Here is a 113,735-nt window from a genome sequence, read left to right on the forward strand (position 1 = left end):
GATCATCAGCTTGATGGCGCGATCGGTCCGGCGACGATCGCGATCACTCTCCTCATAGGCCGCGCTGACGAGCTCGCCGAGCCTGGTCATATCGACCTGCCCGGCTTCGTCCGTCGACTGCCTGATCTGCCTTGCCAGCAGGCGATGCATGGTCACGCGGCCGCCTCCGCGATCATCGTAATCGTCATGGTCTGGTTGTGCAGCTCGCAGCGTCCGGTCGCCGCGGGTGGCGCGATCTCCCCATAAGAGTAGAAGCCGATCCGGGTGACGTCGTCACCGAGCTCGGCGGCAACTGCATCGACCTCATCCTGAGTGCGCTGCCCCATCACCTTGCGACGGCCAGTGCAGCTCACGAGAATCGCGAGCTTGTCGCCCACGACCTCATCTGCGAGAGCGTGACGCGCCTGTCGGCCCGCCTCCCCTGCACCTGCGGCGAGACTATCGAAATTGGCACGCATCAGTTGCGCGGTGCACCCTTCCGGGATATCGGCGGCAAATGTCAGCGTGCCGGCATCGCGATTCACCGCAAACACGGAGCGCACAATCTGTCGCTCCGGCGCGGCCTCGTCATGGATGCGCAAGGGAAACGCAAGACCCGAACCCGGCATCGCGGCGGCCTCTTCCTCGCCGAGATAGCGGGTGTAGAGGTCGAGCGGCGGCTCGCCATCGAGCTCGACCACGACAGGGCCGTCCGACTTCGTCACCTTGCGCCGCGGGCCGAACACGTCCCAGCCCCCGGCGCAGCCATGTGCGAAGCGGAAGGACGCGCCATAGAAGCCGATCGCAGCAATTCGGTTCGGCTGCGGCTCGCCATTGGCGCCAACCAAGGTCTGCTCCATCCTGGTGCCATCGCCGGCCAGTCCGCCGGTCACCAGCAAGTCGGGTCCCAGCACCTCGGAAATGCCCGCGATCAGCTCGTTGCCGTTCACGTTCAATCCTTCGGAGAGAACGAAGACACCGGCGAGATCAGGCCCCGCCAGCTGGCGGGCGAAGCGCATGCCGCAGGCGCGCGACGCTTCGCGGGATTCGATCGTCTCGTTCACGACCCGCACCTGCGTCCGTTCGAAATGCAGGGCGACGGCGACGATCACGTCATCGGCGATGTCATCGCCATGGATCTGGCCACCGGTGCTGCAACCCACGATGTGGCTGTCGGGATAGAAACCGCGCAGCTCGCGATAGCGCTCGCCGCCCGCCAATCCCTCACGGCTGCCAAAATAGAGGACGAGCTGCGGCGGCTCGCGCAGAGCATTTGCTCCGCGCCAGCGATGGGCAGCATTCCAGTGGCGATATTGAATCTGCATCCCACGCTCTCTGCGGTCCTTGAACCACAGATTGTGGTGCGGCGCATTGCCTCGCCGTTAATCCGGCACCTGCTTTACCACCATTGGTTACCCCGGCATGAAAATGCACTGCGGATACGTGATCGATTCTCCGTAGGAGCCCGGAGAATTGTCACTTGCCCAGGTGGCGTCTCCGTAGTCTACCGGATGCGCGCACCCTCGCCCGCACACATCGGCCGCGCGGAACCAGGTTGCAGTTTCGGAACCCGACCGGCCTCTGCTGCGATGCGAATGGCCGCAATATTGCCGGCGTAGTTGGCGCTGCCGCCGCGGAACACCGCGGAACCCGCTACCAGCGTATCGGCTCCCGCTGCGGCGACTGCGGCGGCATTGTCGCGGGTGACGCCGCCATCAACCTCGAGCCGGATCGGCCGCTCGCCGATCATGCTTCGGATGCGCGCGATCTTCTCGAGCTGGGAACCGAGGAAGGACTGGCCGCCGAAGCCCGGGTTGACCGTCATCACCAGCACGAGGTCCAGACGATCGAGCACATACTCTATCGCGCTCTCTGATGTCGATGGGCACAGGCTCACGCCGGCCTTCTTGCCGAGCGCACGGATTGCCTGGAGCGAACGGTCGAGATGCGGGCCCGCTTCGGCATGCACGGTCATGATATCGGCCCCCGCCTTCGCGAATGCCTCGAGATAGGGATCGACAGGCGCGATCATCAGATGCACGTCAAAGAGCTTCGTCGTCACCGGCCGGATCGCCTTGATGACATCGGCGCCGAAGCTGACGTTCGGCACGAAGTGGCCATCCATGACGTCGCAGTGGATCCAGTCGGCGCCGCCCGCATCGATCGCTGCAATCTCCTCGCCGAGGCGCGCAAAATCTGCCGCCAGAATCGAGGGAGCAACAATGATCTCATGGGTCATGGCTTGGCACTCCGCGCGTCCGCCCCGCCGCTGAAGACACGGCTCGCCAGCACGTCCGCCGGATCAATGGTTTCGAGATCGGTGACATCGAGCATGCGATCGAGGTCGGACACCAGGCGATCGGCCTGCCGCAGGCGAATACGATCGACCGCGTTGCGGATCGAGCGCGCATTCGAGAAGAACGGCTGGGTCCGGCGTAACGCAATGTATTTCTCGAATGCCTCGCGTGCGGCTGCCGAGAAGCGATAACCGCGTTCCCTCAGCATCAGCTCGGCGATGACCAGCAGCTCAGCTTCCGCATAGTCAGGAAATTCGATGTGATGAGCGATGCGCGAACGGAAGCCGGGATTGGACGCGAAGAAGCTCGTCATCCGCTCGCCATAGCCGGCAAGAATCACCACGAGGTCTTCGCGCTGGTTCTCCATCACCTGCAACAGGATTTCGATCGCCTCCTGGCCGTAGTCGCGTTCATTGTCGGGTCGGTGCAGATAGTAGGCCTCGTCGATGAACAGCACGCCGCCCATCGCTTTCTTTAGAATCTCTTTCGTCTTCGGCGCGGTATGACCGATATATTGCCCGACCAGATCGTCGCGGGTCACCGAGATCACTTGCCCCCGCCGCACGAAGCCGAGGCCATGCAGAATCTTTGCCATGCGCAGCGCCACCGTGGTCTTGCCGGTGCCGGGATTGCCGGTGAACGACATGTGCAGCGTCGGTGGGGCCGCTGCGAGGCCCGCACGTTGCCGGATGCGTTCAATCAGCAGCAGCGAAGCAATCTGTCGCACGCGATTCTTGACCGGCTTCAGCCCGATCAGCTCCTGCTCGAGCTGTTGCAGCGTATCGGTGATCCCGGCCGTTTCGGCCTCCTTACGGAGATCGAACGTGGCCTCATGCGGCTCGGTAGTCGGTGCGGTGGGCATGTCAAGCATCGGCGCCTCGAAGAAAAGAGCTTCGCCGCGGGGGGAGCGGCGAAGCAGTGGTCCGCCAAGGAAACGGAGCAGGGAGCGCTCCGCGCGGAGAGGATGATCAGGTCGATGCGTGCGCGGCCGGCTTGCGCACCGTGGTGTAGCGGATCGCGCGGCCGCCGACCTCCTGCCGCACCAGTTCGAACTCGGCCTCCTCCTTCGGCCGGTTGACGATGAACGAGATGCGCACGGATTCCCAACCGTGGCTGGAGTCGAAACCGCTGATGCGGATGTAGCTGTCACCATAGACCCTGCGGCATTCGGCGAGCTCCATCATCACGCCGGCGGCGTCCTGGAGATCGAACATCGGCAGACCCCACATCTCCCAATAGGTGTTGCGGGGATGCGGGTCGTCGGTGAACTCGATGTTCACGGCCCAGCCGTTGGCGAGGCAGTATTGCACCTGCTTGGTGATCTGGTCGTCGGTCAGGTCAGGCAGGAAGGAGAAGCAGCCCTGGGTCAGTTTCATTGTCAAAGCTCCTCAGACGGTTTCCAGCGCCGTCGGCACGAAGTCCGGCGTGTCGGTGGATTGATAGTTGAAGGTCACGTCCTTCCAGACTTCGAGCGCGGACTTCAGCGGCGTGCAGGTCTGCGCGGCCTTGGCCAGGATCTCCGGGCCCTCGTGGACGTAGTCGCGTCCCTCGTTGCGGGCGAGGATCATCGCTTCGAGCGCCACGCGGTTGGCGATCGCACCGGCCGCAATGCCCATGGGATGGCCGATGGTGCCGCCGCCGAATTGCAGCACGACGTCCTCGCCGAGCAGGTCGAGCAGCTGGTGCATTTGCCCGGCGTGGATGCCGCCGGAGGCGACCGGCAACATCTTGTTCAGGCTCGCCCAGGATTGGTCGAAGAAAATGCCGTGCTCGAGCCTGGTCGGATTGAAGTCTTCGCGGCAAACATCGTAATAGCCACGCGTTGTGTTGGGATCGCCTTCGAGCTTGCCGACAACGGTGCCGGCGTGAATGTGGTCGACACCCGCAAGCCGCATCCACTTCGCGATGACGCGGAACGACACGCCGTGGCTCTTCTGCCGTGTATAGGTCGAGTGACCGGCGCGATGCAGATGCAGGATCATGTCGTTGCGGCGTGCCCATTTCGCCATGGACTGGATCGCGGTGTAGCCGATCACGAGGTCGATCATGACGATGCACGACCCGAGTTCCTTCGCGAACTCCGCACGCTCGTACATGTCCTCCATCGTTCCCGCGGTGATGTTCAGGTACGTGCCCTTCACCTCGCCCGAGGCCGCCTGCGCGCGGTTTACCGCCTCCATGCAATACAGGAAGCGGTCACGCCAGTGCATGAAGGGCTGCGAGTTGATGTTCTCGTCGTCCTTGGTGAAGTCGAGCCCGCCCTTCAGCGCCTCGTAGACAACGCGGCCGTAATTGCGGCCCGAGAGGCCGAGCTTCGGCTTCACCGTCGCACCCAAGAGCGGCCTGCCGAACTTGTCGAGCCGCTCGCGCTCGACCACGATGCCGGTGGCCGGTCCCTGGAATGTCTTCACATAGGCGACGGGAAAGCGCATGTCCTCCAGGCGCAGCGCCTTCAACGGCTTGAAGCCGAACACGTTACCGATGATCGACGCCGAGAGGTTCGCGATCGAGCCCGGCTCGAACAGGTCGAGGTCATAGGCGATGTAGGCGAAGTACGAGCCAGGCGTGCCGGGGACCGGATCGACGCGATAACACTTGGCGCGATACTTCTCGGCTGCCGTCAGGCGGTCGGTCCACACCACCGTCCAGGTCGCGGTCGAGGATTCACCGGCGACGGCCGCGGACGCCTCGATCGGATCGACGCCCTCCTGCGGCGTGACGCGGAACAGCGCGATGACGTCAGTGTCCTTCGGCGTGTATTCGGGCTCCCAATAGCCCATGCGCGCGTATTCCATGGTGCCCGATCGATAGCGCTCCTTGCCGCGGACCGTTCCTGCGTGTGCATTCATGGCTCTCTCCTCTTCTCTCTCTGAATGACTAAGCCGCGACTGGTTCGCGTGCTCCGATGCACGGGTCGAGCTCGCCGGCGCGGTAGCGCCGTGCCATCTCGCTCAACGGAACGACCTTGATCTTGCTGGCGTGACCCGCGGTGCCAAACTGCTCGAAACGATCGCGGCAGAGCTCGCGCATGGCATCCATCGCAGGTTTCAGGAATTTGCGTGGATCGAACTCGTTGCGGCTTTGCGCCGCCACTTTCCGAAACACGGCGGTCATCGCCAGGCGACAATCCGTATCGATATTGACCTTGCGCACGCCGCTCTTGATGCCGCGGACGATCTCCTCCACCGGCACGCCCCAGGTCTGCGGCATCTCGCCGCCGAATTGGTTGAACATGTCCTGAAGCGGCTGCGGCACCGACGAAGAGCCGTGCATCACCAGATGCGTGTTCGGCAGCCGGCGGTGAATCTCCTCGACAACCCGCATCGCCAGGATGTCACCATCGGGCTTGCGGCTGAACTTGTAGGCGCCGTGCGAGGTGCCCATCGCGATGGCGAGCGCGTCGACCTTGGTGGCACGGACGAAGTCGACCGCCTGATCGGGATCGGTCAAGAGCTGGTCATGGCTGACCTTGCCCTCGACACCGTGGCCATCCTCTTGCTCGCCGCCGCCATGTTCGAGTGAGCCGAGCACGCCAAGTTCGCCTTCGACGGAGGCGCCGGTCCAATGGGCGAGATCGACGACGCGGCGAGTAATCGCGACGTTGTAGTCATAGTCGGCGGCCGTCTTCGCGTCGGCCTTGAGCGAACCGTCCATCATCACCGAGGTAAAGCCGTGGGCGATGGCGGAGGCGCAGGTCGCCTCGTCATTGCCGTGGTCCTGGTGCATGCAAAGCGGGATGTCGGGATAGGTCCGCTCCAGCGCGTCGATCATGTGCGAGAGCATGAAATCGCCGGCATAGCTGCGCGCCCCGCGCGAGGCCTGGATGATGACAGGCGCGTCGACCTCGGCCGCGGCCTGCATGATCGCGATGCCCTGCTCCATGTTGTTGATGTTGAACGCCGGCACGGCGTAGCCGTGGGTTGCGGCGTGATCGAGCAATTGGCGAAGGGTGATACGGGCCACGGGACGTCCTCCTTATTGGCTCTTGCGGGCGATCGCCCGGCGGGCCGCTTCCGCAATGCTCTGCGGTGTGATGCCGAATTCGCGGTACAGCACCGGCGCCGGAGCCGAGGCGCCGAAACCGCGCATGCCGACGAATTCACCGTCACTGCCGATCCAGCGGTGCCAATCGCCGGCGACCGCCGCCTCGATGCCGACACGTGGCGCGGTGCCGAGAACGGCGGCGCGATAGTCATCCGGCTGCTCATCGAACAGGGCAAAACACGGCGCGGACACCACGGCCGCGCGGACATGTTCGGTCGCAAGCAGGCGGGCGGCTTCCAGCGCGATCGAGACTTCCGAGCCTGTGGCCATCAACGTCACGTCGCGCCCGCCATCAGGCGAGACGATCAGATAGGCCCCGCGCGCGACACGGTTCTTGCCGCGCGCATCGCTGCGGAAGGTCGGCAGGGCTTGCCGCGACAGGCACAGCACGGATGGACGATCTTCGCTCGCAAGCGCGCAATTCCAGGCCTCCAGCGTCTCAACCGCGTCGGCGGGGCGGAACACCAGCAGGTTCGGAATGACGCGCAGCGCTGCGAGATGCTCGACAGGCTGATGCGTCGGCCCGTCCTCGCCAAGCCCGATGGAGTCGTGCGTCATCACATGAATGACGCGCAGCCGCATCAGGGCCGCAAGGCGGATCGCCGGCCGGCTGTAGTCGGAGAAGGCGAGGAACGTGCCGCCATAGGGAATCAAGCCGCCATGCAGCGCGAGGCCGTTCATCGCAGCCGCCATGCCGTGCTCGCGGATGCCGTAGTGAATGTAGTCGCCGGCGAAAGCGCCACGCTTGACGGGCGCCTGCGCCTTGGCGTGCGTCAGGTTCGAATGCGTCAGATCCGCCGAGCCGCCGACAAATCCTGGGATCGTCCCCGCAATGCCGTCGAGCACCTGCTGTGAGGCTTGCCGCGTTGCAAGCTTGGGGCGCTCGGTGGCAAAGCGCTCGCGCAATTTCGCCGAGGCCTGGGCATAGGCGTTCGGCAGGGCAACCGGCTTGCCCTCGATGAAGAGTTCGCGCTGCTCGGGTGTCGCGTCTTCGTAGCGATCGAGCCAGGCCAGGCGTTCGACCTGCCCGCGCTGTCCGATCATCCGCCACGCCTTTGCGACGGTGACAGGCACGACGAAGGGCTGATAGTCCCAGCCGAGCGTCCGCCTTGCCGCCGCGGTCTGCTCGGTGCCGAGCGGCGCGCCATGCGCTTTCTCGGTGCCCTGGCGGTCCGGCGCGCCGTAACCAATGATGGTCCGGCAGGCGATCAGCGACGGTTTTGCGGTTTCGCGTTCTTCCCCGATCGCCTGCGCAACCGCTTCGGGATCGTGTCCGTCGACACGGCGCACCGACCAGCCGGAGGCGGCGAAGCGTGCGAGCTGGTCATCTGAGGTCGCAAGTAACGTCGGCCCGTCGATCGAGATACCGTTGTCATCGAACAGCACGATCAGGCGGCCGAGCCCCAGATGGCCTGCGAGCGAGATCGCCTCCTGGCTGATGCCTTCCATCAGGCAGCCGTCGCCCGCGATCACATAGGTGAAGTGATCGACGAGACCGTCGCCATGCCGCGCATTGGCCATGCGCTCGGCAAGCGCCATGCCGACGGCCGTTGCAATCCCCTGCCCCAGCGGACCCGTCGTGGTCTCGACGCCTGGCGTGTGACCATATTCGGGGTGCCCCGGCGTCCTGGAGCCCCACTGCCTGAAGGCCTTGATGTCGTGGAGGCTGACGTCGCCGCCGGTGAGATGCAGCAATGCGTAGAGCAGCATGGAGCCGTGTCCGGCCGACAGCACGAAGCGATCGCGGTCGGGCCAGTTCGGATGCGCCGAGTCGAATTTGAGGAAACGCGAGAACAGCACGGTCGCGACGTCGGCCATGCCCATGGGCAGGCCGGGATGACCGGACTGCGCGGTCTCGATGGCATCGACCGCGAGGAAACGGACGGCGTTGGCGAGATCGTTATGCGCAACGGCCGTCAGGTCGGCGTCGGCATGAACCGAGATATTCATCGGATGCTCCCTTTCATTTCAAGCTGCGCCTGCGCTCGATCAGCTGCATGATCAGCGGCGTCAGGATGAGCTGCATGGCGAGATCGAGCTTCGCGCCCGGACACACGATCGAATTCGCGCGCGACATCCAGCTGTGCGGCAGCATCGAGAGCAGATACGGAAAGTCGATGCCGCGCGGATTCTTGAAGCGGATCACGACCATCGATTCATCCGGCGTCGGGATCCAGCGCGAGATGAACGGATTCGACGTGTCGACTGTCGGCACGCGCTGGAAGTTGATGTCGGTCTCGGTGAATTGCGGGCAGATATAGTGAATGTAATCCGGCATCCGCCGCAGGATCGTGTCGGTGACGGCCTCGGTCGAATAGCCCCTCGCGCTGCGGTCGCGGTGCAGCTTCTGGATCCATTCGAGATTGATGACGGGCACGACGCCGATCTTGAGGTCGGCATAGCGCGCGACATTCACTCGGTCGGTGACGACGGCGCCGTGCAGGCCTTCGTAGAACAGCAGGTCGGAATTTTCCGGGAGCTGCTTCCACTCGGTGAAGGTACCCGGCGCAGCGCCATGCAGCGCGGACTCTTCGGCGTCGTGCACATAGTGTCGCGTCGTCGCCGTGCCGGTCTCGCCATAGTCGCGGAAGGCGCGCTCGAGCTCCTCGAACAGATTGGTGTCCGGGCTGAAATGGCTGAAGTGCTTGTTGCCGCGTTCGGCCTCTGTGGCCATCTGCGTGCGCATCTCGGCGCGGTCGTAACGATGGAAGGCATCGCCCTCGATGTAGACGGCGTTGACCTTCTCGCGGAAGAAGATCTGCTCGAACGTCTTCTTGACCGAGGTCGTTCCGGCGCCCGAGGAGCCGGTGATGGAGATGATCGGGTGCTTTCTGGACATCGATCACCTCGCTCACAGCCGGAAGAAGCCGCGCCGCGCGAACAGCGGCGCGGAGACGCTGGCGATCAGCAGCGGATCGCAATGCAGCTCGGCGACGCGCCGCACCTCGTTGCTGGAGCCCATGACCAGCGGGACGCGCTGGTGCAGATTTTGGGCTGAGAGATCGAGGATGCGCTCGCGGCCGGTCGAAGCCGAGCCGCCGGCCTGCTCGATGATCATGGCCATCGGGTGCGCCTCGTAGACCAGGCGCAGGCGACCATCGCCATATCCGGCGCGCGCATCGGAGGGATACAGGAACACGCCGCCGCGGGTCAGGATACGATAGGCCTCCGCGACCAGCGAGCCGACCCAGCGCATGTTGAAATTGTGGTTGGCGGGCCCGTCGACGCCGGCAAGGCATTCGTCGATGAAGGCGCGCACGGGCGGCTCCCAATGGCGGCGATTGGAGACGTTGATCGAGAACTCCTCGCAGGTCTCGGAGATCTGCACGGCGCTGCGCGCGAGACGGAAGCAGCCGGCCTTGCGGTCGAACGTGAAGATGTCGACGCCCTCGCCGAGCGTCAGCACCAGCGAGGTCTGGGGTCCATAGGTGACGAAGCCCGCGGCGAGTTGCACCGACCCGCGCTGATGGAAGGCCAGCGCGAGGTCATCGGGTGCGGGCAGGATCGAGAAGATCGTACCGACAGTCATATTGAGGTCGATGTTGGTGGAACCATCGAGCGGATCGATCGCGACACAGATTTTGGCGTCGCGGTCGCCGATCTGCGGTTCGCGCATCTCCTCTGACGCCAGTGCGGCGATCGGCAGCCTGCCGAGGCAGCGGCGCAGGATGGCATCGGCCTGCACGTCGAGATCGCGCTGGATGTCGCCGTCGCTGTTGCAGCCGGTGGTCAGGCCGGAGGCGTCCGCGAGATCGCCTGTCGCGATGAGGTCGGCGATCTCGATTGCGGCGGCGGCGATGGCGTCGACCGCAGCCGCCACGGCGAGCGCATGCGGCGCCGTCTCGGAATAGCGTTGAAGGTGGTCGTCCAGCCTGAGTTGCCCGGTCATCTGCGTCCATCCCCTTGCGGGCGCCGCATCCAGTTCCCTCCACTCGGGAGGTTGGTGCGGTCTGTCCCGGCACGACGAGATTGACAGGAGCGGCTTAATAAGGAAAATTTCTATTCATAATGAGTGCCAAAGAATTTCCTTATAATGGTTCCGGCCACGCGGCGACCCACCAGCTCCGGCATCTGACGATCCGGCAGCTGCGTTCGCTTGCGGCGCTTTCGGTGAAGGGCAGCGTGACGGCGGCCTCGACCCAGCTCGGGCTGACCCAGCCGGCCGTGACGCAGCAGCTTCGGCAACTTCAGGACCTCGCGGGTTTGCCGCTGGTGCAACGGACCGGCGACGGCATGCTGCTGACGGAGGCAGGCCGCGAGGTGCTGGCGCTTGCGGAGCGCGTCGAGGCCGCAATCACGGACTGCCAGGGCGCACTCGACCTGCTTGCGGGCAAGACCGGCGGCACGGTGCATCTCGGCGCGGTCTCGACCGCGAAATATTTCGTGCCGCACGCGATCGCGGCATTCTCCAAACGCTCGCCGAAGATCGAGATCAAGCTGACGATCGGCAACCGCGAGGAGATCCGCGAGGCCATGCACGGCTACGAGCTCGATTTCGCCGTGATGGGTCGGCCGCCGGCCGATGTCAGCGTCGACGTGCGCCAGCTCGGGCGCAATCCGCACATCATCATCGCGCGCAAGGGGCACTGGCTGGAGAAGGATTCAGGCCTCAGCCTGACCGATCTCGTGCATGAGACTTTCCTCACACGCGAGCCCGGCTCGGGCACGCGCACGCTGATGGAGGGCTTGTTCCAGAAGTCGGATCTCGAGCCGATCATCGGCATGGAGATGAGCAGCAACGAGACCATCAAGCAGGCGGTGATCGCGGGGCTCGGCATCGCCTTCATCTCGGCGCACACGGTGGCGCATGAGCTGGCCGAAGGGCGCCTCGTCGTGCTCGACGTCGCAGGCCTGCCGATCGTCCGGCAATGGTACGTGATCCGCCGCAGCGACAAGGTGCTGCTGCCGCCGGCGCAGGCGATGTTCGATTTCCTGGGATCGGAAGGCGCGAATTATCTGCCTGAGCTGCCCGATTTCGGCGAGCGATAGCGCAAGCCGGGGCTCAGCCCATCAGCTTCATCGCGATCGTCGCCGCGAGGATGACGATGATCTGGAGCAGGCGCTGCGTCGTGAAGATGCGGTTGAAGGTGATCATCGCGCGCTCCGGCCGTCGTGATGGTTAATGTTCAGGCGGCGAGCGGAACGCTGTAATCGGCGCGGGCCGCGAAATAGGCTTCCAGCTCGGACAGCGCGCGGGCTTCCCACTCGCTGGCCTGCTCGAGCAGCGACCAGCGCTGGCCCGGCCGGAACGCAGCGGTCTGGCGATAGAGCGATGCGATGCCGCGATAGCGGCGCACGTTCTCGAAAATGGCTTGACCGTTCATGTCGAAAACTCCCTCGTCATTCCCGCGAGGGAAAATGCGGCCAAATCTTTTTTGAAAAGTTAGCGGCGCGATCCGGCTGCGCGGATGGTTGCCGGACTGTTGCACGTGCGCAACGCGCGTCCGGCCTATTGCGAATTCGTCGCCGCGCTCTCGCCTGACGACTTCAAGCCGCCGCGGCTGATGATGGCCATGGCCTTGCGGCAGAGATCGGCAAGGCCGATCAGGAGCACGGCGAGCAGGAAGAACAAATTGATGGAATCCGCGTCCGCAGGGGTCAGCGGGGCAATCTCGAACACCGGCGGCATGAACGCCCACCACACCAGCGGCACGGTGAGCAGAGCTGCGAAGATGGCCGCTGGCGCGCCGGCGACAAGGCCGAGCACGAACAGGCTCGGCAGGAACGTTGCGAAATAGAGCTTGGCGCCGAGTGCGACGCAGACGCCTTGAATCGCAGCCGACGCTGCGACGACAATCAATCCGAGCAGAAATGCCTGCCACGACCATGGCCGTACTCGCGGTACGCCAACCAGTCCCGCACGCTTCATAGGGCCTCCCCTGCCGCCGTTAACCAGGCCGCTTGCGACCAAAGTACTACAGCGGCCGGGAATCCGCGAGATGGAAATGGCGTCCGCCAAGCCGACCACACCGAGGCGTGGTAAACAGCCCCGGACAGCACAATCGTACCGCTATTCAGTCGCGGCATAGATCAAACTGGCGACCGGCAGCGCAAGGCCAATGGCCGAGGCCAGCGTCCAGCCGCCCTGCGCGAACGCCCAGGTGCCGAGCGCGGATCCGGCCGCACCGGCGGCGAAGAACGTCGCCATATAGAGCCCGTTGAGGCGGCTGCGATGCTCATGCCCGAGCACGAAGATGGCGCGGAAGCCCAGCACGACATTGCCCTGCACGCCGAAATCGATCGCGATCGCGGCCACCACGAGGCAGGCAAGGTTGAGCATCGATCCGGCCGCGCCGACATGCGTGACCAGGAAGCCCAGCGCGACGAACAGCATCGCGGCGATGGTGGCGATGCGGCTATGTCCGCGATCGGCGAGCCTGCCTGCGATCGGCGCCGCGAACACGCCGGACACGCCGGCCAGCGCGAACAGCGCGATGCCGCTCTGGGTGAAGCCGAATTGGCTGGCAAGCTGCAGCGGCACCACCGTCCAGAACAGCGTGAAGGCGCCGAACAGCCCGGCCTGGTAGAGCGCGCGGCGCCGCAGCAGTGGCATGGTCCGCACCAGATGCGGCATTGACAGCAGCAGTTCGCCGTAATGCATCCGCGCCACCGGCTTGCGCGTCGGTAGCGTCACTCGAAGCACGACGATCAGCGCGATCATCAATGCCGCCGAGCAGAAGAACACCGCGTGCCACGACAGCGCCGCGGTGACGAAGCTCGAGGCCGGCCGCGCCAGCATGATGCCGAGCATCAATCCGGTCGAGACGTTGCCGACGACGCGACCGCGAATGGCCTCCGGCGCAAGATGGGCGGCGTAGGGAATGATGATCTGCACCGCGACCGAGCCGAGCCCGATGAACAGCGCGGCGATTAGGAACGACAGCGCATGCGTCGCAAAGCCAGCCGCGATCAATGACGCCGCGCCGAGCGCGATGACGGTGCAGATCAGCGTCCGGTTCTCGACGAGATCGCCGAGCGGCACGATGAACAGCAGCCCCGTGCCGTAGCCGATCTGCGTCATGGTCACGATCAGGCCTGCGGCCGCGTGCGACAGGCCGAGCGCGGCGCTGATCGGGGCGATCAGCGGCTGGGCGTAGTAGATATTGGCGGCAACCATGCCACAGGCTGCGGCAAGCACGAAGGTCAGTCGCTGCGACACCGTGTCCGGCTCGGGCGCGGCGTCGATCGTGGCATTCATCGTCATTCCAAACTCTCCGACACTTTCCATAGATAGGAAACGTTCATTTCCTAATTTGACAAGGATTCAATCAAGCAGTTTCAGCGCGACGCCGACCAGGCGATCGCCGTCGAGCGGCAGGCGCGCCTTGCCGACGACGCGCAGGCCCTGCGTCATGCAGATCATCAGCCGCGCGGTGTCATCGGCATCGACATGGCGGGGAATCGAACCATCGGCCTGCCCCTCGCGAATGAGGCCCGCGATGAAAGACTCAACGGTCTTGAGCTGCGCCGTGACGCGCGCGCGCATCACCGGATCGACCGCCGACAGCTCGACCGCACTACCGACCACGATGCAGCCGCGGCGCCCCTCGCTGCCCCGGGAGTGCTCGACATAGGAATTGAGCACATGACGCACCCGGTCGCGACCGTTTGTGCCAAGCGCCGCCGCGCTGCGGGTCTGCTCCCCGCGTACCGCGGCATAGCGCTCGAAGGCGGCGAGGAAGACGGCATGCTTGTCGCGAAACGCCTTGTAGACGCTGCCGGTGGCAAGCCGCATGGCCGCCGTCAGGTCCCCGACCGAGGTGGCATGATAGCCGCGCTCGCAAAACACCCTGATAGCGCCGTCCAGGGCGGAGTCCATGTCGAACTCCCGGGGACGGCCGGGGGGATTGGAGGCAGGCTCGAATTTGCGGGCGGCTTTTTGCATTGCGGGATATTAGAGAATGATCGTTTCCGAATAAAGACACGTGGTTGTGATCGGGGGGCGGGAAAGGGCCCGCTCTCTCCCTCGTCATTCCGGGACGCGCCCATTGGCGCGGGCCCGGAATCCATTTAGCGGCATGTTTGGTGGCTCAATGGATTCTCAGGTGCGCAATTGCGCACCATAGCTCGATGCTGCGCATCGCCCCGGAATGACGAAAGCGAGAGCGATCACCCCTTCGGTCGCACCGGCGTGCCATCTGCCATGGTGGCCACGCCCTTCCGCTCGACGATCATCCCATACGCGTGGGGCTGGCGATGAACATCGAAATTGAAGGTCGTGCGCTTGTAGGAATTGCAGAGATCGAGATCGCAGCGGGCGAGCGCGAGCTCGTCGCCCTTGGTGGTGCAGCGCGCAATGATCTCGCCTGAAGGCGCGATGATGCAGCTGCCGCCGATATGGTCGACGCCCTCCTCGACACCAGCCTTGGCGACGCCGACGACGAAGGTGCCGTTCTGATAGGCGCCGGACTGCATCACCAGATGATTGTGAAACAGCGAGAGGTCGTCATGCTCCGGCGCGGGCGGATTGTGCACCGGGGTGTTGTAACCGATCATCACCATCTCGACGCCCTGCAAACCCATCACCCGATAGGTCTCGCTCCAGCGGCGGTCGTTGCAGATCGCCATGCCCATCACGCCGCCGAACGCATCGACCACGCCGAAGCCGGAGCCCGGCTCGAAATAGCGCTTCTCCAAATGCTGGAATTTGCGCCACGGCTCATGCTCGGTATGACCGGGCAGATGGACCTTGCGATATTTGGCAACGATGGCGCCGCTCCTGTCGACCAGGATCGACGTATTGTAGCGGTGCACGATGCCTGCCTCGACCGTGAGCTCGGCATAGCCGAGGTAGAATCCGATGCCGCACTCGCGCGCAAGATCGAACAGCGCTTGCGTCTCCGGCCCCGGCATCTCGCGCTCGAAAAACTGGTCGATCTCGGCTTGATCCTCGAAGTACCAGCGCGGAAAGAACGTGGTGAGCGCGAGCTCAGGATAGACGATCAGGTCGCAGCCGTTTGCGTGGGCCTGGCGCATCAAGGCCATCAGCCGCGCAACCACCTCGCCCCTCGTTTCGCTCCTCGCAATCGGACCCAGCTGGCCGGCCGCGACAGTCACAAATCTTGCCACGTATCTTCCCTCATTCGCTTGCCGGACTGACCGGCCCATCGTCGTGCACGCTCATATGCAGATTCTACGCCCCCCAGGCCCGTGGGTTTGACCAGAACAAGTCGCGCACGGATTTTCGGGAACTTTCGTTGCCAATCTGCAACGGTTCCCCACCGTCTCATGCCAGACAAGAGAAATGCCCATTGCCGCCACGAACCCTGCTCACAACGCCGTGAGACTATCAGGGGAATCACGATGCGTGCACAACGCGTTTGGAACGTGAATGGGGCCGCCAGCATCGGGCAGCTCCAATCGAAACTGGATGATTTGAACAAGCGGCTCAGCCAGCTCGAGAACCAGCATCCCGAAAGCCTGGGGATCGACGAGTTGAAGGCGAGCGCGCTCAGCCTGTCGCGCGAGATCGACGACATCCGCTGCGCGGAGGCGACGGCGGCGCTGGGGGAATTGCTGCGGAAATAGCCGGCCACGACGATTCGACGCTGCTCACGGAACCAACGCCCACGCCCGCCATTGCCATGGTGAGCATGGAGCACAATCATGACCAGGCACCTGACGCGAGCTCATTTCGCACGCGGTTTGGCCGGCGCGGTTTCCACGCTGGTCCTGTGCGCGGCGATGGCCTTCACCATCGCGCACCACTTCGCGTTGTGAAGAATTTGGCGTTGTGAAGAATTTGGCGCTGTGAGGAACGATCGCATGACGTCCGACCCCGAGGAGTCGGTGAGGCTGCAAGGCTTCGGCGAGATGACGTTGCGCACGGCGATCGCGACGGTGATGCTGCTCGCCCCGCGCGAGCGCGCGGACGCCGCGATTTTTCGGGTGCGCGACGGCGTGCGCCTCGCCGCAAGCGAGATCGCCGGGCTTGCGTCACAGTGGGGTATCGCGCCCGCAGTCGAAGTCAAATCGCCAAGACTGGCGCCCGAGCCGCACTGGTCCGACATCGTCCGCGGCATGGTGCGCGAGGCCCCGCTGCCATCGTTGATGGTGGCGTTCTTGCTGGGCGTGCTGGTGACGAGGCGGTAGGCCTCTGGCTGATCGCGCAACTGTGGAGCGCCGGCGACGGGCGAGCCATGTTGCCGCAACAGACGCCCCTGCCGATCCAAATCGGCCGTGGACCCGCCCTCAAATCCGTTGCAAAAAGGGACCCCGAGGCGCCTGGCGGCGCGCCGATCGTGTACAATACACTGATCAATGCGCCCGATGCACCAAGAGGCAACGCGGCTCGTCGCGTCGTCGGCCTGATCGCCGGCGCTGCGCCGCCGGTCGCGGTGCTCGAAGGCGCCGAAAACATTGGCATCAGGCTGACGCATGTTTACGGCCTGACCGAGGTCTACGGCCCCGCCTCCGTCTGCGCCGAGCACCCCGGTTGGGAGGAGCTTCCGCCGGCCGAGCGCGCTCGCATGAAGCGCCGGCAGGGTGTGCCCTACCCGCTCCAGGAAAGCGTCACCGTCATCAATCCGCAGACCATGCAGGAGGTGCCGCGCGACGGCGAGACCATCGGCGAGGCCATGTTCCGCGGCAACATCGTCATGAAGGGCTATCTAAAGAACGAGAAGGCGACGACGGAAGCTTTCGAGGGTGGCTGGTTTCGTACCGGCGATCTCGGTGTGCTCGACCAGCACGGCTACGTCATCATCAAGGACCGCTCCAAGGACATCATCATCTCCGGTGGCGAGAACATCTCCTCCGTGGAGGTCGAGGACATCCTCTACAAGCACCCCGCCGTCCTGTTCGCGGCCGTAGTGGCCAAACCCGATTCGAAATGGGGCGAGGTGCCCTGCGCCCTCGTCGAGCTGAAGGACGGCGCCAAAGCGACGGAAGCCGAGATCATCGCCTTCTGCCGCACGCATATGAGCGGCTTCAAGGCGCCCAAGGTCGTCGTATTCGAGCCAGTCCCGAAGACTTCCACAGGCAAGATCCAGAAATTCCTGCTGCGCAATCAGGTCGACTCGGCGAAGGCGATCTCTGCTTGAGCCACCATGAAGCGGCTCCGAACGCCGCCAGCCGGCCGAAACGTGACAAATCGCGGGCAGGCACCCCGCGTCGCGCTCCTTCCCTCAACTGCCCGGATCTCTCACGAACTCCGGGCACTTTTTTGACACGCAGCGATCCACTCGGCGTGATGACTGCTTTCGCTGCCGAGGCTCACATCAGAGGCTCGGTGCGAATCATCGGTCGTTCGCAATATACGGATCCAGCGCGTCGCTTTCGAACTCGAAGAGCTGACGTTGGTCATCGGCAGCCAATTGTCACCGCTCCACGAAGCGTCCAACTGATCGCAACTAAATCGTAGATTAGCCTGCGCAATCGCAAACAATCGTAGCAAGATTTCCCAACTAAAAAAGGTCCGTTCCGATCTGCAATCGCTTTAAGCAATTGATATTGCTTGGTGGGCGCACCAGGGCTCGAACCTGGGACCCGCTGATTAAGAGACACGATACGATCATTAATTTTACGATAGAATTTTTCCAACTGAGTTAAAATCCCTTCATTAGAGATCAATGGCTTACAGCGAAACATCCAACCGCCGAGGGTGCGTCGCGGTTGGGGGACACACGATGACATAACCGCCGCGTGGCTTCATACCGCCCCGAATGCCAGATTGTCTGCTTGATCAGCCAAATCGCGATATGGCGAAGGGCGTAAGGTCGACAGGCGCGGCCCGGCCGGAGATGAGATCCGCGATGATCCGGCCCGTGATCGGCCCCGACGCAAGACCGATATGTCCGTGGCCAAATGCGTGGAAGATATCAGGTGACGTCGCGGACGGGCCGATGACAGGACGACCATCCGGCGTCGATGGCCGATGCCCCATCCAGCGTTCGATCGCAAGGCCCTCGCGCGGCCCAAGGCCGGGATAGGTCTTCAGCGCATGTTGGACTAGAATATCAACTCGGGCCCAATCTGGCTCGGCGTCAACATGGGCGAGTTCGACCTGTCCCGAGAGCCGGAGGCCGGCAGCCGTAGGCGTGTTGGCCATTCGTCCATCGCTCGGCATGATCGGAAGCCGCGGGCCGGCTCGAGGGGACGCGATCACGCCGTGGTAGCCCCGCTCGCTGGCAAGCAAGACCCGGTCACCAGCAGCCCGCGCGAGCGCGCGGGAGTAGATGCCGGCGCAGATCACGGCGCGATCGCAGTCGATCCGGCCGTGATCGGTCGTCACCGCTCTGAGGCGGCCACTCTTCAAAACGAATCCGTTGGCTAGTGCCCGGTGAAGAACGGCACCGCGCGCGCAGGCGGCCCGCACGATAGCGGCGACATAGGCGCCCGGGTCCGTGCAATGCGCGCCGTCCTCAACAAAGACGCCAAACCGATAGGCGGGACTGAGATCCGGTTCGCGTCGCCGCAGCTCCTCCGAATCGAGTTCGCGCCATCGCAGCCCGTTCTCCCTTCGGAGACGCCACGCGAGGGCTTCTTCCGCGAACGCGTTTCGATCGCGATAGGCATAGAGCAGGCCGGTCTGGCGTATATAGTCTGGCCTTCCGATCTCCTCCGCCAGGATTGCATGGCGCTGTGGACCATCGCGGAGGATCGATGCGAGCAGGTGCGCCGTGCGCTCGACCTTCCGGGCCGTCCACCCTGCCATGAGGAAACGCAATAGCCACGGTGCCAATGAAGGCAGGGCCGCCCAACGCAGCACTAGCGGACCGTTAGGATCGAGCAAATAGCCCGGCACCTTGCGCCAGAGGCCGGGCATCGACATCGGCACGATCGAAGCGGGGCTGATCCAGGCACCGTTTCCATAGCTCGCCGCTTGCGGTCCGCCCGGCTCGCTCGGCTCGATCTGCGTGACAGCGTGTCCGTCCTTGATCAGCTCCCAGGCCGTGGCAGCTCCGACGATGCCGGCGCCGATCACCGCGATGCGCAACGGCTTCTTGTCCTGTTCCATTCCAGATCCGGCCGCGGCTCGTCACCCGTTGGCCGCAGCGGCCGGCAGGCGGCCGCTATGGAAATGACTGAGGAAGGCGCGTGTCGCCGGCTGGCGTGGTGCATCGATGACCTGCCGTGCCGGCCCCTCTTCCACCACAACGCCGTCGCGCATGAAGACGACGGTATCGGCGACCTCGCGCGCGAATGCCATCTCATGCGTCACGAGCACCATGGTCATCCCTTCCGCCGCGAGTCTTCGGACCACCGCAAGGACCTCTCCGACCAATTCGGGATCGAGCGCCGAGGTCGCTTCGTCGAACAGCATGACCTCCGGCTCCATCGCCAAGGCGCGCGCGATCGCCACGCGCTGCTTCTGGCCACCGGACAACTTGTCAGGCGCTACGTCGGCCTTGTCCTTCAATCCCACCTTTTCCAGCAACCCGAGCGCCCTTTCGCGCGCGACGGCTGGTTGAACCTTGAGCACCGTCACCGGTCCTTCCATCACGTTCTGTATCGCCGACATGTGGGGAAACAGATTGAAGTTCTGGAACACCATGCCGGTCCGCGCGCGGAACGCCGCAAGTTCCTTGTCGCGCGGAAGCTTGTGCCCGTTGGTGAAGTCCATGCTGCTTCGACCAACCCGGATGACGCCGCTCTCAGGGATGGTCAGCAAGTTGAGACACCTGAGCAGCGTGGACTTGCCCGAGCCACTGGGACCGATCAGCGCCACGACACCACCGCGGGGGACGCGCAGTGAGATGTCCTTCAGCACGCTCAAGGCCCCAAACGACTTCTTCACCTGAATGAGCTCGATCATCGCGGAATCAGACACGGGAGCATTCTCCTGTCGTTGGTAGCGTCATGCTTCAATGCGCAAACCGCGCCTCGAGAACGCGTGCGAAACGAGTCATGGGGAATAGAATGATGAAGTAGATCACGGCGATCATGGTGTAGGTTTCCAGCGGCCGGTAGGTCGCCGAGGTGATGAGTTGCCCTTGGTAGAGCAGGTCCGGCACCGCCAGCACGGATAGGAGCGAGGTGTTTTTTAGTTGCAGCACGGCCTGGTTGACCAAAGGCGGGATCATCCGTTTCAACGCTTGTGGCATCACGATTCGCTTCATCAGGTCGAAGCGGCGCATTCCGAGCGCGCGGCCGGCGTCCCACTGCCCCGCATCGATCGACACGATCCCGCCGCGAATGATCTCCGAATAGAAGGCTCCCCCGTAAAAACTGAGCGCGATGAAGGCCGCAACTGCGGGCGAGAGTTCGACACCAATCAGCACCGGAAGCGCGTAATAGATCCACACCAATTGAACCAACACCGGCGTGCAGCGAAAGACCTCGACCAGCATCACGAGCGGAGCCGAAATAAATCTCAGGTTAGATAAGCTCGCGATCGCCACCACGCATCCGACAACAAATCCGGCTCCAGCAGTCAGGATCGTAAAACCAATCGTATAGGCGGCGCCGACACCGATGATCCTGCTGTACTGCAATAGAAATCCAAAATTCCAGTCGTAATGCATCGGACCTATTCCTTGCCAATCGATTGCGAATAGGCGGTCTGGGTCAGCCCCGAATGGAACCAGCGCCCGAGCGTAATGATGTCGTAGACGGGAAACCCGAACGTACGAGACACGTCATCCGAGAACGGCGGAAGATTTGTGCATTCGAAAACGATCGCGCCGATGTTTGGATTTTCGGAGAGCAGCGCGCGAACGGCCGCATGCACATCGCGTCGCAGCCCGTCGCGATCATAGGACCGGCCGCCCTCGATGTGAGCACGCAAGCTGCCGTTCGGCGGCAGTCCAACGCGCGGCGTCCCCGGATCGGCGCCGACTTCAACGAAGTGCCTGTCCGTCAACGCCTTCGCATCGTAGGTGATGACGCCGGCGCGGCGGCCGGCCGTAAGGCAACGCTCGACCATGGGCAGTTGCAGAAGGCTCGACGTTGCGAGCGGAAGCTTCATCCGCGCGGAAAGCTCGCGCTGGCGCGACGCCAGAAAGCCGCATGACGTTGTCAGACCGATCGCCCCCTGCGCATGCAGCGCGTCGCCGGCTGCGACGAATGCTTCGATCAGATCGGCGTCATTGCCATCGACGATCTTCCGCGCGGACGCGCCCGGGACGGTCCTGAATATGACCTCGAACGGCCAACTGGCGGGATGACCCACATCTCCCGGCGGGCGGTCGATCGCTATATCAAGCATGATGATGCCCAGTGGAGGACGTCGTTCATGTTGCATCAATCAAGTGTCCTCTCGCGCCGGAGACTGATTGGTTCAAAACTCAACAGCGTCCTGATACAAAGCTGCCCGCGTCAACGGAGACGCGGGCAGCCCGGTCGAAAGTCAAAATTGGAGGCCGGGAGGAACGTCCTGCTCCTGGATATTGACGAGCGAAAGGCTCGACAGGATCCACTCGCGCAAGGCTCCAAGGGAGCGACTATATTCGAGCCAATTGTCGACGTAGGTGCGGAAGCGGGTATCGACATCGACGCGCACGCCACAGCAGGTCGGCTGTGACGCAACCGGCGTGGGGATGATGACCTTACCGACCTTGGCATTTTTCTTGACGGTCACCAGCGACAGCATCGCTACCTGTATGAGGCAATCCGCCCGCCCCGATTGCACCGCCAGCACGGCTTCATCCGGAGACTTGAGGGCGACCAACGTCGCCTTCGGCAGGGTTCGCCGGGCATAGAGATCGTGCGTCGAACCAATGTCGACGGCAACCCGCACCTCCGGCTTGTTGAGGTCTTCCCACGTCCTCGGCTCAAAACCGGACTTGGCGATGATCGTAAAAGTGTTGTTCATGATCGGGCGGGTAAATTCGACGATCAACGCGCGCGACGGAGTCGGGCTGAGGCCGAACATGATGTCGATCTTGTTAGCCTGAAGATCCAGCACCGAGTTGCCCCAGGTCGACTCGATGATCTCGACCTCGGCCTCCATCGCCTTGGCGAGATCCGTCGCCATGCTCACGCAAAAGCCCGACCATTGGCCGGTGGCAATGTCCTTGTGGTAGTACGGCTCCGTGCCGACGATGCCGGCAATGCGAAGCTTCTTGGTCCTGCGAATTTGGGCGAAAGTACTCTCGGCCGGAGGCTGTGCCTGGGCCGCGGCCGGCGACACGGCTGAGCCCGCAGCCATCGCAGCGGCGGCGACGCCGAGTCCTGCAAGCGATCCAATTTCACGACGACTAACCATTATCAAACTCCCCCTTTTCCAGTTGAATTCCTCAGGCCGCGATCCAATACTGCGGGCAACGCCGCACTCACGCCGCCCTCTTGGTAGCGAATCTGGCGGCAAAGTCACCCGTCTCGGAGCTACGGGCCTCCCGGAGCAACCGGCCGCCCTCATGCGTGGCCAGGAAGTCGGACAACGTCGCATCCTCCTGCCGCACAAAGCCCCTTACCGGAAGCTTGCCCGAGAGAAACAGCTCGACCATCGCGACGCAGCCGGCTGCCGTGGTGAGTTGAATCGCGCCGAGCTCGGCTCTGCCATCGTAGCGCAGCACGACGCTGTCCTCCTCGAAGCGGCCGTTACGTTCGCCGACGCCGGTGACGAAGATCACGACGACGTCCTTTCGGGTAAACGGGGCGGCGCGGTTGAGAATGCGGCGCATGGTCTCACGGTCGTCGGCGAGCCCCAGCCCCTGCAGCAGGAGCTTCATGATCTCGGAATGGCCTGGATAGCGCAGCGTCTTGTAGCTCATGTCGCGGACCTTGCCGGCGAGCGTCTCCGTCAATGTACCGAGCCCGCCCGACGTGTTGAAGGCCTCGTAGGCGACGCCGTCGATCATGACACTCTCGACGCCCTCGAGCGCCGGCACAGCGATCGGCTTGCCGTCGAAGACAATCTCGCAAGGATTGCAATACTCGTTGATCAAGCCGTCGACGGACCAGGTCACATTGTAGCGCAAGGCATTGGTCGGATAGAGCGGCAGCGCGCCGACGCGCATCTTGATGGTCTTCACACTGTCGAAACGCGCCGCCATGTCGGCGCCGAGCACGCAGATGAAGCCCGGCGCCAAGCCACACTGCGGCGCCAGCATCACATCGGCGCCCGCCGCGATCTCCTTGATGTAGGCCGTCGTCGCCACGTCCTCGGTCAGGTCGAAATAGTGCGTCCCGGTCTCCACAGCTACTCGCGCGATACCCTGGTTGAGAAAGTACGGACAGGCGCTGACGACGATATCCTGGTCCTTCAGGAAGGCCCGCACAGCGTCGAGGTCCGCAGCATCCACGACCTTGGTAGCGAAGGTCCGTCCGGCACTCAAGCGGAGCTGTGCCTCCGAAGCGTCAGCCAAGGTGACTTTGTGCCCCTGCTCCGCCAGCATCCCGGCGATTACGGCACCGATCTGACCGGCGCCGAGAACAGCGATGTTTCGCGATGAATGAGCCATATTTGAACCTCTCTAGAGAGCAGCCTGGACGCCGACCGCTGCCGGATCGGCCCCCACTTTTTTCAACCATGAGAACACCGGTGGCAGGCGGTCGGCGATGGATTCGACCGCCACATCGATGAAGACCGGCTCGTTTAGCGCGAAAGCCTCACGCAGAGCCGTCTCAAGTTGCGCAGGCGTCTCGACGCGGAAGCCGCGGATTCCGTAGACGGCCGCGAGCTTGCTCATGTCGTACCTTCCGAAATCGACGCTGAAGGTCGGGTCGTTGCTCGGTGCAGCCTCGCCGCGGCCGGAGCCGGAGCCCTTGCGGGCATGATCGCGGTCGACGACCCGCTGCAGCGCCTTGATCCAGCCAAAGCAGGCGTTGTTGAAATGAATCAGTACAGCCGGAATTTGCAGGCGCGAGAGCGTTTCCAGTTCGCCAGCCGACATGCCGAGCGAACCGTCGCCGAACAAGCCAACCGGCTTGAGATGCGGCGCTGCGAAGTAGGCCCCGATGACGGCGGGGATGGCGTAGCCAAGTCCACCATAGAAACGAGGGATCACGAGCTTGGACTGCGGATCTCGCAGGCGGAGAAAACGCGTCGCATAGGGCGTCGGCGTTCCGGCGTCCGATACCACGTTGCAGGGCGTCGGCAGGCAGCGATTGAGTGTTTCGATGACCCGTTCGGGACGCAGCGGCACCTCATCGCTTTCCAGCTGCGGCGCCATCACGTCCCAGAACTCCGCACGGCGCCGGTTGATATCCTCGACCCACCCAGCCGTGCCTGGCCCGCGATCCACGGGTACCAATGCGAGCAGCGCATCGACGACCGCGCGGGCATCGCCGACAAGCGGAAAGTCGATGGCGTAGGTGTTGCCGATGACTTCAGGTTCGAGATCGACCTGAACGATCCTCGTCTCTCCGTTCGGGACGGGCCACTGCCAGTTCATCGTGGCGACCGACCCCATACGGCACCCTACATAGATCACGAGGTCGGCGCACCCGAGCGCCCACACCGCGTGCGGATGAAAGCCGTTGTCGCCGATGATTCCGATGCCAAGCTTGTGGTCGTCGCGAATGATGCCCTGCCCGGTGATCGTGGTGACGACGGGGATGCCGAGCCGCTCGGCAAAGGCGGTGATTGAAGCTGCCGCACCGGATCGATTGGCGCCGCCGCCCGCAACGATCAGCGGGCGCTCGGCGGCGAGAATGGCTTTCAGTGCGCTTTCAAGATCGCCGTCCGCGGGTCTGCTGCGGTAGGACGGTGCCTGCCGACATTGCGGCTCGACATGCAGCGATACCCCTTCGCCCGGCAGATCCTGGTAGAGAATATCCTCCGGCAACGCGAGGACGACTGCGCCCGGACGACCGCCGGTCGCTTCGCGAAAGGCACGGCGGACGACCTCAGGCAACTTCCCGACATGGGAGAGCGTCTCCGCCCGCTTGCTGATGGGCTTAAACAAATCCTGGACGGGCAGTTCGGTCAGCGTGCCGCGCCCGACGCCGGGCTGCGGGATGTCGTTCACGAGAAGGATGATGGGCACCGAGGATTTGTTGGCTTCAGCCACGCCCGGCAAGCCGTAGAGCGCGCCGGCACCGCTCGGCACCTCTGCGACACCGGGCTTTCCAGACAGGCGCGCGTAGCAGTCCGCCATGAAGACCGCGGAACGTTCGTCACGACAGAGAATATGACGCGGAGCCCCTTTTGTCGTTCTAAGAGCCTCGTAGAGCGCGACGTTCGTATCGCCGGGCACGCCAAAAATAACGTCCACACCATAGCCGGACAGCATGCTCACGAGAGCGGTCGCACCATTCATTTTCAAATGCTCCTTCTTCTTTCTTTTATTCAGGAGCATAGGCGCGACATAAATATCCAAACCGCCGGCTATAGGAACAATATAGTTACAATCCGTCGGGATAACTTCTATTTCGATGGGAAACGAGGAATTTTGCCAAGAAATGGAGCAGCAATGACGGCTTCGAGGCAGTGTTTTGCTTAAGCCCTGCTCACCTTTCGAATTTTCTCGCAAGAAGAATGGAGGACGTGGTGCGGCGAACACCTTCCATCTCGGCGATCCAGTCGATGATTTCGTCGAGATGCGTTGACGTCGCGCAATTGATCTTCACGAAAAGATCGAACGGACCGCTCAGCGTGTAGCAATGAACGACTTCGGCCTTCTTGCGCAGGGCCGCAATGACGTTGCCTTGCTGCTTCACTTCCAGCTCGATCAGGATGATTGCCGAGATCGACGTAACATGCTCCTGCTTGCCCAAAATCGCCGTGTAGCCAGCGATCGTGCCCTCCTTTTCCAGCCTTGCCATACGTCCCTGTGCGGTCGCGCGGGATACGCCCAGCGCCTTGGCAATATCGGAGATCGACGTCCGTGCATTAGCGATCAGGATGTTGAGGAGATCCTGGTCCTTCCTGGCATCCGCCGGACGTGCCATCTACAACCCTCCAAAGTGCCTGTTTATGGACAAAACGAAGGGAAATTATTGCGCTCCGTCGGGAAAAGGTCCAGCGCATCATTTTGAACGATCCGGCGCGGTCTCCGCGATCAGCCAGTCCCTGAAAGCCGCAAGTGGCGGGTACTTCGTCCGGTCGGACGGCCAAACCAGATAATAGCGTTCGGGACTTTCCATCGGCAGGTTGAGGGCACGGACCAGCTTGCGGGTCGCGAGTTCGTCCTGAATGAGGAAGGTCGGCAGAAGCGCGACACCTAGGCCGGCGATCGCCGCCTGGGCTGCGGTCGCGAACTGATCGAACACCATGCCCTGAGCGGCTCTGGCTGACACACCGTGAGCGGAAAACCATCGATCCCAGGCGTGAAAGCGGGTTGAGATGCTCAGCAGCGGGGCCTCTCGGAGATCACCCGCAACCCGGAAGCCGTATTGTTTCTTCAGCCCTGGGCTGCACGCAGGCACAACTTGTTCGGATCGCAACAGAGCCATCTCGGCCCCGGGCCACTCCGGTTGACCGAAGTGAATCGCTGCATCCAGGGACTCGGCCCGGAAATCGAAATAGGACAAGCGGGTCGTAAGATTGATGGTGATCCCGGGATTGGCAGCCAGAAACCCGGGCAGGCGCGGCGCGAGCCAGCGAGTGCCGAAAGTGGGCAGGATCGCGAGATTGAGAGTCCCTCCCCCAGGGTTCGCATGGAGATTGAAGGAGGCCGTGCTGATCTTGTGGAGCGCGTCGCGGATTTCGCGGGCATAGGACTCGCCAACGGAGGTCAGTCGGACTGTCTGCCGCTCGCGGATGAAGAGCCCGACATCGAGCTGCTCTTCCAGGATCTTGATCTGCCTGCTAACGGCGCTTTGGGTCAGTCGAAGCTCGCGCGCGGCGAGCGTCATGCTGCCGGTCCGCGCGGTGGCCTCGAACGCCGACAAGACGGCGGTGGAGGGAAGAAAGCGACGAGGTGTTTGCGGATTCATCCCTACTCATTCCGTTTCAGAATGATCTTCTGAATAAACATCGTTTGAACTGGCCGAATAGGCAAGGTCTAATCGCCTCGTTCATGATGAAATTGCATGATCCTTGGATCTCGCCAACGCGGACGGCGGATCCGCCCTCAAATGGAGACTTTGATGCCAGCGCTGCGCGCGGACGCGGACGAGATTCGCACCCTGTTTTCCCGCGCCATGTCGGACATGTACCGGGCCGAAGTGCCGCAATACGGCACTCTGATGGAGCTCGTCGACGACACCAATCGCGAAACGTTGCGCCAGCACGAGCAGCTTCGAGCGAGCCTCGAGCGGAACGATGAACTCGAGCGGTTGAACGTCGAGCGTCACGGCGCCATTCGCCTGGGGCGCGCGGACGAATTGCTCAACATGCGTCGCGTCTTTGCCGTGTTGGGGATGCACCCGGTCGGCTATTATGATCTGTCGGTGGCCGGCGTGCCCGTTCATGCCACGGCCTTTCGGCCGATCGACGATGCCGCGCTCCGGCGCAACCCGTTCCGGGTATTCACCTCGCTGTTGCGCCTCGACCTGATCGAGGATGAGACCCTTCGTGCCCAGGCGGAGCGAATCCTTGGCGAGCGCCACATCTTTACGCCGCGCACGCTCGAGCTCGTCAGCATTTTCGAATCCGAGGGCCACTTGACCGTCGCACAGGCGGAGGAGTTTGTGCGCGAAGCCCTCGATACCTTCCGTTGGCATAGCGAAGCGACGGTGAGCCTTGAGGTCTACAAGCAGCTCCATGACGCCCATCGACTGATCGCCGACGTGGTGAGCTTCAGAGGCCCTCACATCAACCATCTGACACCGCGCACGCTGGACATTGATGCCGTCCAGGCCGCGATGCCACGACGCGGCATTGCGCCGAAGGCGGTCATCGAAGGGCCACCGCACCGCGACTGCCCGATCCTGCTGCGCCAGACCAGCTTCAAGGCGCTCGAGGAGCCGATCCTGTTCGAGCAGGCAAATGCCGCGAAGGTCGCCGGGACGCATACGGCCCGCTTCGGTGAGATCGAGCAGCGCGGCGCCGCTCTCACGCCCAAAGGCCGCGAGCTCTACGACCGATTGCTCGCCTCCGTGCGGCAGGCGGGCGCGACCGCGCGCGACTACGACACCGAACTGACGGAACGATTCAAAGCGTTTCCGGACGATTGGTCGGAGCTTCACGCACAGCGGCTCGCCTTCTTCCGCTATTCGGCGACGCATGCAGGCATTGAGGCCTCCAAGAGGCAGGCACCGCCATCCAGCCTCGATGATTTGGTGGCTGCGGGCTTCCTGCGCTACGATCCGATCGTCTACGAGGATTTCCTCCCCGTGAGCGCGGCAGGAATCTTCCAGTCGAATCTCGGCACCGAACAGCAGCAGAACTACGCTGCGCGATCCAACCGGGCTGCGTTCGAAACTGCCCTCGGTGCCAAGGTTCACGACGAAATGAAGCTTTATGCGCAGGCGGAAAGGGATTCGCTGGAGCAAGCTCTGGTCCAGCTCGGGTCACCGCACCTCGCACGCCGGGCCATGGCCTGATCGAACCGCACTTTAACCGTCCAAGGGAAAAACGCCATGACGACCACAGCCCAAACCGCAACCCGCACCGTCAACTCCCTGGCGGGCGAGGCCGACGCGCTCCTGAGCTCACTCGGCGTCAAGCGCAGCCGCTACACCGGCGGCCAGCTGATTGCAAGATCGCCGATCACCGGCGAGATCACGGGCCATGTCAACGAGATCGGTGCCGCCGACGCCCAGGCGGCAATCGACAAGGCACATGCGGCCTTCCTCGAATGGCGACTGGTGCCGGCGCCGAAGCGCGGCGAGCTCGTCCGCCTGCTGGGCGAGGAGTTGCGCGCCAACAAGCAGGCGCTTGGCAGGCTCGTATCGATCGAGGCCGGCAAGATTGCCTCCGAGGGCCTCGGCGAAGTCCAGGAGATGATCGATATCTGCGACTTCGCGGTCGGCCTGTCGCGCCAGCTCTATGGCCTAACCATCGCAACCGAGCGCAGCGAGCATCGGATGATGGAAAGCTGGCATCCGCTCGGCGTCACTGGGATCATCTCGGCGTTCAACTTCCCGGTCGCGGTATGGTCCTGGAACGCAGCGCTGGCGCTGATTTGCGGCAATAGCATCGTCTGGAAACCGTCCGAGAAGACGCCGCTGACCGCCCTTGCCACGGAAGCGCTGTTCGATCGCGCGCTGGAGCGCTTCAAAGCGGAAGGCGGCAAGGCACCGGAGGCGCTGTCCGCCGTTCTCTTCGGGGGTCGCGAGATCGGTGAAATCCTCGTCGATCACGCCAAGGTCCCGCTGGTGTCGGCGACCGGCTCGACCGCAATGGGGCGCATCGTCGGCCCGCGGCTGGCAAAACGCTTTGCGCGCGCGATCCTCGAGCTCGGTGGCAACAACGCCGCCATTGTCGCGCCGACGGCCGACCTCGACCTGACGCTACGCGGCGTCGCGTTCGCCGCCATGGGCACTGCAGGCCAGCGCTGCACGACGCTGCGACGCCTCTTCGTTCACGACAGCGTCTACGACACGTTCGTGCCGCGACTGAAGCGCGCCTATGAGTCCGTGACCATCGGCGACCCGCTCAAGGACGGCACCCTAGTCGGTCCGCTGATCGACGCCGCAGCCTTCGCCTCGATGCAGAAGGCGCTGAGCGAGGCGCGTGCCGAAGGCAGCAAGGTGTTCGGCGGCGAGCGCGTTCTCTCCGGCGGCGCCGATGCGGCGTATTATGTCCGCCCGGCGCTGGTCGAGATCGCAGAACAAACCGGGCCCGTCGTGCACGAAACCTTCGCGCCCATTCTCTACGTAATCAAGTATCACGACTTCAATGCGGTGCTCGATTTGCACAATGCGGTCCCGCAGGGCCTCTCGTCCTCGATCTTCACCAACGACCTCCGCGAAGCCGAATCCTTCCTGTCGGTGCGAGGATCGGATTGCGGCATCGCCAACGTCAATATCGGTCCATCCGGCGCCGAAATCGGCGGCGCTTTTGGAGGCGAGAAGGAAACCGGCGGTGGACGCGAGTCGGGCTCGGATGCTTGGAAGGCTTACATGCGCCGCGCAACCAACACGGTCAATTTTGGCCGGACTTTGCCGCTCGCCCAGGGCGTCAAGTTCGACGTGGCGTAGAGGACCGTTTGATGAACGCGCCCTTCCCCGGTTCAACGTCATTCCGCCCCTCCCACCGCCTTTCGTCGATTGGCGTGTCGGAGATCCTGAAAATCAGTGGGCTCGCCGCGGAGATGAAGCGAGAAGGCCGCGACGTCATCATCCTCGGTGCAGGCGAGCCTGACTTCGATACGCCGGACTTCATCAAGGATGCAGCCGAGCGCGCCATGCGCGCCGGCGCGACCAAGTACACCGCTCTTGACGGCACGCCCGAACTCAAGGCTGCGATCCGCACCAAGTTCAAGCGGGACAACGGGCTCGATTTCGCGCAAGACGAGATCACCGTGTCAGCCGGAGCCAAGCAGGTTCTGTTCAACGCCATGATGGCAACGATCAACCCCGGCGACGAGGTCATCATCCCGACGCCGTTCTGGGTGACCTACGCCGACATCGTAGCGATCGTCGGTGGCACGCCGGTGCTGGTGCCTTGTTCGGAAGCCAACGGCTTTCGGCTTTCAGCCGAAGATCTCGAGCGAGCAATCACGCCCCGCACGCGATGGGTCATGCTGAACTCGCCGTCGAATCCATCCGGTGCGGCCTATGCGGAGGCCGATTACCGGCCGATCCTCGACGTGCTCCTCGCGCATCCGCAGGTCTGGCTGATGGTGGACGACATCTATGAGCACATCGTCTATGACGGCTTTCGCTTCGCCACGCCGGCGGCAATCGAGCCGGCTCTGCGCAACCGGACGCTGACCATCAACGGCGTCTCGAAGGCCTATGCGATGACCGGCTGGCGCATTGGCTACGGCGGCGGGCCAAGTGCTCTGATCCGAGCGATGGCCGTCGTCCAGAGCCAGTCGACATCCTGCCCTTCGTCGGTTAGTCAGGCCGCAGCGATCGAGGCGCTGAATGGCCCTCAAGATTTTGTCCACGACTGCTGCCGGTCCTTTCAGGAACGGCGCGATCTTGTCGTCGGCGCACTGAACAGGATCGATGGCATCACCTGCCGCGTGCCCGAGGGTGCCTTCTATACGTTTGCGAGTTGCGCCGGTCTGATGGGCAAGACGGCGTCCGACGGACAACGGATCGAGAGCGATACGGCGTTCACCGAATATCTTCTGCGCACCGCCGGTGTCGCGGTTGTCCCAGGTTCGGCGTTCGGTCTCGCGCCCTATTTCAGGATTTCCTACGCGACCTCCGCCGTCGAACTCGAAGATGCGTGTCGACGCATCACACGCGCAGCTTCGGAACTCTCGTGAACGCGCAACCAGTCAAGTTGCCGTGGACGACAACAGCCCTGCCGCCTTTGACCATCATCGCGGCGACCACCTGGTCCGCGGCCAGCTTGCTGGCACTGTAATCAAAGACGACCGCGGCTCCTTCAGCCAAGATCCGGGCGGCGATTTCGGCACCGCTCTCCTTGGGCGCCCGTTGGGCGTCGCCAAAGAGCACTTTGTCGAATACAACGGCAAGCCCGTTCTCTCGGTCAAGAAGGCCTTCAGGACGGTGGTCAAGCTCGCCAAGATCGACACCACCGTCGAGAACGTCACCCCCCACACGGCGGCGACATGGTTGATGCACCAGGGCGTCGATCTATGGACGGCGGCCGGCTATCTGGGCATGACGGTGGAAGTGCTGGAACGGGTATATGGCCATCATCACCCGGATCATTTGGCAGACGCGGTTCGGGGCATCACGGCCAAGCGGCCCATGAAAAAAGCCGTGGTCTGATATCAATCTTGGGCTATTTCTTGGGCTTGAAAAAAGTGCAAAACGCTAAGTATCTGAAATTCTTGGTCGGAGTGGCAGGATTCGAACCTGCGACCCCTGCGTCCCGAACGCAGTGCTCTACCGGGCTGAGCCACACTCCGACAAGAGGCCGGCTTATAGCGTCGGGTTTGGCGCACCGCAAGCGGCCGAGACGAGGAATTTTGTCCCTGTGAAAACGGGTCTTGAAACACTGGTTTTACCGGCCGGCGAGGCCGGCGCGGAAGCTGCCGCCCGGACCCTGGCCGCCGGCGGGCTGGTCGCGTTTCCGACCGAGACGGTCTACGGGCTCGGCGCCGACGCCGCCAATGCCACGGCGGTCGCCCACATCTACAGCGCCAAAGGCCGGCCGGCCTTCAATCCGCTGATCGCCCATGTCCCCGATCTCGCGGCGGCACGGCGGATCGGCCGGTTCGATGCGCGCGCTCTGAAGCTTGCGGAGGCATTCTGGCCGGGGCCGCTGACGCTGGTGGTGCCGAAGACGGACGATTGCCCTGTGGCCGATCTCGCCACGGCCGGCCTCGACACCGTCGCGATCCGCATTCCCGCCCACCCCGTGGCGGAGGCGATCCTGCGCGCCTTTGGCGGGGCCGTGGTGGCGCCATCCGCGAATATCTCCGGCCACGTCTCGCCGACGCTGGCGGCGCATGTCGAAAGCGATCTTGCCGGGCGCATCGACCTGATCATCGACGGCGGGCCGGTTGCGGTCGGCGTCGAATCGACCATCGTCGGCTGCCTCAACGCGCCGATGCTGCTGCGGCCCGGCGGGCTCTCGCGCGAACGGATCGAGGCTGTGCTTGGCGCGCCGCTCGCAAGGCCGCCTGTCGAGGCCGAGAGCGACGACAGCCAGCCGCTGGCGCCGGGCATGCTGGCGTCGCATTACGCGCCGCGCGCGATGGTTCGGCTGCGCGCGCAAGACGTTGCGCCAGGCGAAGCGCTGCTGGCGTTCGGCCCCGATTGCCTGCCCGGCCAGGAGGCCGCCGCCGCTGTCATGAATTTGTCGCCCGCGGCTGATCTCGACGAAGCCGCCGCCAATCTGTTCGGCTATCTTCGGGCGCTTGATGCGAAGGCGCCCAAAGCGATTGCCGTCATGGCCATCCCCGAACAGGATCTGGGCGAAGCAATCAACGACCGGCTGCGTCGCGCGGCGGTTGCGCGCTAGAACGCGGAATGAGAGAAGACGACATGAACATCAATCAATCCGCCGCCCCTCCCCTTGCGCCCGAGCTGATCGACCAATTCCGCAAAATCGTCGGCGACAAGCACGCGATTACTGACGTGACCGATATCCAGGCCTACGTCACCGAGGAGCGCAATCTGTTCCACGGCCGCTCGCCGCTGGTGCTGCGCCCGGGCTCGACGGCGGAAGTCTCCGCGATCTGCAAGCTCGCGAACGAGCACAAGATCGCCCTGGTGCCGCAGGGCGGCAACACCGGCCTTGTCGGCGGGCAGACGCCGCACAATGGCGAGGTGGTGGTGTCGCTGCGGCGGCTGGACAAGATCCGCGAGGTCGACACGGCGTCCAACACCATGACGTGCGAGGCCGGCGTCGTGCTGCAGATCGCGCAAGCGAAGGCCGCAGACGTGGACCGGCTGTTTCCGCTCTCGCTCGGCGCAGAGGGAAGCTGCACCATCGGCGGCAACCTCTCGACCAATGCCGGCGGCACCGCGGCGCTCGCCTATGGCGTGGCGCGCGAGATGGCGCTCGGGCTGGAAGTGGTGCTCGCCGACGGGCGCGTGCTCAACGTGCTGTCGAAGCTGAAGAAGGACAACACCGGCTATAATCTGCACAATCTCTTCATCGGCGCGGAAGGCACGCTCGGCATCATCACCGCGGCGACCCTAAAACTGTTTCCGAAGCCGCGGGCGATCGAGACCGCCTATGTCGGGCTGAAGTCGCCGGCAGCGGCGCTAAAATTGCTGACGATCGCGCAGAGCGAAGCCGCAAACGCGCTGACGAGCTTCGAGCTGCTGTCGGAGATGGCGGTCGATTTCTCGGTCCGCCACGGCATCGACGTGCGCGATCCACTTGCCGAGAAGCATCCCTGGTACGTGCTGATGGAGCTGTCCTCTCCTGGTGACGATGCTCGCACGCCGCTGGAGACGATCCTCGCCCGCGCCATGGAGGAGGAGATCGTCGACGACGCCGTGATCGCGGCCAATCTCAGCCAGCGCAACGGCTTCTGGAAGCTGCGCGAGGAGATGTCGTCGGCGCAGAAGCCCGAAGGCGGCTCGATCAAGCACGATATCTCCGTTCCGGTCGCCGCCGTGCCCGCCTTCATCGAGGAAGCCAACGCCGCCGTGGTCAAGCTCATCCCCGGCGCGCGGCCGGTGCCGTTCGGCCATCTCGGCGACGGCAATCTGCATTACAACGTCAGCCAGCCCATCGGCGCCAATACGGCGGATTATCTGGCGCGCTGGCACGAGATGAACGCCGTGGTGTTCGAGATCGTGCTGCGCATGGGCGGCTCGATCTCGGCCGAGCACGGCATCGGCGTGCTCAAGCGCGACGAGCTGCCTGAGGTGAAGGACAAGACCGCAATCGAGCTGATGCGACAGATCAAGGCGATGCTCGATCCGCACGGCATCATGAATCCGGGAAAGGTGCTGTGACCGTGGCTGCTCTGACTGTTGATGCGATCAATGAAGCTGACATCGAGACCGTCGTTGCGCTGTGGCAGCGCTGCGGCCTGACGCGGCCCTGGAACGATCCGCATGCCGACATCGCGCTGGCGCGGCGGCGGGACAATTCCACCGTGCTGATCGGTCGCGACAATGGCGCGATCGTCGCGACAATCATGGTCGGCCATGACGGCCATCGCGGCTGGGTCTACTACGTCGCGGTCGATCCTGACGGGCGCAAGCGCGGCTATGGCCGGGCGATCATGGCAGCCGCCGAAGACTGGCTGCGTGCGGCCGGCATCGCCAAGCTGCAGCTGCTGGTCCGCCGCGAGAATGCGCAGGCCAATGCGTTCTATCAGTCGCTGGGCTTCGAGGAATCGACCTCGGTGATGTTCCAGAAGTGGCTCGACGGCCGCGAACACTGAAAGACAGCCATGACCATTTCCGACCGCGTCCGCATCAAGGACGTCCGCGTGCTCTCGAACGGCTGGACCACGCTGAAGAACACCACGTTCGACTACCGGCGCGCCAATGGCGCGTGGCAGACGCAGCACCGTGAGACCTATGAGCGCGACAACGCGGCCGCCGTGCTGCCCTACAACCGTGCCGGGCGCACCGTGATCCTGGTGAAGCAGTTTCGCTTGCCGGCGTTCATCCGCGGATATGACGACCTGCTGATCGAGGCGGCCGCCGGCGTGCTGGACGACGCCGCGCCCGAGGTGCGCATCCGCGCCGAAGCCGAAGAAGAAACCGGCTATCGCCTGCACCACGTCCACAAGGTGTTCGAGGCCTTCATGAGCCCCGGCGCCGTCACCGAAAAACTGCATTTCTTCGTCGCCGAGTACGAGCCGGGAATGCGGGTCAGCGACGGCGGCGGGCTCGAGCACGAGGGCGAGGATATCGAGGTGCTGGAAATCGGCATCGACGAGGCGCTGGCGATGATCGCCGACGGGCGGATCATCGACGCCAAGGCGATCATGCTGCTGCAATACGCGGCGCTGCATATTTTCAGGTGAGTTACCTTCCCTTCTCCCCTTGCGGGAGAAGGTGGCGCGAAGCGCCGGATGAGGGGTATGTCTCCACGGACTCCCAGAGCAGTGGGACACGCGGAGAGATACCCCTCACCCGTCTCGCCGCTATCGCGGCGAGCCACCCTCTCCCGCAAGGGGAGAGGGTTAACCGCACCGACGTCTCACCATCTTCATCTGCAATTCTGTCCTGCGCCACCGCTCCCCCCGTTGAGCAAACCGCCGACTATCTCTAGTCTGGCTCTAACCAAGAACCAGGAGACGCGCCCATGTCCGCTCCGCGCGACGACGAATTCGGCTTTGCGCCCGACTATGATGCCCCAATCCCCTATATGCAGCGCACGCGGGATTATTACAGCGCGATCGGCTACACCACGCCGTATCGCTGGGCGCATTACTCCGAGGCACCGTTCCAGCCGCTGAAGAAGCCGCTGGCAAAGTCGCGTGTCACCATCATCACCACGGCGGCGCCGTATGATCCAACCAAGGGCGATCAGGGACCCGGCGCTGCGTATAACGGCGGCGCGAAGTTCTACCAGGTCTATGACGGCGACACCTCGAAGCCGCACGACCTCCGCATCTCGCATATCGGCTACGACCGCAAGCACACCACGGCGACCGACAACGGCACCTGGTTTCCGCTGCCGCAGCTCTTGAAGGTGGCCGCCGCAGGGCGCATCGGCGAGGTAAGCCAGCGCTTCTTCGGCGCACCGACCAATCGCAGCCACCGCGTCACGCTCGACACTGACGCGCCGGAGATTCTGGCGCGCTGCATTGCGGACAAGGTCGACGTCGCCGTGCTGGTGCCGAACTGCCCGGTCTGCCACCAGACGACGGCGCTGGTGGCGCGGCACCTGGAGCGGAACGGCATTCCGACCGTGATCATGGGCTGCGCCAAGGACATCATCGAGCACGCCGCCGTGCCGCGCTTCCTGTTCTCCGATTTCCCGCTCGGCAATTCCGCCGGCAAGCCGCATGATCTCGGCTCGCAGGCCCGGACGCTGGAGCTGGCGATGAAACTGCTGGAGACCGCGAGCGGCCCGCAGACCACGATGCAGTCGCCGCTGCGCTGGAGCGAGGATGCCTCCTGGAAGCTCGACTACAACAATGTCGCGCAGCTCTCGCCGGAGGAACTGGCGCGACGCCGCGCCGAATTCGACAAGCAAAAGGAGATCGCGCGCGGCAATCGCGCCGCCTGACGTCCTCAAATAAAGAGAACAACGAGGGGAGAGCGACGTGACGCGACCGTTCGAGGGCGTGAAGATCCTGGATTTTACGCAGGTGCTGGCCGGTCCTTACGCCAGCTACCAGCTTGCATTGTTGGGGGCCGACGTCATCAAGGTCGAGCGGCGCGAGGGCGAGGACATGCGCCGCACGCCGCTGTCGCGCGAATGGGCCGAGCGCGGGCTGGCGCCGGCTTTCCAGGCCATCAACGGCAACAAGCGCAGCCTGACGCTCGACCTGCAAAAGCCCGATGCGATCGCGATCGTGAAGAAGCTCGCCGCGACCGTCGACGTCGTCATGGAGAACTTCCGCCCGGGCGTGATGGACAAGCTCGGCATCGGCTATGAGGCGCTATCGGCGATCAATCCGAAGCTGATCTATTGCGCGGTGTCAGGCTTCGGTCAGACCGGCCCCGATCGCCTGCGGCCCGGCTATGACGGCAAGATGCAGGCGCTGTCGGGCATCATGGCGATCACGGGTCACCCCGAAACCGGCCCGACACGCGCGGGCTTTGCCGTGTGCGACGTTCTTTCCGGCGCAACGGCCGCGTTCGGCGTGTCGAGCGCACTCTACCAGCGCGACCGCACCGGCAAGGGGCAGCTCATCGACGTCTCCATGCTGGAGGCGACGATGGCGTTTCTGTCAGGGCAGATCGCGGACTGGTCGGTCGCGGGCCATCGCCAGCAGCTCTCGGGCAATCAGGCCGTCAGCCGGCGGACCACGGCGAACCTGTTCAAATGCGGCGACGGCCACATCCTGCTCGCCGTCAACAACGAGAAGCAATACCGCGCGCTGATGTCGACGCTCGGCCGCGAGGACACGCTCTCCGATCCGCGCTTCGCCGACTGGTTCTCCCGCAACGAGAACGAGCCCGCGCTGCGCGCCATCATCGAGGAGGCGCTCGCGGCAAAGCCTGCGCGCGAATGGGAGACGATCCTGGAAGATGCCGGCGCGCCCTGCGCCAGCATCTGGAAGGTCGAGGAGGTGATCGACCATCCGCAGATCAAGGCCCGCGGCGCGATCCAGGAGCTGGATACGAAATACGGCCGCCTGCGCTTTGCCGGCAGCGGCTTTCGGCTCGCGCATGGCGGCGGCAAGCTCGATCGGATGGCTCCGGAATTGGGCTCGGATACGGATGCGGTGCTGGGCGAACTGGGGTTCGATGCAGCGGAGATCGCGGCGCTCAGGGCGCGCGAGATCGTCTGAGAACTAGATCGCCTTCGCAGCTAACTTGGCTGCGGCGAGGATCTCGCGCCTGATGGTGTCGTCCTTTACCGCGCGCGCCATGTCGGCCGCGCCGGTCAGGATCGCAAGCAGCGCCAGCGCGCGCTGCCGCGCATGCGTGCCGCGAAACCCCTGCGCGACGAGGTCCGCCAGACGCTCCAACTCGCCCTGATAGACCGCGCGCGTTGCGGCGTCCGAGCGCGCCACGTCGGAGGAAAAACTGGGTAGCGCACACGCCTCGTCGAGGCCGACCTCCATCCGTTCGCCCAGATAGAAATCGACGAACGGTTCGCGCCAGCCGCTGCCATATTGCGCCTGAAACTGGGCGATGCCGCCGCGCAGGAAGGCGAGCCCGTCCGCGACCGCAAGCCGGAACGCATCCGCCTTGGATTCGAAGTGGGCGTAGAACGCCCCCGAGGTGAGGCCCGCGCCCTTGGCGAGCGCGTCCACCCCGGCGCCGCCGAATCCGCCGGTGCGGAAGCCGCGCCCGACTGAAACCGCCAACCGTGTGCGCGCGTCACCGTCGCTCTTCTTCGGTCGTGCCATCGGCCACCTCTCGATAGCGATCGTTATATTAGGCTTGACGATATAACGATCGTTATGTTTTATATAACGACCGTTATCTCACGGTTCAAAGGGAGACCTCTCAATGCCCATCCAGATCATCGTTCCCGAAGGTGCGCTGACGCCATCAGCCGAAGCCGAGGCGTTCGGCAAGCTGACCGAACTGCTGTTGCGCTTGCACGGCCTCACCGGCAACCGGTTCATGACGCCGAACGTCATCGGTGAAGTGACCGTGGTGCCGAAGCGGCGCACCTATTCCGGCGGCAAGCCCGCCGACATCGCCGTGTTCGAGCTCAAGGTGCCGTCATTCGTGCTGCCGACGCAGGAGCTGAAGGACGCCTGGATCTCGGAAGGGACTGCTATCATCGAAAGGGCCGCCGAGGGACGCATCAAGCGCGAGCACATTTTTGCGAATGTCAGCTACGCCGTGGACGGCGGCTGGGGCATCGGCGGCGAGGCGTTCAGCAATTCCGCGCTCGGATCGGCGGTCGCCGCGGCGGCTTGAGTTCCAGAACAGTGATGGTGGGCACGGCGCGATGCGCCTATGCCCACCATCGTCGCCTAGAACAGCGACCCCTGCCCGTCATCGGCCGACGTGCCTGCGGCCTTTCGCGCGACCTTCTTCGGCTTCGGCGCCTCGGCCTCCATCTCTTCCGCGCTGATCGGCAAGAGCAGCTGCTCGTCGTCATTGGCAACGCGGTTGACGCGGGTGGAGACCGGGTGCCAGGCGAATTCGCCGATGCGAGGGGCGGTCATCAAGGGCAGGATGGCGTCGATCTCGTCGCCGCGATGATCGAGCCAGCGCTCGAAATCGCGCGGGCTGATCGTCACCGGCACGCGATCATGCAGCGTGGCGAGGTCCTCGCTCGCCGCCGCCGTGACGATCGCGACCGTATCGAGCTCCTCGCCATTCGGTCCGATCCAGGTCTCGAACACCGCGGCAAAGCCGAGCGGCGTGCCATCCGCGCGATGGATGAAGAACGGCTGCTTGCGGCCATCGATGGACTTCCATTCGTAATAGCCGTCAGCCGGGATCAGGCCACGGCGCCGGCGAATCGCCTTTTTGAACGCGGGCTTCTCCAGCACCGTCTCGGAGCGGGCGTTGATCAGCAGCGTAAAACCCTTGGGGTCCTTGACCCAGCTTGGCAGCAGGCCCCAGCGCATCAGGCGAAAATGGCGCGCGCCATTCTCGACCAGCACGACCGGAATCGGTTGTGTCGGCGCGACATTGTACCGGGGCGGGAAATTCGGCTGCTCGATATAGCCGAACAGTTGCCGCAAGGCCGCGGGGGCCGAAGTTATGACGAAGCGTCCACACATCCTGGCGCCAATATAGGGTCCGTTGAGGTCCTTTTAACCTCGAACGTTAACACTGCGGCCGATGAGCTCAATGGCCTCCCAACCCGCGACACGCGCACAGACGGGCCCCGAGGCCGTGGCCTGGGCCGAACGGCTGCGCGTGGCCAACATCAACCCGCGGACCGGGCTTGCCACTGACTATCTCAACCATTTCAATGAAGCCGTGATGCTCCTCGAGATGATCCCGGACATGCCTGAGTGCGCCGAGGATTTTCTGACCTGGTCGCCGCTGTCCTATGCCGAGCACTTTACGGCCTCGAATTTCAAGGCGCGGGATCTGGCCATCGAAGCCTATGAGAAGGCCGAGCCATCCGTGCGCGCCCAGTTCGACCACATCACCGACACCATGACCTCAATCCTGACAGCGGTAGGCTCCGCCATGCGAGAGGTCGAGAAAGACACGACCCGCGTTCGGCTGGCCGAGCAGGCGACGGCCTGGGTCAAGCCGCTGATCGCGGCCTGCGGCGGCATCATCAATGGCGGCGCGGAAGCCGACGTCGACACCATCATGGCGAATTGAGCCAGGTCGTTAAAAAATGCCTGCGGTCGTCCAGCCCACCCATCCCCAGATCGCCGTCAGTGCAGCCATTTTCCGTGACGGCAAGGTGCTTTTGACCCGTCGCGCCCGCTCGCCCGCCAAGGGCTTCTATTCGCTGCCGGGCGGCCGGGTCGAGTTCGGCGAATCGCTGCATCAGGCGCTCAAGCGCGAGGTCGACGAGGAGACCGGGCTCGAGATCGAGATCGTCAGCCTTGCGGGCTGGCGCGAGGTGCTGCCGGCCGCACCCGGTGCCGGCCACTACCTCATCATGTCCTTTGCCGCCCGCTGGGTGGCCCGGGAACCGGCCCTGAACGACGAGCTGGACGATTTCAGGTGGATCGCCCCGGACGCCCTTGGGAGCCTCGGGGACCTCAAAATGACCGGGGGGCTGGAGGAGATCATCCTGTCGGCCCAGCGGCTGATCGGCCCCTGACCGCCCGCCTTGCGTCATCAGCCCTGAGGGGGCATACAGCCCGCCGATGTCGACGCGATTTCTGGCCATTTTTGCCCTGATCCTCGCCTGCGCCTCCGCGCCCGCCCGGGCCCAGGACGCGGCGGCGCCGTTCGACGCCGATTTGCAGCGGCTGGCCGAGATCCTCGGCGGATTGCATTATCTGCGCGGCATCTGCGGCTCCAACGAGGGCAACAAATGGCGCAGCGAGATGCAGGCGCTGATCGATGCCGAAACGCCCGCCGGCGAGCGCCGCACCCGCATGATCGCGGGCTTCAACCGCGGCTATAACGGCTTCCAGCAGACCTATCGTAGCTGCACGCCGGCCGCGACGGTGGCGATCCGCCGCTACATCGAGGAAGGCTCGAAGATCTCGCGCGATTTGACGGCGCGTTACGCGAACTGAGTTCACAGGAACCCTGTCATCGACTTTGTTCACAGCCGTTAACCGTTCCTAAAGATGTGGCCTAGCGAACGTTAATGCGCGTGCTACACCTCTCGCACAGCGCATCGCCGTGGATCGCGCCCCAGCCCTGATCGAGTTTCATGAGCCATCCAGTGTCCTACGCCCCCGCACGCGCGCCGCTGCCCGACCACGAGCAGAAACAGGCCGCCCTGAGCTATCTGAACGAAGCCTGGGCCGAAGCGCGCCATGATGGCGTCGATGGCGACTGCCTGGCGCAGGCAAGCCTGTTCGCGGCACTGGCCGAACTCGTCGGCACCTATGGCGAGGACGCGGTGGCGAAATTCGTCGAGGGCTTTCCCGCCCGCATCCGCAACGGCGAGTTCTCGATCTGCCTTGCAAGGCAGTAAGGCTTTCGCGCGTTAGTCTGTCTCGATCGGCAGAGACGAGTCCCTCGCCCATTCGCCCATCGAGGCGTCGTAGAGCGTGAGCTTGTCGTAGCCGAGCTGTGTCAGCATCAGCAGGTCGATCGTCGCCGAGATGCCGCCGCCGCAATACAGGATCACGTTCTTGTCGCGCGTGACGCCTGCCGCGGCGAATTTCGCTTCGGCATCGGCAAGCGAGGTCAGCGTCTTGTCGGCATTCACGAGCGTTGCGGCCGACACGTTGACGCTGCCGGGCACGCGGCCGGGCCGGCCGTAGCGGCTCGGCTCGAGTCCCCTGTGAAATTGCGGTCCGAGCGCGTTGACCGTGACGGTCGAGGGATCGCCGATCCGCGCCTTCACGACCGTCTTGTCGACGAAGAAGCCCGCGCGTGGCGCGGCCCTGAAGGTCGTCGGCGGATAGCCCTTCGGGGCGCCAGTCTCGATCGGCCGTCCCTCGTCCTTCCATTTGTCGAAACCGCCGTCGAGCACAAGCGCATCGACGCCGAGTGAGCGCAGCATCCACCAGAACCGCGTCGACCACATCATGGTGCCGATGCTGTAGAGCACGATGGTCTTGCTCGCATCGGCGCCGTGGCGGCCGAAGGCACCCTCGAGCTGCGCGACGTCTGGCATCATGAAGAATTGCGAGGAGGAGGTGTCGGAGAACTCGCCCTGCAGGTCGAGGAAATCGGCGCCGGGGATGTGGCCGGCCGCGAACGTCTTGTCGCCGGGGACGGCGCGATAGGGCACGTCACTGCCTGGTGGCACCGGCTCATTGTAGGTCGTGCAATCGTAGAGGCGGAGATTGGGATCGGCGAGAATTGAGGCGAGCCGCTCGGCGGTGATAAGGGCGGATGGCTGGGACATGCGCGCTCTCCTATGCCCCTGTCGTCGTCCTGGCGAAAGCCAGGATCCATTACCCCAGGGTGGCGTTTGGCGAAGACCAGCGATTAATCCCTTCGCCGGTACTGCGACCGTCTATCACGGATAGATTCCGCGGTATGGGTCCTGGCTTTCGCCAGGACGACACCGGAAGTGTGGCACGGGGCGTGCCTTCCACCAACAATTCCTTACTGCTTCAGCGTCTCCAGAAACCGCACCGGCTCGCCCTGCGAGGGCGTCACCAGCTCACCCTGCCACATCACGCGACGGCCGCGCACAAACGTGCCGACGGGCCAGCCCGTCACGCGGACGCCGTCATAGGGCGTCCAGCCGGCCTTGGAGGCGACCCATTTGTTGGTGATGGTTTCGCTGCGCTTCAAATCAACGACCGTAAAGTCGGCATCGTAGCCGGCCGCGATACGACCCTTGCAGGCCATGTTGTAGAGACGCGCGGGGCCAGCGCTGGTGAGATCGACGAAGCGCGCCAGCGACAGGCGCCCCGCATTGACGTGATCGAGCATCAGCGGCACCAGCGTCTGCACGCCGGTCATGCCGGAGGGCGAGGCCGGATAGGTCTTCTGCTTCTCTTCCAGCGTATGCGGGGCGTGGTCGGAGCCGAGCACGTCGACGATCCCCTGCTCGATGCCGCGCCAGATCCCGGCGCGGTGATCGGCTGATCGCACCGGCGGGTTCATTTGCGCGAGCGTGCCGAGCCGCTCGTAGCATTCGGGCGCAACTAGCGTGAGATGATGCGGCGTCGCCTCGCAGGAAGCGACATCCTTGTGGTCGCGCAAGAACTCGATCTCTTCCTTGGTCGAGATGTGCAGCACATGGATGCGCTTTCCGGTCTCATGCGCGAGCTTGACCAGGCGTTGCGTCGCCATCAGGGCCGCGGTCTCGTCGCGCCAGACCGGATGCGAGCGCGGGTCGCCCTCGATGCGCAGCGACTTGCGATCGTTGAGGCGATACTCGTCCTCGGCGTGGAATGCGGCGCGGCGGCGGATCACCTGGAAGATGCGGCGCAGGCTCTCGTCGTCCTCCACCAGCAGCGCGCCCGTCGAGGAGCCGATGAACACTTTCACGCCGGCGCAGCCCGGCGCGCGCTCCAGCACCGGCAGGTCCTGCACGTTCTCGCGGGTGCCGCCGATGAAGAAGGCGAAATCGCAATGCATGCGGTGATGGGCGCGCTTGATCTTGTCGGAGAAGGTCGCCTCGGTCACGGTGAGAGGCGACGTGTTCGGCATCTCGAACACGGCGGTGACACCGCCCATCACGGCGCTGCGCGAACCCGTTTCGAGGTCTTCCTTCTGCTCCAGCCCGGGCTCGCGGAAATGCACCTGCGTGTCCATCACGCCGGGCAGGATATGCAGACCCTTGCAGTCGATCACTTCGGCCGCGGAAGCCTGCGACAGCGGACCCAGCTCGGCGATGCGGCCATCGGCGACGCCGATATCGCGAACGCCCTCGCCGTCCTGGTTGACGACGGTGCCGCCCCTGAGGATCACATCGAAACGCTGGGTCATGGAGCCTCTCTCATCCCCAAGCGCAGGGCTCGAGGTCTTGTCGTTTATGCTTTGCGGGCTTACGTTCCGGAGCACCATGTCGCAAGAGATTTTCGCATGAAATCAGCGTTTCTTCCCGACCGGGGCGTGATCAAGGTCGCGGGCGATGACGCGCGCAACTTCCTCAACGGCCTCATCACCACCGATGTCGACAGGCTCAAGCCGGGCCTGGGACGATTCGGCGCGCTGCTGACGCCGCAGGGCAAGATCATCGTGGATTTCCTGATCACGGAAGCCCCTGCCGGCCATGGCGGCGGGTTCCTGATCGACTGCCCGAAACCGCTGGCCGACGGCCTCGCCACCAAGCTGAAATTCTACAAGCTGCGCGCCAAGGTGACGGTGGACAACCTCGATCTCGGCGTGCTCGCGGCCTGGGATGGCCAGCTGGCAGCGCAGCCGGACCTCGCCTTTGCCGATCCGCGCAATCCTGAGCTTGGCACGCGCATCCTGATCCCCGAAGATCTCAAGCAGAAACTATCCGACCTGATCGGAGCCGACCTGGTCGATGCCGCCGACTACGAGGCGCATCGCATCGCGCTCGGCGTGCCGCGCGGCGGGCTCGATTTCATGTACAGCGATGCGTTCCCGCACGAGACCAACATGGATCGCCTCGCTGGCGTCGACTTCGACAAGGGCTGCTATGTCGGCCAGGAAGTCGTCTCGCGCATGCAGCATCGCGGCACCGCGCGCACCCGCAGCGTCAAGGTGCTGCTCGACGATCTCTCGCCTGAGGTGGGTGTCAGCGTCATGGCCGGAGACAAACAAGTCGGCACCATGGGCTCGTCGGCGAAAGGCAAGGGCATCGCGCTGGTGCGGATCGACCGCGTTGCGGACGCGCTCGATGCCGGGCAGGCGCTGACCGCTGGCGGACTCGCGCTGAAGCTGGCAGAACCTGATGTCGTTCGCGTTCCCGCCAAGCAGCCCATCGCATGAGCCGTGCTCCCCGCCTGCATCCCGACGGAAAGACCCGCTGCCCGTGGCCCGGCGAAGATCCGCTCTACGTCGCCTATCACGACACCGAATGGGGCGTGCCCGAATATGACGACCGCGCTCTCTACGAAAAGCTGATTCTGGACGGCTTTCAGGCCGGCCTGTCCTGGATCACGATTTTGCGCAAGCGCGACAATTTCCGCAAAGCCTTCGACGATTTCCAGCCGGAGAAGATCGCGCGCTACACCGACAAGAAGGTGCACGCGCTGATGAACGATGCCGGCATCGTGCGCAACAAGGCCAAGATCGAGGGCACGATCCTGAGCGCGAAGTCCTATCTCGACATCATGGAGAAGGGGCCCGGCTTCTCGAAGCTGCTGTGGGACTTCATGGGCGGCAGGCCCAACGTCAACAATTTCAAGACCACGGCGAGCGTACCGGCCTCGACGCCGCTGTCGGTGCAGATCTCCAAGGAACTGTCCTCGCGCGGCTTCAAGTTCGTCGGCCCGACCATCGTCTATGCGTTCATGCAGGCGACCGGCATGGTCAACGATCACCTCGTCGACTGCCACTGCCACGCGACCTGCAGCAAGCTGCAGCGCAAGCCGCGCCTCAAGGCCAAATGACGGCCAGGAAAATGTCACGCGGCGTGGAGTCCCGCGCCTGGCAGCGCATGCTGTCGGGCCGGCGGCTCGATCTGCTCGATCCCTCCCCGCTCGACATCGAGATCGCCGACATCGCGCATGGGCTGGCACGCGTCGCGCGCTGGAACGGACAGACGACCGGCGCGCATATTTTCTCGGTGGCGCAGCACACGCTACTCGTCGAGACCGTGCTGCGGCACGAGATGCCGCGCGTCGACGAGCGCATGCGGCTCGCAGCGCTGTTGCATGATGCGCCCGAATACGTGATCGGCGACATGATCTCGCCTTTCAAGGCCGTGCTCGATGGCCACTACAAGGCGGTGGAAAAGCGCCTGCTCGGCGCCATCCACATCCGCTTCGGCCTGCCACCGGTGCTGCCCGAGGAGATCACGCTCGCGATCAAAGCCGCCGATCGCGGCGCGGCCTATCTGGAGGCCACCGAGCTTGCCGGTTTCAGCGAGAGCGAGGCCAAGCGGCTGTTCGGCAAGGACCCGGGCCTCTCCGACAGCATCAGGCGCGACTATCTGACGCCCTGGACCGCGGCGCGGGCCGAGAAGCAGTTTCTGGAGCGGTTTGGGGCGGTGTTCGCGTAGGTGCGAGGTGGTGGGCACGGCGCGATGCGCCTTTGCCCACTCTACGGCGGTCGCTATAATCTTCGAAAAAGGTCCGCCATGATCCATGTCTGTTCCCTCGCCGCCCTTCCCGAAACCGTCCGCCGCACCGGGGCCAGCCATGTGCTGACTGTGATGGCCAATGTCGAGCAGGTGGCGCGGCCGGTGTCGGTGCTCCCTGCCAATCATCTCAAGGTGTCGATGGACGACATTACCGAGGAGATGGATGGCTTTGTCGCGCCCTCCGAGGCCCATATCGACCAGGTGCTGAATTTCGTCCGCGGCTGGGACCGCGGCGCGCCGCTGGTGGTGCATTGCTATGCCGGCATCAGCCGCTCCACGGCGAGCGCATTCGCCGCCGTCTGCGCGCTCAATCCCGATCGCGACGAAATCGAGATCGCGAAGAAGATCCGCGCGGCCTCGCCGATCGCCTCGCCGAACCGGCGCATCGTCGGTCTCGCCGACCGTGCGCTCGGGCGCAGCGGCCGCATGCTGCGCGCGCTCGACGAGATGGGCCCGGGCGAGATGCTGGTCGAGGGCCGCCCCTTCGTGATCGAGCTCGAATGACAGCAGCGATCGTCATCGCATGAGCGACAAGCTGCTGACGCCGATCGAGATCGGCCTGACTGCCGCGATCGTCGCGATCGAGGATCACGAGCCGCTGGTGCTGACTGCGCGCGGCGGCGACGGATTAACCGGGCTGCCGTTCGGTCCGTTCGATGCGCCGAGCCATCGCACCTTTGAGATCGGCCTGCGCGCCTGGGTCGAGGAACAGGCGGGCCTGCGGCTCGGCTATGTCGAGCAGCTCTACACGTTTGGCGACCGCGGCCGTCATGCGGAGGCCGGCGACACCGGCGCGCATATGGTGTCGATCGGCTATCTCGCGCTGACGCGCGCCGCCGAAGGCGCTGCGAATGCCGCGAGCTTCGAGCCCTGGTATCGCTTCTTCCCGTGGGAGGACTGGCGCGAGGCGCCGCCCGCGATCATCGCCCGTGACATCATCCCGGCGCTGACCGCATGGGCCGAGGAGGAGACGCCCGAGACCACGCGCGCGCTGCCACGCAAGGACCGCGTGCGATTCTATTTCGGGCTCGAGGGTGCGGCCTGGGACGAGGAACGCGTGCTCGACCGCTACGAGCTCTTGTACGAGGCCGGCCTCGTCGAGGAGGCGCGGCGCGACGGCAGGCCCGCGGCGCTCGCACGGAAAACGCTGCCCGCGCTCGGCACCTCGATGCGGTTTGACCATCGCCGCATCCTCGCCACGGCGATCGCCCGGCTTCGCGCAAAGCTGAAGTATCGGCCTGTGGTGTTTGAACTTTTGCCTGCCGAGTTCACACTCACGGAATTGCAATACACGGTGGAGGCGATCTCCGGCCGTCACCTGCACAAGCAAAATTTCCGCCGCCTTGTGGAAACCGAGGCCCTGGTCGAACCGACCGGTGTGATGTCGACACAGACGGGCGGGAGACCGGCGGCGCTCTACCGCTTCCGCCGCGACGTGCTCCAGGAGCGACCCGCCCCGGGCTTGCGCGTACGCTCGCGGCGCTAGACTAATAGTTGCGTGGTCGGCCCCTGCCCGCCGATTGCCAGGAGATCCCATGTTCGACGCCCCGTTCGACGTCTTTGCCGTGATGATTGCGATCGCCGCGTTCCTGATCGCGCTGAAAGCGTCGAACCAGGCGACCGAGCTGCGCCGGCGGCTGGGCTCGCTCGAGGCGATGCTGCAAGCACAGCGACAGGTCCAGCCGCACCCACCGCTACCTGTGCAGGAGCAAGCCAGCACGCCCGCGGCAGAACCGCCGCCGCTTGCGCCGGAGGCCGAGGCCGCGCCGCCGCCGCTCGTCACCGAAGATGTTTCGCCGCCACCGCTCGAAGCCAAAAGCGAGGCCGCTGCACCGCCGCCGCTGCCCGCGCCGGAGCCCGGTTTCGAAGAACGACTTGGCACACGCTGGGTGGTGTGGATCGGCGGCCTCGCGCTCGCGCTCGGCGGCTTCTTCATGGTGCGCTATTCGATCGAAGCCGGCCTCGTCGGCCCCGGCGTGCGTGTGTTCCTCGGCGGCCTGTTCGCAGCAGCGTTGCTGGGAGCCGGCGAGTTCACGCGGCGCAAGGAGAGCATCTCCAATATCCAGGCGCTGCCGATCGCCAACATCCCGGCGATCCTGACCGCGGCCGGAACGGCGGTGGCGTTCGCAACCGTGTACGCGGCCTATGCGCTCTACGGCTTCCTGGTGCCCGCCACGGCGTTCGTGCTGCTCGGCATCGTTGCGATGAGCACACTCGCGGCCGCACTGCTGCACGGGCCGGCGCTCGCAGGCCTCGGCGTGGTCGGCGCCTTCGCGACGCCGGTGCTGGTCTCCAGCGGCAAGCCGGACTATTGGGCGCTCTATATCTATCTGGCCATCGTCACTGCCGCGAGCTTTGGCCTTGCCCGTATCCGTCTATGGCGCTGGCTGGCCGTGACGACGATCGTCTTCGCGGTGCTCTGGACCTTCCCGGGTCTCGACACCGGCGCGTCGCTGGTTGCGCCACATGCATTCCACGTGATGTCAGGCTTCGTGCTCGCCGCACTGCTCGTTGTCTGCGGCTTCATGTTCGGCCCTGATATCGAAGGTGGACAGATCGAGCCGGTCTCGTCGAGCGCGCTCGGTGCCTATCTGTTCGGCGCGATGTTGATCGTGCTGTCGAGCGCGCATGCTGACCTGTCGTTGATCGCCTTCACGCTGCTCGTTGCGGCGACGCTGTTTGTCGCCTGGCGCGCGGAGGCTGCCGCCGGCGCGCTGGGCGCGGCGGCTGCGACGGTATTCATCGTCTTCGCCGAATGGGCGGTGCGCGCCAATCCTGACATGCTGGTGCTGCCGGGCGGCCCGATGCCGGGCATCACGCCGACCGCGATCGATAGCGCGGTGACGCAGCATCTGGTGATGGCCGCGATCTTTGCCGCCGGCTTCGGCATCGCCGGCATCGTCGCGCAGGGGCGCTCGCATTTGGCGATCATTCCCGTGGTGTGGTCGGCAGCAGGCGTTGCCACCCCGATCGCGATCCTTATCGCGCTCTACGCGCGCATCGCCCATCTCGACCGCTCGATCCCGTTTGCGATCCTCGCGGTGCTGCTCGCAGCAGCTTTTGGCGCGGCCACCGAAATGCTGACCCGCCGCGAAACCCGGCCGGGCCTTGCGATTTCAACGGCGCTGTTTGCGACCGGCACGCTCGGCGCGCTGGCGCTGGCGTTGACCTTCGCGCTGGAGAAGGGCTGGCTCACCATCGCGCTGGCGCTGATGTCGCTCGGCACGGCCTGGATCGCGCTGCAGCGACCGATCCCGTTCCTGCGCTGGCTCGCCGCGATCTTTGCCGGCATCGTCACTGCACGCATTATCTACGATCCGCGCATCGTCGGCGATGCCGTCGGCACCACGCCGATCTTCAACTGGCTGCTGTGGGGCTATGGCCTGCCGGCCGCCTCGTTCTGGGCGGCGAGTCTGTTCCTGCGCCGCCGGGGCGACGATGCGCCGCTGCGCATGGTGGAAGCCGCCGCGATCCTGTTCACCGCGCTGCTCGCCTTCATGGAGGTCCGCCATCTCGCGACCGGCGGCGACATGATCGCCTCACCCTCGCTGTTGGAGGCCGCCTTGCAGGTCTGCGTGGCGCTGGCCATGGCGATCGGGCTCGAGCGATTGCGGCTGCGCAGCCACTCGATCGTGCACAATGTCGGAGCGATCGTGCTCACGGCGATCGCCGGCGTCATCAGCGTGTTCGGCCTGCTGTTCCTGGAGAACCCGCTGCTGTGGCACATCGATGTCGGCGGCGTAGTGTTCAACCTGCTGCTGCTCGGCTATGCGCTGCCTGCGGTGCTGATGCTGCTGCTCGCTTATGCGGTGGTCGGCGAACGCGGCAAGATCTATGCGAACACGATCGCAGGCGCGGCGCTGGTGTTTGCGCTTGTCTATCTGACGCTGGAGATCCGCCGCTTCTACCACGGCCCCTTCCTCACCAGCGGCGAGACCACGGGCGCGGAGCAATACACCTATTCGATCGGCTGGCTCGCCTTTGGCGTCGTGCTGCTCGGCATCGGTCTTCTCGTCAATTCCGAGCGGGCGCGGCTGGCCTCCGCCGCCGTCATCGCGCTGACGATCCTCAAGGCCTTCGTGATCGACATGTCGACGCTGACGGGCGTCTGGCGCGCGCTGTCGTTCATGGGCCTCGGCATCGTGCTGGTCGCGATCGGCTGGCTCTACCAGCGCATCCTGTTCCGGCGGCAGATTGCGCCACCGCCGGCTCCGCAGACGAGCACGTGAGCGTCAGGCCGCGCGGACCGATTCCAGGAACTGCGCGACCTCGACCTTGAGACGGGTGCTGTCGGTCGCGAGCGACTTCGCCGCCGACAGGACTTCGGTCGAGGCCGAGCCGGTCTCGATCGCGCCGCGCTGCACGTCGGTGATGTTCGACGAGACCTGCTGGGTTCCGACCGAGGCCTGCTGGACGTTGCGCGAAATCTCCTGCGTCGCCGCGCCCTGCTCCTCCACCGCGGCGGCAATCGCCGCCGACACTTCCGACAGCCGCTCGATGGTACCGCCGATCTCCTGGATGGCGTTGACGGATTCCTGCGTTGCGGCCTGAATGCCCGAGACCTGCGCCCCGATCTCTCCGGTTGCCTTCGCGGTCTGTTCGGCCAGCGCCTTCACCTCGGAGGCGACGACGGCAAAGCCGCGACCGGCCTCGCCTGCGCGCGCCGCCTCGATGGTGGCGTTCAGCGCCAAGAGATTGGTCTGGCCCGCGATGGTGTTGATGAGCTCGACGACGTCGCCGATGCGGGCGGCCGCCTGCGACAGCTCGTTGACGCGCTCGTTGGTCCGCGACGCCTGTTCGACGGCCTCCGCCGCCATCCGCGCGGAGTCCTGCACGCGGCGGCTGATCTCGGTGATGGAGGACGACAGCTCCTCGGAAGCGGATGCCACAGCCTGCACGTTGGTGGATGCTTCCTCGGAAGCGGCGGCGACGACGGTCGCCAGCTCCTGTCCGCGCCGGGCAGTATTGGTCAGCGTCGACGCCGAGGCCTCGAGCTCGGTCGAGGCCGACGACACGGTCCCAACGACCTCGCCGATCATGGTCTCGAACTTGCGGGTGATGGCGTCGACGCGGCGGCCACGCTCGATCTTGGCCTCGGCGTCGAGCCTCGCCGCTTCGTCGGCGGCCCGCTTGGCGATCAGCGCTTCCTTGAAGATCTGGAGCGCGTCCGCCATCGAGCCGATCTCGGTCTTCTCGCCGCGATGCGGCACCTCGGCCGAAAGGTCACCCTCGCCGAGCGACTGCATCGGCCTGATGATGGACGCAATGCCCTGAGACACGTCGCGCACGAGGTAGTAAGCCGCGCCGATCGCGATCGCGACCGAGGCGATGATGATGCCGACCAGCACGCGGAAGATGGTGGCGTAGCTGTCGGCCGCCTGCTTCGTTTCCAGCTCGGCACCGCGATTATTGAGCTCGATATCCTTCGTCAGCAGCGGGTCGGAGGCCTGCGCCATCTTCGCGACCTTGGTCTGCAGCAGCTCGTTGGCCTCAGTCGGGAATTTGCCGGGGCTCTTGCGCGACAGCGCCATCACGTCCTGCACGCCGTTCAGATACTCGCCCCAGGCCGTCGTCCATTGCCCGTAAATGGAGCGCTCTTCGGCGGACGTGATCAGCGGCTCATAGACCTTGCGGGTCTGCTCAATACGTTCACGTAGCGAGGCGAGTCGTTTCTCGGCGGCTTCCTTGCCTTCAAGCGTGTCCTGCATCAGATGCAGACGGAGCGCGACGCGCAGCTCGTTGACGTCGGCCCGGATCGAGCCCAGCGCACGTACGCTCGGCAGCCAACTTTCTGCGATCTCGACGGTGTGAGAATTGATGTTCTGCATCGTGCCGATCGCCACCACGCCGACGCCGGCGAGCGAGAGCACGAGGACCGACAATACGGTCAGAAGCTTGAAGACGATCGACAACTTCGACATCACGAAAAATCCCGATGAGCTCTAGACGCACAAATTGGCTGCGCCAAGCCGTCACGACGGACGGCAGGGCGGAGGTCATTCCACCAATGCTGGCTGGTTCTTATCCCGTAGGATTGGAACCATAATTGCAAACACCCGTTAACAAGAACCTAGTGCTGATTTGCCGAGCACTAGCTTCCTGCAACCCTTTGTTGCAGTTGCGCCGATATCGCGCCGCACCTCACCAGCGCACCGTCGGGCCATCGATACGAACGGCCGTCATGCATCCCGCACGACGGCCGCAAGATCGATCTGGCCTGCGTGATTGGCGTCAGGCAGCCCGCACTGTGCCCAGGAACTTGCCGACCTCGAGCTTCAGCCGGTTGCTGTCGCCGGACAGCGACTGCGCTGCCGACAGCACCTGCGACGATGCCGAGCCGGTCTCGCTGGCGCCGCGCTGCACGTCGGCGATGTTGGACGACACCTGATGGGTGCCCTCAGCCGCCTGCTGCACGTTGCGGGAAATCTCCTGCGTGGCGGCACCCTGCTCCTCGACAGCGGCGGCGATGGTCGAGGAGATCTCCGAGAGCTTTTCGATGGTGTCGCTGATGTCCTTGATCGCGCCGACCGAATGCTCGGTCGCGGCCTGGATGCCGGCGATCTGCTGGCCGATCTCGCCGGTCGCCTTTGCGGTCTGCTCGGCCAGAGCCTTCACTTCGGATGCAACCACCGCAAATCCGCGGCCGGCCTCGCCGGCGCGCGCGGCCTCGATCGTGGCGTTGAGTGCCAGAAGGTTGGTCTGGCCGGCGATCGTATTGATCAACTCGACGACGTCGCCGATCCGTGTTGCCGCCTTGGACAATTCGCTGACGCGCTCGGTCGTGTTGCGGGCCTGGCCGACCGCCTCACTCGCCACGCGCGCGGATTCCTGCACCTGGCGGCTGATCTCGGTGATCGAAGACGACAGCTCTTCGGTCGCCGAGGCAACCGACTGCACGTTGGTGGAGGCCTCTTCGGAGGCAGCGGCGACCATCGTGGCAAGCCCCTGCCCGCGCTCGGCAGTCGAAGTCAACGTAGAGGCAGACGCCTCGAGCTCGGTCGCGGCTGAAGATACGGTCTCGACGATCTCGCCGATCGCCGATTCGAAGCTATCGGCTAGCTTGTGCATCTCGGCCTTGCGCTTCGCTGTCGCGGCCAGGTCCTGCCTGATCTTGGCCTCGGCTTCGTCTCGGGCCTTCTGTTCGGAGGCGATCTTGAACTTCTCGACGGCCGCTGCAACACCGCCGACCTCGTCCTTGCGGCCGAGACCCGGCAGCACGACGGAGAAGTCGCCGCCGGCGAGCTTGTCCATGGCGACGGTCAACGCACGGATCGGGCGGGCGATGGTGAAAAAGGACATCAGCCAGGAGCCGAGGAGAACGATCATGGCAAATGCGCCGATGACCATCCCGGTTTGCTCGCTCGTTGCCATCTCAAGCACGGAGACGGCGATGTCTTCCTCGCCCTTGTGCTTTGCCAGATCGGCGATCTCATTTGTGACCTGGTCCATCTCGCCTGCGATCGGCAGCGTCCCTTCGCGAACGAGGCGTGCAGCCTCTTCGGCGAGCTGCGTGACGCGCGCGGCGTCCGAGCCCGCGGCGATAGCCTCGCCGCGAACCGCTGCGACCTGCTGGCCGGCTTTAAGATAATCGGCACCGAGAGTCTTGAGCTCCTCCATACGCGCCCGGTTTTCCGGCAGCAGCGAGAGTTTCAGCATCGCATCGGTGACTTTGGTCAGCGTGCCCATGCGTTCGACCAGGGCATCGCCGGCCTTTTTCAGCTCGGCCGCATGACTGGCGAGCCGCAGGTCCCGCACGGCGAGCTGCATGCTTCGCGCCGCAAGCTTGGCTTCCACCGCATCGCGCGCCAGTTCCAGCTGCACGAGCGCGGCCTGGCTGGTACGACGCACATTGCCGTTTCCGACGATCTGGCTCACGATCATGGAAAGGACCAATAGGACACCGAACGCCGACGCGACCGCCAGCTTGGTCCCGATCCGCAAATTCTGAATGAGGCTCAACATGGGCACGCTTCCTCCGGGAATGCGCAGCCAAGTCTTTGTCGGCTGCCCTCGGCGTTGATCGCCCTTGCCCAAAAAATGAGCGCCTGTTGTTCCGATTTGGTTAACAGCAAATTCCGGGTAAATACGGGATTTCGATCAAAAGGCCGGCAAAACAAGCACGTAGCGCGCGCTTAACAAGTTAACCACACGCGCTGGTCGGAGTTGCGCCGTCCGAGGCTCTCTCGACGAGAGACGGACACCTAGAAGGCGCGCTGGCGCTTTCGTCAGCGCCTGTCCGCACTCTTATCGCTGCAGCAGACGGCCTCGCTGACCAGGCTGACGCGAAAGACCTGCTCCTTGTTTTCGTCGAGCAGCTCCATGCTCCACTTCGCATTCGGCTTCAGATTGCGGGCGATGCTGCCGAGCAGGTTGGCGCAGACCTCGGTCATCTCGGTCCAGGCCGCGGCGCGATCCTCGAACTCGTACGGCTGGTCGGCGGCACCGGAATAGCGACCGGTGCTGATGCGAAAGAAATACAGCGACATTTTTTTACTCTTGCGTAGGGCCGCCTCCCGGCCGTTGCGCAAGCTGCGGCGCAAGTCGCTACCAACGCATAAAAACCGCGGGCCGTATGATTACGGCGCCACGGCTTTGCCGTGCGGTGCATTCGTCAAGAACAGGTAAATTGCCGCGCGGTTTCGCGCTTGTCGTTACTCGGTCGAGCGGCGCAGGTCCAGCGGACCTTCGTTCCTCGAATCCGATTTGGGCTCGGACTTCACTTCCGCCTTCACCGGTTCGATCCGGCTGCTCTCGACCCGCGGCGTCTCGACACGCGCGGCGACCTCGGTGCTCGGTGCGTTGACCGAACCGGTCTGCTCCGGCGCGCGCAGCGAGCGCGGCCGCGCAACGGCACGCGCCATCAGCATCTGGTTGCCGCCCTGATGATGGAAGTCGCAATAGGCAAAGCCCATGCCCGAGACGGAGCCGCGGAAGCTGCGATCATCGGTCTTCTCAAGGTTGAAACAAGGCTCGAACGGAATGCCCTTGATCGAGGCGCAGACGTTCTGGCCGCGGATCTGGAGCGTGTTGCCCGGCAGACGGAGATGGCGCACCGGGCCGGAGCCCGAGAATTGCACCGCGCCGGCGGCGCCGAGATCGTCGAGGATACGGCCTGCACCGCGGGTGCCGTCGAAACACGTGAAGGCGAACACTTTGCCTGCGACGAAGCGGCGTGCCTCGTCCGCATTCATACTCCCGGCCAAGGCGATAGCCGGCGCAAACGTCACGACTGCCGTGACAGCCCCCAACACGATACGCGCAAGCATGCTCTACTCCGAACCAACCCCGCAGCGGGCGATGCCTTATCTCTTTACCCGCTGCTTACCATACTAACCATGGCGACATTGAAGCAGCTTGGTTGGTAAAGTCTGAACGCCGTTAGACAATTTTTACCACGATGCGGCCGCGGACCTGGCCGGCCAGGATTTTCGCGCCCCATTCAGTAACCTGGTCGAGCGAAATTTCCGTAGTGATTTCAGCCAGTTTCGTTCGATCGAGGTCGGAGGCGAGACGCTGCCAGGCAGCTTTTCGCGGCTCAATCGGGCACATCACGGAATCGATGCCGAGAAGGCACACCCCGCGCAAAATGAAGGGTGCGACAGAAGACGGCAGGTCCATGCCGGCCGCGAGGCCGCAAGCGGCGATGGCGCCACCGTACTTGGTCATCGACAGCAGATTCGCGAGCGTGGTCGAGCCGACGCTGTCGACGCCGCCTGCCCAGCGCTCCTTGGCCAGTGGCTTTGCGGGCGCCGACAATTCATTGCGGTCGATCACCTCGGCAGCACCCAGGCTCTTCAGGTAGTCGGCCTCGGAGGCACGGCCGGTCGAGGCGATGACGTGATAGCCGAGCCAGGAGAGCACAGCGGTCGCGACCGAACCGACGCCGCCGGCTGCGCCTGTGACCACCACGGGGCCGCTCTTCGGCGAGACGCCATGCTTCTCCAGCGCCAGCACGGACAGCATCGCGGTGAAGCCGGCAGTACCGATCGCCATCGCGTCACGTGCGGAGAGGCCCTGCGGCAGGGCGACGAGCCAGTCGCCCTTCACCCGCGCCTTCTCGGCATAGGCGCCGAGATGGGTCTCGCCCATGCCCCAGCCGGTGCAAACGACCTTGTCGCCCGCCTTCCATTGCGGATGGGAGGAGGCTTCGACCGTGCCGGCGAAATCGATGCCGGCGATCATCGGGAAGCGGCGCACCACCGGCGCCTTACCTGTCAGCGCGAGGCCGTCCTTGTAGTTCAGCGTCGACCATTCCACGCGGACGGTGACGTCGCCCTCCATCAGCTCGGCTTCGTCGAACTGCGTAAGCGCGGCAGTGGTGCCCTTGTCCGCCTTGTCGATCCGGATCGCCTTGAATGTGGCCACGGCTGAACTCCCTGACTTGTTTCAGGCGATGTTTAGCCGATCAGGCAGGCTGTGCAACCGCTCGTGCGACCGGCTTCTCCACGATCGGAAGATTGATCAGCGCCGAGAGCACGCCGAACAGGATCGAGAGCCACCAGATCGGCGTATAGGAACCGAACTTCTCGAACACGATGCCCCCCAGCCAGACGCCGAGGAAGCCGCCAACCTGATGGCTGACGAAGGCAAAGCCATAGAGTGTGGCCAACCAGCGCGTGCCGAACATCAGCGCCACCAGCGCCGAGGTCGGCGGCACCGTCGACAACCAGGTGAGGCCGGAGACCGCGCCGAACGCGATCGCCGACAACGGCGTGATCGGGAACGAGATGAAGGCAAGCGTCGCCAGCGCGCGGGTGAAATAGATGGCGGAGAGGATGTAGCGCTTCGGCAGCGAATTCTGGAGATAGCCGACGGTCAGCGAGCCCATGATGTTGAACAGGCCGATCGCCGCGATCACCCAGCCGCCGGTTTGCGTCGAGATGCCGCGGTCGACGAGGAAGGCCGGCAGATGCACGGTGATGAAGGCAAGCTGGAATCCGCAGGTGAAGAAGCCGAGCACCAGCAGCACATAGGAGCGATGGCCGAAGGCTTCGGCAAGCGCCCTGGTGATGGTCTGCTCATCCGCAGCTGCTGAACTGGCCGTGTTCGTAACCGGAGGCGTCGAGATGGCGAGCGCCAGCGGGATGATCAGCAGCATCAGGAAGCCGAACACGGTGAGCGCCTGCTGCCAGCCGAAATTGTCGATCAGCGCCACGCCGATCGGTGCGAACAGGAACTGTCCGAGCGAGCCCGCCGCGGTGCCGGCACCAAGCGCGAGGCCACGCTTCTCGAGCGGCAAAAGCTTCGTGAATGCGGACAGCACCAGGTTGAACGAGCAGCCGGCAAGGCCGAAGCCGACCATCACGCCCGCGCCGATGTTGAGCGACAAAGGCGTCGAGGAGTAGCGCATCAGCAAGAGGCCGCCGGCATAGAGCAGCGCGCCGACGCACATCACGCGGTACAGGCCGAAGCGATCGGCGATCGCGCCGGCGAACGGCTGGCCCAATCCCCACAAAAGATTCTGAAAGGCGATGGCGAGACCGAACACGTCGCGGCCCCAGGCGAATTCTTGGCTCATCGGCTGCACGAAGAAACCCAGCGCCGAGCGCGGGCCGAAGCCGAGCATGCCGATCGCGCAGCCGCAGAGGATGATGACTCCAGGGGTACGCCAGTTGGAGGAACGAGGGAGTTCGCCCGCTTGAATCGACATGGGTTTCCTCATCGTTCTTGGCGGATCCGGAATAGGCAGCCGCGAACCAGCCGTTTAATGCAAATGCATGAAAATCCCAAGTCGAAAGTGATTGCATTCCAGGAAGGGCTTTTGCGGGAGCATTGCGTTTCACGGCGGCCTCCCCTTGACCTCCCCTTGACCTCCCCTTGCGCGTGGAAAGCGCGACTTGACGGGAATGTGTGCGACGAGACCTAGCGGTCTTATCGAACCTGTGTTATTTTGATTTACTCATATTGAGTATATCTAAGTCCCACTGAAATCCGCCCCGGCCCCTCGGCCGGATTTCTCTGGCACCATATATACTCATATTGAGCATATATAACTCATGCGGGAGGCTTCGATGCCGATCACTGGAATTTACGGCCCTGACGATTTCGCCAACCGGCCCAAGGGCCAATCAGCAGCCACCCTGGTCGCTCCGGCGCGAACCGGGCCGACGCTGCCGCGCCCCTCGCTTGAATGGACCAGCGAAGTCGAGCGCGCCACCGCGCCCATCTATGAGCGCGTCAAGCATGTGATCCCGCCGATCGAATGGCCGCTGATGGCGCCGACGATCCACGCGATCAACCAGCTCAAGCGCAAACGCAACGCGGTGATCCTCGCCCACAATTACCAGGCGCCGGAGATCTTCCATGGCGTCGCAGACATCGGCGGCGATTCACTGCAGCTCGCGGTCGAGGCCACCAAGGTGAAAGCCGATATCATCGTTCAGTGCGGCGTGCATTTCATGGCGGAGACGTCAAAGCTGCTCAATCCAGACAAGACGGTGCTGATCCCGGATTCACGCGCCGGCTGCTCGCTTGCGGCCAGCATCACCGGTGCCGATGTGCGCCTGCTCCGCGAGAAATTTCCCGGCGTGCCCATCGTCGCCTATGTCAACACGTCGGCGGAAGTGAAGGCCGAGGTCGATATCTGCTGCACCTCGTCAAACGCCGTGCAGGTGGTGGAGAGCCTCAACGCGCCAACCGTGATCTTCCTGCCTGATCGTTATCTCGCCACTTATGTCGCCTCGAAGACCAACGTCAAAATCATCGCCTGGAAAGGCGCGTGCGAAGTGCACGAGCGTTTTACCGGCGACGAGCTGCGCGCCTTCCGCGACGCCGATCCCTCAGTGCAGATCATCGCCCATCCCGAATGTCCGCCTGACGTGCTGGCGGAAGCCGACTTCACCGGCTCGACCGCACACATGATCAACTGGGTGCGCGAGCGGCGGCCGAAACGCCTGGTGATGATCACGGAATGCTCGATGGCCGACAATGTCCGCGCCGAGCTGCCCGACGTCGAGATGCTGCGCCCCTGCAATCTCTGCCCGCACATGAAGCGCATCACGCTGCCCAACATCCTGGAGAGCCTGCTGACGCTCGGCGATGAAGTCACGATCGATCCGGCGCTTGCGGAGCGGGCCCGGCGCTCGGTCGAGCGGATGATCAATCTGAAGAATTGAGGGCGAGTCGCTGCAACACCCACAGTGTCGTCCCGGCGCAGGCCGGGACCCATAACCACAGGGAGATGTGGTTGCGAAGAACAGCGTTACACAGCTCCGCAAACCAACAACTGCTGCGGAGTATGGGTCCCGGCCTTCGCCGGGACGACAGCTGAGAACTTGGAGAGAGTTATGACAAACATCCACAACCTTACCCGCTCCACCGATGACGTCGTCATCGTCGGCGGTGGCCTCGCCGGACTGTTCTGCGCGCTGAAGCTCGCACCGAGACCGGTGACACTGATCTCGGCGGCGCCGCTCGGACGCGGCGCATCATCCGCTTGGGCGCAAGGCGGCATCGCGGCCGCTGTGGCCGAAGGCGACAGTCCCGAAGCGCATGCTGCGGATACCATTGCGGTCGGCGGTGGCATCGTCGATGAAGCGGTCTCGCTCGGCATCGCACGCGAGGCAGCCTCGCGGATTCACGATCTGCTTGCCTATGGCGTGCCGTTCGACCGCGATCTCGAAGGCCGGCTTGCCGTGGGTCGCGAAGCCGCGCATTCGGCGCGGCGGATCGTGCACGTGCGCGGCGACGGCGCGGGCGCTGCGATCATCGCAGCGCTGAGCGAGGCCGTGCGCCGCACGCCATCAATCCGGCTGATCGAGGGTTTCGTGGCCGAAGCGTTGCTGACCGAGGACGGTGCCGTCACCGGGCTTCAATTGCGCGAGGCCGGGAATTTCGCGGCGAGACCCGTGATGATCGGCTCGCGGGCGGTGGTACTCGCAACCGGTGGCATCGGCCATCTCTACGCCGTCACCACCAATCCGGCCGAGGCCAACGGATCGGGCCTTGCGATTGCCGCGCGTGCCGGCGCTGTGATCGCCGACCCCGAATTCGTGCAATTCCACCCGACCGCAATCATGGTCGGCCGCGACCCGGCCCCGCTCGCGACCGAAGCCCTGCGCGGCGAAGGCGCTACGCTGATCAACAATAGCGGCGAGCGCTTCATGACGGTGCTTCATCCGCTCGCCGAACTCGCACCGCGCGACATCGTTGCCCGCGGCGTGTTCGCCGAGATCGCGGCGGGGCGCGGCGCCTTCCTCGACGCGCGGGAAGCGTTGGGCGCACGCTTCGCGGAAAAATTCCCGACCGTGCATGCGAGCTGCATCGCCGCCGGCATCGATCCGGCGAGACAAGCCATCCCGATCGCGCCCGCCGTGCACTACCACATGGGCGGCATTGCCGTGGACGCGCGCGGCCGCAGCTCCATCGACGGGCTCTGGGCGGGCGGCGAGGTGTCGTCGACCGGCATGCATGGCGCCAACCGCCTCGCCTCGAACTCGCTGCTGGAGGCCGTGGTCTATGCCGCACGCATCGCCGAGGACATCGCCGGCCAGGCTATCCCCTTGGCTGCCCGCCTGCCTGAGGCGCTGGTGACGCCCCGCGGCGCCGCGCCGGATACGAGCGTCGTGAAGCGGCTGCGGGCGATGATGAGCGCAAATGTCGGCGTGATCCGCGAGCGCGACGGGCTAGCGGACGCCGTGCGCAGCTTTGCGGCGCTGGAGCACACCGCAACCGGCATTGCGGTTCGCAACATGGCAACGGCGGCGCTGCTCGTGGCGGCCTCGGCCTGGAGCCGGCGCGAGAGCCGCGGCGCCCATTGCCGCACCGACTTCCCCGCGGAAGTTCCTGCGCTCGCGCAACGAACGATGACGACACTCGCCGAAGCGCACGAGATCGCGGACGGCCTCACCGAGCATTCAACAGCGCGCCTCGCGCAATCCATGATCGCCTGACGGAGTCTCTCATGATCACCCCTGCCTCCCTGCTCTATCCCGACGCCTTCCTCTCGCCGCTTGCGATCGATGAGGCCGTACATCGCGCACTCGACGAGGATCTCGGCCGCGCCGGCGACATCACCTCGCTGGCGACGATTCCGGAAGCCGCGAAAGCCCAGGCTGTCCTCGTCGCGCGCCAGTCCGGAATCATCGCCGGCCTGCCGCTGGCACTGGCGACGCTGCAAAAGCTGTCGCCCGACATCGAGGTGCGCGCGCATGTCCGCGACGCCGCGCGCGTTGCCGGCGGGCAGTCCGTGCTGACGATCTCGGGGCCGGCGCGTGCCATTCTCACCGCGGAACGAACCGCGCTGAATTTCGTCGGGCGGCTGTCGGGCGTCGCAACGCTGACGGCCGACTACGTCGCGCGCACGGAAGGCACCGGAATGCGCATCTGCTGCACGCGAAAGACGACGCCGGGATTGCGGGCGCTGGAGAAATACGCGGTGCGTTGCGGTGGCGGCTTCAACCACCGCTTTGGTCTCGACGATGCGATCCTGATCAAGGACAATCACATCGCCGTCGCCGTCGGCATCCGTCCCGTGTTGGAGCGTGCCCGCGCCCATGCCGGCCATCTCGTCAAGATCGAGATCGAGGTGGATACGCTCGCCCAGTTGCGCGAGGTGCTCGCCACTGGTCTGGCCGATGCGGTGCTGCTTGATAACATGGACATCGCGACACTGCGCGAGGCTGTCGGAATGACGGAGGGCCGCCTCAAGCTCGAAGCCTCGGGCGGCGTGACGCCGGACTCGATTGCCGCGATCGCGGCCACCGGCGTCGACTACGCCTCCTCAGGCGCACTGACGCATTCGGCGCCGAATTTCGACTGCGCGCTGGATATCGAGATGTAAGGCGTCTCCGTCATGGCCGGGCTTGTCCCGGCCATCCACGGCCTTGCTACGCGGTGCGAAGAACGTGGATGCCCGGGACATAGGCGAGCGGAAGCGACGCCGTCCTTCGGACGGCTATGCCCGGGCATGACGACCTGTCGAAGAAAGCTCACCGCCGCTCCGTCACGCCCATCTCGGCTGAGCTCTTGGCCTCCTGCGCGAGCTCGGCCGAGAGCGCGGCGGTCTGCGCCGGCGTGCCCCAGCTCGGCTCCTCGCTGCCGTCGCCCCAGTTGCGCGGCCGGTAGAAGGTGTGCACGCCGGTCTTGTACATCTTCTTCATCTCGGCGACCCAGGACGGACGCACCCAATAGGCGTGGTAATGCGTCGACTTGCCGACTTCTGGCAGCCAGATCTGGCCGTCGAGCATCGCCTTCGAGATCTTCTTGGCGCGCTCCCACATCTCGGGCTCGCGGATCACGTCGGGATTGTTGTCGCAGGCGAACGTGAACTGGCAGGCGAAGTGCCGGTACTTGTTCTGATAGACCACCCCGCAGACAGTGTCCGGATATTTGCCGGAAAACACGCGGTTCATCACCACCTGCGCGACCGCGATCTGGCCGCGCACGGCCTCGCCGCGGGATTCGAAATAGACGGCTTCGGCGAGGCACTTTTCCGACTTGGCGCGGGACTTGTCGTCGAGCGCCAAACGCTCGGCCGGCGATTTGGCGCGCTGGTTGTCGGCGTTGACCTCGCCCTTCGGCGCGACGCTCTCGCCGCTTTCGGTCGCAGCCGCGACGTCCTCGTTGGACGGCGACAGCGAGGCCAGCTTCATGTCGGGGTCGGGCATCACGATCAGCGGCTCCGCGCCGGGCTGCCAGCTCTCGATGCTCTCGACGTTACCGCCAAGCGAGGAGCTCCCGAAGAACAGGTTCGAGGTCTTCACACTGAAGGAATCGCGCGGCGGCGTTATCACCGTCGCCTGCTTCAGCGTGTTGAGCGGCTGGGCGGCGAAGGACAGCGCGACGTCGTCGGCCTTCGGATTGGCATATTGTTGCAGGGGCGGCGCGCGCATCGCCTCCTGAAGCTCGGGATCAAGTGCGGCCGCGGACTCCGGCGACATCGCCTGCGGCTGCGCGGCAGGCAGCTGAACTGTTTTCGCGCCGAACACAGACGTATTGGAGGTCGCGGGATCTTCCTGCGCGGGTGTGGCGGCCGGTGTCGTCTCAGGCGCTGGCGCGGGCGTCACGGTCGCGAGACGATCGCCTTTCAGGGCGCGCTCGACCTTGGGAAAGTCAGAGGCCTGGTAGCGCGCCGGCGCCTGCAGCACGGGGTTGCGCGAAATCGAACCGGTGACGTCGCGGCCATCGAGGCTCGCGAGACGCACCATCGCGCTCTGCGGCACCGACGTGCCGATCGGACGCGAGAAGCTGTAAGTGGCGAGCTGAATGGACGAGGCCGCAGAGAACACCTGCTTCTGCCAGCGCTCGGCAACGCCGGGCTGACGCGCCAGCAGCGAGCCGATGTCCTGATATCCGATCTCTCTCGGCATCAATGCGAAGATGCAGAGACCGAGTCCGAAGGATGCGAACCGCGCACCCTTCGGATGGTTACGCAACACAAACATCGATACGCTCACGCTACGCTTACACTAGAAAGATCGATCCGCAGTACATCCGTGCAATTCGATCTTTATCGTGAGTATCTAATTTAGGTTGCCGGGGCGTTAATCCGCGTTGCGCACGCGACACACTCAAGCGATGTCAGGTGTTTTCACGGGGCGATTGCGCGCGTGGTAAATGCGGGCTCACGTGAAGCGGTAAACAATCGGTCAACGCGAATGGTGAAGGAACCCTTGCGCGTGCGTATCATTACGGGACGCGTGCGGTACAGCAATGACGTGCAGGGATGATCGCATAAAAACAAAAAAGGCGGAGCAAGCTCCGCCTCTTTCGCATCACGTATGTCGCCTCTGCTTACGCCTGGCTCGCGATCGCCTTGCCGAGTGCGGCCTGCGCCGCCGCCAGCCGCGCGATCGGCACGCGATACGGTGAACACGAGACGTAGTCGAGGCCGATATTGTGGCAGAAGGCCACAGAGGCCGGATCGCCGCCGTGCTCGCCGCAAATGCCCATCTTCAGCTTCGGGCGCGTCTTGCGGCCGCGCGCAACGCCGATCTTGACCAGCTCACCGACGCCTTCCTGATCGAGCGAGATGAAGGGATCGATCGAGAGGATGCCCTTCGTCACGTACGGACCGAGGAAGCTTGCCGCATCGTCGCGGCTGATGCCGTAGGTCGTCTGCGTCAAATCGTTGGTGCCGAACGAGAAGAATTCGGCACTCTCGGCGATCTGCTCGGCGAGCAGGCAGGCGCGCGGCAGCTCGATCATGGTGCCGACCTGATAGGCGATCTTGGTGTTGGTATCGCGCATCACGGCCCTCGCGGTCGAATCGATCCGCGCCTTGACGAGGTCGAGCTCGGCCTTGGTCGCGATCAGCGGCACCATCACCTCGAGGCCGACGGCCTTGCCGGTGCGCTTCTCGGCTTCGACCGCAGCCTCGAAGATCGCGCGTGCCTGCATCTCGGCGATCTCGGGATAGGCGATCGCGATACGGCAGCCACGGAAGCCGAGCATCGGATTGAACTCCGACAATTCGCGCGCACGGTCGGCCAGACGCCGCGGATCGGTGTTCATGGCGCGCGCCACTTCCTCGACCTCGGCATGGGTGTGCGGCAGGAACTCATGCAGCGGCGGGTCGAGCAGACGGATCGTGACGGGCAGGCCCTTCATGATCTCGAACAGCTCGACGAAGTCGGCGCGCTGCATTGGCAGCAGCTTGGCAAGCGCGGCGCGGCGCGACTGCTCGTCCTCGGAGAGGATCATCTCGCGCACCGTGCGGATGCGCGTCTCCTCGAAGAACATGTGCTCGGTGCGGCAGAGACCGATGCCTTCAGCACCGAACTTGATCGCGGTGCGGGCGTCATCGGGCGTATCGCCGTTGACGCGGACGCCGATCTTGCGGACCTGGTCGGCCCAGTTCATCAGCGTGCCGAACTCGCCCGACAGTTCCGGCTCGATCATCGGCATGCGGCCGGCCAGCACCTGGCCGAGCGAGCCATCGATGGTGATGACGTCGCCGGCCTTGAAGGTGCGCGAACCGATGCTCATGGTACCGCGGCCGTAATCGACGCGGATGGTGCCGCAGCCGGAGACGCAGGGCTTGCCCATGCCGCGCGCGACGACCGCCGCGTGCGAGGTCATGCCGCCGCGGGTGGTCAGGATGCCTTCGGCGGCGTGCATGCCGTGAATGTCTTCCGGACTGGTCTCGATGCGGACCAGAATCACCTTGCGTCCGTCGCCCTGCAGCTTGGCGGCTTCGTCCGAGGAGAACACGATCTCACCGGAGGCCGCACCCGGCGAGGCCGGCAGGCCGGTCGCGATCACATCGCGCTTGGCGTTGGGATCGATGGTCGGATGCAAGAGCTGGTCGAGCGAGGCGGGATCGATCCGCGTCACCGCTTCCTTCTTGCTGATCAGGCCTTCGTTGGCGAGCTCGACCGCGATGCGCAGCGCCGCCTTGGCGGTGCGCTTGCCGCCGCGGGTCTGCAGCATCCACAGCTTGCCCTGCTCGACCGTGAACTCCATGTCCTGCATGTCACGGTAGTGCTTCTCGAGCAGAGTGTAGATGCGCGTCAGCTCCTTGAAGGCTTCCGGCATCGCCGCTTCCATCGACGCCTTGTCGGAGCCGGATTCCTTCCGCGCCTCTTCGGTGATGTCCTGCGGTGTGCGGATGCCCGCCACCACGTCCTCGCCTTGCGCGTTGATCAGGAACTCGCCGTACAGCTTGCTCTCACCGGTCGAGGGGTTGCGGGTGAACGCAACGCCGGTCGCCGAGGTCTCGCCCATGTTGCCGAACACCATGGCCTGCACGTTGACCGCGGTACCCCAGGATTCGGGAATATCGTGCAGCTTGCGGTAGGTCACCGCGCGCGCGTTCATCCAGGATGAAAACACCGCGCCGACCGCGCCCCAGAGCTGGTCATGCGGATCCTGCGGGAAATCCCTGCCCGTTTCGCGCGCGACCGCGTCCTTGTACTTGCCGACCAGATCGACCCAGTCCTCGGCGGTAAGGTCGGTGTCGAGCGTGTAGCCCTGGCTGTCCTTGAAGGTATCGAGGATCTCCTCGAAGTGGTGATGCTCGAAGCCGAGCACCACGTCGGAATACATGGTGATGAAACGGCGATAGCTGTCATAGGCGAAACGACGATCGCCTGACAGTTCCGACAGCGCTTCCACCGTCTTGTCGTTGAGACCAAGATTGAGCACGGTGTCCATCATGCCCGGCATCGAAGCGCGCCCGCCGGAGCGTACCGAGACGAGCAGCGGGTTGCTGGTGTCGCCGAACACCTTGCCGGTCAACTTGCCGACATAGTCCAGCGCCTTCTCAACCTGCGACTGCAGCTCCTTCGGATAGGATTTGTCGTGGGCGTAGAAATACGTGCAGACCGAGGTCGGAATGGTGAAGCCGGGAGGCACCGGCAGGCCGAGATTGGCCATCTCGGCGAGATTGGCGCCCTTGCCGCCGAGCAGGTCGCGCATTTCCGAACGGCCCTCGGCTTTGCCGTCACCGAACGTGAAAACCCACTTGTTGGCCGGAATCTTGGCGGGTGCGCTCTTGGCAAGGGCAGCCTTCGCAGGGACCTTCGGTGCAGCCGCCTTGGTCGCGGCCTTCGCCGCCGGCTTGGCAGCCGTTTTCGCGGCGGGCTTGGCGACCGGCTTCGGAGCGCTCTTGGCGAGCGCCTTTCGGGCCGCCGGAGCGGCCTTCGCCTTGGCGGAAGGCTTTGATTTCGCTGGGAGTTTCTTAGGCTTCGAGGCGGCTTTGGCCATAGCTTGCACACAACCTGCGAGAGGAATGGGAAATCGCGCGCCTTACACCACTTTGGGCAGGGTCGCGCAAGTCGAAGAGTTCCGGAAAATGAAGGCTTAGAGATGGAGCCACTTCAGCAAACCGAGCCCGATCGCGCCGTTGATGATGAGAAAGATCGCCACGATCCAGTTGAGCAGACGCGGCATGATCAAGATGAGCACACCCGCGAGCAATGACAGGAGCGGCGAGATGTGGGCGACTGTGATGTGCATGAATTATCTTTCGTGACGTGAGGCGAATCGCGGGCGGATCATAGCGGACCGGGTTCCGCGGGTAGAGACGCACAGGCGCCCAGCGAGTTCCCCGCTTCGCGAAAACTGCCCGAAATTGCCGCGTATGCGGCAAGGCTTTTTCGGAACATCGCGCGCGGCGCAGCATTGGCAACCGGTCGCGCCACTGGCCGGCAGAACTCAATTCGAAGGAGTTGCCCATGCGGAACAGGATTCTCGCGCTCGCTGCGCTTGGCGTCGCACTCACGTCGCCCCTCGCGGCGCAGGCGCAAACCGGGATCACGGTGGGACGCGCGCCTGTCGTGGTCGATGAAGGCCCGACGATTACGGTCGAGCAACGGCCGGCGTTCCGTGACTATGTCGTCGAGCAACGGGTGCCGGCCTTCCATATTCCGGATCGCGTGGTGGTCGGTGCCACCTTACCTGAAACCGGCATCACCTATTATGACGTGCCGCAACGTTTCGGCGCGACGACCTATCGCTACACGGTCGTGAACGGCGAGACCGTGCTGGTCGAGCCGCGCTCGCGGCGCATCGTCGAGCTGGTGGACTAGCGCAGTTCAACGACGAGAGCAGTTCAACTCGATGTCCGGCGCGTCACATCAATCAGGCTGACGCGAGCAGTGTAATCGGACATCAGGCCCCGCCCGGTCTTCCCCCCGCCGGGCGGGGCATTTTTTTCTCGTCATTCTGGGGCGCGCGCCAAGGGGCGCGCCCCGGAATGACAGCGGTTTTGCCGCGCGACCGCGCCTCAATCCTGGATCTTCGAGAAATCCGCGACCGCACGCGTGGCGCTGCGGATCTCGTTCAGCAGCTTCAGGCGGTTCTCGCGCACCTTCGCATCATCGTCGTTGACGCGAACCTTGTCGAAGAACGCATCGACCGGCGGACGAAGCTTTGCCATCGCGCTCATCGCGACGGCGAAGTCTTCCTTGGCGACAGCGGCGCTGGCTTCCGCCTTCACCTCGCCGATCGCCTTCGCCAGCGCCCTCTCCTCACCGAGGCTGTAGAGCGCAGCATCGGGCGCGCCGTCGAAGCTGCGCTTGTCCTTCTTCTCCTCGATCGAGAGTATGTTGCTGGCGCGCTTGATGCCGGCGAGCAAATTCTTGCCGTCGTCGGACTCGAGGAATTTGCCGAGCGCCTCGACGCGGCGGACGATCATCAAGAGGTCGTCCTGGCCGCCGAGCGCGAACACGGCATCGACGAGATCGTGACGCGCGCCCTGCTCGCGAAGCTGGACCTTCAGGCGGTCGGCGAAGAAGGCGAGCAGATCGCTCGGGATCTTCTCGGCATCTACGGGTTTCACCGACAGGCCGGCGAGCGCGGACGCGGCTACCTTCATGAGCGAGAGACGCAGCGCATTCTCGGCGATCAACCTGATGACACCCAGGGCCGCACGACGCAGCGCGTACGGGTCTTTGCTGCCCGTCGGCTTCTCATCGATAGCCCAGAATCCGACGAGCGTATCGATCTTGTCGGCAATCGCCACCGCAACGCTGACCGGATCGGTCGGCACGCGATCGGCGGGCCCCTGCGGCTTATAGTGCTCCTCGCAGGCAGCGGCGACGGAGGCGTCCTCGCCTTGCGCCAGTGCGTAGTACTTGCCCATCAGGCCCTGCACTTCCGGAAACTCGCCGACGACTTCGGTCAGCAGGTCCGCCTTCGCAAGCGTCGCGGCACGCTTCGCCTTCACGACGTCAGCGCCGACCAGCGGCGCGATCTCTGCGGCCAGCCGCTCGATGCGCTTGATGCGGGCGGCCTGCGTGCCGAGCTTTTCGTGGAACACAATCTGCTCGAATTTTGGCAGCCGGTCCTCGAGCTTCGTCTTCAGATCCGTCTCATAGAAGAACTTTGCGTCCGACAGCCGCGCACGGATCACACGCTCGTTGCCGCCGATGATGGTCGCCCCGCCGTCGGTGGCCTCGATATTGGCGATTAGGATGAACTTGTTGGCGAGCTTGCCCGTCTTGGGGTCGCGCACCACAAAGCATTTCTGGTTGTTGCGGATGGTGGCGCGGATCACCTCGTCGGGCGTCTTCAGGAACTCCTGTTCGAACGAGCCCATCAACACGACCGGCCATTCGACGAGGCCCGAGACCTCGTCGAGCAGGTTCTGGTCCTCGACGAGGTCAAAGCCTTGCGCAAACGCAAGCTGCTTGGCGTCGGTGAGGATCGCGTCTTTGCGGCGCTCGGGGTCGAGCACGACCTTGGCGTCGAGCAGTTTTGCCTCATAGTCCTCGAAGCGGCGCACCTGAATTGGAGCCGGCGCGAGAAAGCGATGGCCGTAAGTGGTCTGGCCGGTCGCGATCCCCTCCACCTCGAACTTCACGACATCAGGCTCTTCGGTCTCGAGCCCGAACGTCGCGGTGATCGCGTGCAGCGGACGCACCCAGCTCAGCGAGCCTGATTTGCCGGAGCGTGCGCCCCAGCGCATCGATTTCGGCCAGGGGAAGGTTCTGACGATGACGGGCAGAATCTCTGCGAGCACATCGATTGCGTCGCGGCCGGGCTTTTCGATCAAGCCGATGTAGAAATCGCCCTTGGGGTCGCGCTGGATCTTGGCTTCGTCCAGCGACTTCAGGCCGGTCGCTTTCAGAAAACCCTGCACGGCCGCGTCGGGCGCGCCGACCTTCGGTCCGCGGCGTTCGGTCTTCAGATCGGGCTGGCGCGCGGGGATGCCGTGCACGGTCAGCGCGAGGCGGCGCGGTGTCGCAAAGGCTTTCGCGCCCTCATAGACGAGGCCTTCGGCGACGAGCTTCTCGGTGACCAGGCGGCGCAGATCGTCGGCCGCCTTGGCCTGCATGCGCGCCGGGATTTCTTCCGAGAACAGTTCAAGCAAAAGATCGGGCATCAGGCCGCTCCGCCCGCTTCAGTGTGGATCCAAGCTTCGCCACAGGCTTTTGCCAATTCGCGGACGCGCAAAATGTAGCTCTGCCGCTCCGTCACCGAGATCACGCCGCGCGCATCCAAGAGGTTGAAGACGTGACTGGCCTTGATGCACTGATCGTAGGCGGGCAGCGCCATCAGGTGCTCTTTGCGATTGCCCTCGCGCCAGCCGGATTCGAGATATTTCTTGCAGGCCGCTTCGGCCATCTTGAACTGCTCGAACAGCATCGCGGTGTCGGCAATTTCGAAATTGTGCCGCGAATATTCGCGCTCGGCCTGCAGGAACACGTCGCCATAGGTAACCTTGGCATCACCGTCGCGGCCGTTGAAGTTGAGGTCGTAGACGCGGTCGACGCCCTGCACATACATCGCGAGGCGCTCGAGCCCGTAGGTGAGCTCGCCCGCGACAGGCGCGCATTCGAAGCCGGCAACCTGCTGGAAATAGGTGAACTGGCTGACTTCCATGCCGTCGCACCAGCACTCCCAGCCGAGGCCCCAGGCGCCCAGCGTCGGGCTCTCCCAATCGTCCTCGACGAAGCGGATGTCGTGCACGGCGGAATCGATGCCGATGGCGGCGAGCGACTTCAGGTACAGCTCCTGAAGGTTCGGCGGCGACGGCTTCATGATCACCTGGAACTGGTAGTAGTGCTGCATCCGGTTCGGGTTCTCGCCGTAGCGACCGTCCTTAGGCCGGCGCGAGGGCTGCACATAGGCCGCATTCCAGGGCTTTGGCCCGAGCGCGCGGAGCGTGGTGGCCGGATGGAAGGTCCCCGCGCCCATCTCCATGTCGTAGGGCTGCAGGATCACGCAGCCCTGCTCGGCCCAGAACCGCTGGAGCGCGAGGATGAAGCCCTGGAACGAGCGTTCCGGGCGCATATGGGCGGGCAATGAGGCGTCCATCGTCAGATCAGGCTCTCGCGGGGGGGGTGAATCGCGCGGGACCGTATCGACGGCGGGGGTGGGAATCAAGGCAAAGGGACGGAAATGGCGGTCATTCCGGGGCGCCCGCAGGGCGAGCCCGGAATCCATTGCGCCGTTCGCTCCGTGGTTCGATGGATTCCGGGTTCTCGCTTCGCGAGCCCCGGAATGACGACTAAGCGGAGGGGCCCTACCCCGGCCGATACGCTCCAGTCTCGGGGTCGCGCTTCAGCGTCTGGATGTCCCCCATAGAGGCAGCCTCGGCGACGCGCGAGAGGCGCATCTCCTCCAGCTCCTCGTTGATCCTGAGTGCGGTCTTGTAGGCCCAGCGGACCACGGCAAGCCCGCCCAGGACGCCCGCGAATGCGACGAACGGCGGCATCGGTCGATCCTTGTTCAATGCTCAGCCCCCACGCGCATATTCGCCCAGTCCGGGCCGCGCCGCAATTGGCTCGGCTCGGACCAAATGGCGCGGGAGGCCCTCCGCCTAGAACCCGAATTTCGCCCAAATCGCCCGCGTCTCGACCGCCGAGATCAGCTCGTCCGGCAGCCCGGCCATTGATTCCATGGCCGAAAGTTGCCCCGCGCCGGGCGTTTTCCGCCCCAGCAGGCCGGACAATAGCCCGGTCGGCTGCGCGATCACGGGGGTGAGAACCTTCTCGCCATAGCGGGCACGAAGAGTTGAGCGGAGATCGCCGATGCCGTCGGCCAAGCCCAGAGCGATCGAGGTTTCGCCGGCCCAGTACTCTCCGGTGAACAGAGTGTCGTCGGCGCCCTTCAGCCTGGTACCACGGCTTTCCTTCACCAGCGCGATGAAGATCTGGTGGATCTCGCGCTGAAGCGCCTTCAGCTTGGCGACGTCTTCGGGGTTTTCTGGCAGGAACGGATCGAGCATCGCCTTGTGGGCGCCGGCCGTGTAGAGGCGCCGCTCGATGCCGAGCCGCTTGATCGCCTCCTGGAAACCGAAGCTGCCTCCGACCACGCCGATCGAGCCGAGGATCGAGGACGGATCGCAGAAGATCTCGTCGCCGGCGCAGGCGATCATGTAGCCGCCTGAGGCCGCGACGTCCTCGACGAACACGAGAACGGGCAGCTTCTTCTCCGCGGCCAGTTGCTTGATGCGCAGATAGATCTGGCGCGACTGCACCGGCGAGCCGCCGGGCGAATTGATCACCAGCGCCACCGCCTTGGCGTTGCGCATCGAAAAGGCCCGCTCCAGCACCCGCGCCACGCCTGCCAGCGACATGCCCGGGCGCAGCGGCGTCACCGCGCCGATGACGCCTGACAGCCGCACCACCGGGACCACCGCCGTACCCGGGCGGAAGCGCGCCGGCAGATATTGCATGAGCTTGTCGGCCAGGCCGGAACTCCCGCGATCGTTCAATTGTTCGGCCATGCCGTCACCTCTGGTTAACCTTTATTTATCACGCGACTGTCATTGCTAGTGCCTGGAACGTGTTTTGCAGAATCCCCGTTGGGAAGCTGCAATGAAGCAGCGGAGGAAACGACATGAAGATCTATCTGCTGTTGATGCTGATGGGCGCGCTCTTTACGGCGATTCGCTTTACGTCCCAGCCGGAACAGCAATCGGAATCGCTTCCGCAGTAAGGCTTCATCGCTCCGCCAGCGGCAAGACCGCCCTCCCCTCCAGAATATTCTGCACCTCTTTTTTGGGCACGCGTGACTCATCATTGAGCATCAGGCCCGGCAGCAAGCGCAGCGGTGCCCGGCCGCCTTTAACGGCACGCACCAGCACACGGATCGCGGGTTTTTCGGCTTCGCCATGAACCGGCAGGATCGCCACGCTGCCGAAGCCGCGTGACAGCGCTGCCAAAACCTCCGCGAGGCCATCGGCGCGCCAGATCAAAGTCAGCACACCGTTCGATCGAAGGATACGCCGCGCTGCATGCACCCAGGCATGCAGCGTCTCCTCCGTCGCGACATGCGCGGTGTGACGCGCCTGGTCGGGCGAGCCGCGATGGCGCGCGGGATCGTTGAAGGGCGGGTTCATCACCACGCAGTCGGCGCTGTCGGGCATGAGCCCATGTGCCGCAAAGGCCTGCGCGTCGGCGGTGACGTCGAGCATTATCACATCAGCGGCAATCGCATTCGCGGCTGCATTGGTGCGCGCGAGCTCGGCCAGTTCAGGATCGATCTCGATGAGGCAAAGATCGATTCCGGTCACGCGGCGGGCGAGCGCCAAGCCGGCGGTGCCGATTCCGGCGCCGAGATCGACCACGCGATCGCCTGCGCTGGCCTCGGTCGCGGCCGCAAGCAGGATGGCGTCGTGACCGGCACGATGGCCGGATCGCTTTTGCTTGAGCAGCAATTGCCCGCCGAGAAACGCGTCCTCGGTGAGATCTGTGACGACGTCAATCATCGCCGCGCAATTCGTGGCTGAGGCCGGCGTCGGTCAGGATCTGCCGGGCCTCGATGGCGTCGTCTTCATGGACCAGGATCCGCCGCGGCAGGACGCCGAGCGAGCCCTCGATGATGCTCATGTTCTGGTCCAGCACCAGATGATGGATGTTGGCGCCGTCGAGCAGCGCGCCGATCGCCGACACCAGAACGATATCGTTGGTCCGAACCAGTTCACGCAAAACGAGCCTCCTGCCGGTAAGGGGTCAAAGCGGCAAATGTCAATGGTTCCACAGGCCTTGCCGCGTCCCCGTCCAGTTTCTATTGTCTTTCCATCAGAATAGCCCCTCCGGGGCAAATATTGGAGACCGGCGTGGCCGTCATCGTACCTTTCGAAACTCCCGGCGCGTCGATCGAAGAGCTGGTTGCCCTTGTCGCCCCTGACATGGAGCGCGTCAACGCCACGATCCTGTCGCGGACCGGGTCCGACGTGACCATGATCCCGGAGGTCGCCAACCATCTGATCTCCTCCGGCGGCAAGCGCCTGCGCCCGATGCTGACACTCGCCATGGCCAACCTCGCCGGCTATACCGGCGACGGCCACATCAAGCTCGCCGCGTCCGTCGAATTCATGCACACGGCCACGCTCCTGCACGACGACGTCGTTGACGAGAGCGAGATGCGCCGCGGCAAGCTCTCCGCGCGCATGCTCTGGGGCAACGAGGCGAGCGTGCTGGTCGGCGACTTCCTGCTGGGCCAGGCCTTCCGCATGATGGTCGAGGTCGGCTCGCTGCGCGCGCTGGACATCCTGTCCGCCGCCGCCGCCACCATCGCCGAGGGCGAGGTGATGCAGCTCGCCGCTGCCAAGAACACCGCGACCACAGAGGACGAATATCTCGCCGTGATCCGCGGCAAGACCGCTGAATTGTTCGCCGCCGCCTGCGAGGTCGGCCCTGTCATCGCCAATCGTCCGAAGGCCGAGCAGACCGCCTGCCGCTCGGTCGGCATGAATCTCGGCATCGCCTTCCAGCTCGTCGACGACGTGCTCGACTATGGCGGCAAGAGCGCCAAGCTCGGCAAGAACACCGGCGACGATTTCCGCGAGGGCAAGATCACCTTGCCGGTGGTGCTCGCCTTCCGCCGCGGCAACGACACCGAACGTGCCTTCTGGATCAAGGCGCTCGAGCGCGGCGAGATCGGCGACAGCGATCTCGATCACGCCATCGGCCTGATGAACAAGCACCGCGCGCTCGAGGACACGCTGAGCCGCGCCCAGCACTACGGCGCCATGGCCGTCGACGCGCTGGCACTGTTCCCGTCCTCGCCGATGAAGAGCGCGCTGGAGCAGGTGGTGGCGTTCTGCCTGGCTCGGTCGCATTAGGCGACGAGGCGCCAGCACTCCTGCTGTCTCCACAGCGTCATTGTGAGCGGAGCGAAGCAATCCAGAATCCCTCCGCGGAGACAGTCCTGGCTTCGCTCCGCTCGCAATGACGGAGTGTGACGTGCGGCCATCGCTCAAGTCGTGTCCCGGACGCGCTGCAACGCTCTTCGCGTTGCTGCGCTGAGCCGGGACCCATGCGACATCAGAAATCAACAGCAGCTTGGGCCCCGGCTCTGCAGCGCGCCGCTTCCGGACGATGCTTCGCATCGCCGGGGAAGCGCTGCCATAGCGCGTCAAAGACGCGCGTGAACGCGCTGATGGCGTCCGGGGCACGAGACGACTCAGTTACTTGCATTTTGCAAGCCACTCACCTACTTTCGGCTTATGCAGCCCAAATTGCCCTCCATCCTGGAATGCCCGGTCGGCCGCGCCGTCGAGACGGTCGGCGAGTGGTGGAGCATTTTAATTCTGCGGGACGCGTTGCAGGGCTCGACGCGGTTTGACGAATTCGAACGTAACCTCGGCATCGCGCCGAACATCCTGTCGCGGCGCCTCGCCCATCTCACCAAGACCGGCATGTTCGTCCGCCGCCGCTATCAGGAGCGGCCGCCGCGTTACGAATATCTGCTGACGGACAAGGCGCGGGATTTCTTTCCCGTCATCGCGGCCCTGCTCGCCTGGGGCAACAAGCATCTCGCGCCGAAGGGCGAATCCATCTTGCTGGCGAACCGGGACGATCGACGGCCGCTCGATCCGGTCCTGGTCGATGCCGCCGATATGCAACCGATCACGCTCGCCAATGCGGTGGTGATCGCAGGGCCCCGCGCCAGCCGCTTGATGCGGCAGCGGCTGACCTCCCTCAAGGCCATGAACCCGGACCTCGCGCCGGCTGGAGACTGACATGCGTCGTATCGTCGTGACGGGAATGGGCGCGGTGTCGCCGCTCGGCTGTGGGGTCGAGATATCGTGGCGCCGGCTGCTCGCCGGCCAAAGTGGCTTGCGCCCGCTGCCGCAATGGTCGCAGGCGCTGCCGGCGCGCATTGCCGGCCTCGTGCCCGACAAGACCGATGACGCCGATGGCGGCTTCGATCCGGCAGCGGCCGCCGCGCCAAAAGATCAGCGCAAGATGGACCGCTTCATCCTGTTCGCGCTGCTCGCCACCGCGGAGGCGGTCGCGCAGGCCAAATGGACGCCGCAGGATGCGGCGTCGCTGGAGCGGACCGCGACGATCATCGGTTCCGGCGTCGGCGGCTTTCCGGCCATGGCAGAGGCAGTACGCATCACCGAACAGCGTGGCCCGCGCCGGCTGTCGCCGTTCACGATCCCCTCGTTCCTCGCCAATCTCGCCGCCGGCCACGTCTCGATCAAATACGGCTTCAAGGGCGCGCTGGGCACGCCGGTCACCGCATGCGCCGCCGGCGTCCAGGCGATCGGCGACGCCGCGCGCATGATCCGATCTGGCGAAGCCGATGTCGCGATCTGCGGTGGCGCGGAAGCCTGCATCGATATCGTCAGCCTCGGCGGCTTTGCAGCGGCGCGCGCACTGTCGAGCAGCTTCAACGACGAGCCCGCGCGCGCCTCACGCCCGTTCGATCGCGACCGCGACGGCTTTGTCATGGGCGAAGGCGCCGGCATTCTCGTGATCGAAGAGCTGGAGCATGCGCTCGCGCGTGGGGCCACGCCGCTCGCCGAGATCGTCGGATACGGCACCACCGCCGACGCCTATCACATGACGTCGGGTCCGCCGGATGGCGACGGCGCCCGCCGCGCCATGGAGATCGCACTCCAGCAGGCGAGCCTTGCACCGGCGGATCTGCAGCATCTCAATGCGCATGCAACGTCGACACCGGCCGGTGACGAGAGCGAGCTCGGTGCAATCGGCGCGCTGTTCGGCCGCAACAAGTCCATCGCGGTGAGCGCGACCAAATCGGCCACCGGTCATCTGCTCGGCGCAGCCGGCGGCCTGGAAGCGATCTTCACTGTGCTCGCCTTGCGCGACCAGATCGCACCGCCGACGCTCAATTTCGAAAACCCGGATACGGGCGCTGACGGCATCGACATCGTCGCGGGCAGCGCGCGGCCCATGCCAATGCTCAACGCCATCTCCAACGGCTTTGGCTTCGGCGGCGTGAATGCCAGTGCGATCTTCCGCCGCATGGGCTAGACGACTGGCCTTGCAATCGCGGCGTGCTGCGCTACCAAGGCAGGATGAGCGATACGAATTTCTGGCTATTCCTCGCCGCCGCCCTCGTCATTGCCGCCATTCCCGGGCCCGGCATCTTCTACGTCGCGGCGCGAACCTTGTCGGAAGGTCGCGCGAGCGGCTTTGCCTCGACCACGGGCACGGCACTGGGCGGACTGGTTCATGTGGTCGCGGGCAGCCTCGGCATCTCCGCAATCATCCTGGCGAGCGCCGAGCTGTTTGCGATCGTGAAGTTCGTTGGCGCGCTCTATCTGGTCTGGCTCGGCATCAAGACCTTTCGCAGCGCCGGCCGGACGCTGTCGCTCGAGAGCAAGCGCGTCGGGGGCACCCACGCATTCCGTGATGGCGTGCTGGTCGAGGCGCTGAATCCGAAGACTGCGGCCTTCTTCCTCGCCTTCATTCCGCAATTCCTCGACCCGGCAGGCGCAAGCCCCACCCTGCAATTCATCCTGCTCGGCGCCATCTCGGTGACACTGAACACGCTCGCCGATGTCGTCGTCGTGTTGATGGCATCGGCAACCCGCACGCAGCTGATCGGACGGCCTCATCTGATGCGGCGCCTCACGCAAGGCTCAGGTGTCTTCATCGCAAGCCTCGGTCTCTCGCTCGCGCTGGCACGGCGGCCGGCAAATGGCTAGCGCCCCGCAAAGCCGCTTCTACGAATCGCACGGCCTGCGGCTGCATTATGCCGATTGGGGCAACGCGGACGCACCACCGCTGATCCTGGTCCATGGCGGCCGCGATCATTGCCGGAGCTGGGACGCCATCGCCCGCTCGCTGCAACCACATTTTCATGTGATCGCACCCGACCTGCGCGGCCACGGCGATTCCGACTGGACCAAAGGCGGCAGCTACGCACTGACCGAATACGTCTACGATCTCGCCCAGCTCGTTCGCAGCATCGCAGCGTCTGACGTGACGCTCATCGGCCATTCCATGGGCGGCATGGTGAGCCTGATCTTTTCGGGGGCGTTCCCGGAACTGGTCTCGAAGCTCGTCGTGCTCGACGGCGTGACGATGCTGCCGGATTCACCGAAGCCTCCGGTGCACGAGCGTATCAGCAGATGGGTCGGCCAGCTCGACAGGCTGCACGACCGCACGCCGCGCCGCTATGCAACCATCGAGGATGCAGCTGCGCAGATGGTGCCTCACAACAAGCGCCTCTCCCGCGACCTCGCGCTGCATCTTGCAACGCATGGCGCACGCCGGAACGCGGACGGCACCTATAGCTGGAAGTTCGATCCCTATCAGCGCGCCTCCGCGCCGCACCGGCTCTGGCCGGACGACCACGTCGCGTTGTGGTCACGCATCGCCTGCCCGACGCTGCTGCTCAATGCCGGCGAAAGCTTTCTGGCGGGCGCGCGCACCGCAGGTCTCGAGCGTTATTTCCAGCAGGCTCGCATCGAGACCATCGCCGGTGCCGGGCACTGGCTGCAACATGACAAGCCTGAGGAGGTGCTGGGTGAGATCCGGCGGTTTTTGGGCGTAGCCGAGGATAGGGACGCCTAGCTCAAAGTCCCCGCATGCACCCACCAGCCGGGGTGATCCTTGCGGATCTTTTCGGCAGCGGCGTGCGCGTCTGTTGCCGCGCCATAGATCGCAAAGCAGGTCGCGCCCGAGCCGGACATCCGCGCCAGCCTGACGCCGGCGGAAGAGCGCAAAGCTCGCAGCACGTCGCCAATCACGGGTTCGATCCGCATCGCGGGAGCCTCAAGGTCGTTGGCAACGGTTTCGAGAACCTCGACCCAGTCGGCAATCGATCCACCCGCCTCCGGCCAGGCCGGAGCTTCGAGCACGTCGGTCGCGCCGACCAGAAGCTCGCCGTTGCGCAGGCCCAGCGCCTGGAACACGTCCTTGGTCGCGACCGGCACGCGCGGATTGACCATCACGCAGGGCATGCTCGGCAGCGCCAGCGGCAGCAATTGCTCGCCGACGCCGGTCATGTCGCAGGCGTGCGAGAGCAGGCACACCGGCACATCGGCGCCGGTCGCGAGTGCGACCTTCTGCAAACGGGGATCATCGAGCGACAGATTGTTGAGACGCGCCAGCAGGCGCAACGCCGCCGCAGCATCGGCCGAACCGCCGCCGATGCCGGCTGCGACCGGCAGCACCTTGTCGAGCGCGAAGGCGCCGAGCTTCAAATTCGGCACCGCTTCGCCCAGGAGCTTCGCAGCCTTGAACACGAGATTGTCCGACATCTCGCCGCAGGCTGCCGCGAGCGGCCCCGTGGTCGCAAGGCGGAGCTCGCCACCGGGCTCCAGCGTGAGCCGGTCGGCACAGTCGGCGAACGCAACCACGCTTTCGAGATCATGATAGCCGTCGGCACGACGGCCGATCACGCGAAGGCTTAAGTTGACCTTCGCGCGCCCTTCTTCAATCAACGCCGGCATCGGCGATACGCCCCCAGTTACTTACTTTGTCGTGCGCATGACCTTGGTCGGAAAACCGCTCCACACTTTTCCGGATCATGCGGCCTAGCCGCCCTTGTCGTCGTCCTTCTTCTTATCCGCCTGCGCGGCCGAAGAGTTCGAGTTGTCATCGATCATGCCGTTGGCGATCTTGGCTTCGATCTTCGGCAGATCGTCCGGCTCTGGCTTGAGATCACGGGCATGGGCCCACTGGAACTTGGCTTCCAGCGTGCGGCCGACGCGCCAATAGGCGTCGCCGAGATGGTCGTTGATGGTGGGATCCTCAGGCTTCAGGTCGATCGCACGCTCGAGGTTCTTCACCGCCTCTTCGTAATTGCCGATGCGGTAATAGGCCCAGCCGAGGGAGTCGACGATGTAGCCGTCGTCGGGACGCTGCTCGACGGCGCGCTTGATCATCTTCATGCCTTCGTCGAGGTTCACGCCCTGGTCGATCCAGGAATAGCCGAGATAGTTCAGGACATGCGGCTGGTCGGGCTGCAACTCGAGCGCCTTCTTCATGTCGGCTTCGGCCTTGCCCCACTGCTTGGAGCGCTCCTCGCAGATGCCGCGGTAGTAGTACCAGACGCTGTTGGCCTTGTCGTTTCCTGCAGGCAGCACGCTGATGCCTTGCGAATAGGTCGCACCGCAATCGGAGAACTTCTTGCGGCCGCGCTCGAGATTACCGAGCGCCATGATGGCTTCGATGTCCTTGGAGTCTTCGGAAATCACGCCCTTGAGGATCTTGATGGCCTCGTCGCCGCGGTCGGCGGAATCCAGGTCAATGGCAAGCTGGATCTGCGCATTGCGCTTGAGGGGCGAGGAAGACGGGACGCGCTCGTAAATCTTGATCGCCATCTGCGGCCGCTTCACCGATTCGTAGAGATCGGCGAGCGAGAGCAGCGCCAGCGGATGGCTGGGCTGCAGATAGAGCGCGAGCTGGAGATACACCAGCGCAAGATCCTCGCCTCCGCGGCGGGTCAGCGTGGCGCCGATGCCGTAGAGCGCCTCGGCCGCGCCGGCCTGCGCGGAATCGACCAGCGACGGCATCTTCTTGCCGGCCTTGGTCTCACGCAGACCTTCCACGATCAAAGGATGGCGGGCGAGCTTCTTGTCGAAGGCTTCATAGATCGCCGTCGCCGAGGCCGCGTCCTTGTTGCGCGACAGCCAGCGCGCATAGGCCTCGCTGACGCGCAGCATGGAATCGTCGAGCTTGTAGGCGCGCTCGAAGCGGACGCCCGCATCCTTCTCCTTGCCGGCGTTCTCGAGAATCATGCCGGCGTGCAGGTCCTTGAACAGCGGATACCATTCCGGACCCGCCAGCTTGTCGATGGTCGCAACCGCGCCCTTGGCATCGCCCGCACCATAGGCGGCCCAGCCGGACAGCAGCGTGGCGACGAGATCGGTGATCGGGCCGCGGATCGACTGGTTGATGTTGCTCTGCGCGCTCGGATATTTCTTCAGCTTCAGGTCATGGACGCCGACGACGAGGCGCGCGACGCGATTGGTCTTGTCGATGGCGAGGATGCGCTCGGCGAGCTTGACCGCTTCCTCGATGTCACCGTCGTCGACCGAGGAAATGAAGGCGCGGTCGAGCAGCTCGTTGTTCTTGGGGTCGCTCCGCAGCGCGGAGCGGTAGAAAGCGGCGGCGGAGGTCGCGTCGCGCTCGACGCTGGCGTGACGGGCGGCGAGATAGCTGCCGGCGGTGGTGAGCGACTTCAGATCGTTTCGGGTCGGAAACTGCGCCGCCGTGTCGGCCGGATGGTCCGGCGTCTGCGCCAGCACCGCGCCGGGGACCGCCACGATCGCGGAGCCGGCAAGGGCGATGGCAGCAGCAGTCCAGCGGTTGAAACGATTTGAAAACATCAGGGCTCGCCTTGAGTTGGTAGTGCCTGGGTTTGAAGCAAAAGGCCGTCTCGCGCGCGAACGCGGCCGGCGACATCGGACCCGGAACCGTCGGGTCCGGACAATGCCGCTTTTGGCGCTTAACCGCAAGGATTCGGACCGGACGATCCCCTCCGCACGCCCCAAATCGGCCAAGAGAGCCCCAAGACCCCGCTACTATGGCCTTATCGTGACCGATGGCCCCCGTGATGCTCCCGGGGGCACCTGTTGTGCTCCCGTTCTCACGCGAACGTGCGCTCCATCACCCTTCGGACCTGTTTGGTCGCCTGGCGCGCCCTTACATCGCCTCGTAGTTCGGACCGCCGCCGCCCTCTGGTGGAACCCAGATGATGTTGCCGTTGGGGTCCTTCACGTCGCAGGTTTTGCAGTGGACGCAGTTCTGGGCGTTGATCTGGTAGCGCGGCGCCGCGCCTTCCTCGACCCACTCATAGACGCCGGCCGGGCAATAGCGGTTTGAGGGACCGGCGAAGACATCATGCTCGGACATCTTCTGCAGGTTCATGTCGGCGACCCTGAGATGGATCGGCTGATCCTCCTCATGGTTGGTGTTGGACAGGAACACCGAGGACAGCTTGTCGAACGAGATCTTGCCGTCCGGCTTCGGATAGTTCTTGGGCGCATGCTGCTTGGCCGGATCGAGCGTCGAGCGATCGGGCTTGGCATGCGACTGCGTGCCGAACAGCGAGGTGCCGAACAGCGTGTTGCACCACATGTCGAAGATGCCGAGCCCAGCGCCGATAAAGGTGCCGAACTTGGACAGCAGCGGTTTGGCGTTACGGACCGGATAGAGGTCCTTGCCGACCGCCGAATCGCGCCATGCGTTCTCGTATTCGATGAGCTCGTCATTGGCGCGGCCGGCACCGAGTGCCGAAGCAACATGCTCGGCCGCGAGCATGCCGGTGCCCATCGCATTGTGTACGCCCTTGATGCGCGGAACGTTGACGAAGCCCGCCGCGCAGCCGATCAGTGCGCCGCCGGGGAAGCTGAGCTTCGGCACCGACTGGTAGCCGCCTTCGGTGATGGCGCGTGCGCCATAAGCCAGCCGCTTGCCGCCTTCGAGTGTCGCGCGCACCGCAGGGTGATTCTTGACGCGCTGGAATTCGTCGAACGGCGAGAGATAAGGATCGATGTAGTTGAGGTGGACGACGAAGCCGATTGATACCAGGTTCTCGTCATAGTGATAAAAGAACAGACCACCACCAGTGTTGTTGTTGAGCGGCCAGCCGACGGCGTGCTGCACCAGACCCTTCTGGTGCTTGGCCGGATCAATCTGCCAGACTTCCTTGAGGCCGATGCCGAATTTCGGCGGTTCGCTCTTGGCGTCGAGGGCGTATTTCGCGATCAACTGCTTGGACAGGCTACCGCGCGCGCCTTCGGCAAACAGCGTGTACTTGCCGAGCAATTCCATGCCGCGGGTAAAGGAGTCCTTCGGCTTGCCGTCCCTGCCGATGCCCATGTCGCCGGTGGCAATTCCGCGCACCGCGCCGTTGTCGTCATAGAGAACTTCGGCTGCGGCAAAACCCGGATAGATCTCGACACCGAGCGCTTCCGCCTTGCGCGCCAGCCAGCGGCAGACGTTGCCGAGCGAGCCGATGTAGCAGTGATGATTGTTCATCAAGGGCGGCATCAGGAAGTTCGGGATCTTGAATGAGCCCGTCTCGGTGAACCAGAAGAAGCGGTCGTCCTTCACCTGGGTCTTGAGCGTGCAATCCGAATCCTCGCGCCAATCCGGGATCAGCTTGTCGAGCCCGGCCGGATCGATCACGGCGCCGGAGAGGATGTGCGCACCGACCTCGGAGCCCTTCTCCACCACGACGACGTTGAGATCGGCGTTGAGCTGCTTCAGCCGGATCGCCGCAGCCAGGCCCGAGGGGCCGGCGCCGACGATGACGACGTCGAATTCCATGGATTCGCGCGGGGGAAGTTCTTCGGTGCTCATCTGATCTCAGCCCTTGAGACGGTTCCTTGTCATTTGCGCCCCCTTGTTTCCGATTTTTCCGGGTAGGACAACCACGGAAATGCGTTCCGCTGGGATGCAAGGCGCCTTAAGATGAACTAATAGTCTGACTTTCCAAATGATCCTCGAGCCCGCACCCACCGTCCGAGAGCTTCTCGCCTTCTATCTGGAGGCCGGGGTCGACTGCGCGCTCGCCGAGGAACCGGTCGACCGCCTGGCGGAATTAGATGCCCCGCCGCCGGCCCCGCGCGCGGCGCCGCCGGTCGAGGCACCGCGGGCTGTCGCCGCGCCCGCGGTGATGCGCGGCGAAGCAGCACCCGCACCCGACATCGCGATCGCCTCGGCGCGCGAGGCCGCGCGCACGGCGCCGACGCTCGAGGCCCTGCGCGAGCTGATGCAAAACTTCGAGGGCTGCGCGCTCAAGCACACCGCGACGCGGCTGGTGTTCGCCGATGGCAATCCGCAGGCGCGCATCATGTTCGTCGGCGAGGCACCGGGCCGTGACGAAGACATCGAGGGTCTGCCGTTTGTGGGCCGTAGCGGCAAGCTTCTCGACCTGATGATCGGCGCGATCGGACTCAACCGTACCACGGCCTATATCACCAACGTCATTCCGTGGCGGCCGCCAGGCAACCGCACGCCGACGCCGCAGGAGACGCAGATCTGCCTGCCTTTCATCCAGCGCCATATCGAGCTGGTGAATCCCGACGTGCTGGTGACGCTGGGCAATCCCTCGACGCAGACACTGCTCTCGACCCGCGAGGGCATCATGCGCACGCGCGGGCGCTGGTTCGCGTACGAGACAGGCACCCGCACCATCCGCGCGCTGCCGACCTTCCACCCGGCCTATCTGTTGCGTTCGCCGTCCTACAAACGGCTGGCCTGGCAGGATCTGCGGTCGATCGCGAAGGCGCTGGCGGGTTAGCGAGTTCTCCCGCTCACGCCCCCTTCGGCCGCACGATCGCCCAGCCGATGCGCAGCAATCCCTGGCGGCCATTGACCGGCCATTCGAAGGCACGCGGGACTTCCGGCACGATGCCGGGGAAGCGCGCGAGGATGTCGGGCGGCGGCGTGCCGGCGGTGTCCGAGGCGCGCCAGACCACCACGCCGCCGCTCTCGCTGAATTTGGCCTGCGACATCCACGGCGTGCGCGCAGGATTGGCATCAATGAAGAGATGCGGCCGGCCGGAATGCAGCGCGATCAGGCTCGCAAGCTGCGTCTCGCCGGCGACGGCGCGCAGGCGATGGTTGGTGCGGCGGGCAAAGCTCTCGTCGAAGAAATCCGAGATCGCGTGCGCCGGCATCGAGGTCGCAATCTCGCCGGTGCCGGTCCAGGGCATGAACAGAACGGCCAGCACCACGCCGGCCGCAGGCGCCACGACAGCCGCAGCCCACACTGTGCGCAACATGCGTGCGCGGCGCATCGCAATGAGATCGCCGGCCACCACGACCATGGCAAGACCTGACATGATCAGCACGACACCCGCGCCGCCAACGACGGCCTCAAACCCGAACAGTCCGGAGATCAGGACCGCGCCGAGTGCCGGCGCCAGCGCGAAGAAATAGACGAAGTTGCGCGCGAGCGGTTCGACTGGCGGCCGGTAGATGATCGGCGCCTCCTCGCTCTTGCCGGCGAACAGGGGTGTGTTGAGGAAGGTCAGCACCGGAACTGCGATGGCACCGAGGACGAGCCCGCCGAGCAGCCAGGCGGCGTGGATCGCGCGGGCACTGAGGTCGGCCACTTGAGGCAAGGCCGGCAGCGCAATTGTCTCGGCGCGCATCAGCCAGATGGCGTAAGGCAGCGCCAGCACGGCGACGACGACGAGCGCGAACAGCGGATCGAGCGCGCGCAAGGTCCGGCGGCCGCCGGCAGTCGAGAGCGCAAAGATCACGAGCAGCGCGAGCAGGAAGATCGCAGCCGGCGTGGTCAGGAGCAGAAGGCCAGCCTCGATCGACCAGGCAAACCACGCATTGCCGCGGCGCTGGCCGATGATCTGCCAGGAATGCAGCAGCAACAGCGCCCAGAGCGGCCGCGCCAGCACGAGGGGGCCGAAGTCGAGCGCCGACGAGGAGAAGGCGAGCATCGTCATGGTCAGAAGTACGGCGAGCACCGCCTGCTGGGTGCCGACCACGGCGCGGGCGAGGTGATAGAGCGTGATGAAGGTGGCGATCTCGCAGAGCTCGGCGAGGACGTAGACGCCGAACACGTGACCGCCAACGGCGCGGTAGGCGATGTCTCCGAGCCAGGCCGACAGCGGCGGGCCGAGATCGGTGCCGACCTGGTATTCCCTGCCGAAGGCCAGCAGGGTCGCGAGGCTGCCGGGCGGGCTGCGGTAGAACAGCAGCGCCACCAGCAGCCACATCGCCGCCTGGAGCAGCACGGCAATCCAGACGATCAGCCGCGGCCGGGCGCGAATGAGCTCGATGACCAGGGAAGTAAACCGCATGCAACGCCCGCAAGATGCAGCCAACCCGTCCAGCCGGCCCTATTCGCTCAGGAGCTTTTTGATAAAGGGCGTCACGCGCCGTGGCAACGACAGTCTAGGCTAGAGGCCCGCTGACGCGTCGATTTCAACCGGCGTCGCGACCTGCGCCTCGACCTCGGCGACCTCGAACAAATCCCGCACCGGCTCGACCGTCCAGGGCATGTGCTTGGCACGGGCGGCGGCGACGGGGGCGAAGAAGCTGCGGTGGTGGACGGTGGGGCCGAGCCGGTCGAGCGCGTCGAGATGCTCGGGCACGCCATAGCCCTTGTGCTGCTCGAAGCCGTAACCCGGACAATCCTGCGCCAGCGCGCACATCAGCCGGTCGCGCGTCACCTTGGCGACGATGGAGGCGGCCGCAATCGACAGCACGATGCCGTCGCCGCCGATCACGGCCTCGCAGTCGCAAGGCGTGTCGAGGCGATCGCGGCCGTCGACGAAGACGTGCTTCGGCGCCTCCGGCAGCGCCACCACGGCGCGCTTCAGCGCCCAGAGCGAAGCACGCAGGATGTTGTCGCGATCGATGCGCGCCGGCGAGGCGACGGCGACCGAGACCTGCGCAGTGGCGCAGATCCTGTCGAACAGTCTTTCGCGCTCTTCGGCGGTCAGCCGCTTGGAATCGTCGATGCCACGCGGAATGCGGTCGGGGTCGAGAATCACTGCAGCCGCCACGACGGGACCGGCGAGCGGGCCGCGGCCGGCCTCGTCGCAGCCCGCAACCGGCCAGATGCCGCGCTTGATCAGGGCACGCTCGCGGCGGAAGCTGGCCTTGGCCGGCGCGGCCGTCTTCGCAGCGGCCTTGTTCGGCGCGTCTTTGGCAGGCTTGTTGGCGGATTTGTCCCGAATCATGGCCGGGATCGTGCGCAAGCATCCCAGCTCATGCAACCGGGAACCCAGCGCTATTCCCGTTATTCAGACGACCCGGTCCTAGTCTGCCAGATGCACCCGCCGGTCATCGCCGACCTCGATACCGGGCGCGACGACGACCTCCCAGGGATGGCCGTCGGGATCGGCAAAATAACCCGAATAGCCGCCGTAATCGGTCTCGTGTGCAGACTTCAGCAGCTTCGCGCCTTTGCCGAGCGCAAACGCCAGCACCGTGTCGACCTCCGCGCGCGAAGCGCAGTTCCAGGCGAGCGTGATGCCGCGGAAGGTCGCAGGCCTCGGCTGGTCCGGCAGCTTGGCATCCTCGGCGAGCTGGTCCCAGGGAAACAGGCCGAGTACCGGACCGCCGGTGTCGAAGAACGCAACGACCTCGCCGGTGGCCTTGAGCCGTCGCGAAAAGCCGAGTGCGTCGTAAAAGGCGATGCTGGCGCGGATATCGCGCACGCCCAGCGTGATCACGGTGAGCCGCGGTATCGGAGCAGGCAGTTCCTTACTCATCACACACCTCGTTCGCTCCGCGCCTCAGAACAGGCTGAGCTGCTCGCCGTTCTGCTTCGGCCTGGCAAAATGATCCGTCGTCAGCTTCGAGCGGCGCTTGTTGAGCCCGAGCCGATCGCAGGCGATCTCGAAGCGGCGGCCGATGGTCCAGGCCATCGGACCCGTGCCCTTCATGCGCTCGCCCCATTTCGCATCGTAGTCGCGGCCGCCGCGCATGTCGCGGATCAGCGTGAAGACGTGGCGATAGCGGTCCGGATAATTCGCCATCAGCCATTCGCGGAAGAGATCGCGCACCTCCAGCGGCAGCCGCAGCAGCACGTAGGAGGCTTCCTTGACGCCGGCATGGGCAGCGGCATCGAGGATGCGCTCGATCTCGGAATCGTTCAGCGCCGGGATCACGGGCGCCACCATCACGGTGGTCGGAATGCCGGCCTCTGAGAGCTGCTTTAGCGCCTCCAACCGCTTCGGCGGCGTCGAGGCGCGCGGCTCCATGGTGCGTGCGAGCTTCGGATCGAGCGAGGTCACCGAGATCGCGACCTTGGCGAGGTTGCGCCTGGCCATGCGCGCGAGAATGTCGATGTCGCGCACAACCAGCGCGGATTTGGTGACAATGCCGACGGGATGGCCGGTGCGCTCCAGCACCTCGAGAATGCCGCGCATGATTTTGCGCTCGCGCTCGATTGGCTGGTAGGGATCAGTGTTGGTGCCGATCGCGATCATCCGCGGCTCGTAGCCTGACGCCGCGAGCTCCTTCTCGAGCAGCGAAGGCGCCTCAGGCTTGGCGAACAGTTTTGACTCGAAGTCGAGCCCCGGCGACAGTCCGAGATAGGCATGCGTCGGCCGCGCGAAGCAATAGACGCAGCCATGCTCGCAGCCGCGATAGGGATTGATCGAGCGATCGAAGCCGATGTCGGGAGAATCGTTGCGGGTGATCACCTTGCGCGAGGTATCCACGCCGACAGTGGTCTTGAATGGCGGCAGCTCCTCCAGGCTCTGCCAGCCATCGTCGAAGGCAACGCGCGCCTCGGCCTCATAGCGGCCGCTGGCATTGGACTGCGCACCCCGCCCTCGCCTGCGCTGGCGGTCGATGGCGACCGCAAGCTCAGGGAAGTCGGCAGGAATATCCGAGAGCGCACCCGCCGGCTCGGAGGGCGCCGTGACCGGCGGGTGCTTGAGAGCAGAAGAAGAAGCTGGACTCATGCCATCAAGATAGCACGAGAAAGGAACAAATCAAGAACAAGAATCAAAACCGCGAAAACAACCCCATGCACAGTAGCGCTGCCCAAACTTCGCGCGCCGACTTTTGACCTCACGCAACACCGCGTCATCGTGATCCCGTTTGATGCCGCGGAAGGATCGATCTCACTGGAACTCGGTTGATGACGATCCCCGGTGAAGGTCGGCAGCATTATGACATCTCAACAAAAATCCTTCGCTGCAAGCAGCGACCTCGATCTCCTCGATCGCTACTGGCGCGCGGCAAACTATCTCTCGGTCGGGCAAATCTATCTGCTCGATAACCCGCTGCTCCGCGAGCCCTTGCGGCCAGAGCACATCAAGCCGCGTCTGCTCGGCCATTGGGGCACCACGCCGGGGCTGAATTTCATCTATGCGCACCTCAACCGTGTCATCCGGACGCAGGATCTCAGCGTGCTCTATGTCTGCGGCCCCGGACATGGCGGCCCGGGCATGGTCGCCAACACGTATCTCGAAGGCAGCTACAGCGAGATCTATCCCGACATTCCGCGCGATGCGGACGGATTGCGGAAACTGTTCAGGCAGTTCTCCTTCCCCGGCGGCATCCCGAGCCACGCAGCGCCGGAAACACCGGGCTCGATCCATGAAGGCGGCGAGCTCGGTTACGCGCTGGTGCACGCCTATGGCGCGGCGCTGGACAATCCCGATCTGATCGTCGCCTGCGTCGTCGGTGACGGCGAAGCCGAGACCGGCCCGCTCGCCGCATCCTGGCATTCGAACAAGTTCCTCAACCCCGCGCATGACGGCGCGGTGCTGCCGATCCTGCATCTCAACGGCTACAAGATCGCCAACCCGACCGTGCTCGGGCGGATGCCCGACAGCGAGATCCGCGACCTCTTCCGTGGGCTAGGCCACGAGCCGTTGTTCGTCGAGGGTGACGATTCCCAGCTGATGCACCAGGCCATGGCCGATGCGCTCGACGTCGCCATCGCCAGCATCCACTCGATCCAGCAGCACGCGCGCGACGGACACAAGAGCCTCGCGCGGCCGCGCTGGCCGATGATCGTGCTGCGCAGCCCGAAGGGCTGGACCGGCCCAAAGGAGGTCGACGGCAAGAAGGTCGAAGGTTTTTGGCGCGCCCATCAGGTGCCGGTCGCAAGCTGCCGCGAGAACCCGGCGCATTTGAAGATTCTCGAAGACTGGATGCGCAGCTACGAACCAGAAAAGCTGTTCGACATGACCGGCGCGCTGATGCCCGAGCTTCAGGCCCTCGCGCCTGAAGGCAACAGGCGCATGGGCGCCAATCCACACGCCAATGGCGGGCTGTTGAAGAAGGAGCTGAAGCTGCCGGACTTCCGCAGTTTTGCAGTCGACGTCCCACGGCCCGGCGTCGTCACGGGCGAAGCCACGCGTGAGCTCGGCAAATTCTTGCGCGACGTCATCCGCCTCAACGCTGACGAGCGCAATTTTCGCATCATGGGACCGGACGAGACCGCGTCAAACCGGCTCGATGCCGTGTTCGACGCCACCGAACGCGTCTGGATGGAGCCGATCGAACCCTACGACGTGCATCTCGCCCAGGATGGCCGCGTGATGGAGGTCTTGAGCGAGCATCTCTGCCAGGGCTGGCTCGAAGGTTACCTGCTCACCGGCCGCCACGGCTTCTTCTCCTGCTACGAGGCCTTCATCCACATCGTGGATTCTATGTTCAACCAGCATGCCAAATGGCTGAAGGTGACGCGGCATCTGCCGTGGCGCCGCCCGATCGCCTCGCTCAATTATCTGCTGACCTCACATGTCTGGCGGCAGGACCATAATGGCTTCAGCCACCAGGACCCCGGTTTTGTCGATCTCGTCGCCAACAAGAAGGCCGATATCGTCCGCATCTATTTTCCGCCTGACGCCAACACGCTGCTGTGGATCGCCGATCATTGCCTGCGCACCTACAACCGCATCAACGTCATCGTCGTCGGCAAGCAGCCGGCGCCGCAATGGCTGTCCGTGCAGGACGCCGCCACGCATTGCGATGCCGGCATCGGCATCTGGACCTGGGCCGGCAACGAGGACGCGAACCGCGAGCCCGATGTGGTGATGGCCTGTGCCGGCGACGTGCCCACCCTGGAGACGCTCGCCGCCGTCGACCTGCTGCGCAAAGCGCTGCCGGAGCTGAAAATCCGCGTCGTCAACGTCGTCGACCTCATGACGCTGCAACCGAAGGAGCAGCATTCGCATGGCCTGAGCGATCGCGACTTCGACAGCCTGTTCACATCGGACAAGCCTGTGATCTTCGCCTATCACGGCTATCCCCATCTGATCCACCGGCTGACCTACAACCGCACCAACCATGCCGGCATGCATGTCCGCGGCTTCGCCGAGGAAGGCACCACCACGACGCCGTTCGACATGGTCGTGCTCAACGAGCTCGACCGCTATCATCTCGCGATCGAGGCGATCGAGCGCGTGCCGGGACTTGCGGCCAAGGCTGCGCATGTGAAGCAGCAGTTCCGCGATACGTTGATCGAGCATTCGCGTTACGTGCGCGAGCATGGCGAGGACATGCCAGAGATCCGCGACTGGGTCTGGCCAGGCAAGGCGGCATGACGGCGTCAGTCCTCGTACTGCGCCGGCTTGTTGCGCGAACGCGGAGGGTTTGTGACGAATACATGAATGATCTGGCGCAACAGCCGCGCCGTCGCGTTGCGGCATGATGCCAGCATCCAACGTTGTGCGGACGGATCATGAAAACCCGGATCATCGAAGAGCTCGGACAGGGCGACATTCTGTTGCCGAAACTCGTGGCGGAAGGGCTCGCCGCCAACGACCGCATCAAGGTGCGAATGAGCGCATTGCAGGCTGCAGCCCACCATGCGCGGGACCCGGACCGGCCAGCGAGCGACCTCAGTGTCGAGAGTCGGACCGCAGGCATTGCTCCTGCCGCCATCGCGACGCTGATCGGCGGCGCGCATATGATCGGGCAGGACCGGCTTGCCGCTCCGAACCTCGCAAAGCTGATGAAGGAGATTCAGGACGACGCCGCGGCCATGATCCGCGCGGTTGATGCCGGCGCGCCCGATGAGGGAAGAAAGGCGAATGCGCGGCTCGACACGATCCGCAGTGCCGGCCTGCTCGAAGCGGTCAGCGAGATCGAGATCGCCCGCATCGCGCGCCTGACCGGGCTGACGGAGACAGCTGGCGACAGCCTGCACCGGCTGGTGATGGATCTGCACAAGCAGCTCAACAAGCTTGCGGCAAGCTGCTCGGAAGAAGCGCTCGATGGCGCCCATGTTTTCGGCCTGCACGGCGAGGACCGCGCCGCGGTCGCGGCCTTCATGAAGGGGCTGAACGCCACCCGCGGCCTCAAGTTCAATCATCCTGGCCTCGACACCACGGCGACGCGAGCCGGCGGGCGGCTGCTGATCCAGAACGACATCGGCACCACCGATGCCCATGTCGTCGTGATCGCGGTGAAGAAGAACGCGGTCACCGTCACCTACACCGACGTGCACCTGGCGCGGGCGAAGTTCTTCATCTCGCTGTTCGACAAATTCGAGGCGACATGGAGCGGGCTCGATCGTCACACCGCCGCGGGCCTTGGCGAAGAGAATTCGTTCTATCTCGTCACCGGCCAGTTTCAGGCCGATCATGCCGCCGATCGCAACGAATTCCTCGCAGCCGTCGGCGCGGCACTGGTTTTCCTGATCGACTGGAACAAGGCCCGCAAGCTGCTGCGGAGCTGGGTCGCCAAGGACGACGCGGCACGCATCCTGGAATGGGCAGCGCGTCACCGGATCGGCCACCGCGGCTTCCTCGAGCTCGGCGGTAACGAATTGTTGGGGTCTGCGGTCCGCAACGCCGCGCCCTCGCGGATCGGCTTCGGCGAGCGGCTCGACCAGGCACTGGGCCGAGCCGCCGCGATCGACTTCCTCAAGGCGGCGATGCGCGCCTCCACCGAGGCGCTGCTTGCCGGCCGCTCGGTCAGGACCGTCCGTGACCAGATCGAGGCCGACCTGGTGCGACATCTGGAGCGCGTCGACGGGGCCCTGCTTGCTGCCGTGCTGCGTCAGACCGGGTTGGCCCACGATCTCGTCACCGCGATTGCACGCCATGTCGCAGCGCTCAGGGCCGGTCAGCCCGCCGATGGCAAGCTACTGGCCGAGCGTTGCGCTGCGATCGAACAGAAGGCCGATCGCATCGCCCTTGAGAGCCGTATGGAGGTCGATCGCCTCGACGCGCGACCTGTGATCGGGCAATTGGTCGACCGCGTCGAGGAAGCCATCGACGAACTGGAGCAGGCCGCTTTCATTGCCTCGCTGCTCCCTGAGCTGAGCGATCCGGCCTTGCTGGCATCGCTGGCAGAGCTTTGCGTTGTGGCTGCGACCGCGGCCGAGACGGTGGCCAGCGGCGTTGCGGCATCGATGGACGTGCCGGAAGGGCAGCGGATCGATTCCGAGGACGCGCTAGCCGCCGTGAGCCGCCTGATCGACAGCGAACACGAGGCCGATGCCAGGGAGCGTGCCACGACGACTCTCGTCTTCCGCGGCGGCTTCGACGTCGCGACCTCGCTCGCGGTGATCGAACTGGCGCGGGCCATCGAACGCGCAACCGATCGCTTCGCAGCTTTTGGCCATCTGCTCCGCCGTCACGTCATGATCGATCTCGCAGCCTGAGGATCCAACCATGCAAATCGTCCGTATCGGCGCTGGAGCGACCGAATTGCGGCCCGCCGAGGAAATCGGCGCCAAAGCCGCCAACCTCGCCCGGATGGCAGCGCTCGGCCTGCCGGTGCCGCCCGCCTTCGTGCTGCCGGTCAAACTCTGCGCTGACATCATCGCCGGCCGTGCCCATGCCGCGCAGCACCTGTGCGACGGCCTAAAGGAGGGTCTCGCGTTCCTGGAGAGTGCGACCGGCAAGCGTTTGGGCGATCGCAGGCGGCCGCTTCTGGTGTCGGTACGGTCAGGCGCGGCACGATCGATGCCCGGCATGCTCGATACCGTTCTCGACGTTGGCTGCACGCCGGATGCCGTGCACGGCCTGATCCGTGCGACCGGCCGGCCGCGGCTCGCGTGGGATTGCCGACGGCGTTTCCTGGAGAGTTTTGGCGAGACCGTGCTCGGGCTCGATCCGGCGCCGTTCGCCGCGCGCATCTCCGAGCTGGTCGAGACCGAGGGTGTGGCCAACGACCGTGAACTCGATGGCGAAGCACTGGAGCGGCTCGCTGCCGCGGAGCAAGCGCTGGTCGAGGATCGTGCCGACGGCAGGCTCGACGATGCGCTGGCCCAGCTCGAGGCGGCAGCGAGGGCCGTCTATCAGTCCTGGACGAGCGAGCGGGCACAGACCTATCGGAAGCTCCAGCAGCTCGACGACCTCGAAGGCACGGCCGTCACCGTGCAGGCCATGGTGTTCGGCAACGGCGGTCTTGCATCGGGCGCCGGCGTGGCCTTCTCGCGCGATCCTTCGACCGGCGCGCCCCGAGCGATGATTGATCTCGTGCTCGACGCGCAGGGTGAGGACGTCGTGTCCGGCCGTCGTACGCCCGATACGGACGACGCGATCGCCCGCGCGCTGCCGACGATCCGGGACGAGCTGGGCGACGTGTTGAGACGGCTCGAGCGGGAATTTGGCGACGTGCAGGATGTCGAGTTCACGGTCGAGGATGGCAAGCTGTGGATGCTGCAGACCCGCTCGGCCAAGCGGACCCCGCGCGCCGCGGTCAGGATCGCCATCGACCTCGTACGTGAAGGATTGATCGCGAAGGACGAAGCGCTGGCGCGCATCGCCGGCATCGACCTCGCCGCACTCGTCGAGATCTCGCTGGTTTCAGCCGGGACGCCGGCGGCTTGCGGCATCGGCGCCTCCGGCGGCATCGGCATCGGCCGTTCAGCGTTCGATTCAGAGGGCGCCGAGCGCCTTGCAGCGGCCGGCGAACCGGTCATCCTGTTGCGTCCCGACACCAGCACTGCCGACGTCGCGGGCTTTGCGGTGGCGGCTGGCATCGTCACGGCGGTCGGTGCGCGAACCTCGCATGCGGCACTGGTGGCGCGGCAGATGGGCAAGCCGTGCGTGGTCGGCTGCGGCGAGCTGAAGATCGATGCCGCCGCGAGGCGGGCCAAGCTCGGCGCGGCCGCGCTGCGCGAAGGCGACTGGATCACGATCGAGGGCGATGCCGGGCAGATTTATCTCGGACGCTGCCGCACGTCGGAGACGCGACCGGAGGCCGAGTTAGCCGAAATCGCGGCATGGCGGTCGCACGTCGGCGTTCAATGCTAGGCAGGCGCCGAAGCGCCTCAGTGAATCCCGGCAAAAATCTGAAAGCACCCGATCACGACTTCCATCACGATCAGCACCACCACCGCGATTTCGAGGCGGAGCGAGCGCTGGGTGTCGATGATGTCGGTGAGGGCATCGGCCGTTTCGGCGATGACCGTGATCTTCCGCTCGAGCGTATCGAGGCGCTCCTTCAGCTCGTATTCGTCTTCAAGGCGCGCATAGAGGCGGTCGAGCTGCGGCTTCTCCCAGAGCGCGTCGGGCTTTTCAGCAACCGCAACACGGCCGGCGACGCGCTGCTGCACCAGCAGCGCATTGCCGATCAGTTGCAGGATGCCCTTGCGCCGCCGCGACGTCCGCCCCTTCTCGGCGAGTTCGCGCGCAAAGGGTTCGATCACATCGAAGACGGCAGCAACGCGCCGCTCGTCGCGCGCCAGTGACGTGCTCTTGGCGAGCGCGTCCGCGATCAGCAGCAGCCGCTCGTCGGAAAATTTCGAGAGGTTGATCGGCCCGCCGGGCTGGATCGCCTCGGCGTTTTCATCCTTGCAGAGCTGCGCTTGCGCTGTCTCCTCTTCATGAGGGCTGAGTTCGCCGGTCACGCGGGACTTCAGGCTGTCGAGCAGCACCTTCTCTTCCGAAGGAAGCAGGCCGATCAGCACCACGACGCCGTAGCGGAAGATCACGGCGAGGCCGGCATGGACGCGAAAAGCCGCCGGCGTCGAGGAGACGGGAGGACCGATCTCCAGCCCTGACGCGTTGATGCGTTCGCCCAGCATCACGGCGCGGATCCGCAAGGTCGGCGCGGCGTCCGGCTTCGGCGATGTTGGCGTCGCACCCACAGGAAGTTGATCGGCGTTCATCGGAGATATCTCGCTCAGCGCAGCGGCGGTTGCACGTTTTTCCTGCCACAAGGTCTATGTCAGACTGCCGATGCAGCCTTGCGGAAACTGCCGTTCTTGCCCAACGACATCGGCGGAGAAGAGGCCCCGTGGGCGCTCACGAAGCCGGAATCCGCCGAAACATTCGGCAACATGACCACCCCGCGCGCGACACATTCGGCTGCGATGGACTGGCCGCGGTTTACCATCGCACGGCCAAATGCTGGCGGAAAGTTGCACTCGGCACCACAGCATGTTTATGACAATATCATATTGAGCTACGCTTCTCCCGAAGTGCGGACATCGAAACCTCCATGCTGAGCGTCATCATTCCGACCGAAGGCGTCGAGCAGACGGCCGTCGCAACGCTGGCCGCGCTGGTACCCGGCGCCGCTGCGGGCCTCATCAAGGAAGTTCTGCTGGTCGACGGCACCCGCAATGGCGTCATCGAGCGCGTTGCCGACGTCGCCGGCTGCCGTTTCATCGGCTACGAGGGAAATTCGCAAGGCACCGCGCTGGCCGCCGGTGCGCTCCACGCCCGTTCGCCGTGGCTGATGTTCCTGCCTGCCGGCGCAGTGCTGGACACCGGTTGGATCGAGGAGACCTCCCAGTTCATCCAGGCCGTCGCGGCCAGCGGCCGGGATCGCGCCGCCGTGTTCCGTTACGCTCGCTCGCCCTACGTCGATACCGGCTTCCGCGATGTCCTGTGGTCCCTGGCGCGCAAGCTGGTCGGCCCTCTTGGCGATCAGGGGCTTTTGATCGCGCGCGACCATTACGACCGCATCGGCGGCTATCCGCCGCAGGCCCGCCGGTCCGAGGCGCGCCTGCTCAGACGGCTCGGCCGCTCCTCCCGAACGCTGCTGCGCAGCCGGATCGTGATGGTGGGGTGACCTAATACTTGCCAAAGTCAAATAATTATTTGACAATGGCAAGTATCGAGGTGTCCCATGCCTGACAACGGTACCGACGACCAGATCGCCGCGGTTCGCGCCTTCAACCGCTTCTATACCCGCAAGCTCGGCGTGCTCGACCAGCACCTTGGAGAGAGCCCGTTCTCGCTCAGCGAAGCGCGCGTGCTCTATGAGCTCGCGCATCGCGACGAGCTTGCGGCAAAAGAGATCGGCAACGAGCTCGGGCTCGATCCCGGCTATCTCAGCCGCATCGTTCAGAGCTTCGACGAAAAGGGGCTGATCACGCGCACGCCCCTGCCCGCGGATCGCAGGCAATACCAGCTCAGCCTCACCGCCAAGGGCCGCCAGGCCTTCGCCAAGCTGAACCTGGGCTCGCAAAACGAGGTCGCCGCAATGCTGGCCCGGCTTTCGGCCGGCGATGCAACGCGGCTCATCCAGGCGATGGCGACCATCGAGGCGGTGCTGGAGCAACGCCAGAGCCAGCCCGCGTCCGTCGTGCTGCGCAGCCATCGTGTCGGTGACATGGGCTGGGTCATCTCCAAGCAGGCCGCCGCCTATGCCGCGGACTATGGCTGGGACATCAGCTACGAGGCGCTGGTCGCCGAGATCTGCGCACAGTTCATCAAAAACTACGATGCCGCCCGCGAGCATTGCTGGATCGCGGAAGTCGGTGGCGAGCCGGTCGGCTCGGTCTTCCTGGTGAAGGCCACCGACGACATCGCAAAACTCCGCCTGCTGCAGGTCGAGAAGAAGGCACGCGGGCTCGGCGTCGGCCGCGCGCTGGTCGAGCAATGCATGCAGGGCGCACGTGAGCGGGGCTACCGGAGAATGACGCTGTGGACGCAGAGCATTCTGGTTGCCGCACGCGGCATCTACAAGGCCGCCGGCTTCGAGCTGGTCGCGACGAAGCCGCACCACAGCTTCGGGCAGGATCTGGTGGGCGAGACGTGGGAGCGGGATCTCTGATCATTGCGCGGCGCGCGAGCTGCGCATGAATGCGCCCTCGCCCCTTGCGGGAGAGGGCCGCGACGCTACACCGTCGCACCCTGCGCTTTCGGCCGGCGCAGATGCTCGTCCAGCCGCGGCATGATCTCGACGAAATTGCAGGGGCGCGTGCGGTAGTCGAGCTGGGCCGCGAGGATGCCGTCCCAGCCGTCGCGGCAGGCGCCGGGCGAGCCCGGCAGGCAGAAGATGTAGGTCGCGCCAGCGACGCCCGCGGTGGCGCGGCTCTGGATCGTCGACGTGCCGATCTTGGCGTGGCTCAGCATGTGGAACGCAATCGAGAAACCATCCATGCGCTTCTCGAACAGCGGCTCGATCGCTTCCGGCGTGACATCGCGCCCGGTGAAGCCGGTGCCGCCGGTGGTGATGACGACGTCGATGCCGGCGTCAGCAATCCAGCGGCGGATGACGGCGCGGATCGCCTCGACATCATCCGTGACGATCTCGCGCGCGGCGAGATGATGGCCCGCCGCCGTGAGACGATCGGCGAGGGTCTGGCCGGATTTGTCATCCGCAAGCGCGCGCGTGTCGGAGACCGTGAGCACCGCGATGTTGAGCGGGATGAATTGCTTGGATTCGTCGATGGAGGCCATTGCTCTTCCCTCTCCTGTCCCGGACGCTCTGCAGCGCATCACCATAGCGTGTCGAAGACGCGCGTAAACGCGCTTATGGTGCTGCGCCGCGTCCGGGGCACGAGACCACCAACTAGGGTCCATTACCGCCGAACGTATTACACGCTTGCAGCGAGCCCTGCTGATAGCCGGTCATGAACCACTGCTTGCGCTGCGCGGCCGAGCCGTGGGTGAAGGAGTCGGGCACGACGCGCCCTGTCGCCTGGCGCTGCAGCGTGTCGTCGCCGATCGCGCTCGCCGTGGTCAGCGCCGTGTCGATGTCGCCGGCTTCGAGGAAGTTCGGACGCTTCTTCGCTTCGCGGTTGACCCAGATGCCGGACAGACAATCGGCCTGGAGCTCGACCTTCACCTGGAGCGCGTTCGACTCAGCCTTGCTGCCGGCCTGCTGCTGCAATCGCGTCACCTTCGGAATGATGCCGAGCAGGTTCTGGATGTGATGGCCCGCCTCATGCGCGATGATATAGGCCGAGGTGAAGTTGCACGCCGACTTGCCGGAGCAGCCGCGAAAGCGCGTCTCGACCTCGCGGAAGAACGCGGTGTCGAGGAAGATGGTGCGGTCCGGCGGGCAGTAGAATGGTCCCATCGCCGACTCAGCGCGGCCGCAACGGCCGCCATTGGTGGCATTGCGGAACAGTACGACCTTCGGGCCGGTGTAGGACTGGCCCGAAGCCTGGAAGATCTCGCTCCAGCGATCGTCGATCTCGCCGAGGATGCCTGATATCATGCTGCCCATCTCGTCGGTCGGCGCGCCCCGCTTGGCCTGAGACGACGGACGGTCGCTCTGGTAGCTCGGCGCCTGGCTGCCGCCACCGGTGAGGATCTCGGCGCCGCCGATCAGGATGCGCGGATCGATGCCGAAGGCATAGCCGACCAGGCCAAGCACGATGATGGTGCCGATGCCGAGGCCGCCACCGCCCATCGGCAGGCCGAACCCGCCGCCACCGCCGCCGAACCCGCCGCCACTGTCGTCGCGACGATCCTCGACGTCGTCGCTGCGGCGGAAATCATCGTAGCGCATGGCGGGTTTCCTCAAGTCCTTGATGGCGTCAATCAGGCGGCGCAGACACGCATGAGCTCAACGCGCCACATACGTAAAATTTCCGTTGCCTTTATCAATATCGTGGCCGGCAAAAATTGCCTAGTGCGACAGCACCGTCGCATCAGCAATTTTTTCCGAGGGCACTGCATTTTTTTCCGAGAGAGTTTTGACCGCGGCAAGGCCGCCGCAAGGCGGTCAATGCGAAATACACTGCAAAACACGGCAGATGCGCACCATCATTCGCTCGCGTAACACGAAGCGCAGTCTGCTCACAAAAGCAGCGGGTTAAGCCCATTTTTACTTTGCCGCTTCATTGTAACGGCCAGTCGGTTGTTTGGTCCCGCGTCGCCGACAGCGTCGCCTGAGTCAGAGTTCTTGAGTCATGGTAGTGTCGCGTCGCGGGGCGTCTGCAAAGGCGCCCCGCACAAACTTTGAGTCCGCTTCGCACAGCATCATTCTCGGTGATTGCGTCGCCGAGATGTCGAAGCTCACAGCTGGTTCGGTCGATCTCGTGTTCGCCGACCCGCCCTATAATCTTCAGCTCAAGGGCGATCTCAAGCGCCCCGACGAGTCCCATGTTGACGCCGTCAACGACGACTGGGACAAGTTCGATTCATTCTCCGCCTATGACGATTTCACCCGCGCCTGGCTGCTGGCCGCGCGCCGCGCGATGAAGCCGTCGGCGACGATCTGGGTGATCGGCTCCTATCACAACATCTTCCGCGTCGGCGCGATCATGCAGGACCTCGGCTTCTGGCTCCTGAACGACATTGTCTGGCGCAAGACCAACCCGATGCCGAATTTCCGCGGCCGTCGCTTCACCAACGCGCACGAGACCATGATCTGGGCCGCGCGCGACGAGAAGGCCAAGGGCTATACGTTCAACTATGAAGCGCTGAAGGCGGCCAACGAGGACGTGCAGGCACGCTCCGACTGGCTGATCCCGCTCTGTACCGGCGAAGAGCGCCTCAAGGGCGCCGACGGCAAGAAGGTGCATCCCACGCAGAAGCCGGAAGGCCTGCTCGCGCGCGTGCTGCTGTCGTCGTCCAAGCCCGGCGATCTCGTGATCGATCCCTTCAACGGCACCGGCACCACCGGCGCCGTCGCCAAGCGTCTCGGCCGCTCCTATATCGGCTTCGAGCGCGACAAGACCTACGCGAGGGCGGCCGAAGCACGCATCGCCGCGGTCGAGCCGCTGCCGGAAGCGAGCCTCGCGCCGTTCATGACCGCGCGCGAGGCACCGCGGGTCGCGTTCTCCGAGCTGATCGAGCGCGGCATGATCCTGCCCGGCACGAAACTGTTCGACGCCAAGAAGAAGTTGGGGGCGCTGGTCCGTGCCGACGGCGCCATCATGTTCGGCGACAAGGTCGGCTCGATCCACCGCATGGGTGCGGTGGCGCAAGGCGCGCAGGCTTGCAACGGCTGGACGTTCTGGCATGTCGAGACCAAGAAGGGTCTCAAGCTGATCGACGAGCTCCGCGCCGAGATCCGCGCGGGGATGGCGGCGGAGTAATTTCCCGCTGTCGCCGTCATATGCTCGCGCCAAGAGGCGCGCCCCGGAATGACAGAGTGTTGATTGGACGCTGGCGCCGTCGGGACTACGGTCGAGCCATCAAACCGCCCCGGCCGGCCAGTGCGCCATGCGAAAACAGTCCGAAATATTGCTGATGTTGCCGCTGCTGCCGATCTTCCTGATCGGCATGTTCCCAATGTTTCTGATCGCCCTGCTCGGCTTTTTCGGGCTCGCTTTGTTCGGCGTGCTCGTGATCTGCGTCGGGCTTGCCAGCAGCAACGAGGCGCATGACGCTTTCAACCACGACGTCATCGTTCACGGCTACGCGCGGGGGTCGGAGCGCGCCACGCAGGCTTCGAACATGCGCATGGCCGCGCGGCTGGGGCTGCGGCTGGAGGCCATAGGCGCGGCGATGGTCCTTACGGCGGCAATCGGCTTTTGTTACGCCGGTTGATCTGCGCGTCACGCTGATACCGCCCGGCAAACTCGTCGGTTGCACTCCCCGGCAAGGTTTTGGCAAGAGAAGGCGGCTTGCGGCAATCATGCTGCGCGCTCTCGGGCACTGGGGAGACAAACGATGCTCAAATTCTATTTCAACGGATCGCCGAACCCGACCAAGGTCGCGCTGTTCCTCGAGGAGGCTGGCCTGCCTTACGAGCCCGTGAAGATCGACACCCGCAAGGGCGATCAGTTCGCGCCGGACTATCTGAAGATCAATCCGAACGCCAAGGTGCCGGCGATCGACGACGCTGGCACCATCGTGTTCGACTCGAACGCCATTCTGCTCTATCTCGCCGAGAAGACCGGAAAATTCCTGCCCGCGAACCGCGCCGAGCTGCTGTCCTGGCTGATGTTCGTGGCATCCGGCGTCGGGCCATATTCGGGCCAGGCCGTGCACTTCAAGCATTTTGCGCCGAAAGACCAGAACCACGACTACGCCCATAACCGCTACCAGTACGAGACCGATCGCCACTACAGGATTCTCGACGCACATCTCGCCGGCCGCCGCTATATGGTCGGCGATGACTATTCGATCGTCGACATGGCGTTGTGGGGCTGGGCGCGGATGGTGCCGTTCAAGCTCGGCGACGACGCGTTTGCGCGCTACCCGAACGTGAAGCGGCTGATCGACGAAATCTCAGGCCGGCCGGCAGCCGCCCGCGCGATCGCGCTGAAGGACAAGTTCACCTTCAAGGCCGAGATGGACGATGAGGCGCGCGCCAACATGTTCAAGCACATGACGACGAAAGTCGCCTGATCACGCCCCGTCACGATCAAAGGCCACGCGCATGCGCGTGGCCTTTTGGTTTCAGGCGGCGTGAACCGACTCCAGGAATTTGCTGACCTCGTGCTTCAAGCGGCTGCTGTCCGAAGACAGCGAGCGCGCCGCCGACAGCACCTGCGAGGAGGCCGAGCCGGTCTCGGACGCACCGCGCTGGACGTCGCCGATATTGGTCGAGACGCGCCGGGTGCCGTGGGCGGCCTGCTGGACGTTGCGGGAGATTTCCTGCGTCGCCGCGCCCTGCTCTTCCACGGCAGCGGCAACCGCCGAGGAGATTTCCGACAGCCGCTCGATGGTGCCGCTGATCTCGCGGATGGAGCCGACAGACTCCTCCGTCGCAGCCTGGATGCCCGAGACCTGCTGGGCGATTTCGCCGGTCGCTTTCGCGGTCTGCTCGGCGAGCGCCTTGACCTCGGTGGCGACGACGGCAAAGCCGCGCCCCGCCTCGCCCGCGCGCGCGGCCTCGATGGTGGCGTTGAGCGCCAGCAGATTGGTCTGTCCGGCGATGGTGCTGATCAGCTCGACCACGTCGCCAATGCGGGCGGCGGCCTTCGAGAGCTCGCCGACGCGGGCGTTGGTCCTGGTCGCCTGCCCGACGGCTTCGCTGGCGATGCGGGCGGATTCCTGGACCTGACGCGCGATCTCGGAGACCGACGACGACAGCTGTTCGGTCGCGGAGGCGACGGCCTGGACATTGGCGGAGGCTTCCTGCGAGGCCGAGGCGACCTCGCTCGACAGATCCTGGGCGCGAGTGGCCGTCGCGGTGAGCGTGCCGGCGGAGGCCTCGAGCTCGCCCGACGCCGAGGACACGGTGTCGACGATCTCGCCGACCGCCTGTTCGAACTGGTCGGCGAGCCGGACCATGTCGGTCTTGCGATCCTCGGCGCGCCGCGCCTCGATCTCGGTCTGCTCATGGCGCATGCGCTCGGTGTCGATCATGCTGGTCTTGAACACCTCGATCGCCTTGGCCATGTCGCCGATCTCGTCTTTCTTGCCGCGCGAGGGGATTTCGACCGCGAGATCGCCGCCGGCTAACTGGCCCATGGCGCGCGTCATCGCGGTCAGCGGCCCGACGATGCTGCGGGCGATCAGGAAGGCGACGAGCAATCCAAACAAGGTGGCGACACCGCCTGCGATCTCCTGCACGGAGGTCGTGCCGTCGATCACGGCTTCGGCCTGGCTGCGCGAGTCCTTGTAGTCCTTCTTCAGGGCCGTCTCGGCGACCTTGAGCTTGCCGATGCTCTCGACGATCAGCGGCGCGAGGCTCTTGTGGTAGATCTCGTCGGCCTGGAGCATCGCCGCCGACGTGGTCTCGAATGCGGATTTGTAGATTCCGAGCGAGGTCTTCACCGGCGCCAGCGCATTGCGCAATTCCGCTGCCTGCGGGCTCTTTTCGAGCGCCGTCAGCCGCTGCGCGGCCCTGTCTGCATTGATCCTGAAGTTCGCGGGCCCCTTGGTGTCGCGCAAAGCCAGAAAACGCCAGTTTGCAATCTGAACGAGCAGCAGGCGGGATTCGAGATCCGCAACGAGGGACGCGGTGTCTTCATCGACGGTGGCGCGCGCCGCGTCGGAGAGCTTGGTCATCTTGACGGTCAGCTCGTCGCCACTCGGCAGTAGCGTCGCCTTGCCGGTGCGCGCCTCGTTGACGGCATCGCCGAGATTGTCGCGCAAGGTCTTCATTTTCGCGATGTCGGCGATCAGGTCGTTGTAGAGCTTGCGCCGCTCTTCAGACAGCGTGCCCTTGGCGCCGACCTGCAACAATTCGGTCGCGGCCGCCTCGCGCTCCGAGGCCTCCCGCATCGCGGATTCATTGGCGTCGTAGATGTAGCGCAGATTGGCGCGCTGGATCGCCTGGAGATGGGTCGAAATCTCCAGCACCCGCGCGGTGCTGTCAGAGAAAGCCGAGGCTTTTGCGACCTGGTCCTGCACGGACCTCAAATTCCAGATGGCGACCACCGCCATCACAAGACCAACCACGACCAAGGCCATGAAGCCTGCGTACAGGCGTCCCCTGATCCGCAAACGAAAGCGCGGCATTCCCATTCACCCAGATGCATGTGACTTCGAGCGGCCGATCCGTCCGGCAAAGCGATTGCGGCCACCCTGGCAGCCGCGCGTCGCCGTTGCGACCCACGCTGCGCCGCGACACAATGGGGGACACTCGTTAATTGAACCTTCAAATTCTTCGCGCGTGCGCGTATCTGCGCACCCCAAAGCTGCTGATATTATCGGCAGTTGCGCAAGGTTTCAGGGCAATACCGGCAGCGGCATGCAGACCGCTGCATGGCTGCCGGTATGGGCGATCGTCAGGCGGTCGCCTGCGGAAACGTCCCCAGCGCCTTCTCGGTCAGGACCGAGTCGCAATATTCCCGGATCTCCTTGATTTTGCCGTCCTCAAACCGAAACACCAGGCAATAATCGTTGTCATAGCGGACGCCTTCGGGCGTGACGTTGTCGCCCTTGGCCTCGACCACGACGATGTCGCCATCGGCGATGAAGCGCTCGGCGACCGTGCGCGTCCGGTCACGAAGCCGGGTGCGCACATAGCCGTGGAGATCATTGAGGATCGCGTCCTTGCCTGTGAAGGTGCGCGACCAGGAATACTGCCCGGTGACGATCCATCTCGCATCGTCGGCAAGGCTTGCGGTGAACAGGGCACGATCGCGCGCCCCCGGATCGGGATTGGCAGCGGCGGCGAAAATATCCTGCATCAGTTTCTTGTTGGCGCTCGCGCTCATGGTGGCATCTCCTGTAGTGGCAACACGGAGACCATCGCCGCTCGATGTGCATTCTTCAAATCGATAGTAGATATGATATCTATTCATTCCATGAATTTGAATTCGCTCGACCTCAATCTATTGACCGCGCTCGACGCGCTGCTACGCGAGGCCAATGTCAGCCGCGCCGCGCTTCGCATCGGCCTGTCGCAGCCGGCAACGAGCCACGCCCTGCAACGGCTGCGCAACATCTTTGGCGACCCGCTGCTGGTGCGCACCGGGGCGCGGATGGAGCTGACGCCGCGGGCGCAAGCCTTGCGCGCGCCGCTGGCGCAGGCGCTCGACCAGGTGCGCTCCCTGTTCGTGCCTGACGAGTTCGACGCCGCGCGCAGCGAGCGGCAATTCCGCCTGATGATGCCTGATCTCGCCGTCGAGCTGCTGGTGCCGCCGCTGATGGAGAAGGTCACACGCCTTGCGCCGAACGTCCGCATCGACGTGGTGCCGTGGCGGGGCCCGGCGATCTTTCATGCCGAGTTCGCCCGCACCATCGACCTCGTGATCTCGATCGGCAACGCCTTCAAGGGCTTTCACCGCCAATCGCTCTACACCGACAGCGATGCGCTCGCAGTGCGGCGCGGACATCCGATGGGTGCGAAGCTGAAGCGGCGCGAGGCCTTTCTCGCCGCGCGTCATGTCGGCGTGATCATCCGCGGCCAGCCCGAAGACCTGATCGACACATGGCTGCGCAGCAAAGGCATCGAGCGGCATATTTCGCTGGTGGTGCCAGGCTATCTGGAAGCCCTGCACATCGCCGCCCGCACCGACCTCGTCGCCTTCGTGCCGCGGCGGCTGATCGCGGCGCTGTCGAAGCAGTTCGGGCTCGTCACGGTGACGCCGCCGCTCGATCCGGGGATCGACGAGCAGTTCATGTTCTATCCGACGCGCGCGCAGATGGATCCCGGCTCGATCTGGCTGCGGCGGCTGATGCTGGAGACGGGACGGGAGTTGGAGAAACGGCGCGCTGGGTAGGACGCCGCTTCACAACAAATAGTGTCGTCCCGGCGAACGCCGGGACCCATAACCTCAGGGAGAAGTTTGGCGAAGACCCGTCGTTCGGTACTCCGACCAAACGCAATCGAGAGATTCCGCGGTATGGGTCCCGGCGTTCGCCGGGACGACAGCGGAGAGTGTGGCCAGATCTCTACGCCTTCTGCGCGTCCATCACCTTGCGCACGGCCGGGCGGTCCGACATGCGCTTGAAATGGTCGGCGATCTTCGGCGTCGCGTTGATGTCGACGCTGTCGCCTTCGAGCCAGTGCGAGAGCGTGTGGAGATAGGGATCGCAGACCGTGAACTGATCGCCCATCACCCACGGCCCTTTGAACATCGTCTGCTCGATCAGCTTGAAGCAGGCGCTCATGGTCTTCGGCACCATCGCCTTCATGTCGGCGAACGAGCTCTCCTGCGTCGCCCAGCGCGCGCCGCGCAGCTTGTGGGCGTGGTTGATGTGCACGGTCGAGCAAAGATAGGAGTTGAACGACTGCACCTGGGCGAAGTCGAAGGGATCGTCGACCGGCGCCAGTTTCGCCTTCGGGAAGGTCTGCGCGATATAGGCCAGCATCGCCGGCGTCTCGGTGAGGACGCCGCGATCGGTCACCAGCGCCGGGACGCGGCCCTTCGGATTGATCGCGAGGTACTCGGGGCTGTTCTGCTGGTTGTCCTTGAAGCTCAGCCGTTCGGCCGTGTAGTCGGCGCCCGCCTCCTCAAGCGTCATGTAGGTGGCGAGCGCGCAGGTGCCGGTGGCGTAGTAGAGCTTGAGCATGTCGGACCTCATGGGAAAACTGGAAATTAACGGCTGTCGGCCCGGAGGTCCATAGGAAGACATCCTCTTCGCAGTTGCCCACCACCGCCCGCCTGTGCCAAGACGCCCGAAATCGGAGGGGATTTCATGACCGTACTCATCGCCGGCGGCGGCATCGGCGGGCTGACGCTTGCGCTCAGCCTGCACGGCATCGGCGTTCCCGTAAAAGTGTTCGAGAGCGTCGCGGAACTGAAGCCGCTCGGCGTCGGCATCAACGTGCTGCCGCATGCGGTGCGCGAGCTGATCGAGCTCGGACTGTTGGACAGGCTGGACGCCAGTGGCGTGCGCACCCGCGAGCTCGCTTATTTCTCCAAGCATGGCAAGCCGATCTGGAGCGAGCCGCGCGGGCTGGAAGCCGGCTACAAATGGCCGCAGTTCTCGATTCATCGCGGCACGCTGCAACAGCTGCTGCTCGACACCGCAGTCGAGCGGCTCGGGCGCGACAACATCCTCACCAGCCATCACCTGACCGGCTGGACCGAGACGGCAAACGGCGTGCGCGCCGACTTCATCGACAAGGCAACCGGCAAGGCCGCGGGGACCTACGACGGCTCGATCATGATCGCCGCCGACGGCATCCATTCCGCCGCGCGAGAAAAGCTCTATCCGAACGAGGGGCCGCCGATCTGGAACGGCCGCATCCTCTGGCGCGGCGTGACACCGGCCAAGGCTTTCCTCACCGGCCGCACCATGATCATGGCCGGCCACGAGATCCTGAAATTCGTCTGCTATCCCATCTCGAAGGAGCCGGACGCAGCAGGCAATCATATGATCAACTGGGTCGCCGAGCGCCACATGCCGCCGACCTATCAGTGGCGGCGCGAGGACTATAACCGCACCGCGCGGCTGGAAGAGTTTCTGCCCTGGTTCGAGAGCTGGCAGTTCGACTGGCTCGACGTGCCCGGCCTGATCAGAAACTGCCCGCACGCCTATGAATATCCGCTGGTCGACCGCGATCCGGTCTCGCAATGGACCTTCGGCAAGGTGACGCTGATGGGCGATGCCGCACATCCGATGTACCCGATCGGCTCGAACGGCGCCTCGCAGGCGATCCTCGATGCCCGCACCATCACCCGCGAGATCCTGGCGCATGGCCCGACGCAGGCCGCCCTGCTCGCCTACGAGGCCGAGCGACGCCCCGCGACCACCGACCTCGTGCTGCTCAACCGCAAGAACGGCCCGGAGCAGGTGATGCAGCTCGTCGAGGAGCGCGCACCTGACGGTTACAAGTTCGTGACAGACGTGCTGTCGCAGAAGGAGCTGGAAGATATCGCCGCGAACTACAAACGCGTGGCGGGATTCCAGGTGGAGGCGTTGAACGCCAAGCCGCCGATCGTGAGCAAGGACGCGCGCGTGGGGGTATGAGTCTCATTCGCGCTTAACGCGGATTGCCGAAGTTCGTCATGCCCGGGCTTGTCCCGGGCATCCACGTTCTTCGTGCCACTTGGCAAAGGCGTGGATGGCCGGGACAAGCCCGGCCATGACGAGGCGGAAGCTTGGGTGCACGAGCACTAACATCGTACGCGAAGCGGAAAGCGTTCACCTCACTTCACCACCCTCGCCGCCTCCAGCAAGCGCTCACTCGCGCTTGCCGTCGCCAGCAGCGTGCCGTCCTCCGCCATCAGCTTCGCCTCGACAAACGCAATCGTCTTGCCGAGTTGCGTGACCTTCGCCTCACCGATGATCTGGCCTGGCTTTGCGGGACTTAGAAAGTTCACGGTCATGCTGATCGTTGCGGTGTAGAGCCGCCCCTCGCTCATCATCAGCACGGCCGGGCCCATGGTATCGTCGAGCATCGCGGAGAGCATGCCGCCCTGGATGAATCCCGCGGGATTGCAGAACTCAGGCTTGCCCTCGAAGCCAAGCCTGATCCAGCCCTCCGCCGGCCGCGCGTCGAGCAAGCGCCATCCGAGCAGCTCGGCGCAAGGCGGCTGACGAAAATTGTCGAGCGCTGTTTTGACCATGCGCAGCCTCCATATCGCGCCTCGATAACGTAGCACTGCTGCCGGCGTGCTGTCAGGAGGATCGACCGATCAAAGGCCCAGCGCGTGCTCAATCACCTTGCGCATGACGTTAGGCAGCGCCTCATCAGAGAGCGTCGCGATCGGCACCCAGCGCATGCCTTCGGGTGCGCGCGTGCGGGCTGCGGCCTTCGCGGTGTAGACCACGAGCTCCAGCGGAAAATGCGTGAAGACATGGGTGACCACGCCGACCTTGCGCTGCCAGCGCGACAGCCCCTTCAGTTCGGGTGCCTGCCGCTTTGCCGTCGCGTCTTCCTGTCCGGCGCGCCAATCCGAGCCCGGCACTTCGGTCATGCCGCCGAGCAGGCCCTTCTCGGGCCTCGAGCGGACCAGCAGTTCGTCGCCGCGGGTGACGACGAAGGCGGCGCCGCGCCGCAGCGTCCCGCTCTTCTTCGGCGCCTTGCGCGGAAATGTCTCCTGCGTGCCTTGTGCGCGCGCCGTGCAATCCTCGTTCAGCGGACACAGCGAGCAGGTCGGCTTCTTCGGCGTGCAGATCGAGGCGCCCAGATCCATCAGGGCTTGCGCACTGTCGCCCGCGCGGGAATTGGCCAGCAGGGTCGCTGCCAGTCGCTGGATCAGCGGCTTGGCCTGCGGCAGCTCCTCCTCGACCGTATACAGGCGCGACACCACGCGCTCGATATTGCCGTCGACGGGCATGGTGTGGCGATCGAAGGCGATCGCAGCAATCGCGGCCGCCGTGTAGGGCCCGATGCCAGGCAACGCGCGCAGCCCCTCCTCCGTATCGGGGAAGACGCCGCCATGCTCGCGCGTCACCGCGACCGCGCAGGCATGGAGATTGCGCGCGCGCGAATAATAGCCGAGCCCGGCCCACATCCGCAGCACGTCATCAAGAGACGCATTCCCGAGCGCCATGACATCAGACCAGCGTGCGACGAATTTTTCGAAATAGGGCCCGACCGCCTTCACCGTGGTCTGCTGGAGCATGATCTCCGACAGCCAGACGCGATAGGGATCCGATGTCTGCCCGGGCTCTGCGCGCCAGGGCAGCCGGCGGCGATGGCGGTCGTACCAGGCGAGCAGCAATGCGGGGCGCGACGCGGTCTCCGGTTGTCTGGGTTCCGATTTCGTCTTCAGGGCGGATTTGGAGCTCATACTCTTAGTGTAGCGACAACGTGCGGACCCCTCCACGTCATGCCCGCGCTTGACGCGGGCATCCACGTCTTTCTTCGCGGAAGAACGTGGATGGCCGGGACATAGGCGAGCGGAAGCGACGCCGTCCTTCGGACGGCTGTGCCCGGCCATGACGGAGAACAGCCTGCGACCTGTGCGGCGGAATGCTATAAGGCCCCATGGCCAAATTTCCTCCCAAACCCGGCCCCATCAGCGCCAAGCCGCTCGGGATCCTGCTCAACGACGTCTTTGCCGAGGCCTATGCCAAGCAGGGCTTTGCCGCGCGCGAACTGGTGACGCGGTGGGCGCAGATTGCGGGGCCTGAGATTGCCGCCCATGCCGAGCCGCTGAAGATGCAGTGGCCCCGGCCGGTCGAGGGCCAGCCGCAGGAGCCGGCAACGCTGGTGCTGCGGGTCGAGGGGCCGATGGCGCTGGAGATCCAGCATTCGGCCGACGTGATCCTGGAGCGGGTCAACCGCTTCTTCGGCTGGAGCGCGGTCGGCAAGCTGGCCTTCCGCCAGGCCCCCCTGTCACGCCCCCGCCGTCCGGTGCGGCCCGCCCCGCTGGACCCCAAGGCCGTCGCCAAGGTGGCCGAGAGCCTGGGCGATATCGAAGATGAAGATTTGAAGACGGCGCTGGCGCGGCTCGGGGCCGCCATCAAGCGAAATTGAGCCTCAATCCGGCGCTAATCTGGATCCGTCCTTGCCGCCCGCCATTGCCTCAAACGACGTTTCAAGCTAGCGACAGGCCGCCCGGGAACCTTCAGGTAAAGCCCGGGTCGAGACCACGCCAAATCGGGAGCCGACCTTGATCATTACCCGCCGCGCCTTCACCACAATGCTGTCGCTGACCGGGCTTGCCGCGATCGCCGGGCTCTCGCCGCTGCGGTTCATCTCCGAGGCCATGATCCCTGAAGCAAAGGCGCAGGCCGCCGGCGATGTCGCCAAGCCGGTGTCGCTGCCCGACATGGCGCTCGGCCCCAAGGACGCCACTGTGACCATCACCGAGTTCGCCTCGATGACCTGCCCACACTGCGCGGCCTTCAACGAGCAGGTGTTCCCCAAGATCAAGTCGGAATACATCGACACCGGCAAGATCCGCTACGTCTTCCGCGAGTTCCCGCTCGACATCAAGGCCGCCGCCGGCTCGATGCTGTCGCGCTGTATCGCCAATGGCGATGCGCCGAAGTACTTCGCCGTCACCGACATGCTTTTCCGCCAGCAGAACGACTGGGTGGTGAAGAACACCACCGAGACCCTGACGCGGATCGGCAAGCAGGCTGGCCTCACCCAGCAGCAGGTCGAGGCCTGCCTGAAGGACCAGGCGCTGCTCGACAAGATCGCCGCCGACCAGAAATATGCGAGCGAGGTGTTGAAGGTGGATTCGACGCCGACCTTCTTCATCAACGGCGAGAAGATCAAGGGCGAGACTTCGTTCGAGGAGTTCGCCAAGAAGATCAATCCGCTGCTGAAGAGCTGATTCGCTCGTCAAGACTCTGATTCGCATCTCGAAAGCCGTATCTTTCCCGGCATAAATCCCTTGGGAAAAACGGCTTTCGCTGGTTGCCCTCGCGGCGCACCGCGGCCATTGTCCGCCGCATGAGGCGCCCCGCGCGACTCGCCCCAGAGAGTGACATTGCCTTCCATGGTATTGTCCCGGCAGGGGGATTCGCGCCTGCCAACAGAGATGCGTGCTTATGAAAATCACCCGCCTGCGCCTACACGGATTCAAGTCCTTCGTTGAGCCCACGGACTTCGTCATCGAGCCCGGCCTGACCGGCGTGGTCGGACCCAACGGCTGCGGCAAGTCGAATCTCGTCGAAGCGCTGCGCTGGGCGATGGGTGAAACCTCCTACAAGAGCCTGCGCGCCGCCGACATGGACGCGGTGATCTTCGCCGGCTCCGGCAACCGTCCCGCGCGCAACCACGCCGAAGTGACGATGACGATCGACAACGCCGATCGCACCGCGCCGGCGGCGATGAACGACAGCCAACTGCTGGAAATCTCCCGCCGCATCGAGCGCGAAGCCGGCTCGGTCTACCGTATCAACGGCCGCGACGTGCGCGCCCGCGACGTGCAGATCCTGTTCGCGGACGCCGCCACCGGCGCGCGTTCGCCGGCTCTCGTCCACCAAGGCAAGATCGGCGAGATCATTCAGGCCAAGCCGGAACAGCGCCGCCGCGTGCTGGAAGACGCCGCGGGCGTTGCCGGTCTGCACGCCCGCCGCCACGAGGCCGAGCTGCGGCTGAAGGCCGCCGAAACCAACCTCACCCGCGTCGAGGACGTGATCGGCCAGCTCGCAGGGCAAATGGAAGGCCTGAAGAAGCAGGCCCGCCAGGCCGTGCGCTATCGCGAAGTCGCGGCCAAGGTCCGCAAGGCGGAAGCCACGCTGTTTCACCTGCGCTGGATCGGCGCCCATGCCGACGTCAACGAATCCGGCCAGACCCACGATCTCGCCGTGCGCGAGATGGCCGAGCGCACCCAGCACCAGGCCGAAGCCGCCCGCATCCAGGCGATCCGCGCCGCAGAAATGCCGGCGCTGCGCGATGCGGAGGCGCGCGCTGCCGCGGGCCTTCAGCGCCTGACCAATGCCCGCGAGCTGCTCGACCGCGAGGAAGAACGCGCCAAGGAGCGCGTCGCCGAGCTCGAGCGCCGCCTCGCCCAGTTCGAAGGCGACATTTCCCGTGCTCAGCAACAAACCATGGATGCCGACGTCGCGCTGCAGCGGCTCGACACCGAGGACGCCGAGCTGAAGGAAGAGATCAAGTCGCGCGTCGAGAAGCGCTCCGGCGTCGACGAGCGCGTCGCCGAGGCCGAGGCGGTGCTGACCGAGACCGAGCAGCAATTCGCCGAGCTCACCACCGCGCTCGCGGACCTCACCGCCAAGCGCAACCAGCTCGAAGCCAACGTCCGCACCCACCGCGACAAGCTCGCGCGCCTCGACCAGGAGATCGCGAATGTCACGGCCGAAGAACAGAAGCTTGCCGCCGAAACCGGCGGCTTCGGTGATCTCGACGAGCTGACCGCAGCGGTCGAGACCGCCGAGCAGACGCTGGCTGCGTCGGAAGCCGCAGCACAGGCGAGCGAAGCCGCGCATGTTGCCGCGCGCCAGACGCTGGAATCCTCGCGCTCGCCGCTGGTCGAAGCCGACAAGCGCGTGCAGCGGCTCGACACCGAGGCGCGCACGATCTCCAAGATCGTCAACGGCGAGACCAAGAATCTGTGGCCGCCGATCATCGACGGCATCACCGTCGACAAGGGCTTTGAAAAGGCCATCGGCGCTGCGCTCGGCGACGATCTCGACGCGCCGATCGATCCCTCGGCGCCGATGCGCTGGACCAATGTCGGACACACCGAAGGCGATCCGGAACTTCCCGAAGGGGTCACGCCGCTCGCCAACCATGTGCAGGCGCCGGCCGAGCTGACGCGCCGCCTGGCGCAGATCGGCGTGGTGCCGCGCGAGCGCGGTGCCGAGCTGGTCTCGCAGCTGAAGACCGGCCAGCGGCTGGTCTCGCCCGAGGGCGATGTCTGGCGCTGGGACGGCTTTGTCGCCGCCGCTCACGCGCCCACCGGCGCTGCGCGGCGTCTCGCCGAGCGCGCCCGCCTGGTCGACATCGAGAACGAGCTGGAGCAGGCCCGCATCGACGCGCAGATCAAGCGCCAGGCGCTGGAGAATGCCGAGTCCGAGCTGCAGATGGCCGCGAGCACCGAAGGCGCCAGCCGCGAAGCCATGCGTGCCGCGCAACGCGAGCTGAATGTCGCGCGTGAGCGCCATGCTGCCGCCGAGCGCGAGATCAGCCGCCATGCCGCGCGCAAGGCGACGCTGTCGGAAGCGCACAGCCGTCTCGCCGCCGACCGCGCCGAGGCCGAGGCCGCCTACGAATATGCCGAGGCCGGCATCAGCGAATTGCCGTCGAGCGAGGACACCGAGACCCGTCTCGCCGCCGTCCGCAGCGATATCGAAAACCATCGCCGCATCG

General features: G+C 64.7%; 106 protein-coding genes and 1 tRNA gene (2 of these 107 cut by a window edge). 48 read left to right on the forward strand and 59 right to left on the reverse strand.

Going from position 1 to position 113,735, the window contains the following annotated elements; translation table 11 throughout:
- The 10 genes from M2427_RS18330 to M2427_RS18375 all read right to left on the reverse strand — a co-directional run.
- Positions 1-150 carry the beginning of an EAL domain-containing protein gene (locus tag M2427_RS18330; protein ID WP_280708048.1) on the reverse strand. It extends 1,722 nt beyond the left edge of the window, so the window shows 150 of its 1,872 coding nt (coding positions 1-150); its start codon is at positions 148-150; its stop codon lies beyond the left edge, outside the window.
- Between the two features lie 2 nt (positions 151-152).
- Positions 153-1,304, reverse strand: a complete 1,152-nt coding sequence (locus tag M2427_RS18335) for an FIST N-terminal domain-containing protein (RefSeq protein ID WP_280707908.1) — start codon at positions 1,302-1,304, stop codon at positions 153-155.
- 179 nt (positions 1,305-1,483) lie between these two features.
- A complete protein-coding gene (gene rpe, locus M2427_RS18340; protein WP_280707910.1) occupies positions 1,484-2,218 on the reverse strand; it encodes a ribulose-phosphate 3-epimerase in 735 nt (244 codons plus the stop codon).
- Positions 2,215-3,147 (reverse strand): CbbX protein, encoded by a 933-nt coding sequence (cbbX, locus tag M2427_RS18345; protein ID WP_280707911.1) that lies wholly within the window; start codon positions 3,145-3,147, stop codon positions 2,215-2,217. The genes rpe and cbbX overlap by 4 nt, the downstream gene beginning before the upstream one ends.
- A 97-nt stretch (positions 3,148-3,244) precedes the next feature.
- A complete protein-coding gene (locus tag M2427_RS18350) occupies positions 3,245-3,652 on the reverse strand; it encodes a ribulose bisphosphate carboxylase small subunit (protein WP_280707912.1) in 408 nt (135 codons plus the stop codon).
- Between the two features lie 12 nt (positions 3,653-3,664).
- Positions 3,665-5,125 (reverse strand): form I ribulose bisphosphate carboxylase large subunit, encoded by a 1,461-nt coding sequence (locus tag M2427_RS18355; protein ID WP_280707914.1) that lies wholly within the window; start codon positions 5,123-5,125, stop codon positions 3,665-3,667.
- A 28-nt stretch (positions 5,126-5,153) separates the two neighbouring features.
- Complete coding sequence (fba, locus tag M2427_RS18360) at positions 5,154-6,239, reverse strand: class II fructose-bisphosphate aldolase (protein WP_280707915.1); 1,086 nt, start codon at positions 6,237-6,239, stop codon at positions 5,154-5,156.
- Positions 6,240-6,251: 12 nt separating this feature from the next.
- Positions 6,252-8,270, reverse strand: coding sequence for a transketolase (gene tkt / locus M2427_RS18365; RefSeq protein ID WP_280707917.1), 2,019 nt, complete (start codon positions 8,268-8,270; stop codon positions 6,252-6,254).
- 13 nt (positions 8,271-8,283) lie between these two features.
- A complete protein-coding gene (locus tag M2427_RS18370) occupies positions 8,284-9,159 on the reverse strand; it encodes a phosphoribulokinase (protein WP_280707918.1) in 876 nt (291 codons plus the stop codon).
- Positions 9,160-9,171: 12 nt separating this feature from the next.
- The gene (locus M2427_RS18375) at positions 9,172-10,209 is read right to left on the reverse strand and encodes a class 1 fructose-bisphosphatase (protein ID WP_280707919.1); all 1,038 of its coding nucleotides are present in this window, start codon (positions 10,207-10,209) and stop codon (positions 9,172-9,174) included.
- Between the two features lie 119 nt (positions 10,210-10,328).
- On the opposite strand from M2427_RS18375, the gene M2427_RS18380 reads away from it, so the two are divergent.
- Positions 10,329-11,309: a LysR family transcriptional regulator gene (locus tag M2427_RS18380; RefSeq protein ID WP_280707920.1), complete on the forward strand. Its 981-nt coding sequence runs from the start codon at positions 10,329-10,331 to the stop codon at positions 11,307-11,309.
- 137 nt (positions 11,310-11,446) lie between these two features.
- On the opposite strand, the gene M2427_RS18385 is transcribed toward M2427_RS18380, so the two are convergent.
- From M2427_RS18385 to M2427_RS18405, 5 genes are all read right to left on the reverse strand, one after another.
- Entirely contained in the window at positions 11,447-11,644 is a 198-nt protein-coding gene (locus M2427_RS18385) for a hypothetical protein (protein ID WP_280707921.1), read from the reverse strand.
- A 125-nt stretch (positions 11,645-11,769) separates the two neighbouring features.
- Positions 11,770-12,189: a DUF4118 domain-containing protein gene (locus M2427_RS18390; protein WP_280707922.1), complete on the reverse strand. Its 420-nt coding sequence runs from the start codon at positions 12,187-12,189 to the stop codon at positions 11,770-11,772.
- A 141-nt stretch (positions 12,190-12,330) separates the two neighbouring features.
- Positions 12,331-13,524 carry an MFS transporter gene (locus M2427_RS18395; protein ID WP_280707923.1) on the reverse strand — a complete coding sequence of 398 codons (1,194 nt, stop codon included), beginning with the start codon at positions 13,522-13,524 and terminating at the stop codon, positions 12,331-12,333.
- 60 nt (positions 13,525-13,584) lie between these two features.
- A complete protein-coding gene (locus M2427_RS18400) occupies positions 13,585-14,139 on the reverse strand; it encodes a TetR/AcrR family transcriptional regulator (RefSeq protein ID WP_280707924.1) in 555 nt (184 codons plus the stop codon).
- A gap of 290 nt (positions 14,140-14,429) precedes the next feature.
- Positions 14,430-15,389 carry an N-carbamoyl-D-amino-acid hydrolase gene (locus M2427_RS18405; protein WP_280707925.1) on the reverse strand — a complete coding sequence of 320 codons (960 nt, stop codon included), beginning with the start codon at positions 15,387-15,389 and terminating at the stop codon, positions 14,430-14,432.
- Between the two features lie 234 nt (positions 15,390-15,623).
- Between M2427_RS18405 and M2427_RS18410 the strand changes: the two genes are divergently transcribed.
- From M2427_RS18410 to M2427_RS18420, 3 genes are all read left to right on the forward strand, one after another.
- Complete coding sequence (locus tag M2427_RS18410; protein WP_280707926.1) at positions 15,624-15,848, forward strand: hypothetical protein; 225 nt, start codon at positions 15,624-15,626, stop codon at positions 15,846-15,848.
- 237 nt (positions 15,849-16,085) lie between these two features.
- Positions 16,086-16,412, forward strand: a complete 327-nt coding sequence (locus tag M2427_RS18415) for a hypothetical protein (protein ID WP_280707927.1) — start codon at positions 16,086-16,088, stop codon at positions 16,410-16,412.
- Positions 16,413-16,459: 47 nt separating this feature from the next.
- Positions 16,460-17,362 carry an AMP-binding protein gene (locus tag M2427_RS18420; protein ID WP_280707928.1) on the forward strand — a complete coding sequence of 301 codons (903 nt, stop codon included), beginning with the start codon at positions 16,460-16,462 and terminating at the stop codon, positions 17,360-17,362.
- Between the two features lie 641 nt (positions 17,363-18,003).
- Here M2427_RS18420 and M2427_RS18425 read toward each other — a convergent pair.
- The 9 genes from M2427_RS18425 to M2427_RS18465 form a co-directional block, all read right to left on the reverse strand.
- Complete coding sequence (locus M2427_RS18425) at positions 18,004-19,278, reverse strand: FAD-binding oxidoreductase (RefSeq protein ID WP_280707929.1); 1,275 nt, start codon at positions 19,276-19,278, stop codon at positions 18,004-18,006.
- A 21-nt stretch (positions 19,279-19,299) separates the two neighbouring features.
- Positions 19,300-20,091, reverse strand: coding sequence for an amino acid ABC transporter ATP-binding protein (locus tag M2427_RS18430; protein WP_280707930.1), 792 nt, complete (start codon positions 20,089-20,091; stop codon positions 19,300-19,302).
- Positions 20,092-20,125: 34 nt separating this feature from the next.
- Entirely contained in the window at positions 20,126-20,785 is a 660-nt protein-coding gene (locus M2427_RS18435) for an amino acid ABC transporter permease (protein WP_280707931.1), read from the reverse strand.
- 5 nt (positions 20,786-20,790) lie between these two features.
- Complete coding sequence (locus tag M2427_RS18440; protein WP_280707933.1) at positions 20,791-21,504, reverse strand: aspartate/glutamate racemase family protein; 714 nt, start codon at positions 21,502-21,504, stop codon at positions 20,791-20,793.
- A 105-nt stretch (positions 21,505-21,609) separates the two neighbouring features.
- Positions 21,610-22,467 (reverse strand): transporter substrate-binding domain-containing protein, encoded by an 858-nt coding sequence (locus tag M2427_RS18445; protein WP_280707934.1) that lies wholly within the window; start codon positions 22,465-22,467, stop codon positions 21,610-21,612.
- A gap of 67 nt (positions 22,468-22,534) precedes the next feature.
- Complete coding sequence (locus M2427_RS18450) at positions 22,535-23,665, reverse strand: saccharopine dehydrogenase C-terminal domain-containing protein (protein WP_280707936.1); 1,131 nt, start codon at positions 23,663-23,665, stop codon at positions 22,535-22,537.
- Between the two features lie 12 nt (positions 23,666-23,677).
- On the reverse strand, positions 23,678-25,465 hold the full coding sequence (locus M2427_RS18455; RefSeq protein ID WP_280707937.1) for a thiamine pyrophosphate-binding protein: 1,788 nt from the start codon (positions 25,463-25,465) through the stop codon (positions 23,678-23,680).
- Between the two features lie 190 nt (positions 25,466-25,655).
- Positions 25,656-26,096: an Lrp/AsnC family transcriptional regulator gene (locus M2427_RS18460; protein ID WP_280707938.1), complete on the reverse strand. Its 441-nt coding sequence runs from the start codon at positions 26,094-26,096 to the stop codon at positions 25,656-25,658.
- A 78-nt stretch (positions 26,097-26,174) separates the two neighbouring features.
- Entirely contained in the window at positions 26,175-27,083 is a 909-nt protein-coding gene (locus tag M2427_RS18465; protein ID WP_280707940.1) for a LysR family transcriptional regulator, read from the reverse strand.
- Between the two features lie 153 nt (positions 27,084-27,236).
- On the opposite strand from M2427_RS18465, the gene M2427_RS18470 reads away from it, so the two are divergent.
- From M2427_RS18470 to M2427_RS18485, 4 genes are read left to right on the forward strand one after another with little or no spacing between them, the layout of a single operon-like run.
- Positions 27,237-28,634, forward strand: coding sequence for a VOC family protein (locus M2427_RS18470; RefSeq protein ID WP_280707941.1), 1,398 nt, complete (start codon positions 27,237-27,239; stop codon positions 28,632-28,634).
- A gap of 36 nt (positions 28,635-28,670) precedes the next feature.
- The gene (locus M2427_RS18475) at positions 28,671-30,233 is read left to right on the forward strand and encodes an aldehyde dehydrogenase family protein (protein WP_280707942.1); all 1,563 of its coding nucleotides are present in this window, start codon (positions 28,671-28,673) and stop codon (positions 30,231-30,233) included.
- A gap of 11 nt (positions 30,234-30,244) precedes the next feature.
- The gene (locus M2427_RS18480; protein WP_280707943.1) at positions 30,245-31,474 is read left to right on the forward strand and encodes a pyridoxal phosphate-dependent aminotransferase; all 1,230 of its coding nucleotides are present in this window, start codon (positions 30,245-30,247) and stop codon (positions 31,472-31,474) included.
- A 22-nt stretch (positions 31,475-31,496) separates the two neighbouring features.
- Entirely contained in the window at positions 31,497-31,946 is a 450-nt protein-coding gene (locus tag M2427_RS18485) for a hypothetical protein (protein ID WP_280707944.1), read from the forward strand.
- Between the two features lie 63 nt (positions 31,947-32,009).
- Here the strand turns inward: M2427_RS18485 and M2427_RS18490 are convergent.
- Positions 32,010-32,086 (reverse strand) — tRNA-Pro (locus M2427_RS18490).
- 68 nt (positions 32,087-32,154) lie between these two features.
- Between M2427_RS18490 and M2427_RS18495 the strand changes: the two genes are divergently transcribed.
- The 6 genes from M2427_RS18495 to M2427_RS18520 all read left to right on the forward strand — a co-directional run bounded on the left by M2427_RS18495 (position 32,155) and on the right by M2427_RS18520 (position 38,062).
- On the forward strand, positions 32,155-33,144 hold the full coding sequence (locus M2427_RS18495; RefSeq protein WP_280707945.1) for an L-threonylcarbamoyladenylate synthase: 990 nt from the start codon (positions 32,155-32,157) through the stop codon (positions 33,142-33,144).
- Between the two features lie 23 nt (positions 33,145-33,167).
- Complete coding sequence (locus tag M2427_RS18500; protein ID WP_280707946.1) at positions 33,168-34,595, forward strand: FAD-binding oxidoreductase; 1,428 nt, start codon at positions 33,168-33,170, stop codon at positions 34,593-34,595.
- A gap of 2 nt (positions 34,596-34,597) precedes the next feature.
- The gene (locus M2427_RS18505; RefSeq protein WP_280708049.1) at positions 34,598-35,029 is read left to right on the forward strand and encodes a GNAT family acetyltransferase; all 432 of its coding nucleotides are present in this window, start codon (positions 34,598-34,600) and stop codon (positions 35,027-35,029) included.
- Positions 35,030-35,038: 9 nt separating this feature from the next.
- Positions 35,039-35,620, forward strand: a complete 582-nt coding sequence (locus M2427_RS18510) for an NUDIX domain-containing protein (RefSeq protein ID WP_280707947.1) — start codon at positions 35,039-35,041, stop codon at positions 35,618-35,620.
- A 281-nt stretch (positions 35,621-35,901) separates the two neighbouring features.
- Positions 35,902-36,831, forward strand: coding sequence for a glycine/sarcosine/betaine reductase selenoprotein B family protein (locus M2427_RS18515; RefSeq protein WP_280707948.1), 930 nt, complete (start codon positions 35,902-35,904; stop codon positions 36,829-36,831).
- Positions 36,832-36,868: 37 nt separating this feature from the next.
- Entirely contained in the window at positions 36,869-38,062 is a 1,194-nt protein-coding gene (locus M2427_RS18520; RefSeq protein ID WP_280707949.1) for a CoA transferase, read from the forward strand.
- Positions 38,063-38,065: 3 nt separating this feature from the next.
- Here M2427_RS18520 and M2427_RS18525 read toward each other — a convergent pair whose 3' ends face one another.
- Positions 38,066-38,626: a TetR family transcriptional regulator gene (locus tag M2427_RS18525; protein ID WP_280707950.1), complete on the reverse strand. Its 561-nt coding sequence runs from the start codon at positions 38,624-38,626 to the stop codon at positions 38,066-38,068.
- Between the two features lie 103 nt (positions 38,627-38,729).
- On the opposite strand from M2427_RS18525, the gene M2427_RS18530 reads away from it, so the two are divergent.
- On the forward strand, positions 38,730-39,149 hold the full coding sequence (locus M2427_RS18530; RefSeq protein ID WP_280707951.1) for a Tautomerase enzyme: 420 nt from the start codon (positions 38,730-38,732) through the stop codon (positions 39,147-39,149).
- A 56-nt stretch (positions 39,150-39,205) separates the two neighbouring features.
- Here M2427_RS18530 and M2427_RS18535 read toward each other — a convergent pair whose 3' ends face one another.
- Positions 39,206-39,964, reverse strand: a complete 759-nt coding sequence (locus M2427_RS18535) for an SOS response-associated peptidase (RefSeq protein ID WP_280707952.1) — start codon at positions 39,962-39,964, stop codon at positions 39,206-39,208.
- A 61-nt stretch (positions 39,965-40,025) separates the two neighbouring features.
- Between M2427_RS18535 and M2427_RS18540 the strand changes: the two genes are divergently transcribed.
- The 4 genes from M2427_RS18540 (at position 40,026) to M2427_RS18555 (ending at position 41,805) form a co-directional block, all read left to right on the forward strand.
- Complete coding sequence (locus tag M2427_RS18540) at positions 40,026-40,523, forward strand: hypothetical protein (RefSeq protein WP_280707953.1); 498 nt, start codon at positions 40,026-40,028, stop codon at positions 40,521-40,523.
- A 16-nt stretch (positions 40,524-40,539) separates the two neighbouring features.
- The gene (locus M2427_RS18545; RefSeq protein WP_280707954.1) at positions 40,540-40,974 is read left to right on the forward strand and encodes an NUDIX hydrolase; all 435 of its coding nucleotides are present in this window, start codon (positions 40,540-40,542) and stop codon (positions 40,972-40,974) included.
- 46 nt (positions 40,975-41,020) lie between these two features.
- Positions 41,021-41,398, forward strand: a complete 378-nt coding sequence (locus M2427_RS18550; RefSeq protein ID WP_280707955.1) for a TIGR02301 family protein — start codon at positions 41,021-41,023, stop codon at positions 41,396-41,398.
- 140 nt (positions 41,399-41,538) lie between these two features.
- Positions 41,539-41,805: a hypothetical protein gene (locus tag M2427_RS18555; RefSeq protein ID WP_280707956.1), complete on the forward strand. Its 267-nt coding sequence runs from the start codon at positions 41,539-41,541 to the stop codon at positions 41,803-41,805.
- 12 nt (positions 41,806-41,817) lie between these two features.
- Here the strand turns inward: M2427_RS18555 and M2427_RS18560 are convergent, their stop codons facing one another.
- The gene (locus M2427_RS18560) at positions 41,818-42,687 is read right to left on the reverse strand and encodes a sulfurtransferase (RefSeq protein WP_280707957.1); all 870 of its coding nucleotides are present in this window, start codon (positions 42,685-42,687) and stop codon (positions 41,818-41,820) included.
- 203 nt (positions 42,688-42,890) lie between these two features.
- Positions 42,891-44,225, reverse strand: coding sequence for a dihydroorotase (locus tag M2427_RS18565; protein WP_280707958.1), 1,335 nt, complete (start codon positions 44,223-44,225; stop codon positions 42,891-42,893).
- A gap of 96 nt (positions 44,226-44,321) precedes the next feature.
- Between M2427_RS18565 and M2427_RS18570 the strand changes: the two genes are divergently transcribed.
- The 6 genes from M2427_RS18570 (at position 44,322) to M2427_RS18595 (ending at position 50,741) form a co-directional block, all read left to right on the forward strand.
- On the forward strand, positions 44,322-45,197 hold the full coding sequence (locus M2427_RS18570) for a folate-binding protein (protein ID WP_280707959.1): 876 nt from the start codon (positions 44,322-44,324) through the stop codon (positions 45,195-45,197).
- On the forward strand, positions 45,194-45,820 hold the full coding sequence (locus M2427_RS18575; protein ID WP_280707960.1) for a DNA-3-methyladenine glycosylase I: 627 nt from the start codon (positions 45,194-45,196) through the stop codon (positions 45,818-45,820). The genes M2427_RS18570 and M2427_RS18575 overlap by 4 nt, the downstream gene beginning before the upstream one ends.
- Positions 45,817-46,431 carry an HD family hydrolase gene (locus tag M2427_RS18580; RefSeq protein WP_280707961.1) on the forward strand — a complete coding sequence of 205 codons (615 nt, stop codon included), beginning with the start codon at positions 45,817-45,819 and terminating at the stop codon, positions 46,429-46,431. Before M2427_RS18575 ends, M2427_RS18580 begins: the two co-directional genes overlap by 4 nt.
- A 78-nt stretch (positions 46,432-46,509) precedes the next feature.
- Positions 46,510-47,016 carry a protein tyrosine phosphatase gene (locus M2427_RS18585; protein WP_280707962.1) on the forward strand — a complete coding sequence of 169 codons (507 nt, stop codon included), beginning with the start codon at positions 46,510-46,512 and terminating at the stop codon, positions 47,014-47,016.
- Positions 47,017-47,035: 19 nt separating this feature from the next.
- Complete coding sequence (locus tag M2427_RS18590; protein WP_280707963.1) at positions 47,036-47,998, forward strand: NAD regulator; 963 nt, start codon at positions 47,036-47,038, stop codon at positions 47,996-47,998.
- A 49-nt stretch (positions 47,999-48,047) separates the two neighbouring features.
- Positions 48,048-50,741 carry a DUF2339 domain-containing protein gene (locus M2427_RS18595; RefSeq protein ID WP_280707964.1) on the forward strand — a complete coding sequence of 898 codons (2,694 nt, stop codon included), beginning with the start codon at positions 48,048-48,050 and terminating at the stop codon, positions 50,739-50,741.
- A gap of 3 nt (positions 50,742-50,744) precedes the next feature.
- On the opposite strand, the gene M2427_RS18600 is transcribed toward M2427_RS18595, so the two are convergent.
- The 6 genes from M2427_RS18600 to M2427_RS18625 all read right to left on the reverse strand — a co-directional run bounded on the left by M2427_RS18600 (position 50,745) and on the right by M2427_RS18625 (position 58,162).
- Positions 50,745-52,433 (reverse strand): methyl-accepting chemotaxis protein, encoded by a 1,689-nt coding sequence (locus M2427_RS18600; protein ID WP_280707965.1) that lies wholly within the window; start codon positions 52,431-52,433, stop codon positions 50,745-50,747.
- 310 nt (positions 52,434-52,743) lie between these two features.
- Positions 52,744-54,474: a HAMP domain-containing methyl-accepting chemotaxis protein gene (locus M2427_RS18605; protein WP_280707966.1), complete on the reverse strand. Its 1,731-nt coding sequence runs from the start codon at positions 54,472-54,474 to the stop codon at positions 52,744-52,746.
- Between the two features lie 263 nt (positions 54,475-54,737).
- Positions 54,738-54,998: a hypothetical protein gene (locus M2427_RS18610; protein WP_280707967.1), complete on the reverse strand. Its 261-nt coding sequence runs from the start codon at positions 54,996-54,998 to the stop codon at positions 54,738-54,740.
- A 165-nt stretch (positions 54,999-55,163) separates the two neighbouring features.
- Positions 55,164-55,778: a hypothetical protein gene (locus M2427_RS18615; RefSeq protein WP_280707968.1), complete on the reverse strand. Its 615-nt coding sequence runs from the start codon at positions 55,776-55,778 to the stop codon at positions 55,164-55,166.
- 112 nt (positions 55,779-55,890) lie between these two features.
- On the reverse strand, positions 55,891-56,877 hold the full coding sequence (locus M2427_RS18620; RefSeq protein WP_280707969.1) for an MDR family oxidoreductase: 987 nt from the start codon (positions 56,875-56,877) through the stop codon (positions 55,891-55,893).
- A gap of 40 nt (positions 56,878-56,917) precedes the next feature.
- Complete coding sequence (locus M2427_RS18625) at positions 56,918-58,162, reverse strand: MFS transporter (protein ID WP_280707970.1); 1,245 nt, start codon at positions 58,160-58,162, stop codon at positions 56,918-56,920.
- Positions 58,163-58,523: 361 nt separating this feature from the next.
- Here M2427_RS18625 and nadA point away from each other — a divergent pair, with 361 nt between their 5' ends.
- The 3 genes from nadA to nadC all read left to right on the forward strand — a co-directional run bounded on the left by nadA (position 58,524) and on the right by nadC (position 62,293).
- Positions 58,524-59,627 (forward strand): quinolinate synthase NadA, encoded by a 1,104-nt coding sequence (gene nadA, locus M2427_RS18630; protein ID WP_280707972.1) that lies wholly within the window; start codon positions 58,524-58,526, stop codon positions 59,625-59,627.
- A gap of 171 nt (positions 59,628-59,798) precedes the next feature.
- Complete coding sequence (locus M2427_RS18635; protein WP_280707973.1) at positions 59,799-61,403, forward strand: L-aspartate oxidase; 1,605 nt, start codon at positions 59,799-59,801, stop codon at positions 61,401-61,403.
- Between the two features lie 11 nt (positions 61,404-61,414).
- Positions 61,415-62,293, forward strand: a complete 879-nt coding sequence (gene nadC, locus M2427_RS18640) for a carboxylating nicotinate-nucleotide diphosphorylase (protein ID WP_280707974.1) — start codon at positions 61,415-61,417, stop codon at positions 62,291-62,293.
- A 148-nt stretch (positions 62,294-62,441) separates the two neighbouring features.
- On the opposite strand, the gene M2427_RS18645 is transcribed toward nadC, so the two are convergent.
- From M2427_RS18645 to M2427_RS18655, 3 genes are all read right to left on the reverse strand, one after another.
- Complete coding sequence (locus tag M2427_RS18645; RefSeq protein ID WP_280707976.1) at positions 62,442-63,896, reverse strand: cell wall hydrolase; 1,455 nt, start codon at positions 63,894-63,896, stop codon at positions 62,442-62,444.
- Between the two features lie 349 nt (positions 63,897-64,245).
- Positions 64,246-67,158 carry a pyruvate, phosphate dikinase gene (gene ppdK / locus M2427_RS18650; RefSeq protein ID WP_280707977.1) on the reverse strand — a complete coding sequence of 971 codons (2,913 nt, stop codon included), beginning with the start codon at positions 67,156-67,158 and terminating at the stop codon, positions 64,246-64,248.
- Between the two features lie 96 nt (positions 67,159-67,254).
- Positions 67,255-67,410 carry a DUF3096 domain-containing protein gene (locus tag M2427_RS18655; RefSeq protein WP_280707978.1) on the reverse strand — a complete coding sequence of 52 codons (156 nt, stop codon included), beginning with the start codon at positions 67,408-67,410 and terminating at the stop codon, positions 67,255-67,257.
- A gap of 218 nt (positions 67,411-67,628) precedes the next feature.
- Between M2427_RS18655 and M2427_RS18660 the strand changes: the two genes are divergently transcribed.
- Complete coding sequence (locus M2427_RS18660) at positions 67,629-67,982, forward strand: DUF1236 domain-containing protein (protein WP_280707979.1); 354 nt, start codon at positions 67,629-67,631, stop codon at positions 67,980-67,982.
- 197 nt (positions 67,983-68,179) lie between these two features.
- Here M2427_RS18660 and glyS read toward each other — a convergent pair whose 3' ends face one another.
- The 6 genes from glyS to M2427_RS18690 form a co-directional block, all read right to left on the reverse strand.
- Positions 68,180-70,279 (reverse strand): glycine--tRNA ligase subunit beta, encoded by a 2,100-nt coding sequence (gene glyS, locus M2427_RS18665; RefSeq protein ID WP_280707981.1) that lies wholly within the window; start codon positions 70,277-70,279, stop codon positions 68,180-68,182.
- The gene (locus M2427_RS18670; protein WP_280707982.1) at positions 70,279-71,214 is read right to left on the reverse strand and encodes a glycine--tRNA ligase subunit alpha; all 936 of its coding nucleotides are present in this window, start codon (positions 71,212-71,214) and stop codon (positions 70,279-70,281) included. Before M2427_RS18670 ends, glyS begins: the two co-directional genes overlap by 1 nt.
- Positions 71,215-71,422: 208 nt before the next feature.
- Positions 71,423-71,614, reverse strand: coding sequence for a hypothetical protein (locus M2427_RS18675; protein ID WP_280708050.1), 192 nt, complete (start codon positions 71,612-71,614; stop codon positions 71,423-71,425).
- A gap of 105 nt (positions 71,615-71,719) precedes the next feature.
- Positions 71,720-72,628, reverse strand: a complete 909-nt coding sequence (locus M2427_RS18680; RefSeq protein ID WP_280707983.1) for a S49 family peptidase — start codon at positions 72,626-72,628, stop codon at positions 71,720-71,722.
- 216 nt (positions 72,629-72,844) lie between these two features.
- Positions 72,845-73,612 carry a methyltransferase gene (locus M2427_RS18685; RefSeq protein ID WP_280707984.1) on the reverse strand — a complete coding sequence of 256 codons (768 nt, stop codon included), beginning with the start codon at positions 73,610-73,612 and terminating at the stop codon, positions 72,845-72,847.
- Entirely contained in the window at positions 73,605-73,832 is a 228-nt protein-coding gene (locus M2427_RS18690) for a DUF2007 domain-containing protein (protein WP_280707985.1), read from the reverse strand. The genes M2427_RS18685 and M2427_RS18690 overlap by 8 nt, the downstream gene beginning before the upstream one ends.
- Before the next feature lie 131 nt (positions 73,833-73,963).
- Here M2427_RS18690 and M2427_RS18695 point away from each other — a divergent pair, with 131 nt between their 5' ends.
- The 5 genes from M2427_RS18695 to M2427_RS18715 all read left to right on the forward strand — a co-directional run bounded on the left by M2427_RS18695 (position 73,964) and on the right by M2427_RS18715 (position 78,683).
- On the forward strand, positions 73,964-74,971 hold the full coding sequence (locus M2427_RS18695; protein WP_057757269.1) for a polyprenyl synthetase family protein: 1,008 nt from the start codon (positions 73,964-73,966) through the stop codon (positions 74,969-74,971).
- A gap of 384 nt (positions 74,972-75,355) precedes the next feature.
- Positions 75,356-75,871: a helix-turn-helix domain-containing protein gene (locus tag M2427_RS18700; protein WP_280707987.1), complete on the forward strand. Its 516-nt coding sequence runs from the start codon at positions 75,356-75,358 to the stop codon at positions 75,869-75,871.
- Position 75,872: 1 nt separating this feature from the next.
- Positions 75,873-77,135, forward strand: coding sequence for a beta-ketoacyl-ACP synthase II (gene fabF / locus M2427_RS18705; protein WP_280707988.1), 1,263 nt, complete (start codon positions 75,873-75,875; stop codon positions 77,133-77,135).
- 44 nt (positions 77,136-77,179) lie between these two features.
- Positions 77,180-77,812, forward strand: a complete 633-nt coding sequence (locus tag M2427_RS18710) for a LysE family translocator (protein ID WP_280707989.1) — start codon at positions 77,180-77,182, stop codon at positions 77,810-77,812.
- Positions 77,805-78,683 carry an alpha/beta hydrolase gene (locus tag M2427_RS18715; protein WP_280707990.1) on the forward strand — a complete coding sequence of 293 codons (879 nt, stop codon included), beginning with the start codon at positions 77,805-77,807 and terminating at the stop codon, positions 78,681-78,683. Before M2427_RS18710 ends, M2427_RS18715 begins: the two co-directional genes overlap by 8 nt.
- On the opposite strand, the gene M2427_RS18720 is transcribed toward M2427_RS18715, so the two are convergent.
- From M2427_RS18720 to M2427_RS18730, 3 genes are all read right to left on the reverse strand, one after another.
- Entirely contained in the window at positions 78,680-79,564 is an 885-nt protein-coding gene (locus tag M2427_RS18720; RefSeq protein ID WP_280707991.1) for a 4-(cytidine 5'-diphospho)-2-C-methyl-D-erythritol kinase, read from the reverse strand. The two genes, M2427_RS18715 and M2427_RS18720, sit on opposite strands and share 4 nt — an antisense overlap.
- Before the next feature lie 84 nt (positions 79,565-79,648).
- Complete coding sequence (locus tag M2427_RS18725) at positions 79,649-81,445, reverse strand: tetratricopeptide repeat protein (RefSeq protein ID WP_280707992.1); 1,797 nt, start codon at positions 81,443-81,445, stop codon at positions 79,649-79,651.
- A 316-nt stretch (positions 81,446-81,761) separates the two neighbouring features.
- Entirely contained in the window at positions 81,762-83,423 is a 1,662-nt protein-coding gene (locus M2427_RS18730; protein WP_280707993.1) for an electron transfer flavoprotein-ubiquinone oxidoreductase, read from the reverse strand.
- Positions 83,424-83,559: 136 nt separating this feature from the next.
- On the opposite strand from M2427_RS18730, the gene M2427_RS18735 reads away from it, so the two are divergent.
- Positions 83,560-84,366, forward strand: coding sequence for a uracil-DNA glycosylase (locus tag M2427_RS18735; protein WP_280707994.1), 807 nt, complete (start codon positions 83,560-83,562; stop codon positions 84,364-84,366).
- 13 nt (positions 84,367-84,379) lie between these two features.
- On the opposite strand, the gene M2427_RS18740 is transcribed toward M2427_RS18735, so the two are convergent.
- The 4 genes from M2427_RS18740 to M2427_RS18755 form a co-directional block, all read right to left on the reverse strand.
- Positions 84,380-85,888: a glycosyltransferase family 39 protein gene (locus tag M2427_RS18740; RefSeq protein ID WP_280707995.1), complete on the reverse strand. Its 1,509-nt coding sequence runs from the start codon at positions 85,886-85,888 to the stop codon at positions 84,380-84,382.
- Positions 85,889-85,987: 99 nt separating this feature from the next.
- Positions 85,988-86,773, reverse strand: coding sequence for a ribonuclease HII (locus tag M2427_RS18745; protein ID WP_280707996.1), 786 nt, complete (start codon positions 86,771-86,773; stop codon positions 85,988-85,990).
- A gap of 78 nt (positions 86,774-86,851) precedes the next feature.
- Positions 86,852-87,307: a VOC family protein gene (locus M2427_RS18750; RefSeq protein WP_280707997.1), complete on the reverse strand. Its 456-nt coding sequence runs from the start codon at positions 87,305-87,307 to the stop codon at positions 86,852-86,854.
- Positions 87,308-87,331: 24 nt separating this feature from the next.
- A complete protein-coding gene (locus M2427_RS18755) occupies positions 87,332-88,507 on the reverse strand; it encodes a PA0069 family radical SAM protein (protein WP_280707998.1) in 1,176 nt (391 codons plus the stop codon).
- 210 nt (positions 88,508-88,717) lie between these two features.
- Between M2427_RS18755 and M2427_RS18760 the strand changes: the two genes are divergently transcribed.
- From M2427_RS18760 to M2427_RS18770, 3 genes are all read left to right on the forward strand, one after another.
- Positions 88,718-91,105, forward strand: a complete 2,388-nt coding sequence (locus M2427_RS18760; RefSeq protein WP_280707999.1) for a phosphoketolase family protein — start codon at positions 88,718-88,720, stop codon at positions 91,103-91,105.
- Between the two features lie 137 nt (positions 91,106-91,242).
- Positions 91,243-93,171, forward strand: a complete 1,929-nt coding sequence (locus M2427_RS18765; RefSeq protein WP_280708000.1) for a hypothetical protein — start codon at positions 91,243-91,245, stop codon at positions 93,169-93,171.
- A gap of 10 nt (positions 93,172-93,181) precedes the next feature.
- The gene (locus tag M2427_RS18770) at positions 93,182-94,771 is read left to right on the forward strand and encodes a PEP/pyruvate-binding domain-containing protein (RefSeq protein ID WP_280708001.1); all 1,590 of its coding nucleotides are present in this window, start codon (positions 93,182-93,184) and stop codon (positions 94,769-94,771) included.
- A 17-nt stretch (positions 94,772-94,788) separates the two neighbouring features.
- On the opposite strand, the gene M2427_RS18775 is transcribed toward M2427_RS18770, so the two are convergent.
- Positions 94,789-95,628: an RMD1 family protein gene (locus M2427_RS18775; RefSeq protein ID WP_280708002.1), complete on the reverse strand. Its 840-nt coding sequence runs from the start codon at positions 95,626-95,628 to the stop codon at positions 94,789-94,791.
- A gap of 332 nt (positions 95,629-95,960) precedes the next feature.
- Between M2427_RS18775 and M2427_RS18780 the strand changes: the two genes are divergently transcribed.
- Complete coding sequence (locus M2427_RS18780; RefSeq protein ID WP_280708003.1) at positions 95,961-96,536, forward strand: glycosyl transferase; 576 nt, start codon at positions 95,961-95,963, stop codon at positions 96,534-96,536.
- A gap of 57 nt (positions 96,537-96,593) precedes the next feature.
- Complete coding sequence (locus tag M2427_RS18785) at positions 96,594-97,523, forward strand: helix-turn-helix domain-containing GNAT family N-acetyltransferase (protein ID WP_280708004.1); 930 nt, start codon at positions 96,594-96,596, stop codon at positions 97,521-97,523.
- 65 nt (positions 97,524-97,588) lie between these two features.
- On the opposite strand, the gene moaB is transcribed toward M2427_RS18785, so the two are convergent.
- Positions 97,589-98,152 carry a molybdenum cofactor biosynthesis protein B gene (gene moaB, locus M2427_RS18790; RefSeq protein WP_280708005.1) on the reverse strand — a complete coding sequence of 188 codons (564 nt, stop codon included), beginning with the start codon at positions 98,150-98,152 and terminating at the stop codon, positions 97,589-97,591.
- 112 nt (positions 98,153-98,264) lie between these two features.
- The gene (locus tag M2427_RS18795; RefSeq protein ID WP_280708006.1) at positions 98,265-99,209 is read right to left on the reverse strand and encodes a neutral zinc metallopeptidase; all 945 of its coding nucleotides are present in this window, start codon (positions 99,207-99,209) and stop codon (positions 98,265-98,267) included.
- A 403-nt stretch (positions 99,210-99,612) separates the two neighbouring features.
- Here M2427_RS18795 and M2427_RS18800 point away from each other — a divergent pair, with 403 nt between their 5' ends.
- From M2427_RS18800 to M2427_RS18810, 3 genes are all read left to right on the forward strand, one after another.
- Positions 99,613-100,743: a site-specific DNA-methyltransferase gene (locus M2427_RS18800; RefSeq protein WP_280708007.1), complete on the forward strand. Its 1,131-nt coding sequence runs from the start codon at positions 99,613-99,615 to the stop codon at positions 100,741-100,743.
- A 127-nt stretch (positions 100,744-100,870) separates the two neighbouring features.
- A complete protein-coding gene (locus M2427_RS18805; RefSeq protein WP_280708008.1) occupies positions 100,871-101,197 on the forward strand; it encodes a hypothetical protein in 327 nt (108 codons plus the stop codon).
- Positions 101,198-101,320: 123 nt separating this feature from the next.
- Positions 101,321-102,001 (forward strand): glutathione S-transferase N-terminal domain-containing protein, encoded by a 681-nt coding sequence (locus tag M2427_RS18810; RefSeq protein ID WP_280708009.1) that lies wholly within the window; start codon positions 101,321-101,323, stop codon positions 101,999-102,001.
- Between the two features lie 51 nt (positions 102,002-102,052).
- On the opposite strand, the gene M2427_RS18815 is transcribed toward M2427_RS18810, so the two are convergent.
- Together M2427_RS18815 and M2427_RS18820 are read right to left on the reverse strand one after the other, a co-directional pair.
- Entirely contained in the window at positions 102,053-104,062 is a 2,010-nt protein-coding gene (locus M2427_RS18815; RefSeq protein ID WP_280708011.1) for a HAMP domain-containing methyl-accepting chemotaxis protein, read from the reverse strand.
- Between the two features lie 269 nt (positions 104,063-104,331).
- Positions 104,332-104,763: a nuclear transport factor 2 family protein gene (locus M2427_RS18820; RefSeq protein WP_280708012.1), complete on the reverse strand. Its 432-nt coding sequence runs from the start codon at positions 104,761-104,763 to the stop codon at positions 104,332-104,334.
- A gap of 90 nt (positions 104,764-104,853) precedes the next feature.
- On the opposite strand from M2427_RS18820, the gene M2427_RS18825 reads away from it, so the two are divergent.
- Positions 104,854-105,771, forward strand: a complete 918-nt coding sequence (locus M2427_RS18825; protein WP_280708013.1) for a LysR family transcriptional regulator — start codon at positions 104,854-104,856, stop codon at positions 105,769-105,771.
- A gap of 172 nt (positions 105,772-105,943) precedes the next feature.
- On the opposite strand, the gene M2427_RS18830 is transcribed toward M2427_RS18825, so the two are convergent.
- On the reverse strand, positions 105,944-106,564 hold the full coding sequence (locus M2427_RS18830; RefSeq protein WP_280708014.1) for a glutathione S-transferase family protein: 621 nt from the start codon (positions 106,562-106,564) through the stop codon (positions 105,944-105,946).
- Between the two features lie 126 nt (positions 106,565-106,690).
- Between M2427_RS18830 and M2427_RS18835 the strand changes: the two genes are divergently transcribed.
- Complete coding sequence (locus tag M2427_RS18835) at positions 106,691-107,968, forward strand: flavin-dependent oxidoreductase (RefSeq protein ID WP_280708015.1); 1,278 nt, start codon at positions 106,691-106,693, stop codon at positions 107,966-107,968.
- Between the two features lie 179 nt (positions 107,969-108,147).
- On the opposite strand, the gene M2427_RS18840 is transcribed toward M2427_RS18835, so the two are convergent.
- Positions 108,148-108,567 (reverse strand): PaaI family thioesterase, encoded by a 420-nt coding sequence (locus tag M2427_RS18840; protein WP_280708016.1) that lies wholly within the window; start codon positions 108,565-108,567, stop codon positions 108,148-108,150.
- A 69-nt stretch (positions 108,568-108,636) separates the two neighbouring features.
- Positions 108,637-109,737, reverse strand: coding sequence for an A/G-specific adenine glycosylase (gene mutY / locus M2427_RS18845; RefSeq protein ID WP_280708017.1), 1,101 nt, complete (start codon positions 109,735-109,737; stop codon positions 108,637-108,639).
- 197 nt (positions 109,738-109,934) lie between these two features.
- Here mutY and M2427_RS18850 point away from each other — a divergent pair, with 197 nt between their 5' ends.
- The 3 genes from M2427_RS18850 to smc form a co-directional block, all read left to right on the forward strand.
- Complete coding sequence (locus M2427_RS18850) at positions 109,935-110,426, forward strand: DciA family protein (protein ID WP_280708018.1); 492 nt, start codon at positions 109,935-109,937, stop codon at positions 110,424-110,426.
- Positions 110,427-110,562: 136 nt separating this feature from the next.
- Positions 110,563-111,234, forward strand: a complete 672-nt coding sequence (locus tag M2427_RS18855) for a DsbA family protein (protein ID WP_280708019.1) — start codon at positions 110,563-110,565, stop codon at positions 111,232-111,234.
- 217 nt (positions 111,235-111,451) lie between these two features.
- A protein-coding gene (gene smc, locus M2427_RS18860) for a chromosome segregation protein SMC (RefSeq protein ID WP_280708020.1) crosses the window boundary here: on the forward strand, positions 111,452-113,735 show its 5' portion. It continues 1,181 nt past the right edge of the window; only the first 2,284 of its 3,465 coding nucleotides appear in the window; it begins with the start codon at positions 111,452-111,454; its stop codon lies off the right edge, out of view.

This window comes from Bradyrhizobium sp. BR13661, from assembly GCF_029892425.1.
Taxonomy (GTDB): Bacteria; Pseudomonadota; Alphaproteobacteria; order Rhizobiales; family Xanthobacteraceae; genus Bradyrhizobium.

Excerpts from the sequence above, each read along its gene's own strand:
- tkt (WP_280707917.1), bottom strand. The coding sequence starts at position 8,270 with ATGAATATCTCGGTTCATGCCGACGCCGACCTGACGGCCGTTGCGCAT.
- M2427_RS18435 (WP_280707931.1), bottom strand. The coding sequence starts at position 20,785 with ATGCATTACGACTGGAATTTTGGATTTCTATTGCAGTACAGCAGGATC.
- M2427_RS18645 (WP_280707976.1), bottom strand. The coding sequence starts at position 63,896 with ATGTTTGTGTTGCGTAACCATCCGAAGGGTGCGCGGTTCGCATCCTTC.
- M2427_RS18770 (WP_280708001.1), top strand. The coding sequence starts at position 93,182 with ATGCAAATCGTCCGTATCGGCGCTGGAGCGACCGAATTGCGGCCCGCC.
- M2427_RS18725 (WP_280707992.1), bottom strand. The coding sequence starts at position 81,445 with ATGTTTTCAAATCGTTTCAACCGCTGGACTGCTGCTGCCATCGCCCTT.
- M2427_RS18735 (WP_280707994.1), top strand. The coding sequence starts at position 83,560 with ATGATCCTCGAGCCCGCACCCACCGTCCGAGAGCTTCTCGCCTTCTAT.
- M2427_RS18450 (WP_280707936.1), bottom strand. The coding sequence starts at position 23,665 with ATGGCTCATTCATCGCGAAACATCGCTGTTCTCGGCGCCGGTCAGATC.
- M2427_RS18730 (WP_280707993.1), bottom strand. The coding sequence starts at position 83,423 with ATGAGCACCGAAGAACTTCCCCCGCGCGAATCCATGGAATTCGACGTC.
- rpe (WP_280707910.1), bottom strand. The coding sequence starts at position 2,218 with ATGACCCATGAGATCATTGTTGCTCCCTCGATTCTGGCGGCAGATTTT.
- M2427_RS18830 (WP_280708014.1), bottom strand. The coding sequence starts at position 106,564 with ATGCTCAAGCTCTACTACGCCACCGGCACCTGCGCGCTCGCCACCTAC.
- M2427_RS18700 (WP_280707987.1), top strand. The coding sequence starts at position 75,356 with ATGCAGCCCAAATTGCCCTCCATCCTGGAATGCCCGGTCGGCCGCGCC.
- M2427_RS18590 (WP_280707963.1), top strand. The coding sequence starts at position 47,036 with ATGAGCGACAAGCTGCTGACGCCGATCGAGATCGGCCTGACTGCCGCG.
- fabF (WP_280707988.1), top strand. The coding sequence starts at position 75,873 with ATGCGTCGTATCGTCGTGACGGGAATGGGCGCGGTGTCGCCGCTCGGC.
- M2427_RS18800 (WP_280708007.1), top strand. The coding sequence starts at position 99,613 with ATGGTAGTGTCGCGTCGCGGGGCGTCTGCAAAGGCGCCCCGCACAAAC.
- cbbX (WP_280707911.1), bottom strand. The coding sequence starts at position 3,147 with ATGCTTGACATGCCCACCGCACCGACTACCGAGCCGCATGAGGCCACG.
- M2427_RS18550 (WP_280707955.1), top strand. The coding sequence starts at position 41,021 with ATGTCGACGCGATTTCTGGCCATTTTTGCCCTGATCCTCGCCTGCGCC.
- M2427_RS18605 (WP_280707966.1), bottom strand. The coding sequence starts at position 54,474 with ATGTTGAGCCTCATTCAGAATTTGCGGATCGGGACCAAGCTGGCGGTC.
- M2427_RS18610 (WP_280707967.1), bottom strand. The coding sequence starts at position 54,998 with ATGTCGCTGTATTTCTTTCGCATCAGCACCGGTCGCTATTCCGGTGCC.
- M2427_RS18455 (WP_280707937.1), bottom strand. The coding sequence starts at position 25,465 with ATGAATGGTGCGACCGCTCTCGTGAGCATGCTGTCCGGCTATGGTGTG.
- M2427_RS18745 (WP_280707996.1), bottom strand. The coding sequence starts at position 86,773 with ATGATTCGGGACAAATCCGCCAACAAGCCTGCCAAAGACGCGCCGAAC.
- M2427_RS18820 (WP_280708012.1), bottom strand. The coding sequence starts at position 104,763 with ATGAGCGCGAGCGCCAACAAGAAACTGATGCAGGATATTTTCGCCGCC.
- M2427_RS18710 (WP_280707989.1), top strand. The coding sequence starts at position 77,180 with ATGAGCGATACGAATTTCTGGCTATTCCTCGCCGCCGCCCTCGTCATT.
- M2427_RS18565 (WP_280707958.1), bottom strand. The coding sequence starts at position 44,225 with ATGACCCAGCGTTTCGATGTGATCCTCAGGGGCGGCACCGTCGTCAAC.
- M2427_RS18780 (WP_280708003.1), top strand. The coding sequence starts at position 95,961 with ATGCTGAGCGTCATCATTCCGACCGAAGGCGTCGAGCAGACGGCCGTC.
- M2427_RS18440 (WP_280707933.1), bottom strand. The coding sequence starts at position 21,504 with ATGCAACATGAACGACGTCCTCCACTGGGCATCATCATGCTTGATATA.
- M2427_RS18675 (WP_280708050.1), bottom strand. The coding sequence starts at position 71,614 with ATGCCGCCGTTCGTCGCATTCGCGGGCGTCCTGGGCGGGCTTGCCGTG.
- M2427_RS18580 (WP_280707961.1), top strand. The coding sequence starts at position 45,817 with ATGACGGCCAGGAAAATGTCACGCGGCGTGGAGTCCCGCGCCTGGCAG.
- M2427_RS18585 (WP_280707962.1), top strand. The coding sequence starts at position 46,510 with ATGATCCATGTCTGTTCCCTCGCCGCCCTTCCCGAAACCGTCCGCCGC.
- M2427_RS18810 (WP_280708009.1), top strand. The coding sequence starts at position 101,321 with ATGCTCAAATTCTATTTCAACGGATCGCCGAACCCGACCAAGGTCGCG.
- M2427_RS18385 (WP_280707921.1), bottom strand. The coding sequence starts at position 11,644 with ATGAACGGTCAAGCCATTTTCGAGAACGTGCGCCGCTATCGCGGCATC.
- M2427_RS18500 (WP_280707946.1), top strand. The coding sequence starts at position 33,168 with ATGAACATCAATCAATCCGCCGCCCCTCCCCTTGCGCCCGAGCTGATC.
- M2427_RS18465 (WP_280707940.1), bottom strand. The coding sequence starts at position 27,083 with ATGAATCCGCAAACACCTCGTCGCTTTCTTCCCTCCACCGCCGTCTTG.
- M2427_RS18425 (WP_280707929.1), bottom strand. The coding sequence starts at position 19,278 with ATGGAACAGGACAAGAAGCCGTTGCGCATCGCGGTGATCGGCGCCGGC.
- M2427_RS18350 (WP_280707912.1), bottom strand. The coding sequence starts at position 3,652 with ATGAAACTGACCCAGGGCTGCTTCTCCTTCCTGCCTGACCTGACCGAC.
- M2427_RS18680 (WP_280707983.1), bottom strand. The coding sequence starts at position 72,628 with ATGGCCGAACAATTGAACGATCGCGGGAGTTCCGGCCTGGCCGACAAG.
- M2427_RS18460 (WP_280707938.1), bottom strand. The coding sequence starts at position 26,096 with ATGGCACGTCCGGCGGATGCCAGGAAGGACCAGGATCTCCTCAACATC.
- glyS (WP_280707981.1), bottom strand. The coding sequence starts at position 70,279 with ATGCCCGATCTTTTGCTTGAACTGTTCTCGGAAGAAATCCCGGCGCGC.
- M2427_RS18480 (WP_280707943.1), top strand. The coding sequence starts at position 30,245 with ATGAACGCGCCCTTCCCCGGTTCAACGTCATTCCGCCCCTCCCACCGC.
- M2427_RS18785 (WP_280708004.1), top strand. The coding sequence starts at position 96,594 with ATGCCTGACAACGGTACCGACGACCAGATCGCCGCGGTTCGCGCCTTC.
- M2427_RS18370 (WP_280707918.1), bottom strand. The coding sequence starts at position 9,159 with ATGTCCAGAAAGCACCCGATCATCTCCATCACCGGCTCCTCGGGCGCC.
- M2427_RS18740 (WP_280707995.1), bottom strand. The coding sequence starts at position 85,888 with ATGCGGTTTACTTCCCTGGTCATCGAGCTCATTCGCGCCCGGCCGCGG.
- M2427_RS18825 (WP_280708013.1), top strand. The coding sequence starts at position 104,854 with ATGAATTTGAATTCGCTCGACCTCAATCTATTGACCGCGCTCGACGCG.
- M2427_RS18375 (WP_280707919.1), bottom strand. The coding sequence starts at position 10,209 with ATGACCGGGCAACTCAGGCTGGACGACCACCTTCAACGCTATTCCGAG.
- M2427_RS18720 (WP_280707991.1), bottom strand. The coding sequence starts at position 79,564 with ATGCCGGCGTTGATTGAAGAAGGGCGCGCGAAGGTCAACTTAAGCCTT.
- M2427_RS18400 (WP_280707924.1), bottom strand. The coding sequence starts at position 14,139 with ATGGACTCCGCCCTGGACGGCGCTATCAGGGTGTTTTGCGAGCGCGGC.
- M2427_RS18850 (WP_280708018.1), top strand. The coding sequence starts at position 109,935 with ATGGCCAAATTTCCTCCCAAACCCGGCCCCATCAGCGCCAAGCCGCTC.
- M2427_RS18420 (WP_280707928.1), top strand. The coding sequence starts at position 16,460 with ATGTTGCCGCAACAGACGCCCCTGCCGATCCAAATCGGCCGTGGACCC.
- M2427_RS18410 (WP_280707926.1), top strand. The coding sequence starts at position 15,624 with ATGCGTGCACAACGCGTTTGGAACGTGAATGGGGCCGCCAGCATCGGG.
- M2427_RS18660 (WP_280707979.1), top strand. The coding sequence starts at position 67,629 with ATGCGGAACAGGATTCTCGCGCTCGCTGCGCTTGGCGTCGCACTCACG.
- M2427_RS18535 (WP_280707952.1), bottom strand. The coding sequence starts at position 39,964 with ATGTGTGGACGCTTCGTCATAACTTCGGCCCCCGCGGCCTTGCGGCAA.
- M2427_RS18615 (WP_280707968.1), bottom strand. The coding sequence starts at position 55,778 with ATGCTTGCGCGTATCGTGTTGGGGGCTGTCACGGCAGTCGTGACGTTT.
- M2427_RS18335 (WP_280707908.1), bottom strand. The coding sequence starts at position 1,304 with ATGCAGATTCAATATCGCCACTGGAATGCTGCCCATCGCTGGCGCGGA.
- M2427_RS18475 (WP_280707942.1), top strand. The coding sequence starts at position 28,671 with ATGACGACCACAGCCCAAACCGCAACCCGCACCGTCAACTCCCTGGCG.
- M2427_RS18595 (WP_280707964.1), top strand. The coding sequence starts at position 48,048 with ATGTTCGACGCCCCGTTCGACGTCTTTGCCGTGATGATTGCGATCGCC.
- M2427_RS18525 (WP_280707950.1), bottom strand. The coding sequence starts at position 38,626 with ATGGCACGACCGAAGAAGAGCGACGGTGACGCGCGCACACGGTTGGCG.
- M2427_RS18380 (WP_280707920.1), top strand. The coding sequence starts at position 10,329 with ATGAGTGCCAAAGAATTTCCTTATAATGGTTCCGGCCACGCGGCGACC.
- M2427_RS18715 (WP_280707990.1), top strand. The coding sequence starts at position 77,805 with ATGGCTAGCGCCCCGCAAAGCCGCTTCTACGAATCGCACGGCCTGCGG.
- M2427_RS18815 (WP_280708011.1), bottom strand. The coding sequence starts at position 104,062 with ATGCCGCGCTTTCGTTTGCGGATCAGGGGACGCCTGTACGCAGGCTTC.
- M2427_RS18760 (WP_280707999.1), top strand. The coding sequence starts at position 88,718 with ATGACATCTCAACAAAAATCCTTCGCTGCAAGCAGCGACCTCGATCTC.
- M2427_RS18655 (WP_280707978.1), bottom strand. The coding sequence starts at position 67,410 with ATGCACATCACAGTCGCCCACATCTCGCCGCTCCTGTCATTGCTCGCG.
- M2427_RS18570 (WP_280707959.1), top strand. The coding sequence starts at position 44,322 with ATGAAATCAGCGTTTCTTCCCGACCGGGGCGTGATCAAGGTCGCGGGC.
- M2427_RS18670 (WP_280707982.1), bottom strand. The coding sequence starts at position 71,214 with ATGGACGCCTCATTGCCCGCCCATATGCGCCCGGAACGCTCGTTCCAG.
- M2427_RS18805 (WP_280708008.1), top strand. The coding sequence starts at position 100,871 with ATGCGAAAACAGTCCGAAATATTGCTGATGTTGCCGCTGCTGCCGATC.
- M2427_RS18750 (WP_280707997.1), bottom strand. The coding sequence starts at position 87,307 with ATGAGTAAGGAACTGCCTGCTCCGATACCGCGGCTCACCGTGATCACG.
- M2427_RS18755 (WP_280707998.1), bottom strand. The coding sequence starts at position 88,507 with ATGAGTCCAGCTTCTTCTTCTGCTCTCAAGCACCCGCCGGTCACGGCG.
- M2427_RS18415 (WP_280707927.1), top strand. The coding sequence starts at position 16,086 with ATGACGTCCGACCCCGAGGAGTCGGTGAGGCTGCAAGGCTTCGGCGAG.
- M2427_RS18530 (WP_280707951.1), top strand. The coding sequence starts at position 38,730 with ATGCCCATCCAGATCATCGTTCCCGAAGGTGCGCTGACGCCATCAGCC.
- mutY (WP_280708017.1), bottom strand. The coding sequence starts at position 109,737 with ATGAGCTCCAAATCCGCCCTGAAGACGAAATCGGAACCCAGACAACCG.
- M2427_RS18575 (WP_280707960.1), top strand. The coding sequence starts at position 45,194 with ATGAGCCGTGCTCCCCGCCTGCATCCCGACGGAAAGACCCGCTGCCCG.
- M2427_RS18510 (WP_280707947.1), top strand. The coding sequence starts at position 35,039 with ATGACCATTTCCGACCGCGTCCGCATCAAGGACGTCCGCGTGCTCTCG.
- M2427_RS18600 (WP_280707965.1), bottom strand. The coding sequence starts at position 52,433 with ATGTCGAAGTTGTCGATCGTCTTCAAGCTTCTGACCGTATTGTCGGTC.
- M2427_RS18555 (WP_280707956.1), top strand. The coding sequence starts at position 41,539 with ATGAGCCATCCAGTGTCCTACGCCCCCGCACGCGCGCCGCTGCCCGAC.
- M2427_RS18795 (WP_280708006.1), bottom strand. The coding sequence starts at position 99,209 with ATGCGCTACGATGATTTCCGCCGCAGCGACGACGTCGAGGATCGTCGC.
- nadC (WP_280707974.1), top strand. The coding sequence starts at position 61,415 with ATGATCACCCCTGCCTCCCTGCTCTATCCCGACGCCTTCCTCTCGCCG.
- M2427_RS18835 (WP_280708015.1), top strand. The coding sequence starts at position 106,691 with ATGACCGTACTCATCGCCGGCGGCGGCATCGGCGGGCTGACGCTTGCG.
- M2427_RS18775 (WP_280708002.1), bottom strand. The coding sequence starts at position 95,628 with ATGAACGCCGATCAACTTCCTGTGGGTGCGACGCCAACATCGCCGAAG.
- nadA (WP_280707972.1), top strand. The coding sequence starts at position 58,524 with ATGCCGATCACTGGAATTTACGGCCCTGACGATTTCGCCAACCGGCCC.
- M2427_RS18625 (WP_280707970.1), bottom strand. The coding sequence starts at position 58,162 with ATGTCGATTCAAGCGGGCGAACTCCCTCGTTCCTCCAACTGGCGTACC.
- M2427_RS18545 (WP_280707954.1), top strand. The coding sequence starts at position 40,540 with ATGCCTGCGGTCGTCCAGCCCACCCATCCCCAGATCGCCGTCAGTGCA.
- moaB (WP_280708005.1), bottom strand. The coding sequence starts at position 98,152 with ATGGCCTCCATCGACGAATCCAAGCAATTCATCCCGCTCAACATCGCG.
- M2427_RS18765 (WP_280708000.1), top strand. The coding sequence starts at position 91,243 with ATGAAAACCCGGATCATCGAAGAGCTCGGACAGGGCGACATTCTGTTG.
- M2427_RS18515 (WP_280707948.1), top strand. The coding sequence starts at position 35,902 with ATGTCCGCTCCGCGCGACGACGAATTCGGCTTTGCGCCCGACTATGAT.
- ppdK (WP_280707977.1), bottom strand. The coding sequence starts at position 67,158 with ATGGCCAAAGCCGCCTCGAAGCCTAAGAAACTCCCAGCGAAATCAAAG.
- M2427_RS18390 (WP_280707922.1), bottom strand. The coding sequence starts at position 12,189 with ATGAAGCGTGCGGGACTGGTTGGCGTACCGCGAGTACGGCCATGGTCG.
- M2427_RS18560 (WP_280707957.1), bottom strand. The coding sequence starts at position 42,687 with ATGTCCCAGCCATCCGCCCTTATCACCGCCGAGCGGCTCGCCTCAATT.
- M2427_RS18355 (WP_280707914.1), bottom strand. The coding sequence starts at position 5,125 with ATGAATGCACACGCAGGAACGGTCCGCGGCAAGGAGCGCTATCGATCG.
- M2427_RS18470 (WP_280707941.1), top strand. The coding sequence starts at position 27,237 with ATGCCAGCGCTGCGCGCGGACGCGGACGAGATTCGCACCCTGTTTTCC.
- M2427_RS18635 (WP_280707973.1), top strand. The coding sequence starts at position 59,799 with ATGACAAACATCCACAACCTTACCCGCTCCACCGATGACGTCGTCATC.
- M2427_RS18840 (WP_280708016.1), bottom strand. The coding sequence starts at position 108,567 with ATGGTCAAAACAGCGCTCGACAATTTTCGTCAGCCGCCTTGCGCCGAG.
- M2427_RS18685 (WP_280707984.1), bottom strand. The coding sequence starts at position 73,612 with ATGATTGACGTCGTCACAGATCTCACCGAGGACGCGTTTCTCGGCGGG.
- M2427_RS18540 (WP_280707953.1), top strand. The coding sequence starts at position 40,026 with ATGAGCTCAATGGCCTCCCAACCCGCGACACGCGCACAGACGGGCCCC.
- M2427_RS18445 (WP_280707934.1), bottom strand. The coding sequence starts at position 22,467 with ATGGTTAGTCGTCGTGAAATTGGATCGCTTGCAGGACTCGGCGTCGCC.
- M2427_RS18395 (WP_280707923.1), bottom strand. The coding sequence starts at position 13,524 with ATGACGATGAATGCCACGATCGACGCCGCGCCCGAGCCGGACACGGTG.